The organism is Arcicella rosea (assembly GCF_014204325.1).
GTDB lineage: Bacteria > Bacteroidota > Bacteroidia > Cytophagales > Spirosomataceae > Arcicella > Arcicella rosea_A.
In genome coordinates, this window is the sequence record NZ_JACHKT010000012.1 from 1 (window position 1) to 115343 (window position 115343).

Consider the following 115343-nt stretch of genomic DNA (forward strand, 5'->3'; position numbering starts at 1 on the left):
GACTAATCTCTCAATCTTACCAAATCTAGCTACAATTATCTTCCTAATTGCTCCCTCTTCTCAACCCGTTGGCGTCGTTTGGGAGTGCAAAGATGTAGGATTAATTCGTAACCACCAAACTTAATCGCAAAGTTTTTTGAAAATATTTCTATAAAAAATCACAACATACACCGCAAATAACTTAATATCAATACTTTATTACACTCAATAAATATTGAAAAATATTTGAAAAAAAATGAACATTCTTTAATCATTCAAGTAACTATACTAAAAATAGTGTGCTTAAAAATAAAACGAGTACTAAATTTTGAATCTAGTACTCGTATATTTTACTCGAAAAATGTATTAACCTACAATAATAAGATGATTTTTCTTGCCTTTTCCTACTAATAAGTATTTGCCATTGAGTAAATCAAAGGTTGCTGGGTGATTTGGATCAGCAATCTTGGTTTTGTTAATACTTAGTGCATTTCCTTGGATAGCTCTTCTTGCTTCTCCTTTTGAAGGATAGATTTCTGCATTGGTTATTACTGAAACCAAATCTGTCACTGTTGGACTTGCTTCAAAATCAGCAAGCGTAATTGATGTTTGAGGTACACCATCAAAAACTGCTAAAATATCAGTATCGCTCATTCCTTGTAATACTTCTAAAGTTCCTTTTCCAAAAAGAATTTCAGAAGCTTTAACGGCTATGTCGTAATCCTTTTCAGAATGTACTCTTATGGTTACATCTTTGGCTAATGCTTTTTGCATGATACGAAGATGTGGTGCTTCTGCGTGTTCTGCTTCTAGTTTTTCAATTTCATCTTTTGAAAGTAACGTAAATACTCTTAACAAACGTGCGCAATCAGCATCTGTAGCATTCAACCAAAACTGATAAAACTGGTATGGCGTTGTCATTGTTGAATCTAACCAAACGTTTCCAGATTCAGATTTACCAAATTTTGTTCCGTCTGCTTTGGTTACTAATGGCGTTGTCAGTGCATAGGCTTTGTGTTCTATTTCATCTGCACCCCCTTCTTTACGTCTGATGATTTCTGTTCCAGTGGTGATATTTCCCCATTGGTCAGAGCCTCCCATTTGTAAACGAACATTTTTATTTTTGTATAACCAGTAAAAATCGTAGCCTTGCAATAATTGATACGAAAATTCTGTGAATGAAATTCCTGTTTCTAAACGTTTCTTTACAGAATCTTTAGACATCATGTAGTTTACAGAAAGATACTTGCCTGCTTCACGTAGAAACCCTAAAAAGCTAAATTCTTTAAACCAATCGTAATTATTAACTACCTCCGCAGAATTATCAATATCACTAAAATCTAAAAACTTTTCTAATTGTTTCTTGATACATTCTTGGTTGTGGCGAAGAGTGTCTTCTGAAAGGAACTCACGTTCTGCTGCTTTTCCTGATGGGTCTCCAATCATTCCTGTGGCGCCACCTACTAATGCGATTGGTTTATGTCCACACAATTGAAAGTGTTTTAACAACATAATCGTTGCTAAATTTCCGATATGTAAAGATGATGCTGTAGGGTCAAAGCCGATGTAAGCGGCTGTCATTTCTTTTTGTAATTGTTCTTCTGTGCCAGGCATCATGTCCTGAAGCATTCCACGCCAACGCAGTTCCTCTATAAAATTGCTTTTCATTTCTAATTAATGATAAATATGCTCTCTGTTTAACTTTTCACAAAGTTAGAGATTGTCTATTGATATTTTACTTGCCTGAATGGTATTCCTGAAATGTTAAGCAATAATCTCTTAGCAAACCCCATTTCGTACTGCCCATGCTACTAAGCCTGCTACATTTTTTGTTCCTGTTTTTTCCATAATACGATTTCGGTGTCCTTCTACCGTTCTTGCACTTAAACATAACATTTCTGCGATTTGCTGAGTGGTAGTTCCTTGACAAATATGCTCAAGTACTTCAAGTTCTCTGTCGGAAATACCGACTTGTAAGCTTAATAAATTTTCTGCTTTTTTCTCAGGCTTATTAATCATCCTGTTGTGCATTACTTTTACCAAAAAAGGGCCGTAGTAATAGTCTTCATTAAAAACAGTATAAATGGCATTTTCTACTTCGTCGGGATGAGCATCTTTTAATAAGTATCCATTGGCACCTAGTGACATCAGGTGACTTACAAACTTATCTTCGTCGTGCATAGAAATCACGATAATTTTTACTTTCGGAAAATCTTTTTTAATTCTTTCTGTTGCTCTGATTCCATCTACTACGGGCATATTCAAATCCATCAAAACAATATTGGGCAGTAATTGCGGAATATTATCTATTAATTCCTGTCCATTGGATGCTTCAAGCACTACTTCAAAATCATCATTATGACTTAACAAGGAAACGAGCCCACGACGGAAAAGTGCGTGGTCGTCGGTGACGGCTATTCTAATCTTAGTTAGCTTACTCATTAATGGTTAGATTTATAGAGGAAAAATATCCTAAAACGCTACATAATATACATATCAAAGAGGAACTGTAATGATAAACGTTGAACCTCGTCCGATTTCAACGTCAAATTTAAGTTGTCCTTTGATAAGACTCATACGACTTTCGATATTTTTTATTCCAATGCCTCTACTTGGCTGATTTACAGCTTCTAAATCAAAGCCTTTTCCATCATCTGTTACTTCTAATCTAAGTTTTTTGTTATTTTCGGATAAAGTGATTTTGATTTCTTTTGCCTCCGCATGTTTTAGGGCATTATTAACTAATTCTTGCGTAGAGCGATAAAGTGCTAATTCTGTCTTAGCATCATATCTTGCGTTTAGGTCACAAGTAAAATGAATGGGGAGATTGGTGTGGAGTGTCATTTTCTGAGAGAAATCTTTCAAAGCTTCTATCAAACCAAATTCATCTAAAGTACTTGGCATTAAATCTTTGGAAATTCTCCTGACATTATGAAGGGCTTCGTTTAGTAACTCTTCTGTTCTACCAAGCAGTAAAGTTCTCTTGGATTCGTTTTCTGAGTACTTGTTTAATTGTGAGAGACTCATTCTTGTAGCAGAAAGTAATGCTCCGATTTCATCGTGCAAATCTCCACCAATTTGTCGGCGAACTACTTCTTGCGAACCAACACTTGCCTCAAGCATGGCTTGATGAAGTGCTTCTTCGTGTGCGGCTCTTTGTAATCTTTGACGACGATAATATACAATCACAAAAAGTATAATTGCCGAAACTGGCAAAAGCATTGCAATGGTGCCTAGAATAACGATTTTGACCTCATTCATTCAATTAAATCATTTATAGACTCCAAATTTCTGCTTTATCAGTCGTTCATGCAAAAAATAGACTAAAAGAATGATAGAGGTGGCAAAAGTAATCATCATGATTGTGCCGACTTCGATGATGATTTTAACTGTAGAGGCGTCTTGCTGAACCATAATCCTATTGCTAAAAAGATTCTAAAGATGAAAGATAAGATGAAATATATAACCCATAGCTCCTTAAAAAAAGGCGATTTATGAAAGAGTACTGTTTCTCCGTAAAGGAATAGAAATAAAGTACCTGAAAAATAAAGTAAGCAAGCTACACTAATCCAAAACATCGGAGTGACAGAGAGTTTCTGTACAGTTAGTGTTTGGAGAAGTTGGAAAAAGTAAATAAATACACAAATAATAATTATGATGCAGGCAATTGAATTAATTAAACTATTGAACTTTACAAAATTGGAAGTTTCAGTAAAATTGAAAATAGCAAAAAACGTAAAAACTGATATGGTAATTAAAGTAATTCGTTTAACTAGTTTATTTATAAATACTTCTCGATACATTAAGACCAATAGTAAGCACTCTACTACCGAAAATATGTTTAGCATAAAATGATTAGGACTGTGTAAATATCTTGCCCAAAAAGTTGCTATTATTTCAGTTAGAGTAGATACTATAATATATACAAACATTAGTTTTAATTCTAATGTGAAATTTTCCCTTCTGATAATAGCAATTATCAGAGGGAAAAAAACTCCTAAAGATGATACGTATGCGAGTATATCTGGAAAGGTCATCCTATAGTTTAGTCTATGTGTACTGGACAGTAAGGTGGACAAGGTGGTGGTCCAATGATACATGAAGTAGAAATAACTTCACAGTCACCGTTAACTCCGCTAATAATTAATTGGTGAACCTCATCTTCGTCATAAGTATGTTCAATTTTGAAACCTACGATTTCTGGATTTTCTTCTAGCATTGCTACTAATAAAGATGCACTTACATAATGAGAATGTACTTGGTGTTTTTTCTTGTAATCTTCTAATCCTTTAGATGCTTTTTCTGATTCTCTTTTAATAAGTTTACCTGCCATGTTTGTTAAATAATTGGGGTTGGTTAATAATATTCAAAACTACTAAAATGTATATAATTACAAAGTATTCTAATGAAAATAGCGTAGAAATACACATAAAACAGGTATTTCTACGCTATTTCTTTATAGCGTAATCATCTTCTTGATGTATTTACCTACAATATCAAATTCTAGGTTTACGATGTCACCGATTTTTAAAGTATGAAAAACAGTATGTTCGTAAGTGTAAGGAATAATGGCTACTCTGAAAGTATTTATGCCTGAATTAAATACAGTGAGACTTGTTCCGTTGATACAGATTGAGCCTTTTTCGACAGTAACGTTTTGTCCGTAGTTACTATATTCAAAATCATAGAGCCAAGAACCATCTTGTTCAATAATGTTGGTAACTATTCCTGTTTGGTCAACGTGTCCTTGTACAATGTGTCCGTCGAAACGTCCATTTGCTGGCATACATCTTTCCAGATTTACTTTTGAACCTACCGTTAAAGCTCCTAAATTGGTTTTTTTAAGGGTTTCGTCGATGGCTGTTACCGAATATTCTTCTCCTTTAATATCAATTACGGTTAAACATACGCCATTGTGGGCAAGACTTTGGTCTATTTTTAATTCGTTGGTAAAAGGACAAGTAAGTGTAAATGTAATGTTTGTTCCTTCTTTGCTAAGATTGGTTACTTTGCCTAATGCTTCGATGATTCCTGTGAACATTTTTTTATCTATTATCTGTTATCGCTTTCGCAAGTTAATTTACTAATTTTGCTTATCTATCAAGAACAGGCATGTTCCTCTTAAAATTCCTCAAAAAATGTTCAAAAATAAATTCTTCCTTGTTTTTACCAGTGTTATTTTAGTTGCTATCATTATTTACTCTTTTGTTGATTCTCAAGAAAAACCTGCAACTGAGGCTCTTTCAGATAATTATGCGAAAACGGTTCTAGCTTTAAGACAAGCCAAAGATGAGGCTTTGAAAACCGAAAAAGATTCGCCCATTGAGGATAAAAAAAACTTTAAAGGCTTACATTATTTTGCAATAAACCCTGTTTATAAAGTAGTGGCTACTTTGGATAAATTAACAAGCGGACAAAGTATTAAAGTTGCGATGACGGGCGGAGAAACTGAGGAATATGAAGCTTTTGCGAACCTAACATTTGAAATTGATGGGAAAAAATGTGCTTTAAAAGTATTTAAAACACCTGAAGGAAACTTGTTTTTACCTTTCCGTGATTTAACAAGTAATAAAGAAACTTATGGTGCGGGGCGTTATCTTGATTTAAAAATGGAAGATATTAAAGACCAAAGCATTGAGATTGATTTTAATCTTTGCTATCAGCCATATTGTGCTTACAATCCTAGTTTTACTTGCCCAGTGCCACCAGCAGAGAACTTTTTGAATGTTGCTTTGAAGGTTGGGGAGAAAATGTAGTATTGAAGGACATAAAATATCCCCACTTAAAAAGCAGGGATATGCGTTTGTTTTGATGAAAATGTAATTAAATATTATTGAAAAACACCAAGCTTTTCCGAATCAACAGTTAGTAAAGTATTATCTGTTAATCGGGTTGCTAAAGCATAATTTTTGATTAATTCATAATGATAGAAGAATTTCATGGTATGAATTTTCGATTCATAAAATGAGGTTTCACTTTCTTCAAGGCTTTGGGTAATTAATGCTTGTTTAGCTACAATTGCTTGTTTAAGCCATATCCATGCAACTGTGGTAATCCCGAAAAACTCCATATAAAGATTGGCATCTGCTAAAAAAGCCTCATTATCTCCTTTGGCAGCAATACTTAACAAGTGCATCGTTACTTTTTGCAAACGTCCTAGTTCCTTTTCAAGCTTTTCAGCATAAGGTTTTAGTTCATCAAAAGTATTTGCCAGCTCAATACTCTTCATTATTTCATTGAAAAGTAACTGTGGTGCTTTGCCATTATTCAATGTCACTCCCCTACCTAATAAATTCAAAGAATGTATGCCCGTTGTACCTTCGTAGATAGACATAATTCTGACATCACGAGCCATTTGTTCTAATGGAAAGTCTTCTGTGTAGCCATACCCACCCAAAACCTGCAAGCCTTCATTCACTGCTTTGATACCCATTTCGGCTGGATAAGTTTTAGCAACGGTTGTCATCAAATCAAGCATTAATTGATAAGGTTTTGCCTCCTCAGAGGTTTTACCAAGTGCATGAATCATGTCTTGCCAGTGATAACATTCTAGTAAAAGTGCCAAAGAGCCTTCAACAACGGCTTTTTGAAACAACAACATTCTTTTTACATCGGGATGGTTAATGATATACGTCTGTTCTTCTTCTAAATTTTTGTTGTTAAGTTTCCTTCCTTGCGGACGCTCCTTCGCATACTCCAATGAAGCATAATATGCGGCAGAAGCAATGTAAGTTCCGCCCATGCCAACGCCTAACCGTGCTTCATTCATCATTTGAAACATGTAGCTAAGTCCTTTATTGGCTTCCCCCACTAAATATCCAATTGAATTATCTTTATCACCGAAGGTTAAGTGCATAGCGGGCGTAGCTTTCTGCCCCATTTTATGATAGATTCCTGTAGAAATCACATCGTTATCTACATTGAATTCAGTCCCATTGGCATTTGCTCTGAATTTAGGAACAACAAATAAAGAAATTCCTTTAGTACCGAGTGGTGCACCTTCAATTCTTGCCAATACTAAGTGAATAATGTTATCGGCAATGTCATGATCGCCAGCAGAAATGAATACTTTCTGACCTTTAATCTTAAAAGTACCGTCACTTTGTGGAAAAGCAGTCGTGATAACATCTGAAAGCGAGCTACCAGCTTGAGGTTCAGTTAAACACATTGAGCCAGTCCATTCGCCAGTTACCATTCTTTGGGCATATTTTTCTTTTAATTCATCCGAACCAAAAGAAAAAATCAAATTTGCAGAACCAGCCGTTAAACCAGTAAACATTACAAAAGCATTATTGGCTGAACCTCTAATCATTTCGCTTGCTGCGTTGACTACAGTTGGTAATTGTTGTCCGCCATTTTCATAATCAAAAGTTGCGGCAATCATTCCTGCATCGCCCATTGCTTTTACATAATCTTTTACGGCAGGATGTACTTTTACTTGACCATTAATTAACTGAGGCTGGTTTCTATCGGACGAGACGTAGGCATTTCGGAGGATTTTATCAGCAATTTCTTCGGCAGTATCCAAAACCATGTCGAACATATCAGGCGTATAATCCTGAAAGTATGAAAACTTAGTAAGTTCTGCCACTTGCAGCACTTCTTTCAACATAAAATCAAGATTGCGACGAGAATATTGCTTATTCATGGTTAATGGCTTTGTGTCTTGTTATGCTTGCATACAATAGAGCGTAAAAGTAATAACATTAATATTATTCTGCAAGCATACTGTTTCAATTTAAGGCACAAAAAAAGTTGTCCTTTAGGGTGACAACTTTAAAATTCTGTAAAAAAACCTCTTTACTTAGCGTTTTTCGTATTTATTGTATTTTTTCCGACATAAATCATCGTTACAAAAAATAAAATAGTTGAAACCCAACTGAATTGGTTAAGTAAAATATCTATTCCCTTATCATTGAAATAAAGACCTACAGCAATTCTTAATAAAACACAAATTGCATATACACAGAGTACAAAATATATATTCTTGTTCACATTTTTCATAGCTTTGGGTATTACTGATATTGAAATACAATGCTAAAGAGCATATTATTTTCTAATGGATTTCAAAAAAAATCTTCCAATGAAGAAAAGGAAAAGTCCAAATAAAATTACATTAAAAAGTTGCCATAAAATTAGGCTTAGGTTTGAAGTTAAAATGTTGTTTATCATGATTCTGAAAGTTTTTTTGTTTGGAAACTATTTACGATAAAATTAAGATAAATCATTGATAAATAAAAGTTTTTAATAGATTACACTTGTGCGATTATAAGCTGCAAAAATCCCAAAACCGCCTTTAATGTTTGAATAAATACTAATAGGTTCAACAAAAGGATTATCCTGCGAAAGTGCATTCTCAGCTAAATCTTTATGATAACGGTAATAATGAATATCGGTATTTAATACTTGTATTTCCCAAACTCTGTAGTCGCCACCATAAAGGTTTTGTCTTTTCGAAAGGTAAAAATTGTTGGTTGAAGTCAACCTTTTACCGTCGTTGTTTTCATCAGTAATGGAATGTTCTGGATATTCGGAAGTTGCGTAAACATTCACTACACCCTTAGGGCTTGTATTGATGGTTTTTGAAAACACAAAAATGCTATAATGATTTGCTTCATTTGGAATATCATCCCAACTAACGTTATAATTTTTATCACCGTACACAGAAGAAGTACCTGTTTCTTTAACGGTAATTGTTTTCAAATCTACATTATTTAAAGGAATGGTGCAGGTGGCTTCTGCTTGTTGTCCATCATAAGTAGTTATTTTTAACGTATAAGTTTTTCCAGCCTCCACCTTAAAGTTTTTTGCTTTGAGTGTAAAAACGCCAAAACCACTGTTTAAAGGTTTATTAAAAGTAGCAGTTTGTGTTCCATCAGAAATCGTGATGATAGCTTTGCCTACATTAGCGAACCATTCTTCATACTTACTTGTGCCGACGATTGGTCTTGTATAATTCAGCCGTACTTGATGAATAGTATCTTGCGGACAAATAAATGCCTCAATTGTGGGTGCTGTACTTGATGGAATATTATCGACATCCTCAACCACAGTAAGTAAATCATCATTACAACTTGTGAAAAAGAGTACAATAACAACGAGTAATAAATATTGAATTTTCATGATTTAGAATTTAAAGCTATAGCTGACAGATGGAACAACGGGGAATAATCCTTTTCTATAAAGTTTATTTTCATTATTACCTGAACTTGCATTATAAACCTGACCACTATCATAATAAAAAGGGTTCACACGGTTATACGCATTGTAAATACTTACTTCCCATGTACGCTCGCCTCTTTTCTTTTGTTTATGAAATTGAACACCTAAATCCAAACGATGATAGGCGGCTGCCTGAAAGGAATTTCGTTCTCCGTAATAACTTACTTGGGTATTAACAGAATTATCGACGTTTGTATGCCCAACCAAACGAGAACTCGCTAAGGGAATGGTCAACCGATTTCCAGTACCATAAACCCAAGTAGCCGAAAGCGTGATTTTCGGTTTGAGTTGATAAGTACTTACAATTGATAAATCATGACGACGGTCATAACGTGGAGCGAATTCTTTCCCATCATTTATTTCAGCAAATTGATGTTTTATCCATGAAAGCGTGTAACCAAACCAGCCTTTTAATCGCCCAACTTTTCTTTGTAACATTATTTCCATTCCATAAGCTTTTCCTTTGCCAGAAGTAACGTTTTCTTGCCAATCCACTTCGCTCGTTTTCTGTGCATCAGGACCAAATTCTAACAATAAGAAACTTGCTCCTTCTTTATAGCCGATAATATTATCCATTTTTTTATAGTAAGTCTCAACCGTCAAAGACAAATTTTTGTCTGGAAAATCTTTAGCTATACCTATTGCTATTTGTTGAGAGGTTTGTGGAGGAATTTTATCCGTGGCAGAAACCCATAAATCTGTTGGTAAACCTAAACCAGAATTTGAAAGTAAATGAATATATTGGTTCATTCGGGCATAAGACGCTTTGATAGCCAAATGATTTGGCAAACGATAAGCACCCGAAAAACGAGGTTCAAGATTGAAGTACTTCTTTGAATTAACGTTAAAATTACTGAGGCGAAGTCCTGCATTAACAGTAATTTTTTCATTTACGTGCCAAACATCCTCTGCATATAAAGCTGTTTCTAAAGCGTCAGTAGCATTTTTTTTAATGCCTGATGTATCTGTTCTAGCATCAACTAATATTAATGCACTTGGTGTAAAACGATGAGCAGTAAGTAATATTCCTGTTCGGATGGCGTGTTGTGAGGAAGGCAAAAAATCTAAATCTGATTTCAGCGTAAAATCTCTAATTCCAGACGAGTAAGCTAAGGAATAAAAACCTTTGTCGGTAGTTTCTTCATTATAAACTTTAAAATTGTAGTTTGTAAAAATAAGCGAAGTATTACTAAATAGTTTTTGGTTGAATAGATGATTCCAACGTAAAGTAGTAGTGGCGTTTCCCCAATTAAAACCATTACTTTCTTGAGAGTCACGAACTTTACTATTTTCCTGAAAATCAAAAACATCACGACCGAAGTATCCACTTAAATAAAGTTTGTTTTTCTGTCCGAAATCGTAGTTTACTTTCATGTTTAAATCGTAGAAATACATCGTTGGGAAATCTCCACCAGCAATTGGCTTTAATACAGCATCGGCATAAGAGCGACGAGCAGAAAATAGAAACGAAGACACATTCTTTTTCAATGGGCCTTCTAAAGTTACTCTGCTAGATAATAAGCCAATTCCTGCTTCTCCATGAATTTTCTCTTTATTACCTTCCTTCATTTGCATTTCTATGACAGAGGAAAGTCGCCCACCGAAACGAGCAGGAAAACCGCCTTTAGTCATTTCAACACTTTTGAGGGCATCGCCATTAAACACCGAAAAAAAGCCAAACAAGTGATTGGCATTATACACAACAGCATCGTCGAGAATCAATAAATTTTGGTCAGGACCACCACCACGCACATATAATCCTGCCGAACCTTCTCGTCCTTTCTGAACGCCAGGCATCAGTTGAAGTACTTTTAGTACATCTTTTTCACCCAATAAAGCAGGAATATCTTTAATCTGTTTGATGGGCACAGAAACTACACTCATTTGCTCGCTTTCACTCACAAAATTTTGGCGTTCGGCATTGACAATTACTTCTTTTAAATCGGTTGATTTAACTTTTAGCTCAATATCAATTTGTTGACTGTTATTCGCCCTAACATTTCTTTTTTCAGACTGATAACCTAGCATCGAGAACACCAATTCAAGGGTTTCAGTATTGGAAATCGTCAGAGAGTAAAAACCGTAGTTATTGGTTTGCGTTCCAATTTTTAGGTTGGGAATTGCTACAGCAACGTTGGCTAAAGATTCTTTACTTCCCTGTTCACGAACATAACCACTAATCGTGATTTTCTGAGCAATAGAAGTATTGGCTATGATAATGAAGAAAGTAAAAAGTAGAATTTGTTTCATTTGCTATTTTTTAAGACGTAGTTCAATGGTTCTACCTTGATAAGTTGGACTAGAAGCTTGTGGCCCTTTTAGCGTCATTGAATTCCCATCCAAGAATACTTTATAAGAACCGTTCAAATCAATTTTTGGCACTTTTGTCTCATACACGAATATTGATGCTTCATTAAAAGAAGATGAAGCATTGTACTGTATATTGACTTTCTCATTTCCTTGAAGATTATAAAAGCCATTACAAATCTTTGCTTTGTAATCATCACATTCATTCAACTGAAAAATACTGTTGGGGTATTTTACCACAGAATCGGGAGCAGTCTGTCCAACTTTTGAATAGACTATTTCATCTAATTTCCAATTACCAGACATATCTTCAAGGAGTTTGATGGTATCGTCTTTGCAAGAAAAGAGGAAGATGGTAGATAAGGTTAGGAATAGTTTTGAGTACGTTCTCATGGTATTTAGTTTAGTGTAAATTAAAATATTAACGATTTGTAGTTGCTATAAATAATATTGTCAGTATCATAATCTCTTTGTTGGATAATCCTTCAGAAACAAGTCGAAGTATTTTAGATTCTTGACGGGTAAAAAAAATCTACTTCGGTAATTTTGGTGTTGTGATGTATGAATTCCATAGGATTTATTAAGTTTTAGGGAATACTATTTGTTAATTATTTGTCAAATATAAATTATTTTTTATTTGACAAAACTATATTTTCTGCATTCATTTCTTATAAAAAAGCAAGAAAAGCTACAAGTGTCTAATTTTCAGAATTTTAATGAATTGTATTTCAAAATAATTATTCTACAAACATAACTTATCCATAAATATCTGATTTTCTTCACTTTGTATAACCACAAGCCCACCAAATCAACAAAAACTGCAAAGGAATTCTTAACCATAAAATCCATTCAGGAATTTTGACAAATTTTCCAGAAGTAATCATAAAAATATTGGCTGGCAAAACTGCTATCAATAACAGAATTATTCCCCAAGCGGCATAAGTACGAGTCGCTGGAAAAAGTAAGGCTATTCCTAAAATCACTTCTGCCAATCCGCTTAAAAAGACCATTAATCCATGTGCTGGAATATACGGAGGCATAATTGCCAAGTAAAATCTGGGCTTGATAAAGTGATTGATGCCTGCAATGGTATAAAGAAATGACATCAGGTAAAGTCCAATTTGTTGTATCATCGTTTTTTTTTGTTTAGTAATAATACCGAATATTCTGTAAAGCTCTGCTTTATGTTAGAAACAATATTTTCAAACAAGATGTTATTTCGCAAGAGTATGGTAATTTTGTAAAATTATTCAAATAGAATTATTCCGACGGATAAGGTTGTCCGTACAACAACATAATGAGCGTAGTTCCTTATAAAGAGCAAAATGCAAGCAAAAAAGAGCAGGTAGCTCAGATGTTTGATAATGTTTCACCGAAATATGATTTTCTAAATCATTTATTGAGCGGTGGAATTGATATTTTATGGCGTAAAAAGGCTATAAAATTATTAAGAAAAGCCCAACCAAAAACAATTTTGGATATTGCGACAGGAACGGGAGATTTTGCGATTGAAGCGTTGGCTTTGAAACCAGAAAAAATCGTTGGTGTTGATATTTCTGAAGGAATGTTGAGTTTTGGTCGTGAGAAAATTAAGAAATTGGGCGTAGAATCAATCATTGAATTACAAAAAGGCGATTCTGAAAGATTGAATTTTGAAGACAATACTTTTGATGCTGTTATCGTTAGTTTTGGAGTACGGAATTTTGAGCATCTGGAAAAAGGATTAACAGATATGTGCAGAGTGATGAAGAAAGATGGTACTTGTATCGTTTTGGAATTCTCAAAACCTTCGGCATTTCCATTCAAGCAACTTTATAATTTTTATTTCAAATATATCTTGCCCGTAGTTGGTAAAATTGTTTCAAAAGATACTTCTGCTTATACGTATTTACACGATTCTGTACAAGCATTCCCAGATGGAAACGATTTTATCCAAGTATTCGAACGTGCAGGTTTTAACAGAACCCAATGCTTACCACTCACTTTCGGAATAAGTACTATTTATATCGGCAGAAAGTAATTCTTTCTTCTTTGTTTTTTGGCATTTGTTCTGTCGGAACTTCGATAAACGCCAATGCGCAAAACTATGATTACAAACGTATTTATGATGAGTATTACGATGATAAGCCAGTTCATTTTGGCTTTTTGTTTGGTTTTGGTTCATCAAGATTCAATGTTTATCATAGTAACAATTTTAAAGCTCCAGGCGATACTGCCATTACGATTGTTTCGCCCGGGAATTTCTCTTTTCAAGTTGGAGGTTTGGTCAATTTAAAATTGAACGACCGTTTCGATTTGAAATCTGGGATTAATATTGCCTTGTATGGTCGTCAGTTGAATTATCGTTTTACCAATTCTCCTGATTTTCCTCCTGAACTTCGTGAATCAACTTGGCTTGAAATACCGATTCTATTGAAGTATAAGTCGATGAGAAGAGGTAATTCAAGAATGTACGTAGATGCTGGCGTTAAAATTGGACTAGAAACCAATGTACGTAAAAATGCCAATAATACTCGAAAATTAGATACCAGAACAAGTGATCTTTCTTTAGAATACGGAATCGGTTTTGAACAATTCTTTAAGTATTTTAAATTCACGCCTGAGATTAGATTTTCGCATGGATTGACAAACTTATTCATTGCCCCAAGTGTGAACAACTATGCAAGAGATATACAAAGATTGAATGCCCATAGTGTTACTTTGTATTTGATGTTTGAATAATTTTTTGAGTGATTGGTGATTGGTAATTAGTGATTAGAATTTTAAAAGCCTGAAAATTTTATTGAAAAGTTTTCAGGCTTTTTATTTAGTTGGGATTTATTGTATCTCCAATGACTCACTAACTCAAGAGTATAAATTCTAATCACCAATTACTATTAACTAATCACTTTCTCCTCAACACCATCAATTTATCATTATTTCTTGCGAGAATCATTAGAATTTCTTTTCCTACTTTGATGTTTCTGATGCGTTTTACTTGTCCTTTTACGCTGATTCCATTGAGTTTTTCAACTTCAAACTGACAATTTCCTTTGTTAATCAAGATAGTTCCATAGTTGGCATCGTATCTTCCCATTTGGATATTGCAGTCGTAGAAATTCCCAAACATGATTATATCTGGCAACTTATCACCGTTAGCGTCTATAATTTCAGCAGCATAATAAGGTGCATATTGGGCTTTTGAAGGCAAAGATTGCACTGTAAAATTCCCTTTTCCGTCGTTTACCAAAATAGCATTATCAAAGTAATTAGCTTCAAATACTTTTGCAGCCGACAATTCACTTTCGCCCACAATATCCGCAATTGTAGCTTTAGCAAAATCTTTAGCCAAAAGAAATTTCTTTTTGGTAAATGGAAACTGCTTTTGTGTTTCAGCTTTGTTGGCAAACATTACTTCTGTTCCTCCCAAATAATAACTTAGTACTTGGTCGGTAGTGCCATTTTTATCAAAATCACTTACATACATTCTAACAGGCTCTGTTTCCGAAGCTTTAATTCTACTATTTTGACCAAGATTTCCAGCCAAAATATCCAAATCGCCATCGCCATCAAAATCGTAAGGCATGGCGAAATTCCACCAACCTTTTTCTTTTGTGAGCATTTTTTTGATAAATTTTCCTTGCTGATTTTCCATTTCACAGATTCCATCCCACTCCAAAGCCAACAAAATATCTTGGTCGCCATCTTTGTCCAAATCTTGAACAACGGCATTTTTCACCAAACCAATATTTCTTAATTCTTTGGCGTACTTATCAGTTACATCCGTGAATTTTCCTGTTCCGTCATTTTGTAAAAGATAGGAATCAGGAATTTTCCCATAAGAATATGGTAAAGAACGAGCAGTAATCAATAAATCTATTTTCCCATCTTGATTAATATCAATTATCTCAATAGCTGATGCCGATAAAAATATCTTTGGAATAGCATCTACTTTTAATGATAAATTTCCCTTACCATCATTTAGATAAACTCTCGGTGTGAGATAATTGGATTTACCAAAGTACTCATTTCCACCCTCAGCTACAGTCAAATCAAGATGAGTATCATTATTTACATCAACCCATTTTGCATCTACTTCTTCATAAATACTATCTTGTTTGAAAACTGTTTGTTTGCTTTCAATAAATTTACCGTTACTTTTTTGTAGAAATAAATGAGGCATTGATGTTTTAGAAGAACCTAAAAACACATCTTCTAAGCCATCATGATTAATATCTGCAACTGCTAAAGCGGGGCCTTCGGCTGACATTTTATGAGGAATAAGGGCTTCACGTTCAAACTCATTAAATTCATTTTCTTGATGTTTTACGTCCAAATTCAAATCCTTAGCAATGTCAGCCAGCAAAGGCGTTTTAGCAGGTTTTTGTTTGAAATGTTCGTAATCAAACTCTGGGAGATTTTTACGATAAGTAATTGTTACTGAATCACTTCCTGATTGAAGATTAAGTTTCTGGAAAGTTCTATCAGGCCAAATCAAGTAAGTAGAATCAATATCAGCTTTGTTTCCTAAACCAATATTCATCGGAATTTCCATACTTGCTTGAAAAGCTTTTACTGGAAATTTTTCATAAGAAATCGTTTCTCTGCCTTTTTTGAAAACTAATACTTTTGCTCCGATGGCATTCAAATTTTTCTCAGAACCTTTCAAATACAAACGAAGAAAGGCATTTTCGGGAGCGTACTCATTGGCTTTGTTTTCATAAATAAAAGCCTTTTGATTGATATTATTCGTGATAATATCCAAATCGCCATCATTGTCTAAATCGGCATATAATGCTCCGTTGGAGTATGAATTTTGATTATTTTCAATACTTTTCTCTTTGTCTTCAAAACGAAGGTCTGATTTATTTTGAAAGAATTTATTGGGAATTTTTATTTCGGGCAATTTATCTACCAATGAAATATCACTTTCATCCATTTCTTTTCTTTCCAATTTCATCTGAATATCTTCGGCAGAAACAAAACTGATATAATCAATATCGTTCATTCGTTTCGGAATTCCATTTGAAATGAATAAATCTTTGCGACCGTCGTTTTCAAAATCAAAAAACAAAGGCGACCACGACCAGTCTGTTGCGTGTACACCCGCAAACATTGCCATTTCCGAAAAAGTGCCATCGCCGTTATTCAACTGCAAATTGTTTCTAGCAAATTGATAATTATAGCCGTAACTTAACTTGTATTGAAAAATATTATAGGAGTCTTCGCCTTCTGAACGCTTCAAAATCTCACGGTCGAAAGGTAACATATCCAAAGACATGATTTCTGGATAAATATCATTATTGATATCAGCAACATCAATTCCCATCGAAAACTGACTGGTGTGCATCATCGACTTTTCGATCCTTTCCAAGAAAGTACCATTCTTTTGATTGATGTACAAGTAATCATTTTCGTGAAAATCATTTCCAATATACATATCTGGATAGCCGTCGAAATTGACATCGCCAACACCAACACCTAAACCATAGCCTAAAGCGTCTCTTTTAATACCTGTTAGTTCGGCTATTTCAATGAACTTTCCGTCGTCATTTCTAAAAAATTTATCGCCTGCCAAAGGATGAAAAGTGCCTTGAAAAGTACTTCTTACACCAAAAGTACCATTTTGATGTACTGAATGATTGAGTTGAAACATATCCAAATCGCCATCCAAATCATAATCAAAAAAGGCAGCTTGCGTACCAAAACCGACTAAATCTAACCCATACTCTTTCGATTTTTCTTCATACACAGGAATGCCGTCTTTGGTAATTTCTTTACAGACGAAGAGTAAATTATGTCCTTGTAAAGTTTCAAAACCACCCACTTGACTTACGTAAATATCTAATTTTCCATCTTGGTTTATATCCACTATCGAAACTCCATTCGACCAGCCTTTTTCTCCTTTGAAATTTGACTTTTCAGTAATGTCCTCAAACTTCATTCCTCCACGGTTAAGGTAGATTTTATTATCTTTCAGATTAGCAGTAAAACACAAATCAACCAATCCGTCATTATTAAAATCGCCCGCACCAACGCCTCCGCCATTATAAAAATACATATAAGTAAAGATGTTTAAATCTTTGGTTGGCGTTAGGTCATTTGAAAAATCAATGCCAGTTTTTTCAGCATCTAATAATTCAAAAGTGTAGGGTTGTTTGGTTTTGCAGGAAACTAAGAAGAGAAAGAGGAGGAAGATTAAATACCTCACCCCCCACCCCCCTCTCCTGTTGAGAGGGGGAGTCTTAAAAGTGAATGAATCTCCCCTCTCAACAGGAGAGGGCGACCGCCGCTGCGGGTTGGGGGTGAGGTTAATTCTATTATCGTTTTTTCTCATCATTTCTATATTTAAAAATGTAGCAACTATTTGAATTGAAACAATTTAGGCACTTCATTATTCAACAATGTCAAGAAATTTACTTTTCCTTGAATCTTGATTGGACTGATTTGCTTTACTTCTCCGTTCATTACAAAACCGCTTTCTTGGTTTGTTAATACTTTGAATTGAGCTTTGCCTTTGTTCAATAAAACATTACCACGACTGGCATCAATCATGCCCAATTGCGGAATGAAACCTGTATAATTTCCGCCAACAATAATGTCTTTCAATCCGTCATTGTTGATGTCAAAACATTCAATCGCATTGATACACGAAGTTTGAACGCCTTCTGGTAAATCAACTAAAGTAAAGTTCCCTTTTCCATCGTTGATTGCCACCGAAGATTTACAAGTTTTTACTGTTTTCACCAATGCACCTTCTAAAACATTATCGGGGAACAAGTCTTCAATGGTTTTCTTTGCATATTCTGAGTGCTTCAAAATCTGCTTTTTCAAGGCTGGAAATTGTTCTGCCATTTCTCTTTTCAAGAAAACAGGTTTGTCTTTTCCTTCAATACTCTTGGTCATGATTTTATCAAGAGAACCATTATTATCAAAATCTTTTACCCAAATTTTCAAAGGTGCATCCATTGAAGCTTTCAGTGTAAAGTTTTCGCCCATGTTTCCTAAAATCAAATCATTATCTCCGTCGTTATCAATGTCGGTTACTTTCAATGCTCCCCAGAAACCTGTAAATTCTTCTAAACCAGTTTTTAGTTTTTCTAATTTTTTCCCTTTTACCGTAAAAATCACAGGCGACATCCAATCTCCAACAACAATTAATTCTTTCTTTTTATCGCCATTCACATCTTCCCAATAAGCATCACGAATCATTCCTAATTCGGTCAATTCTGGATTTACTTGTTGGGCAATGTCTTTAAATTCTCCTTTTCCATTATTTTCATAAAAGTAACTTGGCGGATTTTTTCCGTACTCCATCGCATAACTTCTACTTCCTACGAATAAGTCTAAATCACCGTCATTGTCATAATCAAAAGGAGCAATTACAGCAGTATTTGTTCCATTTTGTGGAATTGCTCTCGAATTGAAAGTAAAATTGCCTTTTCCATCATTCAAATAGAGTTTGTCTATCAAATCTCTTTCGCCAAAACGTACTTCATTACCTCCGCTTCCAACGTACAAATCCAAGTCCCCATCTTTGTCAGCATCAAAAAAAAGTACAGCTGTTTCTTCAAAATAGGAGAAGGTTTTAAACACTTCCTGAGCAGATTTTTTAAAACCTGAACCTGTTTGTAAGTACAATTGTCCTGCTTGGTCTTTCGCTCCTGCAATATAAACATCTTCCAATCCATCACCATTTACATCGCCAATAGCCGCTTTTGGCCCTTCTTTTGACAACAAAGCTGGAAGGTTTTTTTCTTGATAAAAATCAACATACTCGTCTTCTTGATGTTTATCAAAAATGGTATTAACCGCTTCAAAATAGCTTTTTGTGTTAATACTCTTTGCTTTTGTTTTTACGACTTGAGCATCTTTAATTGAACAAGTAAGTAATTGGTCAGCCTTTGGATTTTTAATGATACTTTCTCGCAAATCAGCCCAAGTGATTTTGATAGAATCAATTCTAGTAACTTTTCCTAAACCAAAAGTTAAATTATATTCTGTACTTGACTGAAAACCTCTTGAAGGAATTACCGAACGAGTTTGTATTTCGCCATTGGCGTAAAGATCGGCTTTTGCTCCTACGGCAAATAAGTTTTTACCTTCTCCTTTCAAACTCAATTTGATAAAATGGTTTTTCTCCTCTTTTTTGTCAGCATTATTTTTATAGACAAAACATGGCATATTTACATTATTCACCAATAAGTCTAAGTCACCGTCATTATCCAAATCGGCATACATTGCTCCGTTTGAAAACGAAGGAGTTGCCAAACCAAATTCTTCTCCTTTTTCTTCAAACTTCAAGGTTTTGCTATTGTGAAAAAAGTAGTTCGGAATTGGTACAGAAGGCATTTTCCCAATAATGGTATTGATATTTTCCTTCACGCCAGTCGCTTGCATTCCTTGAATGAGTTCGTTGGCAAAGAAATCAATAAAATCTTGGTCGATTACATCATTGTAAATTCCGTTGCAGACATAAATATCGTTGTAGCCATCATTATCAGCATCAAACATTAACGCACCCCAACTCCAGTCGCTTCCTGCCACGCCACTATAATTGGCGATTTCGCTAAAAGTACCATCTTGATTATTGAGTTGAAGACTATTTTGCTGAAACTGATTATAAAAACCACGGTCTTTTTTCAGTTTAAAAACATAATGATTGTCGAATGACGAAGTAGTTTTTAGACGGTACTCATCACGAGGAAGCATATCGGTTGTGATGATTTCTTGGAAACCGTCGTTATTCACATCAGCCATATCTGCCCCCATCGAAGCCAAACTGATGTGTTTCATGCGTTGCTCAATTTCTTCTTTGAATGTACCGTTTTTCTGATTGATGTAGAGGTAATCTTTCTCATAGAAATCGTTTGAAACATAAATGTCTGGATAATTATCGTTGTTGGCATCACCAATCGTTACGCCCAAACCAAAGCCAATTAGGCTGCTATAAATTCCAGTATCTTTTGAAACATCGTGGAAATGTCCATCGTCATTTCGCATCAATTTATCACCGCCACCTTTCAAGAAATCTTTCACTGGCCAATCTTCTGCACGCATATCACGGTTATTGGCATAGTTCAAAGTATTGACAGGAATAAAGCTATTGTTTAGAATATAACAATCCAAATCGCCATCTAAATCATAGTCAAAAAAAGCGGCATGAGTAGTGTAACCGCCTTCGTCTAAGCCATACTTAGCCGCAGATTCTGTAAAAGTGAGATTGCCATTATTGATAAAAAGTGCGTTTTTTTGCTTTTTCGTAAATTTCCGAAGACCAGCATTACACACATAAATATCCAACAAACCATCGTTGTTGATGTCCACCATTACTACTCCAGTATTCCATTTATCGGCTTCTTGAATACCTGCTTTTGCTGAAATATCTTCAAATTTGAAATTACCTTTGTTCAAATAAAGTTTGTTACTTCCCATGTTTGAAGTAAAAAACACATCGGGCAAACCATCATTATTGATGTCGCCAACGGCTACGCCACCGCCATTATAAAAGTTTCGGTAATTGAAAATATTGAACTCTTCAGTATTTTCAATTTTATTATTGAACAAAATCCCAGTATCTTCTTCCTTCATTAATTCAAACAAAGTATTTTTTCCTTTGTCAGAACAGCCAAAACATAATGCTACAACAGCGAAGAAAGCTATATTTTTTAACATTTTCATTGATTAAAATATTTGAATAAGTCTTTTTAGAAAGAACTTAAAAACTATAATTTGAATAAGCAATTTAAATCACTCGTATGGTAATCATCCGAAATCCAAAAAGTTTTTTGTGAAAGAGAGACATTTAATTTGAGGCGATTATCAGGTGATTTTACCTCGATTAATGTTTGTGCAAAGCCTACAAAAGAGGCATAAAGCAGCATCAGAAATGTGCCTAAATACTTCATTGAATTAAATTTTTGATGGATAAAAATGGTTAATACAAATGTATTTTAAAAGATAGACTTTCCATCAACAAAATTCTGAATTAATAATTTAGGTTTTTTGTAGATGATGGAACCTTTAAATTCTTTCCATTTTGTAGCGTCTTGTTGTTCGTGATACTTTGCAATCGTTCCTCTTAGATTAATTATACACTTTTCATTATTTAATTGTGTTATGGTAATTTCTCCGCTAGTCATTAAATACCCAATGCCAATTCTAAGTTTCTTATCTTTTATTTTCCCTACCATTGCACTTGAAGCTATTGGGTTTTCTGCGAATACTTGTTTCACTATCGGCATATCTTTACTCCATTTTTCAGTAATAAAAGAAACGACCAAGTTTCCTTCATACTGATCTGAAATATTTAAGCGAAACGAAGTTGGAAATATTTCTATATCACCAGTAAAAACACTTTCTGATTGATAAAATAAGGTATCTTGAATGGTTATAATAGCTTTAGCTTGACCATCTTTTAACTTACTTAATATCATTTCTGTATTCTCAGAAGAACTTGAACAAGAACTAAGTAAGAAAATACTATAAAAAAATATTATAAAAATGGATGCAGTATTATTTTTCAAATTCATAATTGTCAATATTATAGCTCCTTCATAAATCAAAAATGCTCGAAAATTCGAGCATTTTTGATTTATAAAAAAAATTATTGATTAATATCCTGTATTTTGCTTCAAATTCGGGTTTGATACAATTGCAGAAGAAGGAATCGGGAACAAAACAAGATTTGCATCTTTTTTATCAGCCCCATTTCCAGTTAAGAATTTACCAAAACGCACTTCATAAGTTCTTGCTCCGCCTTCCCAGTAAGTTTCACGACCGATTTCGTCGAACAAAGATTGGTCTGTTAATGAAGCAATAGCACTTGCACCACGAGCAACTCTTAATTGGTTGATAAGTAATAAGGCTCCAGCAGCATTTCCACTTCTGTAAAGTGCTTCAGCTTTCGCTAAAAATACTTCTGCATAACGCATTAATATATATTTCCCTGCATCAGATGGGTGATATTTAATAACACGAATACCTTTGTCTGTTGCTGCTCCTGCTAAAGGTACATCACGAGTAAATGAAAGAACTTTCAAAGTACGAGTATCAATCAGAGGTTTACCATTGTCATCTATTTGTGTTCCAATCAAGAAACCACGACCGATACCTGAAAATTCTTTTCCATTACCTTTAGCAGGTTCTCCAATACGTTGGTCATTTTTATCAAATTTATCATAAAAGTCAGCTAAAGTGGTAAAACCATTCCAACCTGATGGATTTTGACCATAGTGAAGTGTCATAAACCAACGGTTTTGTGGAGTACCTTCCAAACTCACAAAAATGACTTCTGTTGAAGCAGCAGTAGAAAAGTTTTTGAAATAACTACTTTCAAGAGAAAAACCAGAAGCAGTAACAGCATCACTATATTTTACTACTAAATCCATATCAGCTTTATCAAAAGTATATGGACCTTCAGGTTTTGATGACTTATAAACTGCTTTGTTCAAGAATAATCTTGCCAAAAGTGCATTTGCAGAAGCTTTCGATGCTGCTCCATTAGAAGCCGAAGGTTTAACTTCAGCCAAGGCTGGAAGAGCCTCTTGTAAATCTTTAACAATAAAATCAAAAGCTTCAGAACGAGTCATTACTTTCGGGTTATCATCAACACCTTGAGTTACCTCACGAAAAGGTACTTGACCAAATAAGTCCATTACATGATACATATTAAATGCACGTAAAAACTTAGCTTGAGCCATTTGTGAAGCTGATGGATTTGAAGCAATAATCTCAGTTGCTTTATAAACACGTTGGTTCAAATTATTCCAAGCATCTCTTACATAAGTATGAGATGCATCCCAAGTATGAGCATCAAGCGTACGCCAAACACCATTATCACCCCAGTCAACGCCACGTGTTGGAGGAATCATCTCGGCAGAAGTATGCTGACCTAAGGCATAAATACCTGCTTGATCAGTATAGGTTCCTAAATCTTTATATGCAGATGCCAACATTTCGGTTGGATCACCTGGCGTAAAAACACTTCCACCAGTTGAAACACGGACAATTGAATCCTTTTCTGTAACAACTAAATCAGTACATGAAGAAAGTGAGATAATACTCGCTCCTGTCATTAATATTTTGAATATATGATTTCTTTTCATCTTTGAATACTAGATTATTTTTTGAAATTAGAATGAAATATTTGCACCGATTGTCCAAGTTCTAGCTCTTGGATAAGCTGTGTAATCAATACCGAATGATGGAATACCATTCAATGATTTATTTGTACTAACTTCTGGATCTTGTCCACTGTAATTCGTAAAAGTTAACAAGTTTTGTCCTGTTACGAAAATTCTCAAATTTGAAATAACTTTACTTTCAGTTTTAACTTTGTAACCTAAACTAAGGTTTTGTAAACGAACAAAGTCACCTTTTTCTAAGAAACGAGTTGAAACGTCAGGGGCATTTAAAGCACCTTCACCATTTCCAATTACATTCTTAACAACATTTCGACCATTTGCGAAAGATCCTTGAGTAAAGAAAGCATTCGCAGTATTTGAATAAATATAATTTCCAAATACACCATTGAAGAATACGCTCAAATCAAAGTTTTTGTACTTGAAATTATTCGTCAAACCACCCGTTACTTTAGGAAGGGGACTCTTTCCGTCTAAGAATTTTTGAACATCACCATCTGGATAGATTGAATTTCCAGCTGCATCAAACCCTCCAAATTGACGAAGGAAGAAAGCAAACAAAGGTTGACCTTCAGCGATACGTTGAGCAAAAGCACCAGATAAACCTTGCCCATTGATTTCACCAGTATCATAAGTACCTTTTAAGTTTTTAACCAAGTTGTTGTTGTAAGCAACATTGAATAAAACTTCCCAACTAAAATCTTTTGCATCAACAGCTGTTCCGTTTAATGATAACTCAATACCTTGGTTTTGAATATCGGTATCCAAGTTTTTCCAAACGAAAGGAGTTGGTGCTGGCTGAGCAGAAACAACGTTAAATAATAAATCTTTAGTATTCTTTTGATAAATGTCAATACTACCAGAAAGTCTGCTTTTCAAGATAGCAAAGTCTAAACCAATATTCACAGAAGTAGTTGTTTCCCATTTCAAGTTAGGATTGTTAAACGCTACAGCATTTAGACCACCACCTTCTATATTAGTAGCACTCTGGTTAATAGACCATCCGTCGTATCTATCTCTACGATCATAAAGATTATGAGGAATTTCTTGGTTACCAGTTACACCATAGCCTACTCTGAGAGCTAAATCAGAAAAGACCTCTCTTGGAACAAACGATTCTTCAAACAACTTCCATTTAAATGCAAATGAAGGGAAATATCCATACTTATTGTTACCTCCAAATTTAGAAGAACCATCAACACGAAGTGTTCCAGTAAACAAGTATTTGTTTGCAAATGCCAAGTTTACACGTCCAAAATATGATTGTAACTCATCTTTTGCTGAATTCGAGTTTTGAATTAAAGACCCTTTACCAGCAGAATTATCTGCAGAACCTAGGTTATTAATCATCAAATCTAAATCAGATGTACGGAAATTACTTGCTGTAATTTGCTTGCTATATCTATCAAAACTTTGATATGAATAACCTAGTAAACCTGTAAATGAAAGATTTTTAAATTCTTTCTCATACGTGAAGTAGTTTTCCCATAGTTTATTATCTGTTTCAATATCTCTTACATATGCACGACCTAAACCACCTACACCTTCAATTATTAAGTCTTTAGAATAAGCAGATTTTCTACTCGAAAATGATTTATCAAAACCTAAAACCGTTTTAAATTTCAACCCTTTAAATAGTTGTAATTCAGCATTGATATTACCTAAAGCACGTAAAGTATTTGTATTATCTTTAGATAAATTCAAAAATGCTACTGGGTTTGGCTCAGTGATACCAGGCTGATTGTACTTACCATCTGCACCATATACCGCTAAAGTAGGATTTGATTTTAAAACACCTGCCAATAAGTCCCCAGTAAAACCTGAGTTCTCAGAAACTGGTACACCAACATCTTGTGTACTTGCAAAATTTAAGTTTGAACCAATCGTCAATTTATCGTTGATAAACTTCTTCGCTCCATTAAAACCAACACTGTATCTATCCATTTTAGATTTTTGGATGATTCCTTCTTGGCTCATATATCCTAAAGAAAAGCGGTAACTTCCTGATTGGTCACCTCCACCGTAAGAAAAATTATGTTGGTCGGTTTTAGCAGTTCTAAAAATTTCATTTTGCCAATCTGTAGCCCCTTTTTGATTTTGTCCTCCTGCAGCTATATATTCAGCGGTACTTAAAAGGTCGTATCTTTTCGTAATTTTACTAATACCGTGATTATAACTATAATCTAAAGTTCCTTTTCCTTTTCCTTTTTTAGTTGTAATCAACACAACACCATTAGCACCACGTGAACCATAAATTGCAGTAGCTGAAGCATCTTTCAGAATGTCAATACTTGCAATATCATCTGGGTTCATGAAGTTAAGTGGATTTTTTGCTGGCTGACGTCCAACACCACTTGATTCACCATCACCAGAAGTATTATCACCACTTAGAGGCACACCGTCAATTACAAATAAAGGGTTGTTTCCACCACGAACAGAAGATGTACCTCTGATACGAACATTTATACCACCGCCAGGTTCACCACTAGCTTGAGTAATTTGAACACCCGCTACACGACCTTGCATTAATTGCTCTGGCGAAGTCACAACACCTTTGTTGAAATCCTTTGCACCGATTGCACTTACAGATCCAGTAACATCTTTCTTTTTGACGGTACCATAACCTATTACAACTACTTCATCAAGTGCTTTCATTTCAGAAATCAGTGCAACGTTGACTACTGAGCGACTACCTACCGCAATTTCTTGCTTAGTAAAACCAACAAATGTAAAGACTAAAGTAGCATTACTTGGTACACTAATTTTATAAGTACCGTTAACATCAGTTTGAGTACCTCTATTAGTACCTTTTACTGCAACTGATACGCCTGGTAATCCTGAAGCATCTCCTGATTCAGTTACTTTACCCGTAACAGTTCTATCTTGAGCATTGATGCCCATAGATACAAACATTGCAACAGCCATCATAACTACTTTTACTAGTGAGTTAGATGCTGCACCTTGTCGCACAGAGCGACAGAACCATCTGTAAAAATGATTATTCATAAGGTTTTGTTAAGATTTGAAAATGGTTAATGAAATCAAGAGAAACGCTACAAAATTTTATGCGAAAGAAAGGAAATCACCGACTTGAAAGTTTCAAAGGGAAAGGATGTCAAATATGAAACTTTGGTATTTTCGCAATAAAAAATGTAAAATTGCTCTAATAAATCTTTGCAAAGTAGAGGAAAAAGTTTCTATAATTCAATTTTTTTATGGAAAAATTTAATTCTACTTTCTAATACTTGTTACTAAAAAATTGTACTTCTACATATTTTGAAAACTTAAAAAAAAGCTTTGTTCTAGGCTTAACCATTCAAATAATGTCCTCAAAGCATTTTTTGTTAAAAAATGTTAAATCTAATAGCAACATTATGCCTATTTATTTTTGTACTTTTTCAATACAAATACCTTAATAAAATATTTTTATAAGCTTCAAATTGATTTTATTGGTAAATTTGAAGTCTGAAATAAGAACTTAGAAAAACTATATTATTCTTTGTAGAATCCAAAAATGACCAATCCAACGATATTATCACAACTTGCCAGTCAATTAGAAGGTGAACTCTATCATGATACCGTTATGCGTACTTTATACGCAACTGATGCCTCTGCTTATAGAGAAATGCCTCAAGCGGTCGCCCTTCCTAAGACGATTGAGGATATTAGAAAATTAATAAATTTTGCTCGTGAAAATAAAACTTCTATCATTCCTCGAACGGCTGGTACTTCTCTTGCGGGTCAGGTAGTTGGCAATGGTATCGTAGTAGATGTTTCTAAAAATTTCACAAAAATTCTTGAAGTAAATAAAGAAGAACATTGGGTAAGAGTACAACCGGGCGTAGTTCGTGATGTATTAAACATTGAACTGAAAAAACATGGTTTATTTTTTGGGCCAGAAACTTCTACTGCCAACCGTGCAATGATTGGTGGTATGGTTGGCAACAATTCTTGTGGTTCAAATTCTGTTGTTTACGGCTCTACTCGTGAACATTTGATGGAAGTAAAAGCCATTTTAGCAGACGGAACGGATGTAGTTTTCAAAAATGATAATTTGAATACTTTCAATAATCATATTCAATCAGCACAAAGTAAAAATGGTTCGGCTACTTTGTTGGATAAAATTTACTTAAAAACCAACGAAGTATTATCCAACGAAAAAAATCAGGCTGAAATCAGAAATGAATTTCCAAAACCAAGTATTGAAAGACGAAATACAGGTTATGCTTTGGATATGTTGCTCAATTGCGAGCCTTATACCGAAGGAGGAAAACCTTTCAATTTCTGTGAATTAATTGCAGGTTCAGAAGGAACACTTTGTTTCTTAACAGAAATCAAATTGCACGTAAATGATTTACCTCCGAAAGAAATTGGTTTGGTTTGTGTTCACTTCAATGACGTTCAAGAATCACTCAAGGCAAATTTAATTGCGTTAAAATATAAACCTTCGGCTTCTGAGTTGATGGATCATTATATCTTAGAATGTACTAAAGCAAGTGTAGAACATAGCCAAAATCGTTTCTTTGTTCAAGGTGACCCAGGGGCGATTTTAGTCGTTGAATTACGTTCTGATTCAAAGGCGACCATTGAACAACAAGCCAAAGAAATGGAAGCAGAAATGCGTGCGGCTGGTTTGGGTTATCATTTCCCTGTGGTTTATGGCGAAGACACCAAAAAAGTTTGGAATCTGAGAAAAGCAGGTTTGGGTTTACTTTCTAACCTTCCGGGCGATGAAAAAGCGGTAGCAGTGATTGAAGATACTGCCGTTGATGTAAACGATTTGCCTGATTTTATTCGTGAATTCAATGAGATTCTTTCGGCAAATAATATGTACTCAGTACATTATGCTCATGCTGGTTCTGGAGAAATTCACTTGCGCCCGATTATCAACTTGAAGACGGTTGAAGGAAATAAACAATTCCGTTTGATTGCCGAACAGATTGCTACTTTGGTGAAAAAATTCAAAGGTTCGCTTTCAGGGGAACATGGTGACGGACGTTTGCGTGGCGAGTTCATCAAACAAATGGTGGGCGACCATAACTACGAATTGATGAAAGAAGTAAAACGTACTTGGGACCCTTACAATGTGTTCAATCCGAACAAAATTGTGGATACTCCGCCAATGGATACGTTTTTGCGTTATACTCCGGGGCAACAAACGCCTGAATTTAAAACGACTTTCCGTTTCCACGACCAAGATATTTTACAGCACGCCGAACAATGTAATGGTTCGGGCGATTGTAGAAAAACGCCTGCTTCGGGCGGAACGATGTGTCCTTCTTACATGGCAACTCGTAACGAAAAAGAAACGACACGTGCCAGAGCTAACATTCTTCGTGAGTTTTTAACACATTCTGATAAAGCGAACCGATTCAACCATGAGGAAATTAAAGAAGTATTTGATTTATGTTTGGCTTGTAAAGGCTGTAAAGGCGAATGTCCATCAAACGTAGATGTGGCAAAATTGAAAATGGAATTTTTACACCAATACTACAAAGAAAACGGTGTTCCATTGCGTAGTCGTATGGTTGGGAATTTTTCTTCGCTTTCAAAAGTAGCTTCTTATGTGCCGTGGGCTTATAATTTTATTTTTGAAACACCTGCTTTACGTAAAATCGCCAATACTGTCGTAGGTTTTCACCCTGACAGAACGATGCCCTTGTTGAGTAATACTACTTTTAAAAAGTGGTTTGACAAGAATCAAGTAACCTTAAAACCTGCGGAAACTAAAAAACAAGTATTCTTATTTATCGACGAATTCACGAATTATAACGATGTTGAAATTGGTATCAAAACCGTGAAATTATTGAATCGTTTGGGTTATGAAGTACTTATTCCAAATCATGCAGAATCTGGTCGTCCGCAATTATCAAAAGGACTTTTGGATGATGCAAAGAAATTGGCGAACCAAAATGTAAGCCTTTTAAAAGATGTTATCAGTGCTGAAACACCTTTAATTGGCATTGAACCTTCGGCAATTCTTACTTTCCGTGACGAATATCCAGATTTAGTAAATGATGATTTGGTAGATGCGGCGAAAGCTTTAGCCAAAAATACTTTCATGGTAGAGGAATTTTTAGCGAAAGAAATTGATGCAAAACGTATTTCTAAAAAAGTATTTACGACAGAAAAACGCTTGATAAAATTACACGGACACTGTCAGCAAAAGGCATTGTCGAGTTTAGTGCCTGCCAAGAAAACACTTTCATTGCCCGAAAACTATGAAGTACAGATTATTCCTTCTGGATGTTGTGGCATGGCGGGTTCTTTTGGTTATGAAAAAGAACATTTTGAATTATCAAACCAAGTAGGTGAATTAGTACTTTTCCCAACCATTCGTCAGCAAGGTGAAGATGTAATTATTGCAGCTTCGGGTACAAGTTGTCGTCACCAAATTCATGACGGAACAGGTCGCACAGCGAAACACGCTGTTGAGATTTTGTATGAAGCGTTGATTTAGATATGAGTTATGAATTATTAAATATGAATTGGTTGAAATAACAATTCTATCTATAAAATCAAAGATGTAGCGGTAACCTTCACGGTTACCGTTTCCATTTTATACCATTCTATTTTTAGGCAACCACAAGGGGTTGCTGCTATATTAATTATTAACCTTAACAAACCAATAATATATCAGGACAGTTTAATCCTCCTCTCTCATTTATCTTTGTACCCATTTCAACTTACTAATTATTTGAATCGGTTATATTAGTCTATTCAGATTACCGACAGCAGAATTCTAATAGCAAATCACAAAATCAACACATGGAATCAAGGAGAGAGTTTATCAAAAAAGCGTCTGTATTAGCCTCTGGGGCTGGTTTTCTGGGAATGTTGCCTGCTTCAATTCAAAAAGCAATGGCAATTAATCCTGCCGAAGGAAGTACTTTCTGGGATGCTGAACACATTGTCATTTTGATGCAAGAAAACCGCTCTTTCGACCACTGTTTTGGTACTTTACAAGGGGTACGTGGTTTCAATGACCCTCGTGCGATTACACTTCCAAGTAGAAATAAAGTGTGGTTGCAACAAAATGAAAAAGGACAAACCTTTGCTCCTTTTCGCCTAAATCTACGTGACTCAAATGCTACTTGGATGAGTTCTTTGCCACATTCTTGGGAAAACCAAGTGGATGCTTTGAACGGCGGAAAGAATGATAAATGGCTTCATGTAAAACAATCTGGACATAAAGAGTACAAAGATATGCCCTTGACTTTGGGCTATTATGACCGTGAGGATATTCCTTTCTACTACGCTTTGGCAGATGCTTTTACGCTTTGTGACCAAAATTTTTGTTCTTCTTTAACAGGAACTACGCCCAACCGTTTGTACTTATGGACGGGTACAATTCGTGAAAAGCAAGCTTTTGATTCAAAAGCCAATGTCAAAAACGAAGATGTAGATTATGGTAAATGGGCAAAATGGAAAACCTTTCCCGAACGTTTAGAAGAAAACGGTATTTCTTGGAAAATTTATCAAAATGAAATCAGTTTGCCTACTGGTTTGGAAGGAGAAGGCGATGCTTGGTTGGCGAATTTCACCGACAATCCGATTGAATGGTTTGAGCAATATCAAGTAAAATTCTCGCCAGAATATTATCGCTATATTCAAGAAGTTGTAAAATTTTTACCGAAAGAGATTGAGAAGCTTTCTGCTGAAATCCCAACACTTGAAGCAGGAAGTGAAGCTTTGAAAAAAGCAGAAAGAGCATTGGCACAAAAGAAAAACTATTTAAAAATCGCTCAGGAAGACATTGTAAATTACACGCCTGAAAATTTTGAAAAGCTTTCTACTTTCCAGAAAAATATTCATCAAAAAGCCTTTACCAACAACCGCAACGACCCACATTTCCATGAACTTACTTCATTGGAATATTCTGATAACGGAACTGCCCGAAAATTAGAAGTACCCAAAGGTGACGTATTGCATCAATTCCGCCAAGATGTTGCGAATAATCAGTTGCCTGCGGTTACTTGGTTGGTTGCTCCCGAAAACTTTTCAGACCACCCCGGCGCACCGTGGTACGGAGCTTGGTACTTATCAGAAACGATGGATATTCTTACCCAAAATCCAGAAGTTTGGAAGAAAACCATTTTCATTTTGGCTTATGATGAAAACGACGGTTACTTCGACCACGTTCCTCCTTTCCTTCCGCCACATCATCAAAAAGCTGACACGGGAAAAGTTTCAGAAGGCATTGATGTTTCGGTAGAGCAAGTGAATTTGGCTCATGAAAAGAAAAGAGATTACTACAAAAATCCAGAAAAAGATACTCGTGACGGAGCAATTGGTTTGGGTTTTAGAGTACCACTTTTGATTGCTTCGCCGTGGAGTAGAGGCGGAAATGTTTGTTCAGAAATTTTTGACCATACTTCTATTTTACAGTTTTTAGAGAAATTTCTCAGCCACAAAACGAAGAAGAATATCAAAGAAGACAACATTTCGGAGTGGAGAAGAACCGTTTGTGGCGATTTGACTTCGGTGTTTAAACCTTATAATGGCGAAAAAATCGCTCTTCCGACTTTTGTTGAAAAAGAACCATTTTTGGAAAGTGTCCATAAAGCAAAATTCAAAAATGTACCTTCTAATTTCAAGGCTCTTTCTGCCGAAGAAATTAAGGAAGCCAATACTTTGGGCAATGCTTCTGCCTTGATGCCTAAGCAAGAAAAAGGTATTCGCAAAGCCTGTGCTTTGCCTTATGAATTGTACGCAGAAGCTGGTTTTAGTAGCGATAAAAAAACGTTTGAACTTACACTTTCGGCTGGAAATAAGGCATTTGGCACAAAATCAGCAGGAGCTGCATTTGTGGTTTATACTCGTTACACCCAAAATGGTTTAGACGAAATTAGCACCCGAAACTATGCCGTAAAAGCAGGCGATACGTTGAAAGATACTTGGTCATTAGCAGCATTGGCAGATAAAAATACCCAAATAGAAGTGTACGGGCCGAACGGTTTCTTTAGGTCATTCAAACTGAATAATGCACAGACAAATGTTGAAACAGCTTTGACTTACCAAAATAATCAGCTTGCTAAAAATTCTTTAACAGGCAATGGTATGTTGATTTTGAAAAACAATGAAGCACAAAACCTTCGTTTTATTATTGAAGATTTAAGCTATAAAACAGGCAAAAAAATCGTAGAAGTTGCTAAAGGGAAAAGCCTAACGGTAGCTTTAGATTTCAGTAAAAGTCACGCTTGGTATGATTTTGCGGTTAAAATAGAAGGTAAAAATACTTTTGAACAACGCTATGCAGGACACATCGAAACAGGCAAAGAAAGCTTCACCGACCCTGCCATGGGACAAGTGATATAAGTAGCACAGGTTTCCAACCTGTCCAAAGCCCATAAAAAAACGGTAACCCATGCGGTTACCGTTTGCTATTTAAAACAAAACCTATCGATTCGGCAACCGCAAGGGATTGCCGCTACAATTCCAAATAAACCCTGTTACACTTTGCGGTTTTCTTCGGTTTTTAATCCTCAAACCTATCAAAAAGATAGGAAAAGCTATCTCCGAGATAGGACAACCTATCTTTTTCACGCAATTTCCCGCAAAAAAGACAGATTATTCTATCTAATTCACGCAAAATACCGCAAAATAGATGGAACGACCATTCTTTTAGATAGCTTGTCCTGTCTTTTTGATAAGTTGGGGTGTGATTTTGATGGACTTGCGTTTCATTGGAGACCTATTTCCTCTTCCTATTGGAAGTGTCTTCACTGCCCACGACAAAGCAAATGTGTAATCACTATCTTAAATCTGCTATAATTAGAGAATAATCTATTATGAAACTATTTAGTAATCACTATTACAATTTTATCATATATAAGGTGATTTAGTATTTGTTAGATAATATTCTTATATTCATAACTATAATCTTCCAGAATATCTTCTATCACAATAATGAACAGTAAGCAAGAAAAATTAGTGAATTTGTTTAGTCATACTCTAACTGGAGCACCATCAGTATTTGCTCCTGACCTTTATGGATTTTCTAATAAACAAAAAACAGATGAGCCTGCTGATATAGTCTGGCATTATGAGAAATTCGTTCTTTTAATGTACATGACTAGTACAGAAAAGGTCTTTCAAGATGAGTCTTTGATTGAAATAAAAAGACAAAAACAAATCAAGCATAACCTGAAGCAAGCAAAAAAATGGCTTAACCATTGGAGAGTGAATAAAATTCCTTTATGTGGAAAAAATGAGTTTCAGACATTCAATATTCCCTATACTAATGACTTAAAAGTTATGGTTATATCCATATATGAAATAGGGACAAAGAATGGGTACATTGAAATTGATTTTACAATAAAAAATAATATTCCTTTATGTATTTCATTACCTGAATCAGCTATTCGTTTATTATCAGAACTAGAAGCCACACCGTTGGATATATGTTGGATATTTACTGCTATAGTAAATATTGGAGTTCCATCTCCTTTCGATGCCCATGAAATAATCTTGAATCACTTTAGACCTAAAACGAAAGATTTCTACCCAGAGTTTCAAATAATAAATTACCAAGAGATGAAAAGCACTATTGAGACTATAAAAAAAATGAGAAGCAAAAGTGTAAGTCTAAAACACTTTGAAAAACTTGATCTTACAATCCTTATTGTATTAAATGACCTTCTTCATCAAGAGTTCCTGATGATTGCTGAAATAACTGATAAACTCATAGTAGAACATGGGAAAAAATTTGACTCTTTTAAGACTGTAATTATTCCACTTAATCATTATTTGATATCAGTTACAATTTGCAGTCTTGAAACAGTTAAAACTAATCAAGAAAAGCTAAAATTAAGTTTAGAAAAAAATAAACAATTATCAACAGAACAAGATAAGGATGCTATTCATTTTTTTTTCTGTGGGCTACAACCTGGTTCATACGACATTATTGGAGCATTTACAAAAACACGTAATACACACATAAACAAACTTCTTAAGAATTGTGTTGCTAGCCAACCTAATTATGAAGCTTTGAGTAATAAATTTAGCCAAGAGAGAAGATTATTAAAACTATTTGAGAAACAATTCTTAATTAATCCTGTCACAAACAATAGCTAACATTAATTGGCACTGCTAGTTATTTCATTTAGGTATTAATAAACAGTTACAATTCAAATTCACCTTTTGTCGTTAGCAGTGGTAAAAATACCTACTGCAAAGATTTTAAAAAATTCAAACCAAAGTTTTCAAATCTAAACTAGGACTGCCAAGGATTATCACTAGCAGTTTTAATAACATAATTATGCTTGCGGTTTTCTTCGGTTTTTAATCCTCAAACCTATCAAAAAGATAGGAAAAGCTATCTCCGAGATAGGATAACCTATCTTTTTCACGCAATTTCCCGCAAAAAAGACAGATTATTCTATCTAATTCACGCAAAATACCGCAAAATAGATGGAACGACCATTCTTTTAGATAGCTTGTCCTGTCTTTTTGATGGATTGGGGCGTGATTTTGATGGGATTACCGACTGAAGAAATAAATCCCCTTCCAACAATTCATAAAAAAAGTAAGCGAAATGCTGAAAAGACATTCTTGCCGATTAATTTTAAGGTATAATCCTTGTTTCCTATCGTCATGAAAATTATCAAAATCCTAAAAATTAGTTCGCTGGTCTATTTACTGATTCCGACTTATCTGTTTTTGCTTACTTGGGTAAGGGCTGAAATTGGAATAAGTGCCTGCTTGATTATTAGTATTTTTGTTTTCAACTATCTAAAAAATAGCCAGACTGACAAAGTGCGTCGCTTAAAAACTCCTATTAATTGGCTTACGGTTACGCTGGTTTTTGTCTTGGCTTTAGTGCTAAATCTACTAGTTGGTATCGGTGAATTCCGAGAACAAACCGTTGATTTTATGGCGAATAACCTAAAGTATCGTGACCTTGTTCAAAATAAATGGCCACTGTACTATCCTGATTTCAAGGTATATATGTGCTATTATTTAGGCTATTATCTTCCCACAGCAGGACTCGGAAAAATCGTTGGCATTGAGTATTGTCGCTATATTTCTTTGGTTTGGAGTACAACAGGTGCATTCTTGGTTTTCCTTTGGGCTATTACTTTTCTTGATAAATATCGTCTATCTGTCATTGGCGTAATCATTTTATTTTCAAATGCTTGGCTAGTGTACAAAGTAATACTTTGGCTAGATTTCCAAACTTATATTTATCCACCTTATCATGTAAAATTAAATAATTTTTGGTTGATGCGTCCACCCTTTTGGGAAGGCTTTGCCCTTGCTCCTCAGCACGTTTTTCCCGCCTGTTTTGGTGCTTGCTTTATGTTGGAAGCGAACTTTCTGAAGAAAATAAATTTAGATGAAATGTTATTGATGTTATTAGCAACGATGTATTGGAGTCCTTTGGCAAGTATCGGAATTTTTCCTTTTGTACTCTATTATTATCTCAATAATTGGTCGAGTTTATTTACCCTGAAAAGTATTATTGAAAAAATATTTTTGGTTCTTGGCTTTACTCCGTTGATTATTTATTTCCTAAGTACACAAGGCGTCAACAGCGATAATACGCAGTTTATGTGGCAAGCTGGCGTAGAAAAATGGTATTGGACTTATCTGTTTTATATTGTTTTCAACTTCTTGATTTGGTACTTTTTCTTAAAACAATTCCAACATCCCTTTACAAAAATGGTGAAGGTTGCTTTACTTTTTTTGACGATTGTACCTTTATATCAAATCGGGATTGCTAATGATTTGAATATTAGAGCGTCCGTTCCTTCCATGTTTATTCTGACGGTTGCCATTGCTTATGTTTTTGTGCAAGCTCAAAAAAGAAAGCTTTATTATTGGCTTGGATTAGCCTTTTTCTTGATAAATACGCTACCGACTTTACATCAAGTTTATAAGAGTATTTTACCTTCCAAACCACAAACAACCATCATGAAAGCCGACTATAAGCAATTTCATAATATGCTTTCTTTCCAACAAGTAATGTATGGCGACAGCACAGCGGTGTTGGAATACTCTTTAAAAAATGATTCTTTCTTTGAGAAACATTTGTTGAAGAAATAAAAATAAAGTAAAAAAAACTCCCGCTCATTGAACGAGAGTTTTAGAAACCTAACCACTAAATATTTAATCTTTGATTTCTTTTAGAATTTAAAAGCCGTAATCTCATTGTCTTTTGAACGATAATACATTAAACCACCGATTTCATCTAAATCATAAACTGGTTTTTTATCGCCCAAAATTACGGTTGCTTCTACTTTTCCGTTGTCTTTATTTACTTTCACTAAGCCTACTCCTTTCTGATTGCCATCATTAGCATCATCAGTTAAAATCGCTTGATAATTTTCTGTTTGTGCCGATGCTTTAAAACGTTTATTCATCATCGCAAAACCTGCTGAAGCTACAGCAGACCACATTTGTTGTGCTTGTTCTTGTCCACGGATGTAGCTATCTACTTCATAAGTTCTACCTCCACCAGCAGTAGCTCCTCTGGCATAACCTGCATTTGCTGCTGCCGATACTGCTAACATAGTTCCACCAACGGCCATGATACCTCCGAAAATCTTTCCAGCTGTGCTGGCCGTTGGGGAGTGAAAATATTGGCTGTACATTACATTTCCTGCAAAACCAAACTTCACTAAATTCTGACTAGAGGTCAATAAAATACCATCGTTGCGTACTTGGAATCCTGAAGGAGCTTCTTTTTCATTCAGTTTTACTTTGTCGGCTACAAATTCTTTCATGCTTGCACTTTGAAGATTTACTTCAAAAAGTTTTTTGTCAGAATAAATCCATTGTAAATAATCTTTCTGGCAAGCCACATTTCCTTCTTTCAGCTTCAACGATTTATCCCATAAATCTTTACCTGTTTCCAAACTTTGAAAGTTGACCTCTTCTGTAGTACGATAAAAAATGCCTTTAGGTGTTAGTTGAAGGTCAACTATTTGTCCATCTACTTTATTGGGTTTATCAAATACGTGCTGACCAGTTTTTAAATCTAAAATACTGAGTGAGTTTTTACCTCTTGAACTTTCCATCGAAATCAAAAGTCCTTTGTCGCAATAATTATAAAACGATAATGTTCCTTTTAGTTTCGGGCCTTTTCCCCATAAACGAGTACCATTTTGATAATCCAACATGATAATTTCGGGGTCATCGGTGGCAACAATAAATCCGCCATTGTCATAAATTGTTTCAACAATTTCGCCTCCAACTTTTACAGGATCAGCCCAAAGGGCTTTTCCTGTAGCAAAGTCAAAACTGTTAACATACTTTTTACTGGTATAGAAAAAACTATTTTTGTCTCTACCGGGGCGAATTTGTGTAAAGTAACGGTACTTAGGATTTAATGAATTTGACATACTGGCACCAAAGCCAGCACTTTTATCAACGATGATTTCTGCATTCGGACTTTTTTGTTCAATCTCCCAAACTTTTTCACCCGTCTGACCATTGAATCTAAAAATTGCTTTATTACTTACAATTAAAATATCTCCATTTTGAACAAAAGGGCGACCAGCAAACATTTCTGTTCCACCAAAATCTTTTAATTCTTGTGTGAATTTTGCATGTCCATCGCCAGCATCTACCAGCGTCATAACTTTTCTACCAGTTTTATTCAACCCAAGAAAGAGTACTCCTCCGAGCGGCGGTAATTCTGTACGCATTTCTACCGTTCTAAAACCCATTTCGCCAGTATTACACAATATTTTTCCAGAAACAACATCCAGAATAACATGATCCATCGACATCAAGCCTCTTTTGTCAATCAAAGCTACCAATGGAGAATTTTCAATGGGGTCGTAGCGTTCTTCTTTTAATTTTTTTAGAAACTCATGTTGCCATAATTTTTGTCCATTTTCAGGATTCAAGCCATACAAAGCATCATCTGTTGATACCACCAAAATACCAACGTCAGTCATTCGTTGCCAGTTAATACCACGTGGAAAACTGGTTTTCCAGAAAGAAGGCGTTTCAGCCTTAGCTAACCGATAAGCTTGAACCGAACTCGTCACCAAAAAGATATTTACCAGACAGAGTCCAATGAAAAGTATTAGTTTTTTCATAAGAGAAATAAATTTAAAAGAAGAGCAATTTTAAGATTTGGGCTTTCAGATAATTGCTTTCGTGATATTGATTTTGATGGTGGCAAATGTAGAAATAGCCAGTAGAAACAAAAAAATAAAGGAGTCCAGACTTATAAATCTGCACTTATTCATTGAGTGAATGAGTGAATGAGTGAATGAGTGAATGAGTGAATGAGTGAATGAGTGAATGAGTGAATTTATTCATCAAACTGCTAAAAGTATTTCTTTACGGTATTCGGCTGGGGTTTGGTTTGCGTATTTTTTAAATACTGCATAAAATGAAGATTTAGAATTGAAGCCACATTCATAACCGATTCCTTCTAAAGTAAGATGCTCGTATTCGCTGGCAACTAATTTTGTTTTAGCTTCTTCTACTCGATAAGTATTCACAAAATCAAAGAAGTTTTTCTGAAAATGTTGATTTAAGATTTTTGATAATTGATAACTCGGAATTCCAAACTCATCAGAAAGTGTTTTAATTGTAAGTTCGGCATTGAGATATGGTTTATTTTTTTGCATAAATTCTAGCAAGGTATTGGCAAAATTATCATCCACAGCAGGTAATGAAACTACTATTTTTTGCTCATCTAATTTCCTGTTTTCATTTGCTAATGTTATTTCAGAAAATGTTTCTAAAGTAGTAAACAATTCTGGCTGACTATAGGCTTTCCAAGCTACAAAACTCAAAATGGGCAATTGCATAAAAGGTACATAAGGAAAGAACTTTATAGCCAATAATCCATAACCAAGCGGTAAAACAAAGTGGAAAATCACTAAGAAAAGTAAGATATTAAAGAGCCATACAAGTCTCAGTTTTTCGATATTCGAGAAGTAGGTTGTTAAAGCCAAACGATATTTCAGCAATTCTACCAAACTTGCAACCAAGTAAGCAACATTTGAAAAATATAAAAGTAAATGATAAGGTCTGTTGATAGGATGTTTATCGGCTTTGATTAAATCAACATAAGCCTGAATCTCAGAAGCAGGAATAAAAAATAATTTTCCGTAAAAGAAAATTGTAGCCACGATGGCTGGGATAAAATGCAAATAGGTTTTCCCTTGATACTTTATGGTTTTGCCTGTATAAGTTTGAACAAAAAAGAACAGCAAAACACCCCAAAGAAACCGAAAACCTGCACTTAAATGGATTAAAAAAGGAACATGATAGATAAAATCAGAAAGACGAAAAATAAAGAAGTGAAAATTACTGAGTGCTTGAAGTAAAAAAAGTAATCCTAGATACAAATTACTTCCTGCATTGTTATGCCGATTTTTGAGAAAGAAAATAGCTAAACCAAGCAAAAAGAAAACACTTCCAAAGCCAATCCAATTAAAAATCATCTTCAAATATCAGTTAAATCACGAATTCTAGTAAAGCCCAAATTCAAATTTACAAAAATTATGTATTTTATTATTCTTTTCAATAAAATGAGATTTCTTACAAAAACTGAAAGAAGAAAATGGATATTTAATGCTGAAAAATACCAGAAATCATCTATTTATTTTATAGAAAAAGCCACAATTAATTAACAGATATTACTTACCGAATGTTTGAAAAGACAAAAAGGGTTTCTTGGGCAATCTGAAGAGAACGTTCTTCATACTTCGCATCTTGCAGAGGAGTATTATCAAACGCTTTGGGGTCATCGTAAGTCGTACCGATTCTCAGCTCTACTCCAGGAATAAAAGGACAATTTTCTTCAGCATCCGAGCAAGTCATGATGGCAGCAAAATGCTCTTGAGGATTTGCTTCGTTATTATATACTTTAGAAAAACAAATCGTGCTTTCGTTCTCGCTAAACTGAACAGTGTAAACAGGATTTATATCTTGGTTATTACTTTCCATAACAAAACCCATTCTTTTCAAAGCGTTAATTGCATTGATATTGAAAGCTGTTGCTTCTGTACCACCAGAGTATGTTTTTACATTTTCGATTCCATAATAAGATGCCGCAACAGCAGCCCAAATTTGTCCGAAATGGCTTCTTCTTGAATTATGCGTACAAACGTAAATCAACTTAATTACCTCATCAGCTTCTTTTTTCGTTTGAATGTATTTACTAATTTTCAAGAGTAAATTTTTTCTTTGTTCTGGAATAGTATCAAATGAATTCACTAATTCATCACATATTTTTTGGATTGAAGAATACATTTTTTGAAAATTAAGGTTAAAAATTAGCAACAAGATTCCGTTTTGGGTGTGTATCCGTTGAAAAAAGTATTTAAAATATCTTGAAATTGCTTCCAAGTATTTTCGTCGATACAGTAGCAAATGGCATTTCCTTCAATGTCACCCTTTATCAATCCAGCATTTTTCAACTCCTTTAAATGCTGAGAAACCGTAGGTTGTGCAAGTGGTAATTCGTTGACAATATCTCCACAAATACAAGAATCAACTTTAATCAAATAATCCAAAATAGCGATTCTAGCAGGATGGGCAATCGCTTTAGCAAGTGTTGCTAACTGATTTTGGCGTTCGGTAAAATGGTCTGTTTTGGTTGCACCCATGATGAATCAAGTATTTTATCGCAATATTACGATATGAATTCTAAAACAAAAAAGAAATTATGAAAATTGCTTCATGTAAGAATAATAAATACCTTGCTTCCAAAAGGTAAATAGTGATAATATTGAACCAATGTATAACCCATTTTATAAATTAAATAATGATTGTTGATAATAGTAAAGATTCAAATACGATTACAAAAAACACTAATAACAGATTTCTTGAACTTGATGCCTTGAGGGGGATTGCAGCAATGATGGTAGTTTTCTTCCATCTTTCAATGGGACGACCAGAAGCTGAATTTGGATTAAAATTAGGGACTACAGGTGTTGATTTATTTTTTATCATCAGCGGATTTGTAATTTTCATGAGTTTAAATAGAGTATCAAAAAGTAAAGATTTTATCATTAACAGATTAAGTAGATTATACCCAACTTATTGGTGTGCTGTTACTTTTACTTTTTTGTTGATTCTCTGCAAAACCTTATTACTCAAACAGCATTTTACACCAATCAATAATCTAGTGAATTATGTAGGAAACCTTACAATGTTTCAATATTATTTAGGTATTCCAGACCTTGACGGGCCTTACTGGACTATGATTATTGAAATGCTTTTTTACATTTCAATACTTATTTTGTATCAGTTCAATTTGCTCAAACTACTTAATATTTTAGGTTTAATCATTTCAATATCAATCGTAATCCTTACTTCGTTTTGGGGAAATCATAGCATTGTTAAATCAATTTTATATTGGATACCGTTATTACCTTACATTCCTCTCTTTTTAGCTGGTACAATTTTTTATAAAATCTATATTGACAATCAGCAAAAAATCAGTAATTACAGTATTATTATATTGTGTTTGATTTCTCAATTCCTACTTTTTGAGCATTCTGGCAGGTCTCATCATTTTATCAATCATCAAGAATACGCTCTAATGATTTGCATTTATTTTGCACTATTTACACTTTTCGTCAATCATAAATTAAATTTTATCGTTTCTAAATGGACTTTATTTTTGGGGAAAATCTCCTTCGCATTATATCTTACACACCAATATATTTCGTTACAATTTTTATTACCAATATTAGTAAATAAGCTTCATATCAATTTTTGGCTTGCAACGCTATTGATAACTTTACCAATTACAATAATAATAGCTACGCTCATTACTAACTATGTTGATATTCCATTAAGTAAGAAAATGAAAGAAAAACTAAAGTCTTTCAGCTAATTTTCAATCGTATTTAAACAATCATTTATCGTAAAAATTAAAGTACTTTAGATAAACTATTTAATAATTCATCAAAAATGAAAAAAACACTCTTAGCAGCTTGCTTACTCTTGAGTTCTGGTAATCTGTTTTCACAACAAAAATCAAATTATAGTCAATACGATTTGTTCAATCCTTTGTTCAATTATACGCTTTCTACGCCAACTAGAAGCGGAACAGGTTCTCCGGGAAGCACGTATTGGCAAAACTCTGCTGATTATAAAATCAATATCGCTTTAGATGATGAAAAAAATACAGTTGAAGGCGATGTAGAAATTACTTACAAAAATGCTTCTCCTGACAAGTTGAATTTCTTGTGGTTACAATTAGACCAAAATCAATTCAATACAAAATCTCGTGGTGGACTGACTACTCCTATCAATGGCGGACGTTTCGGAAACACCAGTTTTGAAGGCGGCTATCAAATAAAATCAGTAAGTATCGACGGAAAACCTGCTGATTTCTACATAAATGATACTCGTATGCAAATCAAATTGGCAACGCCAATCGTTGAGCGTACAGGAATTACAAAAATTAAAATTTCATATTCTTTCAAAATTCCAAAATATGGTTCTGATAGAATGGGAACACAAGAAGTAAATCAAGGTACGATTTATGAAATGGCACAGTGGTATCCAAGAATGTCAGTTTACGATGATATTGAAGGCTGGAATGTTCTTCCATACTTAGGTGCTGGCGAGTTTTACTTAGAATACGGCAATTTTGAATATGCAGTAACGGTTCCTGCTTCGCATATTGTGGTAGGTTCTGGAGAATTAACGAATCCAAATGAATGCTGGACAGCCGAGCAAATTAAGCGTTTTGCAGAAGCGTCTAACAGTGATAAAACCGTAATAATTTTAGGAAAAGATGAAGTAGGAAATGGGAATACTCGTCCCAAAAAAGAAGGAAAAATTACTTGGAAATTCCGTTGTAACAATGCTCGTGATGTCGCTTTTTCTAGCTCAAAATCATTTATCATTGATGCTGCTAAAATTAATTTGCCAAGCGGTAAAAAGTGTTTAGCGATGTCGGCATATCCAGCAGAATCTGCTGGCGATAAAGCTTGGTCACGTTCAACTGAATATGTAAAAGGTTCAATTGAATATTACTCTAAATGGCTTTTTGAATATTCTTATCCAGTGGCAACCAATGTGGCTGGTTCAATTAGCGGAATGGAATATCCTGGTATTATTTTCTGCGGAATGCGTGACCAAACTGAAAGTCTTTGGGGTGTAACAGATCATGAATTTGGTCATAACTGGTTCCCGATGATTGTGGGTACAAACGAACGTAAATTTGCTTGGATGGACGAAGGTTTCAATACTTTTATCAACTTTTATTCTACCGATAATTTTAATAGCGGAGAATACAAAGGTAATAAAATGGACATGCACCAAATGTCAAAGCAACTTTTCAGAGAGTCTGCCGAACCTATCATGAACATCCCTGATGTAATTCAGCCAAATGGATTAGGTTATGAAGCTTATTATAAACCAGCTATTGGTTTAAAAATTTTAAGAGAGCAAGTACTTGGTCAAGAGCGTTTTGATTATGCTTTCCGTGAATACATTAAGCGTTGGGCTTTCAAACATCCAACACCGTATGATTTCTTCAAGACGATTGAAGATGCCGCTGGCGAAGATTTATCTTGGTTCTGGAGAGGTTGGTTCTATGAAACTTGGAAACTTGACCAATCGGTAAAAGATGTGCAATATATAGAACAAGACCCAAAAAACGGAGCAATTATCGTAATTGAAAACTTAGAGAAATTAGCGATGCCAGCCGTTGTAGAATTTGAAATGGTAGGTGGTACAAAAGAAAGAGTAACATTACCTGTAGAAATTTGGCAAAGAGGCGGTACTTGGACTTTTAAATCGACAACCAATTTACCATTAAAATCAGTAACGATAGATCCAGACCACGTTTTCCCAGATTTCAATTCAAAAAACAATACTTGGAAGCCTTTAAATTATAAAGCTCCTAAGCCGAATTAAAGTTTATTAATCAATAAGGATTAGTCGATTGGCTAATCCTTATTGATTTTAGCCCCAAACTTATACTCTTAATCCTAACATTTTCTAATATGCAAAACACAGAATGGCTAGCAATGGCAAAAAGAATTCAGGCAATTGCACAAGCTGGATTATTTTATACCGAAAGTCCTTATGATAAAGACCGTTATCAAGAATTATCTGACCTCAGTGTTCAAATTCTAAGTAAACTTTCCGACGAGCCTATTGAAAAAATTGGTGCTTTATTTACTGAGGAAAGAGATGGCTATCAAACCCCAAAAGTTGATGTTCGTGCAGTAGTTTTTAACGACAAAAACGAAATTCTGATGGTAAAAGAAAGGGTTGATGACCGTTGGTCTTTACCAGGTGGCTGGGCTGATGTGGGTTATACTCCTTCGGAAGTAGCCGTAAAAGAAGTGAAAGAAGAAACTGGCTTGGATGTAAAAACCATTCGTCTTTTGGCAGTGATGGACAAGAAAAATCATTCGCATCCAGCAGAAGCTTGGTATGTTTATAAACTCTTTATTCTTTGCGAGAAAATTGGTGGAGAGATTTCCCAAAATACGATGGAAACCTCTGATATTCAGCATTTTTCTTTAGAAAATCTCCCTCCCCTTTCTGAACCAAGAAACCTTGAATCTCAAATTAAATTGATGTTTGAATACAAAGATAATCCTAACAAAGAAGTTTATTTTGATTAGTTGTGAGCTATGAGCCTTGAGCTATCAGCTTTGAGTTTTGATATTATGATGAATGATATAATTAAAAAAAACTCTGATGGCTGATAGCTCACCGCTGAAAGCCTTTTTAATACTTCAAAGTGATGGTTGTATCGTTCTTAAAATATCTTTTTACAGTCACGTCTAAACTTCCTGCTTTTTTGATTAAAGTATTTTTAGGCATCACAAAATCGCCCAATCCAGCTTTATCATTTCCTAAATCTACCGTTTGTACTTCTCCTTTGGCATCAATTAATTGAAAAACATAATGAATTTCACTGTTTGGAGGAATAATATTTGCCCATTTTTTGGCAACTTTCCCTTCCCAAACCATCTCTTTTATATCAGAAACTCCTTGATACACTCTATGAGTATCGTTTTTTGTTCTGAAATAATCAATCCCATAAATAATTACAACTGCCGCAATAATCATTGGTGTTAATTTACCTGAAAAAAAACTAGGGTCTTTACTTGATGCGTTTCCTGAACCACCAAGCATATTGCCAATTAAAGGCATTTTTAATTTTGGACGGGGTGCTCTTTTACGTGGAGTTGATTGTTCCATTACTTGCTGTTTTTATTATATCAAAGTTTAAATATAAAAGAAATCTTTTTTAAAACTATATTTTTAGTTAATATTTACTAGTATCGAAAATATATTGAATCAAGCTCCTTTTAGCTTAATGAATTGGAAACAAAAACGAAATACCGTAAACCCTTGATTATAAAGACATTATTTTCAGAGTAAATGTTTTCCAATTTTATAAAATAGCAATCTGCAATATTATTACAAGGAAATTGTTTTTAAAAGCGTTGAATGAACTAAATTTGTAAGTATTCTATTTTTAGTTTGTAATACAAATGATTGATGAAATTAATTCAATCATTACTTCTAAATGATTAAAACCCAACACAATGATAAATTCAATCACAAAAGCAGTAACAAAACTGTTTGGTACAAAATCAGAAAGAGACATCAAAGAATTGATGCCTTATGTGATTAAAACCAATCAGGAATTTGCTGCTCTTCGTAACCTTTCTGACGAACAATTACGTCAGCAAACGGCTGATTTAAAAGCTATTATCCAGAAAAATCTTGCTAAAATTGATGCTGACATCTCTGATTTAAAATTAGAAGTAGAAGCTAATCAAGAAATGTCTGTTGATGCCAAAGAAACAATTTTTAACGAAATTGATAAATTACAACTCGATCGTGATAAGCAATTAGAGGTAGTATTACTCGAAATTCTTCCAAAGGCTTTTGCCGTGGTGAAGGAAACTGCTCGAAGGTTTACCGAAAATAAAAAGCTAGAAGTTCCGGCTACGGTGCACGATAAATTTATCGCTGCTAAAAAGAAAAACGTTGAAATTGTTGGTGATACTGCCATCTGGCATAACAAATGGCTTGCGGCTGGCAATGAAATCGAGTGGAACATGATTCACTACGATGTTCAATTAATTGGTGGTATCGTACTTCATCAAGGTAAAATTGCTGAAATGGCAACGGGTGAAGGCAAAACGTTAGTTTCTACTTTACCTTGTTATCTGAATGCTCTGGCTGGACAAGGAGTACATTTAGTAACCGTAAACGATTACTTGGCAAAACGTGACTCTGAATGGAATGCTCCACTTTTTGAATTTCATGGCTTAAAAGTTGATTGTATCGACAAGCACGAGCCAAATACTGAAGAACGTCGTCAGGCTTATCTAGCCGATATTACTTACGGAACAAATAACGAATTTGGTTTTGATTATTTACGTGATAATATGTCACGTACTCCAGAAGAACAAGTACAACGCAAGCACCATTTTGCAATGGTCGATGAGGTCGATTCTGTGTTAATTGATGATGCTCGTACTCCTTTAATCATTAGTGGGCCGATGGCTCGTGGCGATGAACAAGAATATGATGCTTTCAATCCATTGGTGGCTCGTATGGTTGAGCAACAAAAGAAATTGGTACAAGATTTCTTGGTTGAAGCCAAAAAACTGATTGCTGCTGGTAATAAAAAAGATGGTGGTTTGGCTCTTTTCCGTGCTTTCAGAGGTTTACCAAAAGCAAGACCCGTAATTAAATACTTGTCTGAAACAGGTATCAAACAGATTTTACAAGAAACGGAAAATATCTATTTGGCTGATAATCAAAAATTAATGCCAGAAGCTGATGCTCCGTTGATGTTTACGATTGAAGAGAAAAACAACCAAGTAGAGATGACCGAAAAAGGGCTAACCTTTATGACTCGCATGGTTGAAAATCCTGATTTCTTCGTCATTCCTGACCTTTCTGTTGATTTGAATCAAATCGAACAAGCAGTTGGTATCACAGAACAAGAACGTTTAATCAAGAAAGAAGCTTTAATCCGTGATTATTCTGCCAAAACTCAGCGTATTCATACGGTTAGTCAATTATTAAAAGCTTTTACTTTATTCGAGAAAAACGTCGAGTACATCGTTGACGAAACAGATGGTAAAGTAAAAATCGTGGATGAGTCAACAGGTCGTATCATGGAAGGTCGCCGTTATTCAGACGGTTTGCACCAAGCAATTGAAGCAAAAGAAGGCGTAAATATCGAAGATGCTACGCAAACTTATGCAACGATTACTTTGCAAAACTTCTTTAGAATGTATCACAAATTGTGTGGTATGACAGGTACAGCAGAAACGGAAGCAGGAGAATTCTGGACGATTTATAAATTAGACGTTGTAACGATTCCGACAAACCGTAAAATTTCTCGTTTCGACCACGAAGATAAAGTTTACAAAACTGTTCGTGAAAAGTACAATGCCGTTGCTGACGAAATCCAAGAATTAGTGGATGCTGGTCGCCCAGTATTGGTGGGTACTACTTCGGTTGATAACTCTGAATTATTAAGCCGTATGCTTACGATTCGTAAAATCCAACACAATGTATTGAACGCTAAACAACACGCACGTGAGGCAGACATCGTTGCAGAAGCTGGTCAGTCAGGAAAAGTAACAATTGCAACCAACATGGCGGGTCGTGGTACGGATATTAAATTATCGCCAGAATCTCGTTCATCAGGCGGTTTAGCGATTGTAGGTACAGAAAGACACGAATCACGAAGAGTTGACAGACAGTTGAGAGGTCGGGCGGGTCGTCAGGGAGATGTTGGTTCTTCTCAATTCTTCCTTTCATTAGAAGATGACTTGATGCGTAAATTTGGTTCAGACCGTATCGCTAAAGTAATGGACAGAATGGGTATGGAAGAAGGCGAAGTAATTCAACATTCAATGATTACTTCTTCGGTAGAAAGAGCTCAGAAAAAAGTAGAAGAAAACAACTTTGGTATTCGTAAACGTCTTTTGGAGTATGATGACGTAATGAATTATCAACGTAATGCGATTTATAAGCGTCGTCAAAATGCACTTTTCGGAGAACGTTTAGCCTTGGATATTGCTAATAATACTTATGATGTTTGTTCTGAAATCGTTCAAAATAATGTAAGTTATGACGAATTAGAATTACGTTGTATTGATATTTTAGGCATAGAACCTCCGTTTACTCGTGAGGAAATCGGTAAATTAAATACGCAACAACGCACTACACGTTTGTATGATGCAGCCGAAAAGCAATATCATGTCAAAAACAAAGGCTTGGCTGAAAAAGTAGTTGCTTTTGCTAAAGAAGCCATTACGCATGGATATGCAGGTATGCAAGTACCATTAGTAAGTGGATCAATGGTTTCTCAATTGTTTGCTGATGCACAAGAAACACTTGATACTAACGGACGTAAATTGATTCAAGAAATGGAAAAATCAATCGCTTTGAGTTTGATTGACCAAGAATGGAAAGAACATTTACGTGATATGGACGACTTGAAACAGTCAGTACAGAATGCAAGTTACGAGCAGAAAGACCCATTGTTAGTCTATAAATTTGAAGCGGTAAAATTATTTGAACGTTTCTTGAGCAGAATCAATTTGGATACAGTAAGTTTCTTGATGAAAGCAGATATGCCAGAAATTCAAGAAGCATCTGCTCCTGTAGCTCCAACACGCCAAGCTCCGCAACCTAAATTACAAGTACAAAAAGATGAAGCCATTTCATCATTATTAGGTGGTTTAGCTGGTGGTAGAGGTGACGAAAACGACTATCATGACCCAAGTAATCAAGTAGTTGAAAAAGTTACTCCACGTCAAGCAATCAAAATTGCCGACCGTAATCAAAGAGTAACTGTTCAGTACCGTGATGGTTCAATCAAAGAAAATATCAAGTACAAAACAGTAGAACAAGACGTAGAAAAAGGCATTGCAGTAGTAATTGCCTAAATATTCTTTCCAAGTATTATCTAACAATTTTGATAGATAATGCTTGGAAATATTTCATAAAAAAGCCTCAGATTTTCAATAAATCTGAGGCTTTTTTTATGCTTGAGCGATGTATTATTTTATAAATAACTGATAACTATACAGTTGAAAAACTAATTACCAATCACTATTTACAAATCACTCCTTAATGAATCCAGCTAAACTTATACTCTAGTTCAGGAACTTTGATTCTGTCTGTCAAACGTGTTAAACGGTCTGGTAAACGCATCAAGTAATCTTGTGCTTTTGCTGCTGGGCCATTCAAACCCGTCATTGTAGCAATATTCCAATCTTTCAATAACAACTCTGTAATTTCAATATAGTCTTTTCCCGTATAAACACCAAGTCTTTGTGCTGCATCAGAAAAATGTCCATATACTCCACTTTTCTCACCATTCATTTCACGTAAAAAGTGAGCAGGCATTACAATTTTTTGTTTCATCATGTCCGCAAAAGCAATCATCATTTCCGAAGGGTCAATTTCAAAAATACTTGCAATGAAACTTTTATAAGCTTTATGATGACGCATTTCATCGGCAGCAATCATTGCACACATTTTCGACAATGAATTATTACCATGTTTTTTAGCCAATGAAGCTGTACGACGGTGCGAAATATTAGTCGCTAATTCTTGAAAAGACGTATAAACAAAAGTTTTGTATGGATCGTCATCCGTTTTAATATCAAAACCATCTGCAATTAAATACTGCGTTGAAGTTTCAACGGCTTTCATATTTACACGTCCTGAAAGATATACATACTTATTTAATAAATCTCCATGACGATTTTCTTCAGCTGTCCAAGCACGAGTCCATCTAGCCCAACCTTCTGGTTCATGAACCATATCTACACCTTGAACTACCATGATAGAAGATTCATAAGTAGGCAAAGCTTCCTCAGTAATCATATCACCAATAAGGACCGCCCAATAATCATAAGGTAGTTCACGAGCAGCTTGTTGAAGTTCTTTTACTTCATCAAAAAATGTTTCCTTACTAGCATCTGGTAAAAAGTCTGAAGGTTGCCAGTTAGTATCTATAGGAATGAGGTATTTGTTCACAATGTCGTCCATATTAACGGCAAGGTGATTCATTACTTCAATTCTTTCATTTCGCTTTTCCATTTAATTGTTGTGGTTTGGGGGACTAAAGTATCGGTCAAAAGTTTAATATCATCACAAAAACTATCCTATTTTCGCTACCGAATTTTACAAAGGTACTGAATATTATATAAATGGTAGAATGATAATTATCATTATTACGACATAGAATTAAATATTATTCGGATTAATCAATAAATCTTTTTGTAATTGGATGATAACTATCCACTCGGCGGTCTCTGAGATAAGGCCATGTAGAGCGATAATACTCTGTCTTAGCTAAATCTATTTCTTGAACATGTACTTCTTCTTGCTCGTGTGAGCCTAAATAAAGTAGCGTCCCGAAAGGGTTCGCTACGAAACTTCCACCCCAGAATTGCTGGTCAGCCTCACGTCCTACTCTATTCACCGAAACCACATGAACCCCATTTGCCACAGCGTGCGAACGCTGAATGGTTTGCCAAGCATTGTACTGCTCACGGTTGATATTTGGGTCTGTTTCGTTAGTATCCCAACCAATCGCAGTTGGATAAAATAATACTTCTGCTCCCATCAAAGCTGTAATTCTTGATGCTTCAGGATACCATTGGTCCCAACAAATCAACACACCGATTTTAGCAAATTTCGTCTGAAACACTTTATAACCTGAATCTTCTGGCGAAGCATCACCAGGAGTAAAATAAAATTTCTCGTAATAACCTGGGTCGTCTGGAATGTGCATTTTTCTGTACTTCCCTAAATACGAGCCATCTGCATCCAAAACTGCCGTAGTGTTGTGATATAACCCTGCGGCTCGTTTTTCAAACAAAGAAGCAATAATCACCACACCCAACTCTTTGGCAACTGCCGAAAGTGTATCAGTAGATGGGCCGGGAATGGCTTCTGCTAAATTGAAATTAGCGTGGTCTTCTACATCACAAAAGTATAACGAAGTAAATAATTCTTGTAAACAAACAATATTTGCTCCTTTTAGAGCCGCTTCACGAATCCCTTGAATCGCTTTTTGCATATTTTCTTGTACGTTTTCTGTACAAGACATTTGGACAAGTCCGATGTTAATTTTTTTTGACATTTTATTCTTTTACTTCAAGCTTTCAAATTTCATCTCGTTCATGCACTTAAAATGCCCTAAAGGACATTTGTCGTAACCTATTTTAGAACATGGACGACAAGCTAAGTGTTTCACTTCGAGGGCTACAAAATTAGTTTGATATGGGTACATTCCAAATTCAGGAACAGTATTTCCCCAAATAGAAATTACTTTTTTCTTGAAAGCCGCCGCTACGTGCATCATTCCTGTATCATGCGTATAAACAATCGTCGCTTCTTTAATCAACGAGGCAGACTGGTTTAAAGTGCATTTTCCACAGGTATTTAAAATGTATTTTCCTGTTTCATTTTTCAATGCTGAAATTAAGTTTTCAGCTTGTGCTGAATCTTCCTTCCCTCCTACCAAAACCAGCGGTAATTGAATAGTTTTGCACAATTCAATCATTTTATTCAAGGGCAATTTCTTGGTTTCGTGCTGCCCGCCAATAGCATAAACTGCATAAGTATTTCTGAAATCTTCGGGCAACCAATTAGCTGGTAAAATATCTTTTTCAGGAATATAATAATCTAAACCTTGATTATCATTTTGTATTCCCAAATGCTCAAGCGTTTTTAAATTTCTATCTACAATATGTACTTTAGGCATAATATTCTTCTTGAATTTTACCAAAAGCCATTTTTGAAAATTGATTTTATCAAAACTAAAAGATTTCACTCCTAATCTGAATTTAATAATTCTTGTTCTCAGATTATTATGCAAATCTATCACATAGTCGTACTGTTCTACTTTTAGTTGTTTTATCAAATCATTAAGACTGTCTTCCAACAAAAAATACTTATCAATGTAGGGATTATTTTCTACTAAAGTTTTATACGATTTCTTCGTTACAAAATGGACTTCGGCATCAGGATATTGTTTTTTCAAACAACGCACTACTGGCGTGGTGAGGATTATATCTCCAATCGAAGAAAAACGAAGAATTAAGAATTTGGTCATGTAAAATGGGTGATTTTCAGAGAAGAATTTTGAGCGATTAAGTCAAAATCAGAATCTTGGTAACAAATTTCAACGTTAAAATGAATGGCATAAGCCGCAATCAAACAATCATTAGCTTTACGAATGGTAACGCCTTTTTGACGTAATGAACGATATAAATTGGCTGATTCTATGGCAATTTCGATTGGATTCAATACTAAGCATTTAAAACTCAACAAAGACGATTTCAACCTTTCAAATTCTTGAAGACTTTTTGTTCCTTGAAGAATTTCTTGCAAAATTGTCGGTGTCAGCCACAAGGGTTGATTTTCAGCGATGTACTCTCTGAGTAACAAAGCTTGTGGTGTTGATTTATGTTGAATAAGCTGAATCCAAACCGAAGTATCAAAAATAATCGCTGGTTTCATTGGCTTCTCCATTGTTCTAAATCACCTTCCCATTCAATCCCTTGATCTATCAATGTTAATAAATCCACTCGTTTTAGATACATCAAGTACTCCTTCAAAGCAATATTTACAATTTCTTTCTTAGAAGAAGCTGGTTTCAATTGACTAATCTCTCGTAAGATTTCATCATTTATTTCAATATTCGTTCTCATAATCATCTGAGTTTTTATACACAAAAATAACGAATTTTATACACATAGATTTCATTTTAAGAGAATTTGAATATTTATGACAAGCAAGTTGATGAATTATTCCAAATTTCCCCCAGAAAAGCAATAACTTTGTATGATTGCGAAACAGAAGTAATTTTACCTTTCTGAAGAGTAATGTTTGATTAAGAAAATTAAAATCATGGCTGAACAAAAACAACAAGATACTGCTTCCACGCTAAAAGAAATCATTTCGCACGCCAAAGAATATGGCTTTGTGTTTCCTTCTTCTGAAATTTATGATGGGCTTCAAGCCGTTTATGATTATGGTCAAAACGGAGTTGAGTTGAAAAACAATCTTAAAACTTTGTGGTGGAAAGCCATGACAATGTTGAACGACAACGTTGTTGGGATTGATGCTTCAATTTTTATGCACCCGCTAACTTGGAAAGCTTCTGGTCACGTTGATTCGTTCAATGACCCAATGATTGATAACAAAGATTCTAAAAAGCGTTATCGTGCCGACCAATTATTAGAAGCGAAATCCGAACAATATGAAGCAGAAGGCAATCCTGAAAAAGGAAAAGCTTTGTTGCAAGAAATGGCAAGATTATTAGATGCTGGTGAATTGGATGGCGTTCGTCAATTGATTATTGATGAAAATATCAAATGCCCAATTTCGGGTACTGGCAACTGGACAGAAGTTCGTCAGTTCAATTTGATGTTCTCTACCCAAGTTGGTGCAGTTTCTGAAGATGCCTCTTTGATTTACTTACGTCCAGAAACAGCACAAGGTATTTTTGTCAATTTCTTGAATGTTCAGAAATCTGGTCGTATGAAAATTCCTTTTGGAATTGCTCAAATCGGTAAAGCTTTCCGAAACGAAATTGTTGCACGTAACTTCATTTTCCGTATGCGTGAATTTGAACAAATGGAAATGCAATTTTTCTGTCGCCCTGGCACTGAAATGCAATGGTACAATGCTTGGAAAGAAACTCGTTTGAAATTCCATAAAGCCATTGGTTTGCCAGCTGAAAAATTGAAATTCCACGACCACGAAAAATTGGCTCACTATGCCAATGCTGCGGTGGATATTGAGTACCAATTCCCATTCGGTTTTAAAGAAATGGAAGGTATTCACTCAAGAACAGCCTTCGACTTAACGGCTCACCAAACGCTTTCAAAGAAAAAACAACAATACTTTGATGCCGACCTTGACGAAAATGGTAAACCTTACGGAAACTACATTCCTTACGTAGTTGAAACTTCTGTGGGTGCTGACCGTTTATTTTTAGCCGTACTTTGCAATGCTTATACAGAAGAAACTGTTGGTGAAGGCGAATCTGAAAAACAACGTACTTATTTGAAATTCCATCCATCGGTTGCTCCTATCAAAGCTGCCGTTTTACCTTTGGTTAAAAAAGATGGTTTAGCAGAAAAAGCACAAGATATTTTCCATTCATTGAAACGTTCGTTCAATACAACTTACGATGATGGCGGAGCAATCGGAAAACGTTATACTCGTCAAGATTTAATTGGTACTCCTTACTGTATCGTAGTGGATTATCAAACAATGGAAGACGAAACAGTAACGATTCGTCACCGTGATACAATGGAACAAGAAAGAGTAAAAATCTCTGAATTGCGTGAAAAAATAGGTTACGCAATCAGCATGGAAAGAGTATTTGAACAATTATAATTTGATTTAATTAAAGACAAAATAGAGGCTTCTGAGAAATCGGAAGCCTTTTTTGTTTGTTTACTTACAATAAAAAAAACCTATATACGTTATCAAAGTACTTTTCTTAAAAGAAACTGGCTTAAAGCCCTTCATCTTTCAATTCCTGAATTCATTTCTTATCGTTCCATTTGGTAATAAACATTCAAATTACACTAGTAATAATTGATGTCAAATAGCTTTTTAGATTAGTTTTTTGTATTTTCATAAGCATAACAAACTTATTAAACCCCCAATATTATGACTAAACCCATTCTACAAAACTCTTCGCAACAAAATAATTTAGTACTTCAATATGGCAAAGATGCTTTATTGATAATTGTTGGAGTACTTTCTGCCAGCTTTGGGCTTGAAGGCTTTTTACTTCCAAATGACTTTATAGACGGTGGAGTTACAGGTATTTCGCTGTTAATTAATATTCTGACAGACATTAATTTACCCGTACTTATCATCATCGTAAACTTGCCATTTATTTGGCTGGCTTATACACAAGTATCCAAAATGTTTGCCCTAAAGACTTTATTGGCAATTGGACTTTTGGCACTGAGTTTAACTTTCATTTCGTTCCCAATCGTTACAACCGATAAACTTTTGATTGCGGTTTTTGGTGGTTTTTTTCTGGGTGCAGGCATTGGACTTTCCATCAGAGGTGGCTGTGTGCTAGACGGAACAGAAGTACTTGCCCTATTTATTAGCCGTAAAACAGTATTGAGTGTTGGTGACGTTATCATTGTTATCAATGTAATTATTTTCTCGGCAGCTGCTATTTTAGTCAATATCGAAACTGCCATGTACGCCATGCTTACCTACTTAGGAGCTTCAAAAACCATTGATTTTTTGATTCATGGTCTCGAAGAATTTACTGGCGTTACCATTATTTCAGAACATAGTGAGGAAATCAGAAAAGTGATTATTGAAAAACTTGGACGAGGCGTAACCATATTCAATGGCAAAAGAGGTTTTGGTAAAAGAGGACAAATCAACGAAGATTTAGAAATTATTTATACCGTAGTTACTCGTCTGGAAATTCAAAAACTAACTGATGAAATAGCCAACATCGATAACTCAGCTTTTATTATTCAGCAAACCATCAATGATGTTAAAGGTGGAATGATTAAGAAGTTACCTTTACATTAAAAAACTTACTAAAAAAGGCTAATTTCATTAAGAAACTAGCCTTTTTTCTTTGAGATTTTCATAAATAAAGAACTTCCAAAAAAGCCTTTATAAAAAATCTTCTCTTCAATTTTCACTAAACGATAAAAAAACGCATTTATCCAATTTGAAGGTACTTCAACATCAGAAACTACATTTTGGGTATCTATCAATTTAAGTGCTATTCCAAGTCGCTGACTTAATCTTACCGCTAGTACCAGAGGAGATAAAACCCAAGTCCAATAAGAGTAGTAATCAATTTTCAATAACTCTTTCGGCAACAAGCCTTCAATATCTCGAAGCTTAAATCGTTGTTTTCCACCAACGGCAATATCATGTGTTCCCCAAAAAATATTAAAGGCATTATTATTAGAAATAAAAATGCCTTCCTCTTTTAATAAACCGTGTATTGTTTGAAAAACATTGACAATTTGAGATTTCTCCAAACAGTAAAAAACATCATTGCAGACAATCACATCAAACTTGTTTGAGCTTATAAATTCTTCCAAAAAGTTGATGTCAAATCTCTGAACATTCAAATTTCTTTCCTTACAAAAAGAAATAGCGGCTTCGGAATAGTCAATTCCTTGAATATTTTGAAAACCATTTTTCATTAAAAAGCTCATCAATCCACCTGTTCCACAGCCAATATCTAAGATGTTTATTTGATAATTTTCAGGATATTTTTTAGTAATTTCTGCCAAAACTTTTTCGTGTAAGATACGATACCACCAAAGCTTTTCCTCAGCCTCAAACATTACTTTATATTCCTCAACATTACTATTCAGCATGACTTATTACTTTATATTTCACAGAATATTGTGGATAATTATTTTGTGTCAGGAACATTCTTCCCATGTACTCACCTATAATACCTAGTGACATCAACTGTACTCCGCCAAAAAACATGAAAACAGTAATTGAGTATTGAGACATTACTCCCCAAATATCTAAGCCAAAAAGTAGTAAAGAAAGTAAAATCAAGAAAAAACCTGAAAGTAGAATAAATCTTGCTGGAAGAATAGAATAGCCAAAAATAATGGTGAGAAAAAGTACTGACAATTTACTAAAAGTATAATTTGAACGCCCTTCCTCTCTTTCAGAATGTTCTACATGAACACTTCCAACATTAGATACCAAACTAAAAATTATTCCATCAATATAGGGAAATGGCCCTTTGTAATGACAAATTTCATTGACAATCTCTTTACTAATCAGCTTAAAACTTGACAAATAAAGTCCTTTGGGTTTATTTAATAACCTTGTAGCAAGTTGATTGACCAACCAACTACCAAAATTCCTAAAAATACTATGCTTTTTATCTGAATAATAAGTATAAATTACTTCATGTCCCGTTTTTTCTGCTTCCTTTAATAATTTAATAATTTCAGATGGAGGATTTTGGAAATCATCATCAATCATTACTGCATAATCACCACGTACATGATTCAAACCACACATAACTGCATTGAATTCCCCAAAGTTTTTTCGCAGTGAAACAAAAGTAATATTCTTGTATTTTTTTGATAATGCTAAGCAAACTTGTTCTGAATCATCTGGACTACCATCATTAACCAAAACAATCTCAAAACTATACTGATTCAGTTCTTCGTGAAGTTTCTCAACCAGTTTACCAATGGTTTTTGCACCTCTATAAACTGGAATGACAACTGATAATAACATAAATAGAATGGTTTAGTATGAATTTATCGTTTCAACGATATAATTAATTTCGTTTTCAGTCAAAGCTATATTAAGTGGGATACTAACCACTTCTTGATGAATTTTCTCTGTAATTGGTAGGGATTTATCATTCCACTCTACAAAAGCTTTTTGTTTATGAGGTGGAATTGGGTAATGAATATCAGTACCGATTCCTCTTGAACTCAAAAATTCCATAAAGTCATCTCTATGCTGTGTTCTAAGTATAAATAAATGCCAAACATCGTCATTAACTGTATCGATGGTTGGTAAAATCACCTTTTCATTTTTAATCTGATTTAAATAAATGGAAGCTATTTGTCGTCTGTAATTATTATCAAAATTAAGTCGTAGTAGTTTTAAATTTAATATCGCTGCTTGAATTTCATCCAATCTACTATTTACACCTTGATAATCAAATACATACTTTTTACTTGAGCCATAATTTCTTAAAGCTAAGATTTTTTCAGCAAGTTCATCATTATTAGTAGTAATCGCTCCGGCATCCCCTAGTGCTCCTAAATTTTTGGAAGGATAAAAACTAAAGCCAGCTGCATCTGATAAATTACCAGCCATCTTTCCATCATATCTAGCACCATGAGCCTGTGCAGCATCTTCAAAAACATGGAGATTATATTTTTGGGCAACCTGAGAAATGCTATTCATATCACAGCATTTGCCATAGAGATGGGTAACCAAAATTGCTTTAGTATTAGAGTTGATTACTTTTTCAATGTTTGCAGCATCTATCAAGTATGTTTCCAAAGAAGGTTCAACCAAAACTGGAATATACCCAGCCTGTTTAATTGCTAGAATCGTAGCGATATAAGTATTGGCAGCTACAATAATCTCAGAAGATGGTGGAAAATTACTTGCTTTTAAAATGATAATTAAAGCATCTAAACCATTAGCAACGCCAAAACAATGTTTAACACCGCAAAAATTTGCAAAATTCTGTTCAAATTCTTTCCCTTTATCACCAAGGATATACCATCCTTTTTCAACAACTTCATTGACTAGATTTTTAATTTCTACTTCAAAAGGCTTATTAATTGACTTTAAACTAAGAAATGGAATCTGCATTTTTTACAGTTTTTTATTTATAAGGTTCATCTTTATAATCACTAGAATCATATAATTCATTAGCTAGTACTAAAAGAATACAGGAATTTGAGTTTTCCTTCTTCACAATGAATATAAAAAGCTCTTTTTATACTTCCAGGAAGATGTTTTCAAACACGGTTAGGGAACTTGATTCAGAATCAAAACATTGTAATTCAAGAAATTTACTCATTGAAAATTTTGTTTTTCCACTCAAATACAGCGAAACCTAAGTAGAATTAAGCTCGATAACATTGATGGTTTGATTAATAATATTCTGAATTGGATAAAATGGCGTGTTCATGAGCGTAATTTGATTAGATAAAACAATTAAGTATATCTAACACTAAATAATTTTCATGATTGTGCAAAGCTAAAATACTTTACACTCGAAAGTAGCTATTCCAAAGATAAGCTACATAATTCTATTTTCCAAAATGAGATAAAAAATGGAATATGATTTCCCAAAATACAACATCATTTTACATAAATAAGGCAGTAACCTTTTTTTAATAGATTACTGCCCAGCAATTGTAAGATTTAGATTTAGAGATTAATATTCATTCTTGGGTATTTCCCAATAATTTTGCGGATTGAAGAGACTCTTATCATACTTTTTTTTCGTCTTGCAATAGGTGCACATAGATTATTTTCAAGTAAAATCTTCCTTTCTTTGCCAATATAATCCAGCACATATTGTGGGTTTATAATGTATGATTTATGTACACGCAAAAATCCATATCTAGTCAATTCTTCGTCAAAAGCATTAATACATCTTGCTAATAGACAGCTATTACCATCTTTTGTATGGACTAATGTATAGTTACTTTCTGCTTCCAACATGATTATTTGTTCTATTATTAAATGTAAACTTCTTTTTGAATCTACAATTAATTCAAAATTCTGACGAACTGTCAACGATGACATAAACTCATTTTTTGGGTTAGTGGTAATTTTAAAGCTTCTGAAGTATTAGTCGTGAAAGGCAAACAGAATGGAAACAAAACTTTATCATTTTTTTTATTCTAAATACAGTTTTGCTTCAACCTTCGTTTAAAATGAATTAATCAAAAGATAAATACTAATTTTGTGTACTTGTGTAAAACATAAATACCTTTTGAGATTCAAACACAATTGAAGTCAAGAGAAAGAAAATTCTTTAGAAATTAAATGAAAAATAAAAGCGTTCAATTTATCATCATTTTTGTAGTAATACTGGGAGTAAATCTCTTGGCAAATCATTTCTTTTTTAGGATAGATTTAACCCAAGAAAAACGTTATACAATCTCTGATGCAAGTAAGAATTTATTACAAAACCTTGATGATGAAGTATATGTAAAAGTATATCTAACAGGAAAAGGTATTCCTGCGGGGTTCAAACGTTTAGAAAATGCAGTAAAAGAAACTCTTGATGAATTTCAAATCTATGGTGGAACAAATATAAAATACACATTTATCGACTTGAATGCTGAGTATAAAGATGAAAAAACACGAAATGAGAAAATCGCCGCTATCGCTCAGAAAGGAATAACACCAACCAATGTTTACAATAATGAAGACGGTAAAAAAACACAAAGTTTAATTTTGCCTGGTGCTATTATCACTTACAAAGACAAAGAAATTGCTACTTTATTGTTGAAAGGAAATAAATTATCGTCACCTCAAGAAATCCTAAATCAATCTTATGAAGGAGTAGAATATCAATTGGCTTCTGCCATTAAAAGAGTAACCGCTACAGCCAAAAAGAAGATTGGCTTTTTCATCAATTATACCAATTTGCCTGCGGTGAATCAATTAGATTTAATTGGTGCTTTAAAACCAAACTATGAACTTTATCCAGTTGATTTAAGAAATTCACCAACGTTAGATGGTTTAGATGCCATTTTTGTTTTAAAACCTGAACAGGTTTTTAACGATGATGATAAATACAAAATCGACCAATTTATTATGAATGGTGGTAAAGCGATTTTCTTTGTAGATGCTGTAAAAGTAGATTCTGTAGCTCGTGAAGGAAATATGGCTCAAGTTCAAAGTGTTGGTTTAGAAGATTTATTATTCAAATACGGTGTTCGCTTAAACCCAAATCTCATCAAGGATGCTCAGATGAGTGCTGCGATTCCCTTAGATGTTGGAAATTTTGGAGACCGTTCTAATATTCAGCTTACTCAATGGCAATACTTTCCTTTGATAAATACTTTTGGGAAATCACCCATTGTTAGAAATTTAGATGCTATTTATACAAAATATGTTGGTACTCTTGATACTGTGCGTGCGAGTGGAATCTTGAAAACTCCATTACTGATGACGTCGCAATATACCCAGCTACTAAAAGCTCCAGCTATTATGAGCTACAATTTTGCCAGTAAAGATTTAAACGCAAGCCAATATAATGCAGGTGTTCAAACCGTAGGTTTGTTATTGGAAGGGAAATTTGAGTCTCTATACAAAAATAGAATCTTACCAAATGATACTCGTTTTGCTACTTTTAAAGCAAATGGTGAAGATTCTAAAATAATTGTTTGCTCTGATGGAGATATTCCTGCGAATGATTTTGACAAAAAAAATAATACTCCTCTCCCACTTGGTTTTGATAAGTATTCAGGCAATACATTCGCCAACAAGGATTTTGTGCTAAACGCTATCGACTATCTATTGGATGATAATGGAGTAATTGTTGCCAGAAATAAAGAAATCAAATTAAGACCTTTAGATAAAGCGGCTCTGCAAGATGATAGAACATACTGGCAATCAGTTAATTTAATTGTTCCTATAATTATTTTAGTGATTTTAGGAATTGCTAGAAACTTTTGGAGACAAAGAAAATATACTAGATAAATATTTTATTCATCATCTCGTAACCACTGAATGAATAAAATTAAGTTTCAAAAAATCTTTTTCTTGCTGGCGAAATTTAACTAAAAACAATTAAAAGTCAGGGCTTATTTGTACTTTTGTTGAACTTTTTAAAATACAGTACTTTATATCAAAACTGAAACCGTTTTGATACTTTAATAGTCATTCCCAACTAAAAATATTCTCTTAAGATAATGAAATTCGTCGTATCCTCATCAGTTTTATTGAAACAACTCTCGACAGTTAATGGCGTTATTGCTAATAATCCGATTGTACCTATTTTGGAAAACTTCTTGTTCCAAATTGATCAAACTCAACTGACTGTTACTGCTTCTGATTTACAGACCGTAATGATTACGACATTGGCAGTAGAATCTTCAGATACTGGAGCAATCGCTATTCCTGCTCGTTTATTATTGGATACTCTTAGAGGCTTGCCAGACCAACCAATTACTTTTAAAGTTGATAGAGATACTTTTGGCACTGAAATCATCACTGAAAATGGTCGTTATAAACTTTCAGGCGAAAACCCAATTGATTTCCCGAAAGTACCACAAGTAACAAAAAGTTTATCGGTACAAATTTCTGCTGATATATTAGGTGCGGCAATTGCTAACACTATTTTTGCTGTTTCAAATGACGATTTACGTCCTGCCATGACAGGTGTTTATGTTCAATTATCACCAGAATATACCAATTTCGTTGCGACTGACGGACACCGTTTGATTCGCTATAAAAGAAGTGATGTAAAATCAGAATATGATTCTACGATGATTATTCCTCGTAAAGCATTGAATTTATTGAAATCTTCATTGCCTTCTGATGACACAACAGTTACTTCTGATTTCAGTTCATCAAATGCGTTTTTCAGTTTCAATAACATCAGAATGATTTGCCGATTAATCGACGAACGTTTCCCTGATTATGAAAATGCAATTCCTCAAAATAACCCAAATGTATTAACAATCAATCGTTCAGAGTTTTTGGGTTCATTGAAACGTATTTCTATTTATTCAAATAAAACCACGCATCAAATTCGTTTAAAATTAGCTAAGAACGATTTAGTAATTTCAGCTGAAGACTTAGATTATTCTAATGAAGCGAATGAAAGATTAATGTGTGACTATGATGGCGATGAAATGGAAATCGGTTTCAATGCTAAATTCATGGTTGAAATGTTAAGTAACCTTACTTCAAACATGATTTCATTAGAAATGTCACAACCTAATCGTGCTGGTTTAATTATTCCTGCTGATAAAAAAGCGGACGAAGATATTTTAATGCTTGTTATGCCAGTAATGCTAAATACTTATGCTTAATTGACATTTAACATATCCATATTGGGGGCGTAAGAGTATTATATTCTTACGCCTTTTTTAATTTAAAATGTTAATGATTGTTAATCTAAAACTTTAGTGTTGCTTTCCTCGTTTAAGATTTACTCATCAATTAAACTATTTTCATCAAATTAAACGTTTTTGTATCAAACTTAATCAATCTTAAGAAAATGTTAAAAACTAGAATTTTATCTGCTTTATTAATCCTTTTTACAATCAGTGTAAATGCTAAAAATGAGCCTGCCAAAAATACAAACGCAACAGGCATTCAATTTTTTAAAGGTACTTTTCAACAAGCTTTAGCAAAAGCTAAAAAAGAAAATAAAATGATTATGATGGATTGTTACACTACTTGGTGTGGTCCATGCAAAATCTTGAAAAATCAAGTATTCACAGATAAAGCATTGGGAGATTACATGAACCAAAAATATGTTTGTGTGGCAATGGATTATGAAAATGGAGAAGGCCCGGCAGTAGCTCAAAAATATCCAGTGGATGCTTATCCATCAATTTATTTTATGGATAACAATGGTAAAGTAAAAACGATTATGGTTGGTGTGCCAAACCCTATTCCAAATGCAGCGAATGTCATTCTAGCACAAGCCAAGAAGTTTGTAAAGTAATTTTATTACACATAAAAAATCCGTGAATTTGTTTCGTACAAGTTCACGGATTTTTTTATTCTATCTAACAAAAAACTTATTTAGAAATCTCTTGTTTTGTTCTCATTTTAATATTCAGTACTTCAACTAATAGAGAGAATGCAATAGCAAAGTATAAATATCCTTTTGGCACTTCACCAATCTCTGAACCAAAGAAAGAAAAGTCGGCATCGTGTGCTGCCTGTGCAACTAACATAAAACCAATCATAATCAAAAATGCCATACCAAGCATTTGAATAGAAGGGTGACGGTTCACAAAATCGCCAACTGGTCCAGAGAATCCCATCATAATTACAACCGACAATACAACTGAAATAATCATAATAGGTAAATTGTGCGTTAAACCAATTGCTGTAAGGATAGAGTCTATCGAGAATACAATATTAATCAACGCAATTTGAAGTACCACCGCCGTCAGTTTATCTGCTGCCGAACCCTTAGGGACAGTAACTTCATGTTCATCACCAACTTCAAGTTTCTCATGAATCTCAGAAGTAGCTTTATAAAGCAAGAATAAACCTCCTATAAATAAGATTAAACTCTGCCCAGAAATACCTGCTTTAAGCCAGCCCAAATCAATATAAGTAAAAGGCTCTTGTAATGAAATAATGAATGAGATACCAAACAACAAAGTAACTCTGAATACCATTGCTAGTAGTAAACCTATATTTCTAGCTTTTGCTTGGTCTTTCTTCGCTAATTTATTGGCGGCAATTGAAATAAAAATGATATTGTCTATTCCAAGTACAATTTCTAAAAAGGTAAGGGTAAGTAAACTTATAATACCACCTGCTGTAAATAATTCTGACATTTTAATTTTGGTTTAAATAATTTGATTTCACAAATTTATCCAGATTAACCAATAATCAAAACTTCAATTGTTATGAAAGGTTAAAAACAGCGACAGTCATTCCAGAAATGGCATGAACGTTTTAGAAGTACTTTATCTTAAAATACTCATTTCTTTTCTTTCTTAATCATTACCAATACAGATAGCTTGATAGAATAAAAAACATCAAAAATTTATCACATTTTAACTTATTGATAATAAAACACTTATCATTTTATTTAAAAAAGATTCTATTTTTTCTCTGTTGATGTTTGGAGTGTAAGCAAATAAAGCGTAATTTTGCACCACCTTAAAAGAAAGGGATTTGGTTTCATAGCTCAGCTGGTTCAGAGCACCTGCCTTACAAGCAGGGGGTCCTAGGTTCGAATCCTAGTGGGACCACCAAATTACAACAACAATCTCGGTTTCATAGCTCAGCTGGTTCAGAGCACCTGCCTTACAAGCAGGGGGTCCTAGGTTCGAATCCTAGTGGGACCACCACAAAAGCCTTAACATTTCAAAATGTTAAGGCTTTTTTATTACCTATCAATTGGCAAATAGCAAACATGAGTCATCCCGAATTTTTTCTTAGAATAGTGAGGTTTAGGACGATTTGAGAGGTTTTTATATTTATTATTGTACAATCCTTACTTTTCTTGTCTTGAAACAAGAAAAGTAACCGCAGCGGCGGCCGCAAAAGAAATTCAAGAATTCCTAAACTCGCTTCGCTCAAACAGTAGGAATTCGTTGCCCATCAATCACAAAAAAGCGGTCGAAATTAGTTTTTTGACCGCTTTATTGTGATTTTAAAATTCGGGATGACTCATGTTTATTAACAATAGCTAATTACTTCTATTTTCGCATCATATTTGCCATGTTTGGCATTTTCATTTTTCCATCTTGAACATTGTTCATCATACGCATCATTTTACGCATTCCATCGAACTGTTTAATTAAATTATTAATCTCAGTAACAGAAGTACCCGAACCAGCTGCAATACGTTTCTTGCGAGACATATCTAATAATTCTGGTTTTTGGCGTTCTTTCGGAGTCATTGATTGAATAATGGCTTCAATTGATTTGAAAGCATCATCTGGAATATCTACATCTTTCACCGCTTGCGACATTCCCGGCACCATTCCCATCAAATCTTTCAAATTACCCATTTTCTTGATTTGCTGTAACTGCGAATAGAAATCTTCAAAACTGAACTGGTTTTGACGAATTTTCTTATTGATACGCTCAGATTCTTCTTCATCAAAAGCACTTTGAGCTCTTTCAACCAAAGAAAGTACGTCACCCATCCCCAAAATACGGCTTGCCATACGGTCGGGATAGAATTGGTCGAGTGCATCCATTTTTTCGCCCGTTGAGATAAACTTAATTGGTTTATCTACAATATGACGAATAGAAAGTGCCGCACCACCACGAGCATCACCATCTAATTTGGTTAATACAACGCCATCAAAATTCAAACGTTCGTTGAAAGTTTTAGCAGTATTTACAGCATCTTGCCCCGTCATCGAATCCACTACAAAGAGGATTTCTGAAGGTTTAATGGCATTTTTAACCGCTGCAATTTCGTTCATCATTGCCTCATCTACCGCCAAACGACCAGCAGTATCGACAATGATTACTCTTTTACCCATTTTACGCCCGTAAGAAATCGCATTTTGTGCAATCTCAACAGCATTTTTATTTTCAGGTTCAGCATAAACATCTACGCCTACTTGTTCACCCAAAACTTTCAATTGGTCGATAGCCGCAGGACGATAAATATCACAAGCTACCAACAACACATTTCTACCACTTTTTTTGAGGTATTGAGCTAATTTTCCAGAGAAAGTAGTTTTACCAGAACCTTGCAAACCTGCAATCAAAATAATCGCTGGGTCTGGTTTAAGATTGATAGCTTGTACAGAAGAACCCATCAATTTTACAAGTTCTTCATGGACAATCTTCACCAACATTTGACCAGGATCAACCGCAATAAGGATTTTTTGTCCCATTGCTTCTTCCTTGATGCGGTCAGTGATTTCTTTGGCAACTTTATAGTTAACATCGGCATCCATCAAAGCCTTACGGATTTCCTTGACAGTACTTGCTACATTGACATCCGTGATACGTCCCTTACCTTTCAGGGTACGCATTGCGGTGGTTATTTTACTGCTTAAATTCTCAAACATTTTTATCTATTGCTTCTAATTTTTCTTGTATAATTCAGGAATCGCATTGTTTTCCTAATGTTCTAAAAACTACAATTTTGCGTTTAAACACAAAGGTACAAAATTCTTAATAAACGTTTGTTGATGAGTTTGATATAATAAAATTTGTATCAATGTTTGTACTCTTTATTTAAACCAAACGCCACAAGCATCTTAAATCCTTGTGGCGTTTTTGTCGGGAATCTATCCAAATTATTTTCTAATCACCGCTCCGATTTCTTTCTCAAAAGCTGCCATTAGTTTTTCCATGGTTTTGTCGATTACTTTGTCTGTCAAGGTTTGTTCGTAATCTTGAAGAATGAAACTTACTGAATAAGATTTTTTGTCTGCTCCTAAGTTTTCACCCTGATACACATCAAAAACATTGATTTGACGCAACAAGTTTTTCTCATAATTACGTGCCAATTTCTGGATTTGGTCGAAAGTAACGGTTTTGTCAATCACCAAAGAAAGGTCACGACGTACTTCTGGGAATTTCGGTAATTCTACAAAAGTAGCTTTGTCGTTATATTGTTTGAACAAGTAATCCCAATCAAAATCAGCAAAGAAAACGTGCTGTTTTACTTCCGCTTTTTTTGCCACATTTGGTTTTACTAAACCTACTTTGGCTACTTCTTTTTTGTTCAATACATAACTTATGCCGTATTCAAAAGTTGCCGTTCCTTCTAAAGGTTTTGTATCAAGATTTTTGAAACCTAAACTTCCTAACACTTTATTGACAGCACTTGCCAAGGTATGGAAAGCTACTTTTTGTGATTTCAATTGCCACGTTTCATTTTCAGTATTTCCCGTCAAAAACAAAGCTAAATGGCGTTTTTCAACATATTTATCATTGATTTTGTGATAGGTTTTACCAAAATCAAACATTTTCAAATCTTTCTGACGACGGTTGATATTATGTGCCAATACTTCTAAACCAGAAAATACCATCGACTGACGCATTACGCCTAAATCTTCTGATAATTTGTTTAAAATTTCAACGTCGTCGTTTGGCAAATCTGCTTTAATCAAAGCAGAATAAGCTGGTTTTGTTAAAGAATTGGTAATGATTTCGTTGAAACCATTCGCCGCCAATACTTGCGAAATTCTTAATTGTAATTGCTCTCTGTCTTTTTGTGGAAAACCTGATAAAAATTCAGTACCAAGATTTTCAGACAATTCTACATTTTCAAAACCGTAAATTCTAAGTACTTCTTCAATTACATCGGCTTCACGAGTAACGTCCACACGATAAGGCGGAACGATTGCGGTAAAACCATTTTCATCTTCGTTCTGAATTGTAATATCTAAAGATTCAAGAATTGATTTTACTAAAGCTTTATCCAAAGTTTTACCAATCAAACGGTTTACGTTTTTGTATAAAACTGGAATACTGAAATCTGCAATTGGATTCAGATAAAAATCAGATACTTCCGAAGCAATTACGCCACCTGCCAATTCTTGAATCAACAAAGCTGCATATTTCAAAGCGTATAATTTCGCATTTGGGTCTGTTCCACGCTCAAAACGGAAAGAAGCATCCGTTTTCAAGCCATGACGTTGAGCCGTTTTTCTTACAGAAGCAGGGTCGAAATAGGCTACTTCTAAATAGACACGAGTCGTTTCTGGCTTGATTCCTGATTTAGTTCCACCAAAAATTCCAGCGATTCCCATCGGTTCTTCGCCATTACAAACCATCAAATCTGTTTCGCCTAAAGTACGTTCTACTTCGTCGAGCGTAGTAAATTTCGTACCTGCTGGCAAAGTTTTTACAATTACTTTCTGTCCTGAAATGGCATTCCAGTCGTAAGCGTGCATCGGTTGCCCTAAGCCATGACAGATATAATTGGTAATATCTACAATATTATTAATTGAACGCAAACCAATGGTTTCCAAAGATTTACGCAACCATTCAGGCGATTCCTTCACCGTTACGCCATCAACAGTTACACCACAGAAACGTGGGCATGCCGTAGCATCTTCAACGATTAATTCAATCGGGAAGTTATTATTATCAACTTTGAAAGCTTCAACTGAAGGCAAAGTAATCGCACGCCCCGTTTTTGCTTTAATATCACGAGCTACTCCCCAATGTGAGGCAGCGTCTGCACGGTTGGGCGTTAATCCGATTTCGATTAATAAATCTGCTTCTAAATTAAAGTACTGAGCCGCAGGCGTTCCGTTTGGTAAATCAGTATCCAACACCAAAATACCAGCGTGCGAAGTACCAAGACCAATTTCGTCTTCAGCACAAATCATTCCTTCCGAAAGATGTCCATAAGTTTTTTTACTGGTGATTTTAAAAATCTCAACACCTTTTGCATGGTCGTAAAGCGTAGTTCCGACAGTAGCAACAATTACTTTTTGTCCAGCTTCAACGTTGGCAGCACCACAAACAATTTGTGAAGGCGTTTCTCCGCCTACATCAACAGTAGTTAAGCTCAACTGTTTTTCCTTGACCATAAATCGCTCACAAGTAAGTACTTCACCTACTACAAAACCTTGTAAACCGCCCAAAATTGCTTCGTGACGCTCGATGGATTCTACTTCTAAGCCCGTTCCAGTTAAGAGATGGTCTAATGCTTGAGCCGACTCTGTTATTTCTACAAATTGTTTAAGCCAATTAAGGGAGATTTTCATTCTAAATGCAATGTAAGATTTCGTGATTGAGAAATTAATTTCTTTTAAAATTTCTCGGAAAGACAAAGTTAATCAAAAAATAGAAGACAAAAATAAACCCCACAAGATTGCTTGCTTCTTGTGGGGTAAAGATTTTATTCTGAAAGCTTAAAACAACTTTACAATCTTACTTTTTAGGAAAATCATAAACGGTTAATTTTAATCGTTCTTTGGTTATTTTAGTATTTAATTGCTCTACTTCAGCACTAATTCTAGCTGATTGAGTTGTTGACTGTAGGGCACCTGTTCTATAATACTCTAAAGCAGATTTCAGACAAGCTTCATTCTCATCTCCTAAATCTTTGGTGAAATCATCCGTCTGAACTTTATCTACAGAAAAACCTTCATAAAAATTACCTGTTCCTGCTGAATTAACATTTCTGAAAGCTACAGGAAAAGCATAGTAATCCATAGTTGGTATGGCATAATAACCTACTGGCTTACCATGAGTAGTACTTCCTATCAATTTAACGGTCATTACTGGTTTTAACGCATTGATTAATTCCTCACTTGCAGATGCGGTTCCTTTGTTTACAATAATTACGATTTTGCTTAATTTCAATCCATTAGTAGCAGTAGCAAAAAAATCAGTGTTATTGTATTGGGTGTAAACGCTATTATGTTCTGTCTTCGCAAATATTTTTCCAATGGCTGCTGATGGAGCAATTAAATTGCCTAAATAATTAGCAACTAAGCCATAGCCTCCACCATTATAACGTAAATCAAGGATTAATTCTGTTACATTTTTTGATTTGAAATCAGCAAATGTTTGGTCTAATACATTAAGTGTTTTCTGGGCGGTTTTGCCATTGATAGCATCTCCCAAAAATGAATCAAAATTAAAATAACCTACATTTACTCCATTTATAGAAAATACTTTAGGATTGATTACATAATCAGCTTTATAAGCTCCAGCAGTAAGCGTAAGTGTTTGTTGCGTACCGTCGGGTTTTACAAACACAATGGTCTGTGAAGTTTTCCCCAACTCGGTATTTAATTGATTGATATTAGCATTAGTAGCATCAACTCCATTGATTTTTAGTACTTGCCAACCACGTTTTACGCCCAACAAACCCGCAGGAGATTGTGAATAAACCAATTTCACTCTTAAATCTGTAGCACTTACAAAACCATACTGCATTCCAACATCGGAACTATTCCCACTTACATAATTATCCCAGACAGATTTTTCAATGGCAAAACTCCATCTATCTTGATATTTCCCATTTACGAATGGGCTATAAGTTCTTACTTTTCTCATCACCGAATCAGCCGTTGGATAACCTGTCGGTTTGAATAATGTAGCCGTTGGTAAACTCGTATTCCAGAGGTACAAGGATTGCGAAATAGCATAAACGCTATCTCTTACGTCTTTTGTTGCACTATTGATAACATCGTCTTCTGATTTTTTGCAAGACGAAAACCAAGTAAGCGTAAAAAGTAATCCGACAATGGCAATGTTTTTAGTTTTAAGAAGCATAATAATTTGTTTTGATTTGGAATAAATACTTAACGTTCACAAACTAAATTTATTGAGCATTAATAATTTGACATAAATTCCGAAAAGCACTTTCACCTAAAGCTTCAAAACCACTTGAGTCCTATCAGCTTTGCTTACTTTTTTGTAATATTCGATGAGTTCAGCGTAACTTTCTGGTGGAAATTTGCCTTGATTTCTCACTAATTTTCTGATATACAATAAGCTTCCATCTTTTACTTGAAATTCTGATTGATAAGTTCCGAAGCGGTTTTCAAACTTAATTCCTACTGGCTTAAATTCTAAGGTAGCATTTTTAGGTAATTGATAAGTAACTGAATCTGTTTCGGTCAAAGCCACTTTTAACACTACTTCTGTTTGACGAGGTTTATCCAACGCTGGAGGAACGGTATTAATAGCTGACATTAAATTGGGCGTTAAAAATAATCTCGTTCCACTTTTAGATGCACATTTCCTTACATTCAAATCTAATTTTACAGTAGCAGTCGGAATTCTTTTCTTTTCATCTTGAATAGAAAAATTGCTTACTTCAAAGCTGGGAATATTAATTCGTCTATAAAGTTGTTTCTGTTGCTCTTCTTTACTCGATAAGTTTTTAATATCAGAATAATCGTCCGATAAAAGTCCTGTATATTCTGTTACAGCAGTAACTGTAGCATTTCCATCTTCTTCCAAAGCTACTTTAATATTCCTATTTTGCTGGTTGTCTTTGGCTTTATAAACTGGCGTATGGACTAACTTCCCTCCTTCTGGTGTTGATAAAAGTGCGTAACGGTCGCTGGTAAAATCAGACAAATAACCAAAGGCATTATCTTGTGAAGTACATTCCAACCAAATGGTATCGCTTTTCATCGGTACGCACACAATTACGTGATTAAATTGTTGTGAAGGAAAATCTGGATGAATATCTCGCTCATTACTTCCTCCTCTAATCGAAGCATAAAATGATTCTATTCCAACACTTTTTAACAAGGCTTTTGTGTAATTCGATAATGCTTTACAATCGCCATAACCTTTTTCAGCCACATAACTTGCTTCAAAAGGTTGCCAACCGCCAATGCCTAATTGAATAGAAATATAACGGGTTTTAGACTGTAAGTACTCGTAGATTTTCTTTACTTTCTGGCTTGGGTCTGAAATATTAGCGACCAATTGTTTTACTTCCTGTTGTACATTTTCGGGTAGAACATCTCTTCCTTTTCCTAAAATATTATCAAACTCCCCCAAATCTTTCCAAGTTTTCATACTTCCTTTGAAACCTTCTACTTCAAACTCATTCGGAGCAGTCAGTACTCCTTTTCCGTAACGTGTCCATTTCGGAGAATACAGTTCGTTTTCATATACCTGTAAATTCTTTACTTGCCAAGTATAGCTTTTGGATTCTGCGATATTTTCCAAGGTAGGTTCTGCTAATCCGTTAATTGATTTATAACGAAGTGGCAAATTAGCTGGCATTTGTATCTTTAAAGACGATTGTTCAACTGCTACATTTTCTTCGTCTTCTTGCGGAAACCACATCGGATAAAAAAGTAAATTTTTATTAGTCGTTTCTGTTGTGAACTCTACCGTAAAAGGGAAAATCGCATATTTGAATTCAGCATATTTGTAACGGTTATCACCAAAAAGCGTTCCGTTTCCAACGGCACTTCCATCGTGAATATCGTCTTTTTTTACCTTTTTTACTTTCTCGCCATTACTGTCATACAATACGCCTTCAAAATTATTTACTTTTTCAAGTTTACTGTAAAAAAGTGTCATAGAAGCATATTGTAAACCTTGTTCATCAAGAATTGTAATTACTTTATGATTTTTTTCAGTAGCTTCTCCTAGGTTTTTAACCGTAAAAATGGTTTCGCTTTTACGAATTACCGCATGGGCTTTTTCCTTTAATTCTGCTGGAATGCTAGCTACATTCCAATTATTCTGAGCAAAGGAATTACTCAAAATACCTGTCAATAGTAGTGAACTGATGATAAATGCTTTCATTATTTATTGGGCTTTCTTTAAAACGATTTGTTCTGCGTGTTTCTGAATAATTTGATCATAAAACCTTTTTAGCAATTCATATTCTTCGGCAAAGTACATGGTTTTCTTCAATGTAATTTTGCTAGAAATCGTAATTACATCTTCTGATTTTGCCACCATAAAAGCAAATCTACCAGCATCTTCAGGTAAATTCACTCGCATACTCTTAGGCATTTCTTCAATTACATAACCTTTTGGTATGGTGTAAGTAGCGATAAAACTATCTTCAATCAAAGTACCGAAATCAACAGGATATTTTCTTTCTAATGTTGTGAAAGGGTTTTTATTTTCGCCTTCACCAATCATCGGATTAAAATAAATTCTATCGCCAGCTACTCCTACGCCTTCATTAATATTCAAATCCAATTTTACTTGTAACGGTCTTTCTATTTCGTTCTCATCTTCAAATTCAACTTTTTTTACTTCCCAGTTATTATGCGACTTTTTAAGATTATCAATGTATTTTGCTTTAGTATCTCTCTTGATTTCCATGCGTTCATCATGAGCGGCATAACTGATATGATTGATACTTAATTGTCCTTTAATTTGTCCTTCTGGCACAATTTCAAAATTAGCAATTAGTGTTTTAGCTAGTTTTTCATTGGTTTTCAGTTCAACCCAATCGCCTGATTCTCCATGAATCCATCTTCCTTTTCCATTCAAACAACGAATTGGCAAAGTACCTAAAGGCATCGACGGTTCGGTAGCATCTATCAATAACCATTGTCCTTGCACATCTACTGCCGCAATTACATAATTGAATTTTCGCTCAAGTACATAATAATCTAATACTCGCCCATTATCTCTGGTACTCAACACAACGGGGTCGGCTTCAATATCCAATTCTCTGAGCAAAGCAATCAACATCAAATTCAAATCTGCTGAATTTCCCGTTTTTGCTTCAAAAGCTTTTTTCAAACTTCCACTTGCCATGAAACTCCTTTGCTGATTCCAAGTCATATTCTTAGCAACATAATTGTAAGCTGCTTGAATTTTAGATAAGCTATCTTTGGCGGTCGCTTTAATCGTTGCGGCTACTTCTTTCAGAAAACCTCCTTTGTTCAGTAATCTTCCGAAATTATCATAATTGGTTAAGGTTTTTGAGAAATCATTCCATGTAGAAGAAAAATGTTTGGGAATGCCTCCTGTTGGTACATAAGCAGAAATTTCAAACTCCACTTGCGAACGATAATCCTCAATCGTAGTAATGTATGGTTCTACTTTTAAAGCAGGTACATCTTTCTGAACAAATCTATAATAAGTGGCTGCGACGCTCTCTAAACCAGGTCCAAAATTCAGAGACTCTTTCGTGATAGATGAGACTACAAAAGGTTCATAACCTTGTGTAATTAATTGGAATTGATAAAAATCTGGCACTTTTACTTGGTATTCGCTCCAAAGTGTTGGAATACCTCTTTGAAATTCCCAAGTACGGATCTCAGTATCAAAGTCTGATTCAATTCTGTATGAATATTCTATGACTGACCCTTCTTGTACATTGGGCAATGTAATTTTTTGAATCATCAGATTCTCACTTTTCTTTTCCAGAAAGATTGAGCTTTTTTCTAATTTGGTCGTTACAATTTTGCCATCCACCAAATTGTAAGTAGCTCCTTTGATATTTAAAGCGTATTCTCTAGCGGTTCCTGTTCTAGAATTACTTAAAGCAAAAGAATAAGTTGCCCATTCATAGCCAGCTTTCTTGAGGATTTTGATTCTTCTATGCCTTTCATAAACGACCTTCAAACCACCTTGACCACTTCGATAGGTATAGTTGTGGGTTCCGAAATCGCAAAGTACTACTGCTTCGGCAGCAGTATCTTTGGCGTAGGATTTCATTTGTAAATCAGCCATTTCTACTTTTCCATACTTAATGGGGCTGTTTTGGGCATTGATTGAAAAGGTCACGAGGACTAAAAAAAAGCCTACAAGGATTCTTTTTAAAAAAGTATTTTTCATCTGTATGTGTATTATTAAAGTATGTAGTGAGTTTGGTTTAAAAATTATTTTGTCTGTAACAAAAAAACAATATCTCCTTTCTCTAGACCTTACTTTTCTTGTCTTGACACAAGAAAAGTAACCGCAGCGGCGGCCGCAAAAGAAAGTCAAGAATTTATAAACTCGCTATCGCTCAAACAGTATAAATTCATTAAATGCTGACGCCTAGGAGTCTTTTCACGCAACTGTGTCTTTTTGCTACAAAGCAAGATTTCTAAGTTACATTGTTTGTTTTCTAAATCACATTGCTTGCTTACTAAGTCACATCGCTTGTTTCTTAATTTACAAAGCAAAATTTGTAAATCACATCGCTTGTTACTTCTTCTTCAAAATAATTTGCTCTGCATGTTTTACAACAATTCTGTTATAAAGCTCTCGTAATGCCCCATACTCTTCGCTACTATAAAGTGCTTTCTTTAAACTTACTTTGCTATCTACTTTCACTTCACCTTCCAGTAATGTTGCTCTGAAATCAAAACGACCGCCATTATTGGGCAAAGTAACACTTTCTCCTTTTGGCATTTCTTCTACGGCATAGTCAGCAGGAATTTTGTAAACTGCACTAAAAGTTTCTTCTTGCGGTACACCAAATTCAACGGGATAATTTCTGATTGGCGATTTGAATGGATTGGTTTCTTCTCCCAAATCAAGCATCGGAGTAAAATAGATACGGTCGCCAGCGATGGTATAGGCTTCATTATAAACCGTTTGAATTTTCATTTCAGGCATTTTCCCTAATGAATCAACAGCCACTAAATCTACTTTACTGATATTTTGGTTTGGTTTATTTTTCTTGAAATTGCTGATAAAATCTTCTTTCCCTTTGTTCAACACTGCTGACCTAAAAGAGACAGCCTCATGCCCTACATAAGAAACATTTATATTTCCTTTAATCTCTTGCTCAGGCAAAATACTCATTTCAAGCAAACTTACTTTTCTACTGACAGGGCGAGTAGGAATCGGTATCCAACGACTATTTTTTCTGACAATCAATCTCCCTTTTTCATTCAAACAATGTAGTGGAAGTAAATCCACTTGGGCATATTTGCTAGTTGCATCCAGCAAAATATCTTTACCATTCAAGGAAACATGGGCAATGGTAAAATCAAATCTGTCCAACAAAACCAAATCAGTCGGCAAACCATTTTCACGGGTACTCAATATCATCGGATTGGCATCAAAACCACATTCACGAAGTAAACGCACCAACATCAAATTAATTTCTGCTGAGTTTCCTAGCCCTTTTTCTGCTACTTTATTCAAATTTGCACTAGAGGTAAATACTTCGTTTTCACCATCCCATTGCATATTATTTTGAATATACTGATAGGCAGCCGTTAGCAAAGCCAAGGAATCTTTAGTTTGTGTTTTTAGGATTTTGGCGATGTTTTGAGCTTCATCATATTTCTTGATCTGCTTTCCAAAATAATCGCTCGTCAATAAAGTTTCATTGAGTGCCTCCCAAGTTTGAGAATAATCTATTTTACCTTGATTCGGTAAATAAGTTACCGCTAATTCAAAACTAAGTTTAGAACGATAGTTTTCAAGGGTTGTCAAAAAAGGTTCTTCTTTCAAAGCAGGAATATCTTCAATGGCAAATCTGTAAGCAATAAATGGGTCACGAATATCACTACGCATAAAGTTCCGAGTGCCTTGTTTTGTTTCCTGAACCTTCAAAGGTAAAAGACTATTCATGGTAATTTTATAGTCAAAATAAGCTGGGATTTCAGCACGTAATTCGCTCCAAAGCGTAGGAATACTGGTTTGAAAATTCCAATTGCGTAAACGATACCACAAGCCCGACTCTATCTCGTAGGTATATTCAAGTACCGAACCTTCCTTTACTTGTGGAAAGGTAAACTTTTTATAAAAAAGCGTATTCCCAGCTTTTTCGTCAAAAAAATCATCATCAGATAATGAGTAACTCACGGGGTTACCGTTTTCGAGATTCCAAGTAGAAGCTTCTAAGTGATCAATTGATTCTGCTTTATCGAGATTACTTGACAGAAAATAAGGTATTTTTTGACTGGCATATCCAAAGCCAGATTTCTTTAGAATTTTGATGCGGACGTGTCGTCGATAAATAACTTTAGGCAAATCTTTACCAAAGTAATAACTGTATTCGCCATAGTCGCAAAGTACAACCGCTTCAGCAGCAGTGTCTTTGGGATAGCTTTTCATTTGAAGGTCTTTCAAGTCCACTTTACCGAAAGTAATCGGAGCGGGAGTTTGAGCATGGGTATAAAAACCTAACAGCACACAAGTAATCAGTAGAATACACTTGTGAAAAGTACATTTAGGTGTCATTGAAATTAAATAAGTTAATTATGGTTTAATAAATTATCGCATAATTACACATAATATTAGAACTCTCAAAAAAATATTTGAAAACTTTATTTTATTAAAACACCAATAGTTTTACGGCTTGAACAAAAGCCACTAAAATAAAAGTCCAACCCATGATTGTATCGAACATTTTGGGTGATAAAGATTCAAAAACTAATCCTCTTTTACGATTAGCCACATAAGCACATAAATAGTTTAGGAAGAATGCACCAATACTTGCACCCAATACAAAAGCAATTTTGTCGAATCCATTTTCAATCTTCAAGAAGCTATAATTCTGATAATTAATCAAGATGACCAACCAAAAAGGCAATAATTGCGGATTGAGAAATGACAGTAAAAATCCACTCAAAATATCACTCCCTAATGATAATACCTTTACTTCTGCTTGAACTTCGGCTGTTTTCAACAACTCTTCTTGTTTTTTCTTAGGTTTTAAATAATTCCAGCCGACCAGCAATAAAACAGGCAAAACAGCCCATTGCATGATTTCAAAAATAAGAGGGTATCGTTCAAATATCTTTAAGCCTTCAACAGCCAAGTAACCATAAATCATTTCAGGAATTACTCCTCCAAAAGTCATCCAAAGTCCAGCGGAAAGATTCTTTTTAAGTGTTTTCTGTATCACCGACATATTCAAAGGTCCAGGATGAAATGAACCTGCAAAACTGATGAGGAAAGTGATGAGGAAAATAAGAAGTGATTTTGCCATGATACAAACTTACAATAATGTTGATAGCAATTGGTCAGCTAGGTGACGCATTACAGAAAAGAATAAATCATTACGAAAATTTCTCTTAAATTCTGACAAAAACCAATTTTATCCTTAATTTTAACTAACATTTAATAAGTTGACGAGATTTTTTCGCAATAAGATAATTATGATAATCAGATTCACAGTTTCAAATTTTCTGTCATTCAAAGAAGAAACAGAATTTAATATGCTAACAGGCGATATAAAACGCCATCCACATCATGTTTACAAACATCCAAACGTAGATGTATTGCGTGCTGCTGCGATTTATGGAGCAAATGGAGCAGGAAAATCTAATTTGATTAAGGCAATTGACTTTCTTAAAAGATTAGTTTTAGGCGAAAATATATTAAATAGCTATCAAAAATTTAAACTATCAAAAGAATTTTCAAATAAACCATCCGAATTGGGAATTGAATTTGATATAAATGGAGTAGTTTACGCTTATGGAATAGTTTTCAATTATGAAATAGTTTTAGAAGAATGGTTATGCAAAGTAACATTTGATAAAGAAGATGAACTAATCTTTACAAGACATACAGATGAAAACAAAGTCAGCAAACTGAATTTTAATGAAAAATACTTGCAAACCGAAAAAGATAAATACTTTTTAGAGTTTTATGAAAAGGAGTTATTAGTATCAACGAATTCATTTATTTCCACTGTTAAAAATGAAGACTTTGGAGAAATACTGATTATAAAAGAATGGTTTTTAAAAAATATAGTCTTCGTCTTACCAGACTTTAGACCATCACAAATGTTTGGAACACTATTTATCCAGCCTGAATTAAGAGAATTATACAGTGAAATGATGGCAAAATTTGACACTGGACTTAAAAGTATTCATTTCAAAAAACAAGCCTTAGAAGATTTTGATTACAATTTGTTAAATAAAACATCATTGGAGTCTTTGGAAAAAATGTTCAAAGAAGACCAAAAAAAAATCCGTGTTGAAACCAAAAAAAAATCAGTACATATTTATTCCTATGAAAATGGTAAAATTTTCATCAATGAATTAATAGGTCATCACGGAGAAGGAGATGACACGGTTGAATTTGGTTTAGATGAGGAGTCAGATGGAACTATTCGATTATTAGACTACTTAACTATATTTTTTCTACTCAGCATAGAAGATACTATATTCATTATTGATGAAATTGACCAAAGTATTCACCCATCTTTATTGAAAACATTTCTAAAAACTTTGATGGAACTAAATACTACTAAAGGTCAAGTCATTTTTACAACTCATGAATCAAATCTTTTGGATTTAGAGATTTTCAGACAAGATGAAATTTGGTTTGCTGAAAAAAATAATGAAGGGGCTACACAATTGTATCCATTATCAGATTTCAAACCTCGTTACGATTTAGATATTAGAAAAGGATATTTGAACGGACGTTTTGGTGCTATTCCTTTTTTAGCCGATTTAGAAAAGACTATCTAATGTAATCATGCAGAAAGAAAATAGAAATTATAAAAAGAGTATCCCTCACCGTGATTCCTCATGGTTTATTATTATTTGTGAGGGAGCAAAAACAGAAGTTGAATATTTTACATACTTCCATAAATTAAAACAACAAAGAATTAAAATCAAAGTAGTTCCTCCATCTGATAATAAATCTGCTCCTAAATGGGTATTAGACAAAGCTGTAAAAGAAAGTGAAAACTTGAATTTTAATAACTATGACCAACTTTGGATGGTAATGGACATTGACCGATGGGAACTTAAAGACCTCCACACTATTCAAAATGAGTGTGATAAAATCGTCAATTGGAATTTAGCGATTAGTAATCCGTGTTTTGAAATTTGGTTATTGGCTCATGCAAAAGATTTAGAAACGTTTTCTTCCCAAAGTGGCAGAGAACTTAAAAGACATTTTGGTTTGTTGAAAGATGAAGGTTTATTCCCTAAAAATCCATTACAAAACCTTCATTTAGCCATCGAACGAGCTTCAAAAGCTGATAATTCTCCACATTTTATTCCAGAAAGAGGTAGAACAAAAGTATATTTGTTAGCTCAAGAACTAATTAAACGAATTGGAGAACATCATTTCAAATAATTCCGAATCCCTTTTTCAAGAAGAAATCACCCTTTTTGCCGATGTAATCGTACCTGTTGCTGTACCGAATACTTTTACGTATCGTGTGCCACGTGAGTACGCTGCCAGTATCACTACGGGTTTAAGAGTAATTGTGCAATTCGGGAAAACCAAAGTGGTTACGGCTGTTATTGCCCGTATTCACAACAAACCGCCAGAAAAATATCAAGCCAAATATATTTTAGAAGTATTAGACGACGCTCCTTTGGTGAATACCAAACAAATTGAGCTTTTCTACTGGATTGCCGATTATTATATGTGTACCGTCGGCGAAGTGCTGAACATTGCTTTGCCTTCGGGTTTGAAGATTTCGAGTTTATCGAAAGTACAGTTTAATCCCGAATTCGACCAGCCTGCTTTATTGACAGAACGTGAAACGGAAATCATTGAAGAACTCAAAAAACATCAGTCTTTGAATTATGATGAACTCGCACGTTTTGCCGAAGTAAAAAATGTTTATCATATCATTAAGTCTTTAATTCAGAAAAAGGCTGTCATTGTTTTTGAAGAAGTGCGTGAAAAATATACGCCAAAAATTCTAAAAAAAATCAGGCTAAATTCTTTTTATGAAGATGCAAATTACTTAACGGCTTTGATTGGCGAGTTAGAAAAATCGCCCAAACAATTGGATGTGATTTTGAATTATTTAAAGTTCGTTCCCGTCCTCCGCACGCCTGAATTGAATAAAAAAGGTTTAGAAAAAAGTGCCTTGACCAAAGCCAATGTTTCGGAAAGTTCGCTGAGTACTTTATTGAAAAATGGGATTCTTGAACAATTTGAAGTAATCGTCAGTCGCTTTGAAGAAGACCTTGATTTTGTGGAAGCTCCAACGCCAGTACTTTCTGAATCTCAAGAAAAAGCTTTTGCTGAAATCATGCAAAGTTTTCAGACAAAAGACACTACGCTTTTGCATGGTATTACGGGCAGTGGAAAAACCGAAGTATATATCAAATTGATTGAACAAGTATTAGAAAGTGGTTCGCAAGTACTGTATTTATTGCCAGAAATTGCCTTGACGACCCAAATTGTGGTGCGATTACGCAAGGTTTTTGGTGATAAAATGGGCATTTATCATTCTCGGTTTTCGGATAATGAACGGGTAGAAGTATGGAAAGGTGTGGTTTCGGGCAAATTTCAATTTGTGGTGGGCGTGCGTTCAGCGGTGTTTTTGCCTTTTGATAATCTCGGACTCATCATTGTTGATGAAGAACACGAAACTTCTTATAAACAATTCGACCCTGCTCCTCGCTATCATGCCAGAGATGTAGCAGTGGTGATTGCTCATCGACAAAAAGCTAAAGTATTGTTGGGTTCTGCTACGCCTTCCATTGAAAGTTTTTACAATGCCAAAACCGAAAGATATGGTTTTGTAGAAATGAAAGAACGTTTTGGCAATACGCAATTGCCAGACATTGAACTTATCGACATCAAGGCGGCTCGAAAACAAAAACTAACTAAAGGTGATTTTTCAAACCTGATGTTAGACACAATGGGCTTGAATCTGGAGAAAAAACAGCAGACCATTTTATTTCAAAACCGTCGGGGTTATTCGCCATATATTCAGTGCGAAGATTGCGATACTATTGCGGCTTGTCCCAATTGTGATGTGAGTCTTACTTATCATTATAGCAATCAAGAATTGCGTTGCCATTATTGCGGACACCACGAACCGATGTCAAAAACTTGTCAGGCTTGCGGTTCTACAAAGTTGAAAACAAGAGGTTATGGTACAGAAAAATTGGAGGAAGAATTGCAAATCTTTTTGCCAAATGCCAAAATCGCCCGCATGGATTTGGATACTACCAGAACCAAAACGGCTTTCCAAACCTTGATTAATGAAGTAGAAAGCGGTGCGGTAGATATTTTGGTGGGTACGCAAATGGTTTCTAAAGGATTGGATTTTGAAAAAGTGAGTCTTGTCTGCATTTTTGATGCGGATAGAATGATTCATTTTCCAGATTTTCGTGCTTCGGAAAGAGCTTTTCAAATGCTGACTCAAGTAGCAGGACGAGCAGGACGAAGAGCAACGCAAGGCAAAGTATTGATTCAGACCAATAATCCTAAGCAAAAAATACTGCAACAAATTATCGAAAATGATTATGAAGGTTTGTATCAAGACGAAATCAAAGAGCGAGAAGACTTTCAATATCCACCTTTTACCAGAATTATCAAGATTACTTTAAGGCATATCGACCAACCTAATGCCGAAAAAGCAGCCCAAGCTTTAGCACAAAAGCTTATCGAAAAACTGGGAACACCAAGAGTATTAGGTCCAGAAAAACCATTGGTAGAAAGAGTTCGTAATCAGTATTTATTTGAAATCATGATAAAACTCGAAAAAACCATCAATCTAAAAGGAGCAAAAGCCTTTATTGCCGAACAAGTACAAAACATAATACTATCAAAAGACTTTAAAGGCGTTGGGATTGTCGTGGATGTGGATTGTGGATGATTTAAGGGAATTCGTAATTTTATGTCTCAAGCCCCCTTTCCGTGTTCTGTGTGCCACAGAACACGGGAAAAGAATACTTATTTAGTCCAAGTGACGCTCTGATTAATACTTGGACTAGCGGCGAGTAAAGATTTCGCTGAGCGATAAAGTGAGGTTCGTTTCTTCTATTTTTCTCCTCATAAGAAAAAACGTAAATTTGTCTATCTTTAAAACTCAGCAGTCAAGCTGAATACAACAAATACTTTAGAAAATAGCAATATGTCGATAACAAAAGAGTATGAGTTAGTGGGAATGCAAAAAATTAGTGAAGCGGTTGCTTACACGTTGAAAGAAATGAGAAAATTTGCCCAACCGGGTATCACAACAAAAGAGTTGGATAATTATGGCGGACAAATCCTGAATGACTTGGGAGCTAAATCTGCTCCTTATCTTACTTATGGTTTTCCAGGTTGGACTTGCATTAGCACTAATAATGAATTTTGTCATGGCATTCCTTCAAACAGAAAAGTATTAAAAGAAGGAGATTTAATCAATATTGATGTTTCGGCAGAACTTGGTGGTTTTTGGTCGGATAATGGTGCTTCATTTGTCATTGGAAATGATGTAAATAAACATCAACAATTGGTTGAAGCATCAAAGCAAATTTTACATAAAGCTATTTTTAACATTAAAGGTGGCGTGCGTATTGCTGATATTGGACTTTTGATTGAAACCGAAGCTAAGAAAAGAGGTTATAAAGTCATCAAAAATCTCACTGGTCACGGAGTAGGAAGAAGTCTTCACGAAGAACCGAGCGAAATAGCCAATTTCAGAGATAAGTATAATACAACAAGATTTAAGAAAAACTCGGTCGTTGCGATTGAAACATTCATTTCTACGACATCAACTTACGCTGAAACATTGTATGATGGCTGGACGATGGTTGGAAACAAAGGCGGTTTTATGGCACAACACGAACATACAATTGTTGTTACCGACGGAAAACCAATTGTATTGACGGAGATGAATGACATTTGGAATTAAGAAAAAGCATTGTTTTGGAAGAAGTTCGTGGAGACACGAGCTTCTTTTTTTGACCACGGAAATTAATTCCACGAGTTGAAAACTCGTGCTACGGTTTTGGTTTTTGTTGTTTTAATTGAAAGACATTTCCTTCTGGGTCTTCTCCATCACAAAAAAAATAATCGTAGTTATCGAAAGTCTTTACTTCGCCCAATGTTACTTGTTGGGCTATTAGTTGCTCTCTCAGTGTATAAAGGTCTTCATCTACTTCAAATACAATTTTGGTATTATTATCAAATTTGAAAGCTTCTTGATTTTCTTCTAAATACTGTTCTCCAATTTTATGCAATCCGATTTGACAATCCCCTACTTTTAAGAGTAACCAATTATAACCATATTCTTCAATGATTTCCAATGCCAAAATGCCTACATAAAAGTCTTTTAGTACTTCTATGCTTTGAACAAAAATGATGATGGAAGTTAGTTTTAGTTTCATGGAAAATGATTTATACTATTTCTTAATCTTTATAGTTTTTGCTGACTATCTAGTGATTTCACTAACAATGATGACACTTAGAATAGACCATATTACAGCACCAATTGCAACAGATAATACATACTTCTTATACCGTTTATGTTTTTCTTCATCAAATTGATTATCGAAATAGACAAAATATTGTTGCAGTTTTTTCTTCTTTCTTCTATAGATAAAAAAAGATAATATTGACAGGATTACTATTATTACACCTATAGCAAGTCTTCTTTCTAAAAAGAATAAATCATTATCCCAATATTTTGACAAGCCAAATGTTGATGTGCAATAAATCATAACTGGAGAAAAATATAAAAACCCAACCGTTAACAATACAAAAAATGAATGAATCTTTGCGTCAACCAAATCCTTATTATCTTTTGAGTAATATCTATATGTGAAATAAATAATGTAAATCAAAAATTCTTTAATTTTTCTCATTTGCTATAAATTCTTTTCTTGAATCAGTTTTTTCATTAATGACTATTGATTAAACCTGTCTCAATATTTCCTAAAACACATTACTCTTAACTTAATGAAACTAATCATTACTTAAAAGATTGATGCCTATATATCGTACTTGTTTTTTCGTTGACTATCTAGTGATTTCACCAACAATAACCATACTTAGAAAAAACCATACTAAAGCACCAATTGGAATAGATAACACATACTTTTTATACCGTTTATGTTTTTCTTCATTAAATTCGTTATCGAAATAAACAAAATATTGTTGCAGTTTTTTCTTCTTTCTTCTATAGATAAAAAAAGATAATATTGACAGGATTACTATTATTACACCTATCGCAAGTCTTCTTTCTAAAAAGAATAAATCATTATCCCAATATTTTGACAAGCCAAATGTTGATGTACAGTAAAATGTAACTGGCGAAAAATATAAAAACCCAACCATTAACAATACAAAAAAGGAATGAATCTTTGCGTCATCCAAATCTTTATTATCTTTTGAGTAATATCTATATGTGAAATAAATAATATAAATCAAAAATTCTTTAATTTTTCTCATTTGCTATAAATTCTTTTCTTGAATCAGTTTTTTCATTAATGACTATTGATTAAACCTGTCTCAATATTTCCTAAAACACATTACTCTTAACTTAATGAAACTAATCATTACTTAAAAGATTGATGCCTAATGACTAGGTAGGACAATTATCAAGGTATCAGAAGTAATGTCTTTTTCGGTAACTGACCTTACTTTTTTACACAATTTATTTTTCACGATATTTTTATCTGAAAAACTATTTAAGTCTGTAGCTTTAACAATAAATACATTGACTTTACCATCATATTCAATATTTATTCGTTGCTTCATCGAAATAGCATTCATTACTCCATCAAGACTGCTAGACTTAAATATTTCTTTTGTTGATTGTCGTTTAACTCTAAAGGAGAACATTTGATTTTCTCTTGAAATAATAGAGTCCTCTTTATATGCGTAAATTACAGATGGTCTTTTTCCAATCACGACATTAGTAGTATCTGGTCTTATCAATTTGATAAGTGTTGTATCTCTAATAATATCATCTTTAGATAAAAAATAATATATATCCTCATTAGTGTTATTAGTCAGATAAATATATTCATAATCTCCTTCATTCTTTATACAAGAAGAAATCAATATGACTAAAAGCAAAACTAGTTTTTTATTCATCGCTTTAAACGTTGATTAGTTTATGTAGAAATCACCTTTGGCAAGTTTAGTGACTGTAATATATCTACTAAATAAATATTCATGTTTCAATCTTCTGACCAATCAGGTCCTTGAAAACATTCATAATAAATGATATACGCTTCCAAATTAAATATCAATAATTCAGGTATTGTAAAGCAGAGTTTCAGATATGAATTCACTCTTTCAATACCTTACGATAAAACTCAACTATTGAAGAATCGGGAGTACTTGTTATCTTATTTGGGGGTGCTATCCCAGTAACTTTTCGTAAGGTTTTCATTCGACCTTCATAACCATTCATTCCAAGAAAACGCCAATTATGAGTAATTTTCCATTGATAGGGGTCTTTTAAAAGATAATGATTGTATGTGGTATCTTTATTTTCTGATATAAATTTACAAGCCGTCAAAACAGAATCTGTATTGTTAGATTCTAACATAGTTATTACTTCTTCTCGTGTATAATGCTCCTTGCAAGAGAACATTAGTAGGGTTATTAAGAATATAAGTTTTTTCATTTTTACAGTGTTGAGCTTAATTCACGAACAAATGCTCTATGTGCATTTGGAGTTCAGAGAAAACCTAAGACTAGATAGGGCATCTCAATCTAGTAGCATGGGGGTAATCCAAAAAAGAAATATCGAAAAAAACATATAGGTTATGGCTATTAATACTTTTCTATTACTTCTCATTTCCCCTTCTAATAAATTGATTGTTAGTTCTCTAGACCTTCCTGAGCCAATAAAATATCTTTGATTAAAAAAATAAAAAAAAGCAAACGTCAATGGTACAAATAATGCAAAATCTTTTGTAATAGTAGGCTTAAACATTATTAAAATAAAAGCTACAACTATGGTATTCACATTAAAGGCAAAGCAGATTCCAAGAAATGAAGAAGCTAAAGCCTGATTTGCTCTCTCTTTTTTAATAAACCTCATAAAACAATACATACACACATATAACTTATCTATCATTTTTTTCATTTTTATACCAATCTAACCATACCATTTTATAAGTAGAATGTCTTGCTTTTGAGTTAATTTAATCATCCTGTAAAAATACCCAGAACGAGCAATCCCTCTATGCGTGTTTGAAGTCTTAGGAAAACCTAACACTAAACAGGGGTTAATCTTCTATATGAAAACTAAATCCTAGTGCGAGACTATTCCTTTTTATATGGAAGACCAAGCTGCTTTAATATCCTATTTTCAAATAATGATAATTCTTTTTGTGTCTCATCTTCATCCAAATCTCGATTCAATCTCTTCCAATTTCCTATATCAAGCCCATTATTAATAGCTACAACTCCTAATTCTGATTTATTTTTGTTACCACTACATACCCATATTCGAACAATTTTATTCTCTTTTTTATAGTAGAAATATATTATAAAAAAATTATTATAAGACTGGTCAGTATGGTCGGTTAATTCACATTGTTCTGGAGTATTATAGGAAGGATTATCTTCTTTGAATTCTTTTATTTTTTGTTTCAGCAACGACTCTTTTACTTCTATTTCATAGATAGCTGAAAATGGATAGGCTCCTGAATAAAAAAATGGAGCTATTGTTTTTAGAATGAATAAGAGTAAGCCCAACAGGAATATTGTTATGAAAACTTTTCTATATTTTTTGAACATGATTATACATGAAATTTATTTGAATTATATAGCTAATCAGGCTTAGCTAATACACCCTTTAAGGTTAATGCCTATATAGGGTCTTAAAGCTCATATTGTCTGATAGACTTAAGGATTCTTTTTTTCAAGTATTACCCATTTCTTCGCTATAATATCCATAATTTTTTCTAACTCTTTATCTCTGTACCCGTTCAAACAATGTCCAACAAGACTTTGCTTTTCAGCTTCTAAACTGAATAGAACATCTCCTCCAATCTGTTTAGCGTAGTTTAAAATTGGTAGTCGTTCATCATTGGGGATATAGCTTAACCAAGCATCATAAAATAATTTGCTCCTGTCTTTTAGTAATGTGCTATCCCCATTATTTATTAAACCGTAATTAATACAGTGAAATAAAAAATAGTCTTTCATTAAGTTTTTGGCTTGTTTACGTTTTGAATCAATAAATGAGGCTGAAACTACTGTTCTTTTTTGTGAGAATGTGCTACTAATTGTGAATAGCCCAATGAATAACATGATTAAAATATTCCTTTTCATTTTATACTCGTTTTATATTGTACATGACGCACTGACTTAGTGAAAAACACCACGCCAAGCGAGGGAATTTACAGATAACTCCCTCTCTCTTTGTAGCCAATTACGAGCGTCACGTTCTACTCCGTTTGGAGTCGTAGGAAATGCGTCGATTAACTTTCCTACAACAGCTTTTTAATTGATTATTAGTAAATTACAAAAATAATTTACTTGAAAATATAAAAATATCGGTTGTTTGACTTTTGTGCAAAAATCGTTTTTTGTGGGACGCTACGCCGAGCGAGGGAGATAATGATGTTAATATATATTTCTAATCATATTAGAAGCAATAATTGAACTAACACATGTAATTATAATATAGCATATTGTTAAAACTTTGTGTTTATTACTTACTGAAGTAATACTTCTTAAATCACTCTTGAATGTGAATAGGTGACTAAATCCAAATGATAATATAGCCTCAAAAATATTAATCGTACCATTTAGAATATTTAATTTATTGATGCCAAAAAATATTTCAATGACAACTCTTAAAGAATCTATGTTGAAGTAAATCAACAAACCATAAATGGCAAATGTAGAGTTCAAAGCTCTACTATAATCTCCTTTTTCTATTCTTTTAAAAAAGATAAAAATACTATTTCTAAAAATAGTCATAATATGAGTATTTATTTTGGGGAAAAGCTAATCTGGTTTAGCTAATAAACCCTTTAAGGTTAATTCTTTTTTTACTATTGAGTCAACAATCTTTTCCAATTTCACATCTCTGTATTGATTAATACAAAATGATTTTCTTCATCGTAAAATTATTATTTTAATACTCAAATCACATACCTAGAATGAGCAAATGCTCTATGCGTGTTTGAAGTCTTAGGAAAACTTATGACTCGATGGGGGAGAGAATATAAGCCTTCTAAGAAGGCATGACGCACTGACGTAGTGAAAAACACTTCCTACAACCGCTTTTTAACCATTTGATTTCCAGTAAATTAAATATTCGATTTTTGAAGAGTCATTCCCAGTCTTTTAGCCATTTTTTCTAAGTTTTTTAATTGTCTATCTTGATATTTTATCTCATATTCAGCTTGTGTGCGTGTTTCAAACTCTACCTTCTTAGTCATCATGTTCCAGAAAATTACAGCTATTTTTCGTGCTGTGGCTTTTACAGCGACAAAACTGCCTTTCCTTGAGGAGAGTTTTCGATAGAATGAGCCTAAATAACATTTGCTATTACTCAAAGCCCACGCAGCCATTCTAAAGGCTTGATTGGCTCTGTTGGCTACTGAATGTTTAAAATGCCCAACAATTTTTTCTCCTGTAATTTTGGGTTTGGGAGCTAATCCAAGCCAAGAAGTAAAATGTTGAGCTGTTTTCCACTTACTCAAATCTGTACCTGTTTCTGATAAAATGGTAAGTATCGTTTTCTCGTCCATTCCTCTGATTTGAGTTAAATCTACGCCTACCATTTCTTTTAGATAACTCTTGACATCGAAGGCGTAATCGTTTTGTCGGATTGCTTTTGTTTTGACTCTTGATTCATCACCTGAATCTCCATTGATTTCTCCCAAGGTTCGTTCTATCTCTCTTTCACAGGATAACATTTGCTCTTTAATAAAATCATACATCATTAGTGCCTGTTTGAGACTAAAAAGATGTTCGGCTCGCCAATTACCTTGTAAGCCTTTCTCAAAATCTTCCACAGAGGTTTTCATCTGAGGATGGCGAAATTTTGCTAATTCTTTGGCACTTCTTTCTCCTGAAACTATCGCTCGGATGATATTCATACTGGTTTGTAACTCTGTTCCAGAGGCGATTTGATGCAGTTTAATATTCAATAATTGAAGCGATTTTCCCATCAATGCGACTTGAATACTTTTTTGTTTTTCCAAATTCTCTCGCTGACGAACATAGGCTCGTAACTCTCTGATTTTACCCTCTGCAATGAACGACCCTCTTAACAAGCCGTAGCTATGTAATTGCTGTATCCACTGACTATCTAATACATCACTTTTTCGACCTGGTACATTGCGAACATAGCGAGCATTGGCTAAACAGACTTCTAATCCTCTACTTTCAAGAACATCATAAAGATTGACCCAGTAAATACCTGACTGGGCGTCCCCGTAGATTCCATCGCCACCGAAGTAACCCCAAGACTTACCAACCAATCGGCTAATTCGTCTAAATCTTGAGTGAAAGTACCAAAGCGTTTGACGGATTCATCTGACAAAGCTCCTACACATACATAATGAGCACTAGATCCCACATCAATACCTGCTACCTGTTGATTTAAGACCGAAAGAGGACTAACTTTGGTAGATTGTTTGACCTTTTTGCGATTCGATTTTTGTTTCATCTCTAACCAATGTTTTAGATAAGTAAAATGAAAACAAAGTAGGATAGTCTAAAATTAAAATACTCTTCCTAACGAAGTCTATGCTCTACAAAAGTAAAACATAACCTATCAAATATTGATTTGACTACTATCGCTATGCCACGCTACGCCACGAAATTGGAAATATCAATAGTTTTACGGCTTTTGATCTTTGTTTGCAAATACAAAAATATCGGTTGTTTGACTTTTGTACAAAAATCGTTTTTTGTGGGTCGCTACGCCGAGCGGGGGGTGCTAATCCAAGCCAAGAAGTAAAATACAAAAACAAAACATAACCTATCAAATATTGATTTGACTACTATTCTATGCCACGCTACGCCACGAAATTGGAAATATCAATAGTTTTACGGCTTTTGCTCTTTGTTTTCAAAGGTAAAAATATCGGTTGTTTGACTTTTGTGCAAAAATCGTTTTTTGTGGGTCGCTACGCCGAGAGGGGGCTATTTCCCTTGATTTATATAGAGATTTAAAGAATGTAAATAATCATCTTCAAAATAAATAGCACGTAGTTCATTATATAAAAAGGTCTCTTCATTTAACCAACTACAATTCTTACTTATTAACTGAACTCGTATTGATTTTTCTCTTTCTTTTGTAACAAATCCAACATACCTTTTTTGATGATTTTTCAATTCTATCCCTATCAAAGTTGATTTTTCTCTAAATTCTTCAAATAGTTTTGTAGAATTTTCTAAATCTACCTTTCCAAAAATCATAGAATTTACCCCTTTTAATTCTATTACTTTTTGAGTAAAAATATCATCTTCGGAAATATTGATTTCGGAAATATATTTTTGATTTAACAATACATAACCATCTGTTATAAAATCAACAGGAATATATTGAAGTAATAGCCAATTAGCTCCAACACCTATTAGTATTCCTTGAAAATGGCTATTAGGACGTATTTTTATGGTGATAACTTTATTTAAATATTCACTTTTTACATTTTCCATTGTATATTAATGCTTATTTTTTTGAATCCTGTGTTCTATATCTTTTATTGTCTGCCTTTTCACCACCTTTATCTTGTTTATTACGAGCTCTACCTGCTTCGTGTTTTCCTTTTGTAGAACCTCTTGCATTTGACGTGTGTTCGGCACCACCTCCATACTGTGAATTGTTACTGTTTTTTGATTTTTTTTCAGCAGCTCGTTCATTTTTAGTAGGCTTATTATTACCGTCTTCATTCGCTCTTCCTTTTTGATTTTTATAATTATCGCTTCCGTTTGAATAAAGCATTTTTCCTACAGCAACTTCAACTCCACCTTTTATAATCATTCCAGCACCTATTGCGGCGGCTGGTGCTGCAACAACTGTTGCTGTTCCACCACTTCCCACCTCTACTGTAATAGAAGCTGCTACAATTGTTGTACCACCACCTATATTTATTGCACCATCAAGGACTAACTTTTGTAGATTGTTTGACCTTTTTACGATTCGATTTTTGTTTCATCTCTAACCAGTATTTTAGATAAGTAAAATGAAAACAAAGTAGGATAGTCTAAAATTAAAATACTCTTCCTAACGAAGTCTATGCTCTACAAAAGTAAAACATAACCTATCAAATATTGATTTGACTACTATCGCTATGCCACGCTACGCCACGAAATTGGAAATATCAATAGTTTTACGGCTTTTGCTCTTTGTTTTCAAAGGTAAAAATATCGGTTGTTTGACTTTTGTGCAAAAATCGTTTTTTGTGGGTCGCTACGCCAAGCGAGGGTTTATAATCTCATTCAGTATTCTTCCGAATAATCATAAAAAGGATTATTAAACTTAAAATCGACAATCCAAGTGTAATTTTAAGTTGCCTTTGAAATTTTACAATTTCACTACTTCGATTTTTAACTTGTATCATTAGTATTTTCCTTTCAACTTGAGAAAGACTTTCGGACGTTTCAATATTTGTTGTCATTAAATCAACCTCATATTTATAGCTAACAACAGAATTTATATAGCCATAACATTGAAGTACTATTCCCATCCCAAATATTAGCACTAGTATTTTTAAATATCTCATTTTATTTATTTCGATTATAATACCAATTACCAAATCCTTTCATAAAAAGGTTAAACCCTGATGGAGTTGTAATATCATGAATTCTTACACCTCCAGATCTTAAAGCATCACAAGTAAATGTGGTACAATTATTTCCTGCCAAATTGTAAGTGTCTATTATGCTCTTGTTGGAGTTATTTCCAATGAGGGCGAGTGTCCACCTTTTATTCAATAAAATCATTCTCAATTTTACGAGTTGGAAACTCGTGCTACTGATGTGACAAAGCAACTGCATTCATACTATTTGCTCCTGCACTCACGGGATAAGCGACTGCATTCATACTATTAGCTCCTGCACTGACGGGATAAGCGACTGCATTCATACTATTTGCTCCTGCACTCACGGGATAAGCGACTGCATTCATACTATTAGCTCCTGCACCGACGGGATAGGCGACTGCACTCATACTATTAGCTCCTGCACTGACGGGATAAGCGACTGCATTCATACTATTTGCTTCTGCACTCACGGGATAGATGACTGCATTTATACTATTAGCTTCTGCACTCACGGGATAGGCGACTGCATTGATAAAATTGGCTATCGCAAGTATTCATTAAGTGATTTGTCTTTTAAAATAAGTAGTATATTTAAAATGAATGACGGCATCTTTTTCAATTTAAAACATTGCTTATCAATATCTTAAACTCACAACTCTTATTTACTTCACTTTATGTTCCTTAAACAATAGCCAATTGCTTCTACGCTCTGTATCTCTCCTATTAATCGGGAATGCTTATAAGTTTTTTTCGATAAAGTTGGTCATCATTGTATAAAGATGGAAACGTGTGTTTCCTCCATAAATACCATGATTCTTGTTTGGGTAATAAAACGATTGAAATTGTTTATTTGCCTTAATCAATGCCTCCTCTAAAGCGATTGAATTCTGAAAATGAACGTTGTCATCGCCTGTTCCGTGTACTAATAAGAAATTACCTTTTAAATTTTTGGCATAAGTAACGGGTGAGTTTTCATCATAGCCTTTTGCATTTTCTTGAGGCGTTCTCAAGAAGCGTTCAGTATATATACTATCATAAAAACGCCAGTTGGTTACGGGTGCAACGGCAATGGCAGTTTTGAAATAATCTGCTCCTTGAAATAAACAGTTGGATGACATATAGCCACCATAACTCCATCCTTGAATACCAATTCTTGTTTTATCTACGAATGGCAAATTACCCCAGTATTTGGCGGCTTCTATTTGGTCTTTTACTTCTAATTTCCCTAAATTCAAGTAGGTACATTTCTTAAAGTCTGCTCCTTTTCCACCAGTACCACGGTTATCTACACATGCCACGATGTATCCTTTTTGAACCAAATGTTGATACCAAAAAGTATTGAAACTATCGAATTCATTCAATACTTCTTGACTGCCCGGCCCACCGTATAAGAACATAAAGACTGGATATTTCTTTTTAGGGTCGAAATCCGTTGGTTTAATCATCCATGCGTTTAGCTCAATGTTCTCTGAGGTTCTGATAGTCATGAATTCTTTCTTAGCAATATCGAATGTTTCAAGGGTTTTTCTGAGTGCGGCATTATCTTCCAATACTTTTACTAATTGTCCCGATGGTGCTTTGTGTAAACTTACTTTCAGCGGACTATTGGAAGCGGAATGTTGAAGGATATAATATTTAAAGTCATTGCTAAAGCTTGCGGTATTCATGCCATGCTCTTGCGAGAGTTGTTTTTTCAGCTTTCCTTCTAAAGAAATACTGAATAATTGACGTTCAGTACTTGATAATTCAGTAGAAGTAAAATAAAGTGTCTTGGTATTTTCGTCGATGCCACAAAAATCATCTATTTCCCACTTACCAGTTGTAATTTGACGGATTAATTTACCTGACATATCGTAGTGATAAAGGTGTTTAAAACCATCTTTTTCAGAAGACATGATAAATGATTTTCCATCTGATAAATAAGTCAAATCATCTCCAAAGTTTTCAACATCTACATAAGTATTACTTGTTTCTGTAAGCACAATATTGCCTGTTCCTGTTTGTGCATCAGCATGAATAATATCCAAACGGTTTTGTAAACGGTTTAATCTTTCTATCGAAAGCAAGTTAGCATCTTGTGTCCAGCGGATTCTTGGAATATACATATCAGTTTCAGAACCAATATCCATTTTAATGGTTTTCCCTTCTGATAAATGATGCACCGAAATGCTTACAGTAGAATTTGCTTCGCCAGCTTTTGGATATTTATATCTGTAATCTGTAGGATAAAGCTTGCCCCACATTTGCATATTGTATTCTGGAACGTTGGTTTCGTCGAAAGTATAGAAAGCAATCTTTTTACTATCTGGCGACCATTGAAAAGCACGAGCAAAAGAGAATTCTTCTTCATAAACCCAGTCGCAAGCACCGTTGATGATATGATTCCATTTGCCATCGTTAGTAATTTTTTGTTCTGACATGGTTGCTAAATCCACCACAAATAAATTATTCTGACGAACAAAAGCGACTTTAGCACCGTCGGGCGAAAAAGTAGCAAACATTTGTTTTCCACCGCTTGACAATTGGACTAATTTCTTGGTCTTTAGGTCATACACAAAGTTTTCTTCTTTAGAACTACGACGATAAATTGGTTCAGATTCAGTACTGATTAATAATTTTTGTTCATCGGCAGAAAGAGCGTAATCATCCACCATGATTTTCTTTCCTAAGTTTTCAACACTCACGGCTTCGTTGAATAACGTTTCAACTGCGGCGCCATCTGTTACTTGGTGTTTGATAACTTTGCCATTATCAAGAGCAGTATAGAATGCTCCGTCTTTCATCCAGTTGATATTCTGTACTTGGTTCTGAACGAAAGTGTATTTAGACCAAATGTCTTCTAAAGTAATGGCTTTTTTGTTTTGTGCCAATGCAGAATAATTATTGGCAGAGAAGATGACTAAGGCAAAAAAGAGTAGTTTTTTCACGAATGTTATGGGAATTGGTTGTTGATTAATGACTTGATGAATAGCTTTTCGGTTTGTACGGAATTAATTGTAAGATATATCATCAAAGTTAAAAAAAATAGCGTAGAAAAGGCGGTTGTAAAGCTGGAATAGCCCAAAACAAAATAGGCATAACCGAAGCCATGCCTATTTTTAAGAAAATATATGTAATGTTTTCACTGTTTATAAATAACAAATTCTGGCGTCTCGATAGTATTACTTACATTCAAAGCTCTGTCTTTGAGTGTAACAGCAAATTTTAAAGTATCGTTTTTACCAGTCATGTATGGAACTCCATCATAAAGCCCATAAACAAAAGGAACTGAATAATCTATAACACCTTCGATAGGACCAGGCTTTGAACTTTCCTTCAAGTGAAATAAAATATCTCCACCAAATTTTTCTTTAGGGTCGCTCCTCAGGAATTTACCATTTTTTTTCACATACACATCAATGACAAAGGTTTTTAGGCTATCCCCGTGTATTTTTTTCAAAGCTGCCAATTCATCTTTTGTAATTCCCAAATCTCCATCACCATCTTGATAATTAATTGATAATATTAGTGAATCTGTTTTATTAGTCCCATTTATTCCAGAAAGTTTTGTAATAATGCGAACATTATTATATGAAATACTTGGAATATTACTGAAATCTGGTAGCCCAGTACATGAAACAATCAATGCTAAAAATCCAAATATGTATAAAATCTTCTTCATAGTATTAAAAAAAACATTTTGATGATATAACGTTTTATCCTTCTTGCTTGTTGCTTTATTGTGCTGCATTTTAATGAATTGCTTAATTTTGTAGAACGATTAAGAGGAATTTGAAGCATAGACCCCAAAAATGATAACATCAGCACAATTAAAAGCAAGCGTTCTAACAGTAAATTCAGCAAATTTCGATGCTTTGGCTTTGGATATTTTCCGTTTTCAAGCACAAAATAATATTACTTACGCAAAATACTTAAAAAATCTTCAAGTTGATGTATCAATATTGCAGTCAATTCAAGACATTCCTTTTTTACCAATAGAATTTTTCAAGACTCAAACCATTTTAACTGGCGATATTGAGCCTAAAGTTATCTTTGAAAGTAGCGGAACGACTGGACAAAATACTTCAAGACATTTAGTAGCCGACCCTGATTTTTACTTGCAAATTGCTGAACAAATCTTTGAAAAGTTTTATGGAAAACTGTCAGATTTTACCATTTTGGCTTTACTTCCCTCCTATCTTGAGCGAAATAATTCTTCTTTGGTTTATATGGTTGAGCATTTTATTCAACAAAGTAAATCGTCTGATTCTGGTTTTTATTTGAATAATTATCAAGAATTAGGAGCAACGATGCAACGTATTTCGACAGAAAATCCTGATAAAAAAATCCTATTAATCGGTGTTACTTTTGGTTTGTTAGATTTTGCCGAAGCTGGCTTAGATTTATTTTTTTTACAAGATTTCAATAATTTAATCGTAATGGAAACAGGCGGCATGAAAGGGAGAAGAAAGGAATTATTGCGAGAAGAAGTACACGAAATTTTAACAAAAGCTTTTGCTGTCGATAAAATTCATTCTGAATATGGCATGACGGAATTACTTTCGCAAGGCTACTCTTTTGGCGATGGTATTTTTGATTTACCTGCTTCGATGAAGATTTTATTACGTGATGTTAACGACCCATTTAATGTTGAAAATCAACATAGAGGAGGCATCAACGTGATTGATTTAGCCAATGTAGATTCCTGTTCGTTTATAGAAACTAAGGATTTGGGTTCTTTTGCCACAGGAAATCAACAATTTAGGGTATTGGGCAGATTCGACAATTCGGATATTCGTGGTTGTAATTTGATGATTATGTAATTACGGATGAGCTTCCAACCATTCTTCGCCATCTTGGTAAACTTCTCTTTTCCAGATAGGTACTACTTGTTTCAACGTATCAATCAGCCACTCACAAGCCTCGAATGATGCTTTACGATGTGGCGTAGAAACGGCAATTACTACGGCTACATCACCGATTTCTAACACACCTTTGCGGTGAACCATTACTACTTTTTCTATTTCCCATTTTTCACAAGCTTGGTCGGCAAGTTCTTGCATTTTTTTGATTGCCATCGAATCATAAGTTTCAAAAATGAGTCGAACGACCTCTTTTTGTTTATTATGATTTCTGACTGTTCCGATAAATACATCCACCGCTCCCGCACGTTCAGACTGTGCGGCATCAATGCAAGCTTGAATATCAATGGCTTTATCGGCTATTTGTATCATTTTAGTTGTGAGTTGTGAATTGTGAGCGGTCCGCCGATGCGGTGATGAATTAGTGAATTAAAATACTGAAATACAATACTTTAATTCACTAAGTAATGTCATTAATGATACTTATTATTGAACATTTGTTATTAAAACAATCTTCAAATCAACACATCTTCAAATCATTTCTCTAATTCCACAAAAGAGTATTTGTATAAATGTTTTTCGTCAATATTGTGGTCGATTCGGTTTGCTTCTTCCCAAAGTTCTTTGTCAATTGCTGGGAAAAAAGTATCGCCTTCAAAGCTATGATGTACTTCTGTCAAGTAAATTGTATCTGCAAAAGGCAAAGCCAAACGATAAATTTCTGCTCCGCCAATAATAAAAGCTTCGTTTTCTTCTATTTCGTTGGCGGCTTCGATGGCTTCTTCCAAAGAATGAACCGTAATGCAACCTTCAATTTGAAATTCAGGATTTTTAGTAATGATAATAGAAGTACGGTTCGGCAAAGGCTTTCCGATAGATTCAAAAGTTTTACGACCCATGATAATCGGATGCCCCGAAGTAAGTCTTTTAAACATTTTTAAATCTTCTGGCAAACGCCAAATCAACTGATTATTATGTCCGATAACGCCATTTTCAGCAACGGCAACGATGATTGATAATTTCAATGCAGTTTTATTTAATTTTTACTCAAAAATAATCGTCTTATTTCCATGAATAAACACTCTATCTTCAAAGACTAATTTTAGGGCTTTTGCCAATACGATTTTCTCTACGTCACGTCCAGCCTGAGCCATTTCTAAAGCATTTTTAGTATGATTGACACGAGTAATATCTTGGAAAATGATTGGACCTTCATCCAAATCATCCGTTACAAAATGTGCTGTTGCACCAATGATTTTCACACCTCTCATATATGCCTGTTTATAAGGATTTGCTCCAATAAATGCAGGCAAGAATGAATGATGAATATTAACAACTTTCTTTCTAAACTTCTCAGTAAACTCATGCGTAAGTATTCGCATAAATTTGGCTAAAATTAAATAATCTGGCGAATAACTTCTTACTAATTCTTCAATCTGCTTCTCATGCTCAGCACGAGTAATACCTTCTGCTGGAATGTAATGAAAAGGAATATTAAACTTTTCAGTAAGCGGACGCAATACTTCATGATTGCCAATGACAGCCAAAATATTGAAAGGTAAATCTTTGAATTCATTGCGAATCAATAAATCAGACAAACAATGATGCTCCTTTGTTACCAACACCACAACGTCTTTTACTTGCTTGGTCGAAAGGTCGATATTAGCAGTACTTGGCAAAATTCCTCTTAGTCCGTCTTCAATTCTTTCTGGGTCGCAATCACCCGAAAAAGCCACACGCATGAAAAATAGATTATTGTCTATATCTACAAATTCGTCGGTACGTTCAATATTGAGATTGTTGAAAAAAAGTACTCCTGTAATTTTATGAACAAGTCCTTTTTCGTCAGGACAATCAATTCTTAATATATAATCAGTCATTTTTAATGAATATTAAATCTGGGTTTTCAATGTTTTACTCATCTTCACAAACTCGATTCCATCTTTTGTCCAAGTGTCTGAGACGATTTCAAAGCCAAATTTTTGATAAAAAGGATAAGCAGTTATTCTGGCATTGCACCAGAGGGTTTTTATATGTTGTTTTTCACATTCGTGAATCAAGAAATTTAATAAAGCCGAACCATGTCCTTTGCCTTGGTGAATTACTTGAGTTGCAAATTTTCTGAATTGTGCATTGTCATTTTCTATAAATAAAGAGACGATTGAAAGTAATTCATCATTTTCAAATACGCCAAAATGTAAACCATTTTCATCTTCCTCCAATTGCACATAAGTAATTGGTTTGTCGGGCCACATTACGCTTTGTCGGATTGCCCAAGTATCGTTAGGACTTATTTTTTTGATTTCCACAAATAAAATTGATTAAAATCATTTTTGGGTAAATGTGCTATCAAAGAAGTGTGAAAACAATATTGATTGTGTTAAACCAACGTTTTTCCCTTCTGAAAGACCTTACTTTTCTTTTCTTGACAAAAGAAAAGTAACAAAAGAAAGTCAAGAAATTCTAAACTCGCTTCGCTCAAACAGTAGAATTTCAGAAAATTGCTGACGCAAAATTATTTTACATACTGATCTTCAATATTTTAATATAGAATACTTTTAATTATATTAATATATTTCCACTTCTTTAAATAGCTAATTAAAATACAAAGTAAGTAGATTAATTCTTATTATTTTCAAAGCATTTGTTACTATTTTGGTTAAAATGGCATTTTCAGTTAAAAATCAAATATTCGGTTCTTATTGAGCCTGATTTTCAATATTTTTATTTTTTGGCACTAAAAATTGTATTTTTTTCAAGCACAAGTCAATCTATATAGAATTTAGGGAAACAAAACACATTCCGTATTAATTCATTGATTACCTTTGCCCAAAAATCATTCTTTAATAAAAAGAAAATTGAATTAATTCAATCAATTAAAGTTCAAAATTCCCAATTAGCATATTTCACAATGGAAAAAATTAAAGTTGCGAACCCTGTCGTTGAATTAGATGGCGACGAAATGACTCGAATTATCTGGAAATTCATCAAGGATAAATTGATTACTCCTTACTTAGATGTAGATATTAAATACTACGATTTAGGAATGGAATACCGTGACGAAACTAACGACCAAGTAACAATTGATGCTGCAAATGCTATCAAACAATACGGTGTTGGTATCAAATGTGCTACAATCACGCCAGACGAACAACGTGTTGAAGAGTTCGGCTTGAAACAAATGTGGAAATCGCCAAATGGAACAATCCGTAACATCTTGGATGGTACTGTTTTCCGTGAGCCAATCGTTTGTGCTAACGTTCCAAGATTAGTACCAAACTGGACAGCTCCAATCATGATTGGTCGTCACGCTTTTGGTGATCAATATAGAGCTACTGACTTCTTAACAAAAGGAAAAGGTAAATTAACAGTTACTTTCACACCTGAAGATGGTTCTGAGCCACAAACTTTTGAGGTATTCAACTTCAAAAACGACGGTGTAGCGTTAACAATGTACAACACTGACGAGTCTATCCGTGGATTTGCTCACTCATGTTTTAACATGGCATTAAGCAAAGGATGGCCTTTATATTTATCAACTAAAAACACCATCTTGAAAAAATACGATGGTCGTTTCAAAGATATTTTTGAAGAAATCTACCAAGCAGATTACAAAGCACAATACGAAGCAGCAGGTATCACTTACGAACACCGTTTGATTGATGACATGGTGGCTTCTGCTTTGAAATGGAATGGTAATTTCGTTTGGGCTTGTAAAAACTACGATGGCGACGTTCAGTCTGATACTGTTGCTCAAGGTTTCGGTTCATTAGGTTTGATGACTTCAGTATTGATTACTCCAGACGGAAAAACAATGGAAGCTGAAGCTGCACACGGAACTGTTACTCGTCACTACCGTGAACACCAAAAAGGAAGACCAACATCTACTAACCCAATCGCTTCTATTTTCGCTTGGACTCGTGGTTTAGAATTCCGTGGTAAATTAGACGATAACCAAGAATTAATCAACTTCTCTCAAACTTTAGAAAAAGTTTGTGTTGAAACGGTTGAATCTGGTAAAATGACGAAAGATTTAGCTGTTTGTATTTACGGAAATAAAGTAAATCATGGCGAACATTATTTATATACTGAAGAATTCTTAGCTGCAATAGATGAAAATCTTAAAGCTGCTTTGGCGAAGTAATTTTTGTTTTTTCAATATTAAAAGAGGGCAAAGTCTTAATGATTTTGTCCTCTTTGTTTTCTACCACTTCTTTCTTCTAAACAAAATGAATGGTAAATTCTGTTATGTTTTCTTCATTGGTTTGTAAGGAAAAAGTAAAGCCATGATTATTTAAAATTTCTCTGCAAAGCATTAATCCTATTCCTTGTCCTTCGGGTTTATCGCTGAAAAATGGCGTAAACAATTGTTGCTCAATAGTTTTGGGAATGGGTTTGCCGTTATTACTGATAAGTATTTGCGTATTACTAACGCTTACTTTTATTGTTTTTGCTGTATTTCCTTCACAAGCTTCAATGGCATTTTTCAGGACATTCACCAAAACTTGTTCCATTTGTCCAACATCAACCGCTACTTGTTTAGGGTTTTCTTGATAAGTCGCTTGCAAGGAAATACCTTTTTGTTCCATCTGTAAACGCATCAATGCAACTGCATTGTTGACGATAGCACTCATACTTTTGAGTTCTTTATTAGGCAAAGGCAAACGTACAATATCGGCAAAACGTCGCATAAACAGGTTCAATCTATCATTTCGTTCAGTGGCTACGTTCAAGGCATTTTGTAAATCAGGTTCTTCGATATATTTTTTTGTAACATCTAAAATAGAATTCACTGCTCCAATCGAATTATTTACTTCATGTGCCATCATTCTAATTACTTTTCCATAGGCTTTCTTTTCTGTCGCCAGAATTTCTGTGGTGAGTTCTTCAATCAGTAAAAAAGGGCGAGCGAAACCTCTATCCATAAAAAAAGAACGCTGGATTTTATAAGTTGCCAAGCCGTTTAATTGTACTGTTTGGGCTTCTTTGTTTGCTAATAAAAGTAAATGTGGAATAATTGGATGCTGAATTTGGCTCAATGGAAAAATCGTAGTAAAGTATTCTGGCAAAGTAAAAAGCTCTTGTGCTTTAGGATTAGCTTTAGTAATATTTCCATCAAAATCTAAAATCATAATGGCAATCGGTGAAGCCTGAATCAGTTTTTCCAGAAAGAAATGTTGTTCCATTACTTGCAGGCGTTCGTTGCGAAGTTGGTCAATCATGGCATTATATACCGCAATCAATTCGTCCATTTCGTACTTGCCAACGGGTTTGAATTTCACTGCAAAATCTTGGTCTTTTATCGCCTCCGCTCCCATTAATAAGAATTTTAAAGGCTGAATAAAATCTTGATACAATTGTATAGCAATCACAATCGAAGCCAAAACCAAGATTTCGGAAAGGATAAAATAGAGTTTATTCTCATTCAAAAGCCGAAAAGTAAGGAAGATAATCACGGCATGAATGAGCGTAACAAAAAGGATATATTTGGCTTTTAGGGACAAGATTTTATTGAGTGATTTTCTATTGAGTGATTGAGCGAATGAGTGATTTAGTGATTTTATTAAATAGTAGCTTTAAATGAGTATTTAAATTGAAAGCACAAAGCCATAACTCAACATTCACCAACTCAAAATTTATCAAAACATTTACGGTAAAGCATTAATTTAAAGTTCAATAGGTTCAATTACTACTACAAACCAGATGAATGTAATTGTCAATAATAGTTGAACCCAAAGGTAGTAATTCGACTTTAAAAACAGTTTTTGTCTATAAAATTTTAAGAATTGATACAGATTGAAGAAGGTTATTGGAATAAAAATTAGCCCTAAATGAATAAAATGATTTGTTTCTGTGTACATGAAACTATTGTCACCTTCTCCAAAAAATAGCATGGAAAATAGGGCATAACCATAATAAATGACGAACCAATACCCAACTTCAAAAGTCAATATTTTAATGAGAGGTAAAGAATCTAATTTGTAGATTGAAAAACTATTGCGTTTCATAGCTTACATGGTTAAAATCAATTATAAAAAATATTTAGCGTTCACGCAGCCACTTTCCAATTTACTAAAATCTGAATATCAAATACTTAAATCACTAAATCACAACTCACTCATTCACTCAATATAAAATCACTCAATAGCAAAGGGTATATTAAACTTCTCCAACCGTCGATATAAGGCAAAGCGAGTGATGCCGAGGGAACGGGCTACTTTTGAAATTTTGTTTTGATGAAAAGCCATCGCTCGTTGAATCATCAATAATTCCATTTCATCCAAGGTCATCGTTCCTACTTCTGGCAACGTATTTTTGTTGCTGGGCGAAGTATTGATAGATATATTTTGTTGAAAATCCTCAATCGTTAGTTCGTCTTTGGGCGTTAGTAAAATGGTTTTTTCTACCAAATTTTTCAGTTGTCTGATGTTTCCCGGCAAAGGTAAGGTTTTGAGCCAATGGATTGCTTTCGGTGAAATACTTAAATTCGGACGCTCGTAAATGGTTTTTAAATTATTGGCAAAGTAAATTGCCAAGGCTGCAATATCTTCAGGTCTTTCACGCAAAGCGGGTAATTTTACTGAGATAAGATTGATTCTGTAAAACAAATCTTCCCGAAAAGTATTGTTCGCCACCATTTCTTCTAAATTACGATTGGTTGCACAAATTACTCTTACATCCACAGTTTTACTTTTGCTACTTCCCAAAGGTTCAAAGGTTCTATCTTGCAAAACTCTGAGTAATTTCACTTGGCTCGACAAATCTAAATCTCCAATTTCATCCAAAAAGATTGTGCCTTTATTCGCCAATTCAAAACGCCCAATTCTATCCGATTTTGCATCTGTAAATGCTCCACGAGTATGTCCAAACAATTCGCTCTCAAACAACGTAGCCGAAACGCCGCCTAAATTTACTTTGACAAAAGGCTTATGTCGCCGTTTGCTATTTTGATGGATAGCCTCCGCAATCAATTCTTTACCTGTTCCACTTTCGCCAGTAATCAACACAGGTGCGTCGGTAATGGCTACTCTGCCGATGGTTTCAAGGATTGCTAAAAGCTTTGGGTCGTTGCCGACGATGTGTTCAAATTGGTATTGTTGGTCTAATTTTTTACGATTGGGCGATTGTATTTTCTGTTGAGAAAGATTTAAAATCGTGTTGATAGACTGAATAATGTAGTCATTCTGCCAAGGTTTTGTCACAAAATCTTTTGCTCCTAATTTCATCCCTTCTACTGCCAAATTGATTGTTCCCCAACCCGTTAGCAAAATCACAGCAATATTTGGGAAAGTATGACGAATGATTTTCAAGGCTTTCATCCCTTCGTCACCAGAAGTTTCGATAGAAAAATTGAGGTCAAGTATAATCAACTCTGGCTGAAATTCTTCGATAACATCCATTGCTAAAACAGGTGAAGAGCAAGTCTTCACCTGAAAGCCTTCTTGCCGAAGCATCAACGAAAGTGATGTCTGCACAGCAAAATCGTCGTCTATGATAAGGATTTTGTTCATTTTTTATAGGTTATCGGCATTCGGACATCGGATTTCGGATTTAAGATAATACGATTTCAGCACTAAAGCCGAAAGATGATTTCCGACATCCGAAATCCATAAAGCTACTGTTCATGCAAAGCCATTGCTGGTTGAATTTTGGCGGCTTGTCTGCTTGGATGATAAGCACAAAGCGTAATGATGCCGTATAAAATTACGATAGAAAGCCCAATTGCCATCCAATAAATGCTGGTTTCTACATTGAACATGTGCATTAAAGGAACTTGCACGGCAAAGAGTACTCCGATAAGTATGCCAAAAGTAGCAATTACCCACATTTCGCCCACAAATTGAATTTTAATATTGCCTGCGGTTGCTCCCATTGCCCGACGAACACCAATTTCTTCACGACGCTTAGCAATGTTTAAATTCAAAATGCCAAATAATCCCATTGCTACATTCACTAACAAAAAGACTGTAATAATCAGGAAAATAATAACAGGTACTAAAGCAAAATTATGTTGATTTTGGCGTTGGTCTGTCAGATAACTAACTTCTGTCGTCCAATCTTTAGCGATAGCACCTATATCTTTCGTAAGCTTTGCTTCAAAATTGGCATCTGTGCCGGGTTTTACTTTTATCAGCACTTTATTGTAATCATATTTATCATCCGCAAGGTTAAAAATACAAGGACTGTTATCCATAAATTCACCCTTTGCTTTGAAGTTTTCAATGACTCCAACTACTTTTTGATTCTCTCCAATAATTTTCCCTATTGGATTTACTTCGCCAAATAAAGCTTCTTGTACTTTTTTATTAATCACCACAGGTTTGAATTTCGCTACGACATCAGCCTTTTTAAACCAATTACCCAATATTGTTTTCATACCCAAAGCCTTTGTAAAATCTTCATCCGCTGTATAATAATCAGCAAGAACAGAATGCTTTTGATAACTAATATTTCCATTACTCTGTGTAAATGAAAAAGGCGAATTATTAGACATTCTTGAAGCTACTTCTACCTCTGGATATGACCTAATTTTCTGAAAAACAGTATTCAATTTTTCAGCAATGGCTGTTGTATCTTGGTTTTTGTTCAAGTCCAAAGCCCAAACGTTTTCATATTCAAAACCGATAGGTTCTAAATAGTTTTTGAAGTTGTAACTTATCAGCGACATTACGCCGAAAAGTACCAAAAAGGAAAACCAAATCTCTACCATCAATAAAGTATGGTGTCGTCTTTTGTTCCAGATGAGTTTAAATAAATGAGATAACATATCAATTGTGATTTAGTGAGTGAGTGATTTAGTGATTGTTTCAGTTGTGAGTGAGTGAGTTGTGATTTAGTGATTATTTTTATTTGTACTAATCAAAAAAAGCTCAAAACTCATTGCTAAAAAGCTAAAATGCCAAAATCCGATAGCCGAAGTCCGACAGCCTCTACGAGCTTTTCAGTGCATCAATTACTTTCATTTTTGACATCCTGATGGCGGGAACTACGCCTGAAAGCAAACCAAAAATCAAACAAACCAATAAACTCACGCCAAATACACTAAAATTGATACTTAAATCGGCATGAAGAATTAAACCACTGTCATTGAAAATACTGATGATGATGAGGGTAAGGATTAAAGCAAAAGAGCCGCCAATCATCGTAATAAAAATATTTTCAATAATAAATTGCCAAGCTAAAGAACTGGAAGGTGCGCCAAAAGCTTTACGAATCCCAATTTCTGAAGCTCTTTCCATGATTCTACTCACATTCAAATTCACTAAATTGATGGCAGGCAACCCCATCAACATCAGTACAATCAAGAAGACGCCAACATACAGAAAAATCTCTTGTCCATCTCTTAAAAAACCATACAAAAAAGTATCTACATACGTTTGAGCTTTGATATCGATAATATCAAACCTATTCCCCCAACTCATAATGGGTAAAGGAATTCTTCTGACAGAAGCGTCAAATTCATCTTGAATTACCTTAAAATCACTTTTATTTTTTGCCAAAATAATAGCCGTGAAATTACCTTGTAAGCCTTTGGATTGATAATTACTCTTAGGCAAATTATAAGGAAAAAATACATCCGAAAAAGTCATAATACGAGTAACAGGAGCAGATTTTACTACGCCAATTACTCTGAATTTCTCATTATCTACTTCTATACTTTTGCCAATGGCAGAAGCTGTTTCATCTTCAAAATACTGTTTTTTCATGGCATCCGTAATGACCACTACGTGTTCGCCATTGGCAATATTTTGTTCATTAAAAGGCTTTCCTTCTAAAAATTCATAGTCGGTTACTTCCCAAAAAGTAGCATCACAAAACTTCGTACTTACTTTGATTCTTTTACCATTCAAATACGAATTAGCCGAGTTAATCATCGTTGAAAATCCTACTTTTTCGGGTGTCTTCAAAGATTTTAAATGTTCTTTAATGAAACTATAAGAAACAGGACCGCCATTCATAGAAGTTCTGGCTGAATCTCGCAAGGCAATGTTCATAATATAAAGCGACCTATCTCTTTTGTATTCTGGATAATGACTTCCGACTAAATGGTCGATAAAGGAAGTAATCACCATCAGCACCGTGAGCGTCAGCGTAATACCGAAGAGCGTAATAAAAGTATAGAATGGATGCCGAAGAAGGACTTTCCACGCTATTTTAATGTAATTGAATAACATGATTTTTGAAATTTAGAGGTTAAATTAAGATACTTGCGAGCCATCAAAAAGGCGTATCAAACGATGAGTTTTCTTTGCCATATTTTCATCGTGTGTTACCATTACAATGGTACTTCCTGCTGCATTGAGTTGGAGCAGAATGTTCAAAATTTCATTGCCCATCGCACTGTCCAAATTCCCTGTTGGTTCATCGGCTAAAATGATTTCAGGATTTCCAACAATGGCTCTGGCAATGGCAACACGTTGTTTTTGTCCGCCCGAAAGTTGGTTCGGAAAATGTTTCATTCTATTACTTAATCCTACTTTTTCTAAGGCTTCTTTGGCGGCTTCTCTCCTACTTTTATTCGTTGAAGCACGATAAAGCAATGGAATTTCTACATTATCCAAAATGGATAAATCGTTAATCAAGTGGAAGCTTTGAAAAATAAAACCGATTTTCTGGTTTCTTAAATATGCCAAATCTTTATCGGTAAATTTCTCAACGGGCTTATTATCAATGGCAATTGTTCCCGTAGAAGGTTCGTCCAACAATCCCATGATGTTCAAAAGCGTACTTTTGCCACAGCCCGAAGGCCCCATGATGGATACAAATTCTCCTTTTTTGATGTCGATATTGATATTGTTCAATGCCAATGTTTCAATATTGCTGGTCTGATAGACCTTCTCGATGTTGCTGAGTTTAATCATGATTATTTTCTAAGATTTAAAGATTCATTTAATTCAAAATCGTATAAAGTATAATATCGTAAAGTATAATACGCTCGCCAGTAATCTCTGAGGGCAACGATATAATCTCGTTTGGCTCGGTCTTTCTCTTGCAAAGCAATGCCCAAATCTGTAATACTCAAATCAGCTAAAATGTACCTGTCTTGTGCTATTTGATAACGTTTGGTAGCAATTCCATCGGTTTCTGCGGTAAGCTTTACTTGTTTTTGTAACATTTCAAAAAGTGTTACTTGGGTATAAATCTGTTGTTCAAATGTCAGCTTGTCTTGTTCAACACTTTGCTGGGTGAGTTGTAAATTCGCCTTGGCGGTTTCTGTTCGGGCTTTCGACCTTCCCCAATCCATGATGGGCAAAGTAAACTGAATTTCTACAAATTCACGGTCTTGAGCATTTTTGTAAATATCCAAAGGTTTTGCTCCTCGATTCGACAAACCAAAAGCGACATTCAAATTGGCATTCAAACCATTTTCGGCTTTGGCTTTGTTCAAATCTCTTTCAGCTTCAAGGATTCTTCTTCTAAAAGCAATCGCATCTGAGCGACTTCCCAAAGCCGCTTGAATGGCTTTTTGTGCATCAATTTCAAAGTTTTTAATCTGAAAAGGAATCGCCAAATCAAACTTATTGGCTTCTCTGTAACCAATGTAAGCTTTCAATTGCAACATGGCTACTTCTGCTTGTTGCTTGGCAGATGCTAAATCTTTTTGGGCATTTAGCACCGACAAACGCAATTGTAAAATGTCATTTTCAGAAATTTTACCCAATTCCAACCTTTTTGAAGCAATTTTATAGAGCGTGTCATTATTACTTCGGTTCTTTTCGGCAATCTGTAAATTCACTTGAGCAATCAATAAATCAAAGTAATAATCACTCACATTTAATGAAACCTTTTCTAAAGATTCCAAAAAAACTTGCTGACTTTCTGAATACTTCAAAGGCTCAATTTGCTTGTCCCACTTCATTTGATTGTAGCGAAAAAGTGGTTGGCTTAGTCCAAAAGCCACAGGTACGCCATTGTACAAAGTAGAATTTCGTTCAAAATCATCAAAGCGTTGCAATTGCTTTTGTATGAAAATCGTTCCGCCTGTCTTGGCTATACTTTGACTCAACGCAAGCGTTAAAGTAGAGTTATTGTTGGAAACCGACTGAAAAGCCACCGTTCCATCAGGTTGCAGTACTTGAATAAAAGAACGAGTAAAACTTGGCAAAGCACCGCTCAAACTTAATTGCGGTTTAAAATCCGCTTGAAAAGATTTAAATCGCCAAAAATCCGTTTCCTTTTGGGTAGAAGCCTGTTTGGCGGCGATAGATTTATCTTTTGCCATTTGTACTGCCTCTTCTAAACTTAATGCTGTTTGTTGTGCAAAGGAAATATTACTGATGAACAACAAAGCGAGTAAAATCTTTTTCATCGTTGTTCAATTTTAATTTCCTGCAAATGTTCGTATTGACTCAAATCCGAAATAATCACTTTCTCGCCTGCTTGAATCCCGCTTTTGATTTCCACATAATCGAAATTCGACAAACCAATTTCTACTTCTCTCCTTTTGGCAATGCCCTTTTCCAAGACAAACACTGACGTTTTTCTTTTACCATTAAAAGCCGGCCCATTGGCAACACGCACGGCATTGGCAATGCGATTGGTGACGATAAAAACTTCTACTTTCATATTGGGACGAAGTGATGCGTGTTTATTATCATCTAATGCAATTGAAAATTGTACAATGCCATTGGCTACCGAAGGTTTTATTTGTACAACTATGCCACGCAAACTGATTTCATTGACTTTCACAATCACAGGAATGCCCACTTTCAATTGGTCGGAATAGGTATCCGAGCAAGACCCTTCAACCCGAAAACTGCCCAAATCAGCCAATTTTGCCAACATTTCACCTTCGTTGACGGCAGAACCAATTTTATCATTCACCCAAGTAAGCACACCCGCACGGTCGGCAACAATATCCGCCATCGTGATTTTATGTTGCAATTCTTTTAAATTCTTACTTTCAATTTGGGCATTCAATTCCGACTCACGCACATTTGCCCCCACAGATTTGCGGTGATAATTCAATTCGTTTTCTAATTGAGCTTTTTCTAATTCAGCAATTTTCAAGATGTTTTCAGCTTTGGTGACATCTTCTTGTGTGCGTCCGCCCACTTTTTGCAGACGTTTGGTATCTTCCAAATCAGCTTTCAAGCGGTTGATAGTCAGCGATTTTATTTTATCACTGATGTCGGAATCATAGATTTTTTTATCCAAATCCATCTTGAGTTTTCCGATGCTATTTTGTTTCAAAGCCAATTGGTCTTTGAGTTTTTCCAGTTCGATAAGCGTCAGCGATTTATCTAAATCCATAATCGGCTGACCAGCCTTTACAGCAGCACCTGTGCTAAAAAACACCTTTTTGATACTGGCTTTTATCGGACTGGTAATGCTTTGTTCAAAAGCAGGAATTACTTCGCCCGAAGCCGTCAGCGTATTTTCCACACTACCGATTTCAGCCACCGCCGTTCTGATTTTAGAAGCTTCCAAAGAAGATTGAAGCGAATTTCTAAAAAAGTACAACAACACAAGCAAGGCAAACATAAGCGACAAACCGATAAACCACTTTTTTGATTTCCGTTGATTAATAAGGTTTTGAGAGATTTCTTTGTCCATAATACTATAAGATTTGCTATTAGTATTTCAAACACAATGCCAAACGACAAATCATTGATTATCAATAAATTAAACAAACAAAGAAGTGCAATAAACGTGCGATTTAGCACAGTTTGTGCGAGAAAGAACAAAGTAGGTTTAAGAAGAAAATTTGATGACAAACAGAGGAATATTGGAGGTTGCAGAAACTTCTATGCAAGTCAACAAAGGAGTTTTGCAGGGATACTTTAGGATTTTGTTTGTTTACAATGAAGTTTTGTAAACTTACATCAACATTTTGTTGGTTTACAATAAAGCTCTGCAAGTCTGCAAAAAAGTTTTGCAAGGTTACAGAGAAATTTTGTTGGTTTACAATGGTTTTTTGAAGGTTAAATCCATTGCTCTGAAGGCAACAAAAAGTCAAATTAAGCTTACAAAATACCTTTGTAAGGTTGCAAAACAATTTTGTAAGCTTACAGAAAAGTTTTGTTTGTTTACAAAAAAGCTATGTAAACAAACAAAATTATCCCATCAACCATCATAGATGTAGATTTAACCAAAGGCAATTTCTTGCAAGCCTACACAGAAATTTTATTGACTAACAAGAAGCTATTGTAAGGGTGATTTACCGTTTAATAAGTTTCTAATGGAGTATTTTGGGAATGATTGGAAATTTTGCTATGTTTAAAATGAAGAACCTTAAATTAGATTTGAGGCTTTCTATAATCTAATTTTAATAATTGTGAGTTTTAATACAATTTAAAGCCGATGATAAGAATATATCTTGATTGGAACGTAATTAGTAATTTTAAAAAAAACGATTTTAAAGAACTAAAAGATTTCATAACAAACAATAAAAATAAATTCATTTTCCCTTATTCCCCTGCACATTTTAGAGATTTAATGAAAAGTTTTTCTCCTGAAAATCAATACTTTAATGAGGACTTAAAGTCATTAGAGTATTTGTCTGAAAATCATTTAATGGAGTGGCAAACAGATAAAGTTAAACCTTTTTTTTTTACACCAAAAGCTTACTTTGATAGAGTAAAAAACAAAGAAAATATTTTTCCTTTAATGGATATTGAAAACGTATTTGGAACACTTGATAAAGGCACTTCTGAATTTGGGATAGTGTCAAAAACAATTGAAACTCTATACAAATCACTACCCATAGGCTTTATGATAAATGATGAAAATAGGGATATTCTTTCCAAAATGTTTCCAAATTTAAGTAAAACCTCTAATACATGGGATTTGATGAAATCATTTAGTCTTTTCTCTGAAAACTTACTAAAAGATGGCAAATATTACAAAGACTTACGGAAGTCATTAGCCGACAAAGGACTCAAATTAGAATCAAATTCTGGCAATTGGCAAGAAGAAGAAGTAATCAAAAACATTGATAATTTTCTAAAGGCTTCAGGATTAAATAAAACTTTTTTAGAATATGTCAATCTTATATTTGAGCAAAGAAAAGAAGCTGTAAACAGGTATGAATTTTTTACTAGTGCTTATTTGATGTTTGATATGATTGGGTACAAAGTAGATAAACTTCCTAAACCTACAGATACTATGCAAAATATACAAATAGATGCCGAACATTCATTTTATGCAGCTCACTGTGATTACTTTATTGCATCAGATAAAAACTTATTAATAAAATCAAAAGTGTTATATAATGAATTTAATATTTCTACTCTGGCATTAACACCCAAAGAATTCTTGAGCCATATCAATGAAGTTATTCATTCCAATAGTTCGAAAGATTATTTTTTAAAAGAAGTATTTAGTTTTATAAAAAGTGATTATGTTATTGAATCACATGAAGCATCATCTATTGGTAATGAGTTTAAAATATTTGGTTTAAAACTTCCAATATATTATTTCAATTTTTTCAATAGTGTCATACTAATACCTAATGATGATAGTGATACAATTATTCTTACTTTTAAAAAAGTTTTTAAGCACTATTCTGATTTTATTTATTATTCTGAAACTGAAAGAGTATTAGATGATATTTGTAATTTTTTTGGACAAGTTGAGACAAAAGAAGACTTTGAAAAGAAGAAGAAAGAATTTATTTATGAGAATATTGGAACTGAATTTATGTGGGATTTAGGTAGCGTAGTTATTATTCTCCAAAAAGACGAAACAAACCAAAGACCTATTTTAACGTACATTATTTTGCCATCTTTGGAGCTATCTCCAAAGATATAAACTCTTGCTTTTCTTTGCCGAAGTTCGTGTCTCCACGAACTTCTTTTTTGATAAATAATCACAGTCAACAAATAGTCGTCCGTAAAGACACGGACAAGGGCTAAAAAACCCTATCCGTTAGTAGCAAAACTATAAAAAATCAGACATATAAACATGATTAAAACCCTCGTAACAATTTTATGCTTTACACTAATGATATCGTGTAAGTGTAAGCAATTATATTTAACGGAGAATGATAGCCTTTGGGCAAAATCATATGAAAAAGGTGATGTAGCTATCTTTCAGTCAAATAGAGATGTAAACAGAAAAGATACAATAACTATTTTGAATAAATCACATACATTGCCCGGCTCAGACTGCAATCCGTTAGTTTCTTCAACCAGCTCAGAGTTTTATTTGATAGAAGCTAAATTTCAACACGAAGGACAAACGAATGATTCAGACTATTTACTTCAACTAAATAAGGAAGAAGATGGCTCTGCTATTCCTATCATAAGAATTTTTGATATTGAATTCAACGGCTCAACTCTTAGAGATACAGTTGTAACCTTAGATAAATTTGGTGCCCAAAATTGCTATTCATTTAATAACTTTCAAAGCTTCAATAATTTTCCAAACTTTAAAATAAGAAATTTCGTGTGGAGTAAAAAAATGGGTTTAATTCAATATACAACTGAGAAAGGAGAAAAATACGAACTTCTTAAGAGGTCATAAATTCTGCCGAAGTTCGTGTCTCCACGAACTTCTTTTTTGATAGATAATTAAAGTACCATCACAGTCAACAAATAGTCGTCCGTGAAGACACGGACAACGGCTGAGTACTTCTTTTTGATAAATAATTAAAGCACCATCCAGTCAACAAATAGTTGTCCGTGTCACTCATGGCATGACTGACAATAGATTGTTTTACTCAACATCATTTGATAAGTCATGCCATGAGTATATAGGGCTAATTCATTTTGCCAAAGTGCGTGTCTCCACGAACTTCTTTTTGATAAATAATTAAAAATATTACAACAGTCAACAAATAGTCGTCCGTGAAGACACGGACAACGGCTCTGCGATTACAATCAAACGAACATAAAGTCATTCTTCAAATCATTTAATTTTAAGTAAATAGGGTAAAAAAAGGCATTTTTAGCCTTATGTTTACAATACTCTCAAATGAAATGATTTATGAAATATTATCTATTCTCAGCTTACTTTCTCCTATTTTCTATTCAGGTTACTGCCCAGATAAAACCTGTTGTCAAAAACTTACATTATCAACCTTTTCAGGGAAACGGATTTGTTTGTGTTAATCCAAAACAGAAATTCAATCGAGCTTTGTATGGTGGCAATACTGCTTTTAGAGTAGAAGCTGGCGATTTCCCAGAGTTTGCTTTGTACTTGCCCGGCATGGGTGGAAACTGTAAAATCGGTTTATTGAATGGCACAAAAAGTAAATGGCTTTCGGAAGCACAGAAAATCCAAACAGTATATCAAGATGGAGCGATGCACTACAAAATTCAAGATGAATTATTGGGCGATGCTATTTTACTATTGAAAGTAACAGCCGCTTACACGCATGAAGCCATGTTGATTGAATACCATTATGAAGGCAATGAACCCAAGCAAACCCAAATACTAACGCTGTTTGGTGGCATTACGGCAAAGAAGTTTTCAAGAGATGGTGATATTGGTGCTGACCCAGAAAGTAGTTTCTACCTAAAAGCTGAAAATTGTAGCCATAATAAAATCAAGCTCTCAAAAAATACTTTTCAAATCCAATATCAGCCTAAAGATTCCTCACAAGTTGTTTCAGGTCTTTTCCCTAGCAATTATGCTTTAGCAATTACAGATGCTACGGCTCAACAATCGCCTTTGTCTGTCAAAAACTTTGCTGATAAAATCACTAATCCATGCTTGATGAGTATTGGCGATTTACAAAAAGCAGAGCAATTTATCTTGATTCAAAAAGGAAATAGTAGTCATATTGCTTATACAGAAATCCCTTCTTTTAAAAATCAAAATGAAGTATTGCGTCAGAAAATAGTTAATACGATTCAAATTAAAACACCTGATACTTTATTGAATCCGATGGGACAAGCTTTAAGTTTGGCTGCCGATGCCATTTGGGATAATCCAACTTATATGCACGGTGCTGTTGCTTGGCGTATGCGTTTGCC

Annotated in this window: 87 protein-coding genes and 2 tRNA genes (1 of these 89 running past the window's edge); 27 read left to right on the forward strand and 62 right to left on the reverse strand. The window is 34.4% G+C overall.

Translation table 11 applies throughout. The features are described from left to right. Positions 1 to 345: 345 nt before the first annotated feature. The 5 genes from tyrS to HNP25_RS09780 all read right to left on the reverse strand — a co-directional run bounded on the left by tyrS (position 346) and on the right by HNP25_RS09780 (position 5020). A complete protein-coding gene (tyrS, locus tag HNP25_RS09755) occupies positions 346 to 1647 on the reverse strand; it encodes a tyrosine--tRNA ligase (protein WP_184133739.1) in 1302 nt (433 codons plus the stop codon). Between the two features lie 111 nt (positions 1648 to 1758). Then, on the reverse strand, positions 1759 to 2421 hold the full coding sequence (locus HNP25_RS09760) for a response regulator transcription factor (protein ID WP_184133741.1): 663 nt from the start codon (positions 2419 to 2421) through the stop codon (positions 1759 to 1761). 54 nt (positions 2422 to 2475) lie between these two features. Continuing rightward, a complete protein-coding gene (locus HNP25_RS09765; RefSeq protein ID WP_184133743.1) occupies positions 2476 to 3240 on the reverse strand; it encodes a sensor histidine kinase in 765 nt (254 codons plus the stop codon). Positions 3241 to 4024: 784 nt separating this feature from the next. After that, a complete protein-coding gene (locus tag HNP25_RS09775) occupies positions 4025 to 4312 on the reverse strand; it encodes a hypothetical protein (RefSeq protein ID WP_184133747.1) in 288 nt (95 codons plus the stop codon). A gap of 123 nt (positions 4313 to 4435) precedes the next feature. Then, positions 4436 to 5020: a riboflavin synthase gene (locus HNP25_RS09780; RefSeq protein WP_184133749.1), complete on the reverse strand. Its 585-nt coding sequence runs from the start codon at positions 5018 to 5020 to the stop codon at positions 4436 to 4438. Positions 5021 to 5117: 97 nt separating this feature from the next. Here HNP25_RS09780 and HNP25_RS09785 point away from each other — a divergent pair, with 97 nt between their 5' ends. Next, complete coding sequence (locus tag HNP25_RS09785; RefSeq protein ID WP_184133750.1) at positions 5118 to 5735, forward strand: DUF1684 domain-containing protein; 618 nt, start codon at positions 5118 to 5120, stop codon at positions 5733 to 5735. Between the two features lie 74 nt (positions 5736 to 5809). On the opposite strand, the gene HNP25_RS09790 is transcribed toward HNP25_RS09785, so the two are convergent. From HNP25_RS09790 to HNP25_RS09810, 5 genes are all read right to left on the reverse strand, one after another. After that, positions 5810 to 7627, reverse strand: coding sequence for an acyl-CoA dehydrogenase family protein (locus HNP25_RS09790; RefSeq protein ID WP_184133752.1), 1818 nt, complete (start codon positions 7625 to 7627; stop codon positions 5810 to 5812). A 596-nt stretch (positions 7628 to 8223) separates the two neighbouring features. Further along, on the reverse strand, positions 8224 to 9102 hold the full coding sequence (locus tag HNP25_RS09795; RefSeq protein ID WP_184133754.1) for a DUF4249 domain-containing protein: 879 nt from the start codon (positions 9100 to 9102) through the stop codon (positions 8224 to 8226). Between the two features lie 3 nt (positions 9103 to 9105). Further along, the gene (locus tag HNP25_RS09800; protein WP_184133755.1) at positions 9106 to 11451 is read right to left on the reverse strand and encodes a TonB-dependent receptor; all 2346 of its coding nucleotides are present in this window, start codon (positions 11449 to 11451) and stop codon (positions 9106 to 9108) included. 3 nt (positions 11452 to 11454) lie between these two features. After that, positions 11455 to 11901, reverse strand: a complete 447-nt coding sequence (locus tag HNP25_RS09805) for a hypothetical protein (protein ID WP_184133757.1) — start codon at positions 11899 to 11901, stop codon at positions 11455 to 11457. A gap of 386 nt (positions 11902 to 12287) precedes the next feature. Beyond that, on the reverse strand, positions 12288 to 12641 hold the full coding sequence (locus HNP25_RS09810; RefSeq protein WP_221432439.1) for a DoxX family protein: 354 nt from the start codon (positions 12639 to 12641) through the stop codon (positions 12288 to 12290). 164 nt (positions 12642 to 12805) lie between these two features. Here HNP25_RS09810 and ubiE point away from each other — a divergent pair, with 164 nt between their 5' ends. Together ubiE and porT are read left to right on the forward strand one after the other, a co-directional pair. Beyond that, positions 12806 to 13528 (forward strand): bifunctional demethylmenaquinone methyltransferase/2-methoxy-6-polyprenyl-1,4-benzoquinol methylase UbiE, encoded by a 723-nt coding sequence (ubiE, locus tag HNP25_RS09815; RefSeq protein WP_184133758.1) that lies wholly within the window; start codon positions 12806 to 12808, stop codon positions 13526 to 13528. Then, positions 13477 to 14229 (forward strand): type IX secretion/gliding motility protein PorT/SprT, encoded by a 753-nt coding sequence (gene porT, locus HNP25_RS09820; RefSeq protein WP_184133760.1) that lies wholly within the window; start codon positions 13477 to 13479, stop codon positions 14227 to 14229. Before ubiE ends, porT begins: the two co-directional genes overlap by 52 nt. Positions 14230 to 14392: 163 nt before the next feature. Here porT and HNP25_RS09825 read toward each other — a convergent pair whose 3' ends face one another. The 5 genes from HNP25_RS09825 to HNP25_RS09845 form a co-directional block, all read right to left on the reverse strand. Then, complete coding sequence (locus HNP25_RS09825; protein ID WP_310587163.1) at positions 14393 to 17698, reverse strand: VCBS repeat-containing protein; 3306 nt, start codon at positions 17696 to 17698, stop codon at positions 14393 to 14395. Between the two features lie 152 nt (positions 17699 to 17850). Then, on the reverse strand, positions 17851 to 21162 hold the full coding sequence (locus HNP25_RS09830; protein WP_184133761.1) for a VCBS repeat-containing protein: 3312 nt from the start codon (positions 21160 to 21162) through the stop codon (positions 17851 to 17853). Positions 21163 to 21440: 278 nt separating this feature from the next. Next, entirely contained in the window at positions 21441 to 22019 is a 579-nt protein-coding gene (locus tag HNP25_RS09835; protein WP_184133763.1) for a hypothetical protein, read from the reverse strand. Positions 22020 to 22100: 81 nt separating this feature from the next. Continuing rightward, a complete protein-coding gene (locus tag HNP25_RS09840) occupies positions 22101 to 23594 on the reverse strand; it encodes a RagB/SusD family nutrient uptake outer membrane protein (protein ID WP_184133765.1) in 1494 nt (497 codons plus the stop codon). Positions 23595 to 23621: 27 nt separating this feature from the next. Beyond that, positions 23622 to 26636, reverse strand: a complete 3015-nt coding sequence (locus HNP25_RS09845; RefSeq protein ID WP_229202829.1) for a SusC/RagA family TonB-linked outer membrane protein — start codon at positions 26634 to 26636, stop codon at positions 23622 to 23624. Positions 26637 to 27144: 508 nt separating this feature from the next. Here HNP25_RS09845 and HNP25_RS09850 point away from each other — a divergent pair. The 4 genes from HNP25_RS09850 (at position 27145) to HNP25_RS09865 (ending at position 36677) form a co-directional block, all read left to right on the forward strand. Beyond that, positions 27145 to 30090, forward strand: a complete 2946-nt coding sequence (locus tag HNP25_RS09850; RefSeq protein ID WP_184133766.1) for an FAD-binding and (Fe-S)-binding domain-containing protein — start codon at positions 27145 to 27147, stop codon at positions 30088 to 30090. A 308-nt stretch (positions 30091 to 30398) separates the two neighbouring features. Continuing rightward, on the forward strand, positions 30399 to 32948 hold the full coding sequence (locus HNP25_RS09855) for a phosphocholine-specific phospholipase C (RefSeq protein WP_184133768.1): 2550 nt from the start codon (positions 30399 to 30401) through the stop codon (positions 32946 to 32948). A 591-nt stretch (positions 32949 to 33539) separates the two neighbouring features. Continuing rightward, positions 33540 to 34706: a hypothetical protein gene (locus HNP25_RS09860; protein ID WP_184133770.1), complete on the forward strand. Its 1167-nt coding sequence runs from the start codon at positions 33540 to 33542 to the stop codon at positions 34704 to 34706. A 519-nt stretch (positions 34707 to 35225) separates the two neighbouring features. Continuing rightward, on the forward strand, positions 35226 to 36677 hold the full coding sequence (locus tag HNP25_RS09865; protein ID WP_184133771.1) for a hypothetical protein: 1452 nt from the start codon (positions 35226 to 35228) through the stop codon (positions 36675 to 36677). Positions 36678 to 36757: 80 nt separating this feature from the next. On the opposite strand, the gene HNP25_RS09870 is transcribed toward HNP25_RS09865, so the two are convergent. The 4 genes from HNP25_RS09870 to HNP25_RS09885 all read right to left on the reverse strand — a co-directional run bounded on the left by HNP25_RS09870 (position 36758) and on the right by HNP25_RS09885 (position 41209). After that, on the reverse strand, positions 36758 to 38680 hold the full coding sequence (locus HNP25_RS09870) for an outer membrane protein assembly factor BamB family protein (RefSeq protein ID WP_184133773.1): 1923 nt from the start codon (positions 38678 to 38680) through the stop codon (positions 36758 to 36760). Positions 38681 to 38905: 225 nt separating this feature from the next. Next, a complete protein-coding gene (locus HNP25_RS09875) occupies positions 38906 to 40042 on the reverse strand; it encodes a helix-turn-helix domain-containing protein (RefSeq protein ID WP_184133775.1) in 1137 nt (378 codons plus the stop codon). A 199-nt stretch (positions 40043 to 40241) separates the two neighbouring features. Beyond that, complete coding sequence (locus HNP25_RS09880) at positions 40242 to 40853, reverse strand: low molecular weight phosphatase family protein (RefSeq protein WP_184133777.1); 612 nt, start codon at positions 40851 to 40853, stop codon at positions 40242 to 40244. A gap of 23 nt (positions 40854 to 40876) precedes the next feature. Further along, positions 40877 to 41209 carry an ArsR/SmtB family transcription factor gene (locus HNP25_RS09885; RefSeq protein WP_184133779.1) on the reverse strand — a complete coding sequence of 111 codons (333 nt, stop codon included), beginning with the start codon at positions 41207 to 41209 and terminating at the stop codon, positions 40877 to 40879. Positions 41210 to 41367: 158 nt separating this feature from the next. Between HNP25_RS09885 and HNP25_RS09890 the strand changes: the two genes are divergently transcribed. The 3 genes from HNP25_RS09890 (at position 41368) to HNP25_RS09900 (ending at position 45199) form a co-directional block, all read left to right on the forward strand. Next, a complete protein-coding gene (locus HNP25_RS09890) occupies positions 41368 to 42444 on the forward strand; it encodes an acyltransferase family protein (RefSeq protein ID WP_184133781.1) in 1077 nt (358 codons plus the stop codon). Positions 42445 to 42521: 77 nt separating this feature from the next. Continuing rightward, positions 42522 to 44480 (forward strand): M1 family metallopeptidase, encoded by a 1959-nt coding sequence (locus HNP25_RS09895; protein ID WP_184133783.1) that lies wholly within the window; start codon positions 42522 to 42524, stop codon positions 44478 to 44480. Positions 44481 to 44569: 89 nt separating this feature from the next. Continuing rightward, positions 44570 to 45199, forward strand: coding sequence for an NUDIX hydrolase (locus HNP25_RS09900; RefSeq protein WP_184133785.1), 630 nt, complete (start codon positions 44570 to 44572; stop codon positions 45197 to 45199). A gap of 106 nt (positions 45200 to 45305) precedes the next feature. Here the strand turns inward: HNP25_RS09900 and HNP25_RS09905 are convergent, their stop codons facing one another. Beyond that, positions 45306 to 45782 (reverse strand): hypothetical protein, encoded by a 477-nt coding sequence (locus HNP25_RS09905; protein WP_184133787.1) that lies wholly within the window; start codon positions 45780 to 45782, stop codon positions 45306 to 45308. Positions 45783 to 46132: 350 nt separating this feature from the next. Between HNP25_RS09905 and secA the strand changes: the two genes are divergently transcribed. After that, positions 46133 to 49507 (forward strand): preprotein translocase subunit SecA, encoded by a 3375-nt coding sequence (gene secA / locus HNP25_RS09910; protein WP_184133789.1) that lies wholly within the window; start codon positions 46133 to 46135, stop codon positions 49505 to 49507. A gap of 184 nt (positions 49508 to 49691) precedes the next feature. Here the strand turns inward: secA and HNP25_RS09915 are convergent, their stop codons facing one another. The 5 genes from HNP25_RS09915 to HNP25_RS09935 all read right to left on the reverse strand — a co-directional run bounded on the left by HNP25_RS09915 (position 49692) and on the right by HNP25_RS09935 (position 53290). Next, the gene (locus HNP25_RS09915; RefSeq protein ID WP_184133790.1) at positions 49692 to 50669 is read right to left on the reverse strand and encodes an acyl-ACP desaturase; all 978 of its coding nucleotides are present in this window, start codon (positions 50667 to 50669) and stop codon (positions 49692 to 49694) included. A gap of 163 nt (positions 50670 to 50832) precedes the next feature. Beyond that, the gene (locus HNP25_RS09920) at positions 50833 to 51717 is read right to left on the reverse strand and encodes a carbon-nitrogen hydrolase (protein ID WP_184133792.1); all 885 of its coding nucleotides are present in this window, start codon (positions 51715 to 51717) and stop codon (positions 50833 to 50835) included. A 9-nt stretch (positions 51718 to 51726) separates the two neighbouring features. Next, complete coding sequence (locus HNP25_RS09925) at positions 51727 to 52692, reverse strand: glycosyltransferase family 9 protein (protein WP_184133795.1); 966 nt, start codon at positions 52690 to 52692, stop codon at positions 51727 to 51729. After that, a complete protein-coding gene (gene vapC / locus HNP25_RS09930; RefSeq protein ID WP_184133797.1) occupies positions 52689 to 53099 on the reverse strand; it encodes a type II toxin-antitoxin system VapC family toxin in 411 nt (136 codons plus the stop codon). The genes HNP25_RS09925 and vapC overlap by 4 nt, the downstream gene beginning before the upstream one ends. Further along, positions 53096 to 53290, reverse strand: a complete 195-nt coding sequence (locus tag HNP25_RS09935) for a type II toxin-antitoxin system VapB family antitoxin (protein WP_184133799.1) — start codon at positions 53288 to 53290, stop codon at positions 53096 to 53098. Before HNP25_RS09935 ends, vapC begins: the two co-directional genes overlap by 4 nt. Before the next feature lie 199 nt (positions 53291 to 53489). Between HNP25_RS09935 and HNP25_RS09940 the strand changes: the two genes are divergently transcribed. Then, positions 53490 to 54986, forward strand: a complete 1497-nt coding sequence (locus HNP25_RS09940; RefSeq protein ID WP_184133801.1) for a glycine--tRNA ligase — start codon at positions 53490 to 53492, stop codon at positions 54984 to 54986. A 279-nt stretch (positions 54987 to 55265) separates the two neighbouring features. Beyond that, entirely contained in the window at positions 55266 to 56162 is an 897-nt protein-coding gene (locus tag HNP25_RS09945) for a YitT family protein (RefSeq protein ID WP_184133803.1), read from the forward strand. Between the two features lie 35 nt (positions 56163 to 56197). Here the strand turns inward: HNP25_RS09945 and HNP25_RS09950 are convergent, their stop codons facing one another. From HNP25_RS09950 to HNP25_RS09965, 4 genes are all read right to left on the reverse strand, one after another. Next, positions 56198 to 56971, reverse strand: a complete 774-nt coding sequence (locus tag HNP25_RS09950; protein WP_184133805.1) for a class I SAM-dependent DNA methyltransferase — start codon at positions 56969 to 56971, stop codon at positions 56198 to 56200. Beyond that, positions 56961 to 57863, reverse strand: coding sequence for a glycosyltransferase family 2 protein (locus HNP25_RS09955; protein ID WP_184133806.1), 903 nt, complete (start codon positions 57861 to 57863; stop codon positions 56961 to 56963). The genes HNP25_RS09950 and HNP25_RS09955 overlap by 11 nt, the downstream gene beginning before the upstream one ends. Before the next feature lie 12 nt (positions 57864 to 57875). Further along, positions 57876 to 58964, reverse strand: coding sequence for a DegT/DnrJ/EryC1/StrS family aminotransferase (locus HNP25_RS09960; RefSeq protein WP_184133808.1), 1089 nt, complete (start codon positions 58962 to 58964; stop codon positions 57876 to 57878). Positions 58965 to 59528: 564 nt separating this feature from the next. After that, on the reverse strand, positions 59529 to 59909 hold the full coding sequence (locus HNP25_RS09965) for a LytR/AlgR family response regulator transcription factor (RefSeq protein ID WP_184133809.1): 381 nt from the start codon (positions 59907 to 59909) through the stop codon (positions 59529 to 59531). Between the two features lie 243 nt (positions 59910 to 60152). On the opposite strand from HNP25_RS09965, the gene gldG reads away from it, so the two are divergent. From gldG to HNP25_RS09980, 3 genes are all read left to right on the forward strand, one after another. Beyond that, entirely contained in the window at positions 60153 to 61817 is a 1665-nt protein-coding gene (gldG, locus tag HNP25_RS09970) for a gliding motility-associated ABC transporter substrate-binding protein GldG (RefSeq protein ID WP_184133811.1), read from the forward strand. A 212-nt stretch (positions 61818 to 62029) separates the two neighbouring features. Continuing rightward, positions 62030 to 63154, forward strand: coding sequence for a DNA polymerase III subunit beta (gene dnaN / locus HNP25_RS09975; RefSeq protein WP_184133813.1), 1125 nt, complete (start codon positions 62030 to 62032; stop codon positions 63152 to 63154). Between the two features lie 188 nt (positions 63155 to 63342). Further along, the gene (locus tag HNP25_RS09980; RefSeq protein ID WP_184133814.1) at positions 63343 to 63795 is read left to right on the forward strand and encodes a thioredoxin family protein; all 453 of its coding nucleotides are present in this window, start codon (positions 63343 to 63345) and stop codon (positions 63793 to 63795) included. A gap of 76 nt (positions 63796 to 63871) precedes the next feature. Here the strand turns inward: HNP25_RS09980 and HNP25_RS09985 are convergent, their stop codons facing one another. After that, the gene (locus tag HNP25_RS09985; protein WP_184133816.1) at positions 63872 to 64645 is read right to left on the reverse strand and encodes a TerC family protein; all 774 of its coding nucleotides are present in this window, start codon (positions 64643 to 64645) and stop codon (positions 63872 to 63874) included. 345 nt (positions 64646 to 64990) lie between these two features. Here HNP25_RS09985 and HNP25_RS09990 point away from each other — a divergent pair. After that, positions 64991 to 65068: transfer RNA gene (locus HNP25_RS09990), tRNA-Val, on the forward strand. Positions 65069 to 65086: 18 nt separating this feature from the next. Then, positions 65087 to 65164 (forward strand) — tRNA-Val (locus HNP25_RS09995). Positions 65165 to 65515: 351 nt separating this feature from the next. Here HNP25_RS09995 and ffh read toward each other — a convergent pair. From ffh to HNP25_RS10030, 7 genes are all read right to left on the reverse strand, one after another. After that, entirely contained in the window at positions 65516 to 66850 is a 1335-nt protein-coding gene (ffh, locus tag HNP25_RS10000; protein ID WP_184133818.1) for a signal recognition particle protein, read from the reverse strand. A 231-nt stretch (positions 66851 to 67081) separates the two neighbouring features. Further along, entirely contained in the window at positions 67082 to 69508 is a 2427-nt protein-coding gene (pheT, locus tag HNP25_RS10005) for a phenylalanine--tRNA ligase subunit beta (RefSeq protein WP_184133819.1), read from the reverse strand. A gap of 166 nt (positions 69509 to 69674) precedes the next feature. After that, on the reverse strand, positions 69675 to 71027 hold the full coding sequence (locus tag HNP25_RS10010; protein ID WP_184133821.1) for a S41 family peptidase: 1353 nt from the start codon (positions 71025 to 71027) through the stop codon (positions 69675 to 69677). A gap of 96 nt (positions 71028 to 71123) precedes the next feature. Beyond that, on the reverse strand, positions 71124 to 73031 hold the full coding sequence (locus HNP25_RS10015; RefSeq protein ID WP_184133823.1) for a DUF3857 domain-containing protein: 1908 nt from the start codon (positions 73029 to 73031) through the stop codon (positions 71124 to 71126). A gap of 3 nt (positions 73032 to 73034) precedes the next feature. Next, entirely contained in the window at positions 73035 to 75029 is a 1995-nt protein-coding gene (locus HNP25_RS10020; RefSeq protein WP_184133825.1) for a transglutaminase family protein, read from the reverse strand. A gap of 354 nt (positions 75030 to 75383) precedes the next feature. Then, positions 75384 to 77375 (reverse strand): DUF3857 domain-containing protein, encoded by a 1992-nt coding sequence (locus HNP25_RS10025; protein WP_184133827.1) that lies wholly within the window; start codon positions 77373 to 77375, stop codon positions 75384 to 75386. Between the two features lie 94 nt (positions 77376 to 77469). Further along, positions 77470 to 78126, reverse strand: a complete 657-nt coding sequence (locus HNP25_RS10030; RefSeq protein ID WP_184133829.1) for a LysE family translocator — start codon at positions 78124 to 78126, stop codon at positions 77470 to 77472. 169 nt (positions 78127 to 78295) lie between these two features. On the opposite strand from HNP25_RS10030, the gene HNP25_RS10035 reads away from it, so the two are divergent. The 4 genes from HNP25_RS10035 to map all read left to right on the forward strand — a co-directional run bounded on the left by HNP25_RS10035 (position 78296) and on the right by map (position 83745). Next, positions 78296 to 79615 carry an AAA family ATPase gene (locus tag HNP25_RS10035; RefSeq protein WP_409012504.1) on the forward strand — a complete coding sequence of 440 codons (1320 nt, stop codon included), beginning with the start codon at positions 78296 to 78298 and terminating at the stop codon, positions 79613 to 79615. Positions 79616 to 79622: 7 nt separating this feature from the next. Beyond that, entirely contained in the window at positions 79623 to 80231 is a 609-nt protein-coding gene (locus HNP25_RS10040; RefSeq protein ID WP_184133833.1) for an RloB family protein, read from the forward strand. Beyond that, on the forward strand, positions 80209 to 82722 hold the full coding sequence (priA, locus tag HNP25_RS10045; protein ID WP_221432440.1) for a replication restart helicase PriA: 2514 nt from the start codon (positions 80209 to 80211) through the stop codon (positions 82720 to 82722). The genes HNP25_RS10040 and priA overlap by 23 nt, the downstream gene beginning before the upstream one ends. A gap of 258 nt (positions 82723 to 82980) precedes the next feature. Continuing rightward, complete coding sequence (map, locus tag HNP25_RS10050) at positions 82981 to 83745, forward strand: type I methionyl aminopeptidase (protein WP_184133834.1); 765 nt, start codon at positions 82981 to 82983, stop codon at positions 83743 to 83745. A gap of 88 nt (positions 83746 to 83833) precedes the next feature. On the opposite strand, the gene HNP25_RS10055 is transcribed toward map, so the two are convergent. The 14 genes from HNP25_RS10055 to HNP25_RS10120 form a co-directional block, all read right to left on the reverse strand. After that, positions 83834 to 84220, reverse strand: coding sequence for a VOC family protein (locus HNP25_RS10055; protein WP_184133835.1), 387 nt, complete (start codon positions 84218 to 84220; stop codon positions 83834 to 83836). Between the two features lie 45 nt (positions 84221 to 84265). Next, positions 84266 to 84697, reverse strand: a complete 432-nt coding sequence (locus tag HNP25_RS10060; protein ID WP_184133836.1) for a hypothetical protein — start codon at positions 84695 to 84697, stop codon at positions 84266 to 84268. A 154-nt stretch (positions 84698 to 84851) separates the two neighbouring features. Beyond that, entirely contained in the window at positions 84852 to 85283 is a 432-nt protein-coding gene (locus HNP25_RS10065) for a hypothetical protein (RefSeq protein ID WP_184133837.1), read from the reverse strand. 126 nt (positions 85284 to 85409) lie between these two features. Then, positions 85410 to 85931, reverse strand: a complete 522-nt coding sequence (locus tag HNP25_RS10070; protein WP_184133838.1) for a hypothetical protein — start codon at positions 85929 to 85931, stop codon at positions 85410 to 85412. A gap of 196 nt (positions 85932 to 86127) precedes the next feature. Beyond that, positions 86128 to 86469, reverse strand: coding sequence for a hypothetical protein (locus HNP25_RS10075; protein WP_184133839.1), 342 nt, complete (start codon positions 86467 to 86469; stop codon positions 86128 to 86130). 84 nt (positions 86470 to 86553) lie between these two features. Further along, positions 86554 to 86934, reverse strand: coding sequence for a hypothetical protein (locus HNP25_RS10080; RefSeq protein ID WP_184133840.1), 381 nt, complete (start codon positions 86932 to 86934; stop codon positions 86554 to 86556). A 179-nt stretch (positions 86935 to 87113) separates the two neighbouring features. Continuing rightward, positions 87114 to 87590 (reverse strand): hypothetical protein, encoded by a 477-nt coding sequence (locus HNP25_RS10085; protein ID WP_184133842.1) that lies wholly within the window; start codon positions 87588 to 87590, stop codon positions 87114 to 87116. A 108-nt stretch (positions 87591 to 87698) separates the two neighbouring features. Beyond that, entirely contained in the window at positions 87699 to 88127 is a 429-nt protein-coding gene (locus HNP25_RS10090) for a hypothetical protein (RefSeq protein ID WP_184133844.1), read from the reverse strand. 986 nt (positions 88128 to 89113) lie between these two features. Beyond that, entirely contained in the window at positions 89114 to 90292 is a 1179-nt protein-coding gene (locus HNP25_RS10095; protein ID WP_184133846.1) for an IS110 family RNA-guided transposase, read from the reverse strand. A 667-nt stretch (positions 90293 to 90959) separates the two neighbouring features. Continuing rightward, positions 90960 to 91475 (reverse strand): hypothetical protein, encoded by a 516-nt coding sequence (locus tag HNP25_RS10100; protein ID WP_184133848.1) that lies wholly within the window; start codon positions 91473 to 91475, stop codon positions 90960 to 90962. A 13-nt stretch (positions 91476 to 91488) separates the two neighbouring features. Beyond that, positions 91489 to 91860 carry a hypothetical protein gene (locus HNP25_RS10105; RefSeq protein ID WP_184133850.1) on the reverse strand — a complete coding sequence of 124 codons (372 nt, stop codon included), beginning with the start codon at positions 91858 to 91860 and terminating at the stop codon, positions 91489 to 91491. Between the two features lie 930 nt (positions 91861 to 92790). Continuing rightward, entirely contained in the window at positions 92791 to 93093 is a 303-nt protein-coding gene (locus HNP25_RS10110; protein ID WP_184133853.1) for a hypothetical protein, read from the reverse strand. 225 nt (positions 93094 to 93318) lie between these two features. Beyond that, entirely contained in the window at positions 93319 to 95508 is a 2190-nt protein-coding gene (locus HNP25_RS10115) for a S9 family peptidase (protein ID WP_310587164.1), read from the reverse strand. Between the two features lie 194 nt (positions 95509 to 95702). Continuing rightward, positions 95703 to 96242: a hypothetical protein gene (locus HNP25_RS10120; protein WP_184133855.1), complete on the reverse strand. Its 540-nt coding sequence runs from the start codon at positions 96240 to 96242 to the stop codon at positions 95703 to 95705. Positions 96243 to 96372: 130 nt separating this feature from the next. On the opposite strand from HNP25_RS10120, the gene HNP25_RS10125 reads away from it, so the two are divergent. Next, positions 96373 to 97383: a LuxE/PaaK family acyltransferase gene (locus tag HNP25_RS10125; RefSeq protein ID WP_184133857.1), complete on the forward strand. Its 1011-nt coding sequence runs from the start codon at positions 96373 to 96375 to the stop codon at positions 97381 to 97383. Here HNP25_RS10125 and HNP25_RS10130 read toward each other — a convergent pair whose 3' ends face one another. The 4 genes from HNP25_RS10130 to HNP25_RS10145 all read right to left on the reverse strand — a co-directional run bounded on the left by HNP25_RS10130 (position 97384) and on the right by HNP25_RS10145 (position 99731). Further along, positions 97384 to 97794 (reverse strand): molybdenum cofactor biosynthesis protein MoaE, encoded by a 411-nt coding sequence (locus HNP25_RS10130; RefSeq protein WP_184133859.1) that lies wholly within the window; start codon positions 97792 to 97794, stop codon positions 97384 to 97386. It lies immediately after the preceding gene. Between the two features lie 164 nt (positions 97795 to 97958). Next, entirely contained in the window at positions 97959 to 98447 is a 489-nt protein-coding gene (locus HNP25_RS10135) for a dihydrofolate reductase (RefSeq protein WP_184133861.1), read from the reverse strand. A gap of 18 nt (positions 98448 to 98465) precedes the next feature. Further along, entirely contained in the window at positions 98466 to 99302 is an 837-nt protein-coding gene (gene purU / locus HNP25_RS10140; RefSeq protein WP_184133862.1) for a formyltetrahydrofolate deformylase, read from the reverse strand. 12 nt (positions 99303 to 99314) lie between these two features. Continuing rightward, complete coding sequence (locus HNP25_RS10145) at positions 99315 to 99731, reverse strand: GNAT family N-acetyltransferase (protein ID WP_221432441.1); 417 nt, start codon at positions 99729 to 99731, stop codon at positions 99315 to 99317. 602 nt (positions 99732 to 100333) lie between these two features. Between HNP25_RS10145 and HNP25_RS10150 the strand changes: the two genes are divergently transcribed. Then, complete coding sequence (locus HNP25_RS10150) at positions 100334 to 101566, forward strand: isocitrate dehydrogenase (NADP(+)) (RefSeq protein ID WP_184133864.1); 1233 nt, start codon at positions 100334 to 100336, stop codon at positions 101564 to 101566. A 76-nt stretch (positions 101567 to 101642) separates the two neighbouring features. Here HNP25_RS10150 and HNP25_RS10155 read toward each other — a convergent pair whose 3' ends face one another. The 7 genes from HNP25_RS10155 to HNP25_RS10185 all read right to left on the reverse strand — a co-directional run bounded on the left by HNP25_RS10155 (position 101643) and on the right by HNP25_RS10185 (position 110979). Next, complete coding sequence (locus HNP25_RS10155) at positions 101643 to 102926, reverse strand: sensor histidine kinase (RefSeq protein ID WP_184133865.1); 1284 nt, start codon at positions 102924 to 102926, stop codon at positions 101643 to 101645. A 633-nt stretch (positions 102927 to 103559) separates the two neighbouring features. Then, positions 103560 to 104933, reverse strand: coding sequence for a sigma-54-dependent transcriptional regulator (locus tag HNP25_RS10160; protein WP_184133867.1), 1374 nt, complete (start codon positions 104931 to 104933; stop codon positions 103560 to 103562). 104 nt (positions 104934 to 105037) lie between these two features. After that, positions 105038 to 106189, reverse strand: a complete 1152-nt coding sequence (locus HNP25_RS10165) for an ABC transporter permease (RefSeq protein ID WP_184133869.1) — start codon at positions 106187 to 106189, stop codon at positions 105038 to 105040. Between the two features lie 163 nt (positions 106190 to 106352). Further along, positions 106353 to 107597: an ABC transporter permease gene (locus HNP25_RS10170; protein ID WP_184133870.1), complete on the reverse strand. Its 1245-nt coding sequence runs from the start codon at positions 107595 to 107597 to the stop codon at positions 106353 to 106355. Between the two features lie 24 nt (positions 107598 to 107621). Beyond that, entirely contained in the window at positions 107622 to 108284 is a 663-nt protein-coding gene (locus HNP25_RS10175; protein WP_184133872.1) for an ABC transporter ATP-binding protein, read from the reverse strand. Positions 108285 to 108286: 2 nt separating this feature from the next. Next, complete coding sequence (locus tag HNP25_RS10180) at positions 108287 to 109732, reverse strand: TolC family protein (RefSeq protein ID WP_184133874.1); 1446 nt, start codon at positions 109730 to 109732, stop codon at positions 108287 to 108289. Continuing rightward, entirely contained in the window at positions 109729 to 110979 is a 1251-nt protein-coding gene (locus tag HNP25_RS10185) for an efflux RND transporter periplasmic adaptor subunit (RefSeq protein WP_184133875.1), read from the reverse strand. The genes HNP25_RS10180 and HNP25_RS10185 overlap by 4 nt, the downstream gene beginning before the upstream one ends. A 747-nt stretch (positions 110980 to 111726) precedes the next feature. On the opposite strand from HNP25_RS10185, the gene HNP25_RS10190 reads away from it, so the two are divergent. From HNP25_RS10190 to HNP25_RS10200, 3 genes are all read left to right on the forward strand, one after another. Continuing rightward, positions 111727 to 113175, forward strand: a complete 1449-nt coding sequence (locus HNP25_RS10190) for a hypothetical protein (RefSeq protein WP_184133877.1) — start codon at positions 111727 to 111729, stop codon at positions 113173 to 113175. Between the two features lie 153 nt (positions 113176 to 113328). Next, positions 113329 to 113889: a hypothetical protein gene (locus tag HNP25_RS10195; protein WP_184133878.1), complete on the forward strand. Its 561-nt coding sequence runs from the start codon at positions 113329 to 113331 to the stop codon at positions 113887 to 113889. Between the two features lie 462 nt (positions 113890 to 114351). Beyond that, positions 114352 to 115343: the beginning of a DUF4450 domain-containing protein gene (locus HNP25_RS10200; protein ID WP_184133879.1), read on the forward strand. Its footprint extends 2188 nt past the window's final position; the window shows 992 of its 3180 coding nt (coding positions 1-992); the start codon lies at positions 114352 to 114354; its stop codon lies off the right edge, out of view.

What these genes read in the sequence shown, in the direction of transcription:
- tyrS (WP_184133739.1), bottom strand. Translation starts at nt 1,647, where the DNA reads ATGAAAAGCAATTTTATAGAGGAACTGCGTTGGCGTGGAATGCTTCAG.
- HNP25_RS09760 (WP_184133741.1), bottom strand. Translation starts at nt 2,421, where the DNA reads ATGAGTAAGCTAACTAAGATTAGAATAGCCGTCACCGACGACCACGCA.
- HNP25_RS09765 (WP_184133743.1), bottom strand. Translation starts at nt 3,240, where the DNA reads ATGAATGAGGTCAAAATCGTTATTCTAGGCACCATTGCAATGCTTTTG.
- HNP25_RS09775 (WP_184133747.1), bottom strand. Translation starts at nt 4,312, where the DNA reads ATGGCAGGTAAACTTATTAAAAGAGAATCAGAAAAAGCATCTAAAGGA.
- HNP25_RS09780 (WP_184133749.1), bottom strand. Translation starts at nt 5,020, where the DNA reads ATGTTCACAGGAATCATCGAAGCATTAGGCAAAGTAACCAATCTTAGC.
- HNP25_RS09785 (WP_184133750.1), top strand. Translation starts at nt 5,118, where the DNA reads ATGTTCAAAAATAAATTCTTCCTTGTTTTTACCAGTGTTATTTTAGTT.
- HNP25_RS09790 (WP_184133752.1), bottom strand. Translation starts at nt 7,627, where the DNA reads ATGAATAAGCAATATTCTCGTCGCAATCTTGATTTTATGTTGAAAGAA.
- HNP25_RS09795 (WP_184133754.1), bottom strand. Translation starts at nt 9,102, where the DNA reads ATGAAAATTCAATATTTATTACTCGTTGTTATTGTACTCTTTTTCACA.
- HNP25_RS09800 (WP_184133755.1), bottom strand. Translation starts at nt 11,451, where the DNA reads ATGAAACAAATTCTACTTTTTACTTTCTTCATTATCATAGCCAATACT.
- HNP25_RS09805 (WP_184133757.1), bottom strand. Translation starts at nt 11,901, where the DNA reads ATGAGAACGTACTCAAAACTATTCCTAACCTTATCTACCATCTTCCTC.
- HNP25_RS09810 (WP_221432439.1), bottom strand. Translation starts at nt 12,641, where the DNA reads ATGATACAACAAATTGGACTTTACCTGATGTCATTTCTTTATACCATT.
- ubiE (WP_184133758.1), top strand. Translation starts at nt 12,806, where the DNA reads ATGAGCGTAGTTCCTTATAAAGAGCAAAATGCAAGCAAAAAAGAGCAG.
- porT (WP_184133760.1), top strand. Translation starts at nt 13,477, where the DNA reads ATGCTTACCACTCACTTTCGGAATAAGTACTATTTATATCGGCAGAAA.
- HNP25_RS09830 (WP_184133761.1), bottom strand. Translation starts at nt 21,162, where the DNA reads ATGTTAAAAAATATAGCTTTCTTCGCTGTTGTAGCATTATGTTTTGGC.
- HNP25_RS09835 (WP_184133763.1), bottom strand. Translation starts at nt 22,019, where the DNA reads ATGAATTTGAAAAATAATACTGCATCCATTTTTATAATATTTTTTTAT.
- HNP25_RS09840 (WP_184133765.1), bottom strand. Translation starts at nt 23,594, where the DNA reads ATGAAAAGAAATCATATATTCAAAATATTAATGACAGGAGCGAGTATT.
- HNP25_RS09845 (WP_229202829.1), bottom strand. Translation starts at nt 26,636, where the DNA reads ATGAATAATCATTTTTACAGATGGTTCTGTCGCTCTGTGCGACAAGGT.
- HNP25_RS09850 (WP_184133766.1), top strand. Translation starts at nt 27,145, where the DNA reads ATGACCAATCCAACGATATTATCACAACTTGCCAGTCAATTAGAAGGT.
- HNP25_RS09855 (WP_184133768.1), top strand. Translation starts at nt 30,399, where the DNA reads ATGGAATCAAGGAGAGAGTTTATCAAAAAAGCGTCTGTATTAGCCTCT.
- HNP25_RS09860 (WP_184133770.1), top strand. Translation starts at nt 33,540, where the DNA reads ATGAACAGTAAGCAAGAAAAATTAGTGAATTTGTTTAGTCATACTCTA.
- HNP25_RS09865 (WP_184133771.1), top strand. Translation starts at nt 35,226, where the DNA reads ATGAAAATTATCAAAATCCTAAAAATTAGTTCGCTGGTCTATTTACTG.
- HNP25_RS09870 (WP_184133773.1), bottom strand. Translation starts at nt 38,680, where the DNA reads ATGAAAAAACTAATACTTTTCATTGGACTCTGTCTGGTAAATATCTTT.
- HNP25_RS09875 (WP_184133775.1), bottom strand. Translation starts at nt 40,042, where the DNA reads ATGATTTTTAATTGGATTGGCTTTGGAAGTGTTTTCTTTTTGCTTGGT.
- HNP25_RS09880 (WP_184133777.1), bottom strand. Translation starts at nt 40,853, where the DNA reads ATGTATTCTTCAATCCAAAAAATATGTGATGAATTAGTGAATTCATTT.
- HNP25_RS09885 (WP_184133779.1), bottom strand. Translation starts at nt 41,209, where the DNA reads ATGGGTGCAACCAAAACAGACCATTTTACCGAACGCCAAAATCAGTTA.
- HNP25_RS09890 (WP_184133781.1), top strand. Translation starts at nt 41,368, where the DNA reads ATGATTGTTGATAATAGTAAAGATTCAAATACGATTACAAAAAACACT.
- HNP25_RS09895 (WP_184133783.1), top strand. Translation starts at nt 42,522, where the DNA reads ATGAAAAAAACACTCTTAGCAGCTTGCTTACTCTTGAGTTCTGGTAAT.
- HNP25_RS09900 (WP_184133785.1), top strand. Translation starts at nt 44,570, where the DNA reads ATGCAAAACACAGAATGGCTAGCAATGGCAAAAAGAATTCAGGCAATT.
- HNP25_RS09905 (WP_184133787.1), bottom strand. Translation starts at nt 45,782, where the DNA reads ATGGAACAATCAACTCCACGTAAAAGAGCACCCCGTCCAAAATTAAAA.
- secA (WP_184133789.1), top strand. Translation starts at nt 46,133, where the DNA reads ATGATAAATTCAATCACAAAAGCAGTAACAAAACTGTTTGGTACAAAA.
- HNP25_RS09915 (WP_184133790.1), bottom strand. Translation starts at nt 50,669, where the DNA reads ATGGAAAAGCGAAATGAAAGAATTGAAGTAATGAATCACCTTGCCGTT.
- HNP25_RS09920 (WP_184133792.1), bottom strand. Translation starts at nt 51,717, where the DNA reads ATGTCAAAAAAAATTAACATCGGACTTGTCCAAATGTCTTGTACAGAA.
- HNP25_RS09925 (WP_184133795.1), bottom strand. Translation starts at nt 52,692, where the DNA reads ATGACCAAATTCTTAATTCTTCGTTTTTCTTCGATTGGAGATATAATC.
- vapC (WP_184133797.1), bottom strand. Translation starts at nt 53,099, where the DNA reads ATGAAACCAGCGATTATTTTTGATACTTCGGTTTGGATTCAGCTTATT.
- HNP25_RS09935 (WP_184133799.1), bottom strand. Translation starts at nt 53,290, where the DNA reads ATGAGAACGAATATTGAAATAAATGATGAAATCTTACGAGAGATTAGT.
- HNP25_RS09940 (WP_184133801.1), top strand. Translation starts at nt 53,490, where the DNA reads ATGGCTGAACAAAAACAACAAGATACTGCTTCCACGCTAAAAGAAATC.
- HNP25_RS09945 (WP_184133803.1), top strand. Translation starts at nt 55,266, where the DNA reads ATGACTAAACCCATTCTACAAAACTCTTCGCAACAAAATAATTTAGTA.
- HNP25_RS09950 (WP_184133805.1), bottom strand. Translation starts at nt 56,971, where the DNA reads ATGCTGAATAGTAATGTTGAGGAATATAAAGTAATGTTTGAGGCTGAG.
- HNP25_RS09955 (WP_184133806.1), bottom strand. Translation starts at nt 57,863, where the DNA reads ATGTTATTATCAGTTGTCATTCCAGTTTATAGAGGTGCAAAAACCATT.
- HNP25_RS09960 (WP_184133808.1), bottom strand. Translation starts at nt 58,964, where the DNA reads ATGCAGATTCCATTTCTTAGTTTAAAGTCAATTAATAAGCCTTTTGAA.
- HNP25_RS09965 (WP_184133809.1), bottom strand. Translation starts at nt 59,909, where the DNA reads ATGTCATCGTTGACAGTTCGTCAGAATTTTGAATTAATTGTAGATTCA.
- gldG (WP_184133811.1), top strand. Translation starts at nt 60,153, where the DNA reads ATGAAAAATAAAAGCGTTCAATTTATCATCATTTTTGTAGTAATACTG.
- dnaN (WP_184133813.1), top strand. Translation starts at nt 62,030, where the DNA reads ATGAAATTCGTCGTATCCTCATCAGTTTTATTGAAACAACTCTCGACA.
- HNP25_RS09980 (WP_184133814.1), top strand. Translation starts at nt 63,343, where the DNA reads ATGTTAAAAACTAGAATTTTATCTGCTTTATTAATCCTTTTTACAATC.
- HNP25_RS09985 (WP_184133816.1), bottom strand. Translation starts at nt 64,645, where the DNA reads ATGTCAGAATTATTTACAGCAGGTGGTATTATAAGTTTACTTACCCTT.
- ffh (WP_184133818.1), bottom strand. Translation starts at nt 66,850, where the DNA reads ATGTTTGAGAATTTAAGCAGTAAAATAACCACCGCAATGCGTACCCTG.
- pheT (WP_184133819.1), bottom strand. Translation starts at nt 69,508, where the DNA reads ATGAAAATCTCCCTTAATTGGCTTAAACAATTTGTAGAAATAACAGAG.
- HNP25_RS10010 (WP_184133821.1), bottom strand. Translation starts at nt 71,027, where the DNA reads ATGCTTCTTAAAACTAAAAACATTGCCATTGTCGGATTACTTTTTACG.
- HNP25_RS10015 (WP_184133823.1), bottom strand. Translation starts at nt 73,031, where the DNA reads ATGAAAGCATTTATCATCAGTTCACTACTATTGACAGGTATTTTGAGT.
- HNP25_RS10020 (WP_184133825.1), bottom strand. Translation starts at nt 75,029, where the DNA reads ATGAAAAATACTTTTTTAAAAAGAATCCTTGTAGGCTTTTTTTTAGTC.
- HNP25_RS10025 (WP_184133827.1), bottom strand. Translation starts at nt 77,375, where the DNA reads ATGACACCTAAATGTACTTTTCACAAGTGTATTCTACTGATTACTTGT.
- HNP25_RS10030 (WP_184133829.1), bottom strand. Translation starts at nt 78,126, where the DNA reads ATGGCAAAATCACTTCTTATTTTCCTCATCACTTTCCTCATCAGTTTT.
- HNP25_RS10035 (WP_409012504.1), top strand. Translation starts at nt 78,296, where the DNA reads ATGATAATCAGATTCACAGTTTCAAATTTTCTGTCATTCAAAGAAGAA.
- HNP25_RS10040 (WP_184133833.1), top strand. Translation starts at nt 79,623, where the DNA reads ATGCAGAAAGAAAATAGAAATTATAAAAAGAGTATCCCTCACCGTGAT.
- map (WP_184133834.1), top strand. Translation starts at nt 82,981, where the DNA reads ATGTCGATAACAAAAGAGTATGAGTTAGTGGGAATGCAAAAAATTAGT.
- HNP25_RS10055 (WP_184133835.1), bottom strand. Translation starts at nt 84,220, where the DNA reads ATGAAACTAAAACTAACTTCCATCATCATTTTTGTTCAAAGCATAGAA.
- HNP25_RS10060 (WP_184133836.1), bottom strand. Translation starts at nt 84,697, where the DNA reads ATGAGAAAAATTAAAGAATTTTTGATTTACATTATTTATTTCACATAT.
- HNP25_RS10065 (WP_184133837.1), bottom strand. Translation starts at nt 85,283, where the DNA reads ATGAGAAAAATTAAAGAATTTTTGATTTATATTATTTATTTCACATAT.
- HNP25_RS10070 (WP_184133838.1), bottom strand. Translation starts at nt 85,931, where the DNA reads ATGAATAAAAAACTAGTTTTGCTTTTAGTCATATTGATTTCTTCTTGT.
- HNP25_RS10075 (WP_184133839.1), bottom strand. Translation starts at nt 86,469, where the DNA reads ATGAAAAAACTTATATTCTTAATAACCCTACTAATGTTCTCTTGCAAG.
- HNP25_RS10080 (WP_184133840.1), bottom strand. Translation starts at nt 86,934, where the DNA reads ATGAAAAAAATGATAGATAAGTTATATGTGTGTATGTATTGTTTTATG.
- HNP25_RS10085 (WP_184133842.1), bottom strand. Translation starts at nt 87,590, where the DNA reads ATGTTCAAAAAATATAGAAAAGTTTTCATAACAATATTCCTGTTGGGC.
- HNP25_RS10090 (WP_184133844.1), bottom strand. Translation starts at nt 88,127, where the DNA reads ATGAAAAGGAATATTTTAATCATGTTATTCATTGGGCTATTCACAATT.
- HNP25_RS10100 (WP_184133848.1), bottom strand. Translation starts at nt 91,475, where the DNA reads ATGGAAAATGTAAAAAGTGAATATTTAAATAAAGTTATCACCATAAAA.
- HNP25_RS10120 (WP_184133855.1), bottom strand. Translation starts at nt 96,242, where the DNA reads ATGAAGAAGATTTTATACATATTTGGATTTTTAGCATTGATTGTTTCA.
- HNP25_RS10125 (WP_184133857.1), top strand. Translation starts at nt 96,373, where the DNA reads ATGATAACATCAGCACAATTAAAAGCAAGCGTTCTAACAGTAAATTCA.
- HNP25_RS10130 (WP_184133859.1), bottom strand. Translation starts at nt 97,794, where the DNA reads ATGATACAAATAGCCGATAAAGCCATTGATATTCAAGCTTGCATTGAT.
- purU (WP_184133862.1), bottom strand. Translation starts at nt 99,302, where the DNA reads ATGACTGATTATATATTAAGAATTGATTGTCCTGACGAAAAAGGACTT.
- HNP25_RS10150 (WP_184133864.1), top strand. Translation starts at nt 100,334, where the DNA reads ATGGAAAAAATTAAAGTTGCGAACCCTGTCGTTGAATTAGATGGCGAC.
- HNP25_RS10160 (WP_184133867.1), bottom strand. Translation starts at nt 104,933, where the DNA reads ATGAACAAAATCCTTATCATAGACGACGATTTTGCTGTGCAGACATCA.
- HNP25_RS10165 (WP_184133869.1), bottom strand. Translation starts at nt 106,189, where the DNA reads ATGTTATCTCATTTATTTAAACTCATCTGGAACAAAAGACGACACCAT.
- HNP25_RS10170 (WP_184133870.1), bottom strand. Translation starts at nt 107,597, where the DNA reads ATGTTATTCAATTACATTAAAATAGCGTGGAAAGTCCTTCTTCGGCAT.
- HNP25_RS10175 (WP_184133872.1), bottom strand. Translation starts at nt 108,284, where the DNA reads ATGATTAAACTCAGCAACATCGAGAAGGTCTATCAGACCAGCAATATT.
- HNP25_RS10180 (WP_184133874.1), bottom strand. Translation starts at nt 109,732, where the DNA reads ATGAAAAAGATTTTACTCGCTTTGTTGTTCATCAGTAATATTTCCTTT.
- HNP25_RS10185 (WP_184133875.1), bottom strand. Translation starts at nt 110,979, where the DNA reads ATGGACAAAGAAATCTCTCAAAACCTTATTAATCAACGGAAATCAAAA.
- HNP25_RS10190 (WP_184133877.1), top strand. Translation starts at nt 111,727, where the DNA reads ATGATAAGAATATATCTTGATTGGAACGTAATTAGTAATTTTAAAAAA.
- HNP25_RS10195 (WP_184133878.1), top strand. Translation starts at nt 113,329, where the DNA reads ATGATTAAAACCCTCGTAACAATTTTATGCTTTACACTAATGATATCG.